Origin of the sequence: Cryptosporangium aurantiacum, assembly GCF_900143005.1 — a bacterium.
GTDB lineage: Bacteria > Actinomycetota > Actinomycetes > Mycobacteriales > Cryptosporangiaceae > Cryptosporangium > Cryptosporangium aurantiacum.
This window is the reverse complement of the sequence record NZ_FRCS01000002.1, coordinates 685,006-799,642: the sequence shown is the minus strand read 5'-3', so window position 1 is coordinate 799,642 and position 114,637 is coordinate 685,006. Positions and strand designations below refer to the sequence as shown.

General features: G+C 70.0%; 106 protein-coding genes, 3 tRNA genes and 1 other RNA gene (1 of these 110 cut by a window edge). 74 read left to right on the top strand and 36 right to left on the bottom strand.

The genetic code is table 11. The annotated features are described in order from the left end of the window. Positions 1–368, top strand: the 3' portion of a protein-coding gene (locus BUB75_RS10475) for a hypothetical protein (protein ID WP_143175118.1). The gene continues 70 nt to the left of window position 1, outside the view; only the last 368 of its 438 coding nucleotides appear in the window; its start codon lies beyond the left edge, outside the window; its stop codon occupies positions 366–368. A gap of 4 nt (positions 369–372) precedes the next feature. Here BUB75_RS10475 and gndA read toward each other — a convergent pair whose 3' ends face one another. Continuing rightward, positions 373–1,818 (bottom strand): NADP-dependent phosphogluconate dehydrogenase, encoded by a 1,446-nt coding sequence (gene gndA, locus BUB75_RS10470; RefSeq protein WP_073254877.1) that lies wholly within the window; start codon positions 1,816–1,818, stop codon positions 373–375. A 221-nt stretch (positions 1,819–2,039) separates the two neighbouring features. Here gndA and BUB75_RS46180 point away from each other — a divergent pair, with 221 nt between their 5' ends. The 6 genes from BUB75_RS46180 (at position 2,040) to BUB75_RS10445 (ending at position 5,815) form a co-directional block, all read left to right on the top strand. After that, the gene (locus tag BUB75_RS46180) at positions 2,040–2,207 is read left to right on the top strand and encodes a hypothetical protein (RefSeq protein ID WP_178379816.1); all 168 of its coding nucleotides are present in this window, start codon (positions 2,040–2,042) and stop codon (positions 2,205–2,207) included. A 110-nt stretch (positions 2,208–2,317) separates the two neighbouring features. After that, a complete protein-coding gene (locus BUB75_RS10465; protein WP_073254874.1) occupies positions 2,318–2,806 on the top strand; it encodes a tRNA adenosine deaminase-associated protein in 489 nt (162 codons plus the stop codon). Further along, on the top strand, positions 2,803–3,258 hold the full coding sequence (gene tadA / locus BUB75_RS10460; protein ID WP_073254871.1) for a tRNA adenosine(34) deaminase TadA: 456 nt from the start codon (positions 2,803–2,805) through the stop codon (positions 3,256–3,258). Before BUB75_RS10465 ends, tadA begins: the two co-directional genes overlap by 4 nt. A gap of 62 nt (positions 3,259–3,320) precedes the next feature. After that, positions 3,321–3,410: transfer RNA gene (locus BUB75_RS10455), tRNA-Ser, on the top strand. A gap of 334 nt (positions 3,411–3,744) precedes the next feature. Further along, complete coding sequence (locus BUB75_RS10450; protein WP_073254869.1) at positions 3,745–5,373, top strand: alpha/beta hydrolase; 1,629 nt, start codon at positions 3,745–3,747, stop codon at positions 5,371–5,373. A 70-nt stretch (positions 5,374–5,443) separates the two neighbouring features. Then, on the top strand, positions 5,444–5,815 hold the full coding sequence (locus BUB75_RS10445; RefSeq protein WP_073254866.1) for a VOC family protein: 372 nt from the start codon (positions 5,444–5,446) through the stop codon (positions 5,813–5,815). Here the strand turns inward: BUB75_RS10445 and BUB75_RS10440 are convergent. Beyond that, positions 5,812–6,891: a class I SAM-dependent methyltransferase gene (locus tag BUB75_RS10440; protein WP_073254863.1), complete on the bottom strand. Its 1,080-nt coding sequence runs from the start codon at positions 6,889–6,891 to the stop codon at positions 5,812–5,814. The genes BUB75_RS10445 and BUB75_RS10440 overlap by 4 nt on opposite strands. Before the next feature lie 231 nt (positions 6,892–7,122). Between BUB75_RS10440 and BUB75_RS10435 the strand changes: the two genes are divergently transcribed. The 4 genes from BUB75_RS10435 to BUB75_RS10420 all read left to right on the top strand — a co-directional run bounded on the left by BUB75_RS10435 (position 7,123) and on the right by BUB75_RS10420 (position 10,507). Beyond that, a complete protein-coding gene (locus BUB75_RS10435) occupies positions 7,123–8,172 on the top strand; it encodes an ABC transporter substrate-binding protein (RefSeq protein WP_073254860.1) in 1,050 nt (349 codons plus the stop codon). After that, a complete protein-coding gene (locus BUB75_RS10430; protein WP_073254857.1) occupies positions 8,169–8,936 on the top strand; it encodes an ABC transporter ATP-binding protein in 768 nt (255 codons plus the stop codon). The genes BUB75_RS10435 and BUB75_RS10430 overlap by 4 nt, the downstream gene beginning before the upstream one ends. After that, the gene (locus BUB75_RS10425) at positions 8,926–9,873 is read left to right on the top strand and encodes an ABC transporter permease (RefSeq protein WP_084740669.1); all 948 of its coding nucleotides are present in this window, start codon (positions 8,926–8,928) and stop codon (positions 9,871–9,873) included. Before BUB75_RS10430 ends, BUB75_RS10425 begins: the two co-directional genes overlap by 11 nt. Positions 9,874–10,051: 178 nt before the next feature. Beyond that, positions 10,052–10,507 (top strand): Rrf2 family transcriptional regulator, encoded by a 456-nt coding sequence (locus BUB75_RS10420; RefSeq protein ID WP_073254854.1) that lies wholly within the window; start codon positions 10,052–10,054, stop codon positions 10,505–10,507. Between the two features lie 35 nt (positions 10,508–10,542). Here BUB75_RS10420 and BUB75_RS46175 read toward each other — a convergent pair whose 3' ends face one another. From BUB75_RS46175 to BUB75_RS10405, 4 genes are all read right to left on the bottom strand, one after another. Further along, positions 10,543–10,701, bottom strand: coding sequence for a hypothetical protein (locus BUB75_RS46175; protein ID WP_178379815.1), 159 nt, complete (start codon positions 10,699–10,701; stop codon positions 10,543–10,545). Between the two features lie 491 nt (positions 10,702–11,192). After that, positions 11,193–11,552, bottom strand: coding sequence for a signal peptidase I (locus BUB75_RS10415; protein ID WP_073254851.1), 360 nt, complete (start codon positions 11,550–11,552; stop codon positions 11,193–11,195). Further along, entirely contained in the window at positions 11,545–13,113 is a 1,569-nt protein-coding gene (locus tag BUB75_RS10410) for a hypothetical protein (RefSeq protein ID WP_073255287.1), read from the bottom strand. The genes BUB75_RS10415 and BUB75_RS10410 overlap by 8 nt, the downstream gene beginning before the upstream one ends. Before the next feature lie 126 nt (positions 13,114–13,239). Next, positions 13,240–13,473, bottom strand: coding sequence for a hypothetical protein (locus BUB75_RS10405; protein WP_073254849.1), 234 nt, complete (start codon positions 13,471–13,473; stop codon positions 13,240–13,242). Positions 13,474–13,563: 90 nt separating this feature from the next. Between BUB75_RS10405 and BUB75_RS10400 the strand changes: the two genes are divergently transcribed. From BUB75_RS10400 to BUB75_RS10345, 13 genes are all read left to right on the top strand, one after another. Next, on the top strand, positions 13,564–13,839 hold the full coding sequence (locus tag BUB75_RS10400) for a DUF6284 family protein (RefSeq protein ID WP_073254846.1): 276 nt from the start codon (positions 13,564–13,566) through the stop codon (positions 13,837–13,839). A gap of 115 nt (positions 13,840–13,954) precedes the next feature. Then, a complete protein-coding gene (locus tag BUB75_RS10395) occupies positions 13,955–14,173 on the top strand; it encodes a hypothetical protein (RefSeq protein ID WP_143175117.1) in 219 nt (72 codons plus the stop codon). Further along, on the top strand, positions 14,170–14,595 hold the full coding sequence (locus tag BUB75_RS10390; RefSeq protein ID WP_073254841.1) for an RRQRL motif-containing zinc-binding protein: 426 nt from the start codon (positions 14,170–14,172) through the stop codon (positions 14,593–14,595). The genes BUB75_RS10395 and BUB75_RS10390 overlap by 4 nt, the downstream gene beginning before the upstream one ends. Then, complete coding sequence (locus tag BUB75_RS48095; protein WP_281248309.1) at positions 14,595–14,729, top strand: hypothetical protein; 135 nt, start codon at positions 14,595–14,597, stop codon at positions 14,727–14,729. Before BUB75_RS10390 ends, BUB75_RS48095 begins: the two co-directional genes overlap by 1 nt. Next, positions 14,726–15,553, top strand: a complete 828-nt coding sequence (locus tag BUB75_RS10385) for a hypothetical protein (RefSeq protein WP_073254838.1) — start codon at positions 14,726–14,728, stop codon at positions 15,551–15,553. The genes BUB75_RS48095 and BUB75_RS10385 overlap by 4 nt, the downstream gene beginning before the upstream one ends. A 108-nt stretch (positions 15,554–15,661) precedes the next feature. Next, complete coding sequence (locus tag BUB75_RS10380; RefSeq protein WP_073254835.1) at positions 15,662–17,848, top strand: cell division protein FtsK; 2,187 nt, start codon at positions 15,662–15,664, stop codon at positions 17,846–17,848. A 163-nt stretch (positions 17,849–18,011) separates the two neighbouring features. Next, a complete protein-coding gene (locus BUB75_RS46170; RefSeq protein ID WP_084740668.1) occupies positions 18,012–18,305 on the top strand; it encodes a hypothetical protein in 294 nt (97 codons plus the stop codon). A gap of 22 nt (positions 18,306–18,327) precedes the next feature. Then, on the top strand, positions 18,328–18,723 hold the full coding sequence (locus BUB75_RS10370) for a hypothetical protein (RefSeq protein WP_073254831.1): 396 nt from the start codon (positions 18,328–18,330) through the stop codon (positions 18,721–18,723). Then, positions 18,723–19,022 carry a hypothetical protein gene (locus BUB75_RS10365; RefSeq protein ID WP_073254828.1) on the top strand — a complete coding sequence of 100 codons (300 nt, stop codon included), beginning with the start codon at positions 18,723–18,725 and terminating at the stop codon, positions 19,020–19,022. Before BUB75_RS10370 ends, BUB75_RS10365 begins: the two co-directional genes overlap by 1 nt. Before the next feature lie 179 nt (positions 19,023–19,201). Further along, complete coding sequence (locus tag BUB75_RS10360; RefSeq protein WP_073254825.1) at positions 19,202–20,083, top strand: bifunctional DNA primase/polymerase; 882 nt, start codon at positions 19,202–19,204, stop codon at positions 20,081–20,083. Further along, the gene (locus tag BUB75_RS10355; RefSeq protein WP_073254822.1) at positions 20,080–21,441 is read left to right on the top strand and encodes a DUF3631 domain-containing protein; all 1,362 of its coding nucleotides are present in this window, start codon (positions 20,080–20,082) and stop codon (positions 21,439–21,441) included. Before BUB75_RS10360 ends, BUB75_RS10355 begins: the two co-directional genes overlap by 4 nt. 203 nt (positions 21,442–21,644) lie before the next feature. Beyond that, positions 21,645–21,854 (top strand): helix-turn-helix domain-containing protein, encoded by a 210-nt coding sequence (locus BUB75_RS48455; protein ID WP_073255282.1) that lies wholly within the window; start codon positions 21,645–21,647, stop codon positions 21,852–21,854. Beyond that, on the top strand, positions 21,851–23,104 hold the full coding sequence (locus tag BUB75_RS10345) for a tyrosine-type recombinase/integrase (protein ID WP_073254819.1): 1,254 nt from the start codon (positions 21,851–21,853) through the stop codon (positions 23,102–23,104). Before BUB75_RS48455 ends, BUB75_RS10345 begins: the two co-directional genes overlap by 4 nt. A gap of 91 nt (positions 23,105–23,195) precedes the next feature. On the opposite strand, the gene BUB75_RS10340 is transcribed toward BUB75_RS10345, so the two are convergent. Further along, a tRNA-Ser gene (locus tag BUB75_RS10340) sits at positions 23,196–23,283 on the bottom strand. Positions 23,284–23,574: 291 nt separating this feature from the next. Between BUB75_RS10340 and BUB75_RS10335 the strand changes: the two genes are divergently transcribed. The 13 genes from BUB75_RS10335 to BUB75_RS10275 all read left to right on the top strand — a co-directional run bounded on the left by BUB75_RS10335 (position 23,575) and on the right by BUB75_RS10275 (position 37,629). After that, positions 23,575–24,585, top strand: coding sequence for a chitinase (locus BUB75_RS10335; RefSeq protein ID WP_073254816.1), 1,011 nt, complete (start codon positions 23,575–23,577; stop codon positions 24,583–24,585). A gap of 44 nt (positions 24,586–24,629) precedes the next feature. Next, an RNA gene (gene ffs / locus BUB75_RS10330) (signal recognition particle sRNA small type) lies at positions 24,630–24,726 on the top strand. A 26-nt stretch (positions 24,727–24,752) separates the two neighbouring features. Continuing rightward, entirely contained in the window at positions 24,753–27,044 is a 2,292-nt protein-coding gene (locus BUB75_RS10325; RefSeq protein ID WP_073254813.1) for a DNA polymerase III subunit gamma and tau, read from the top strand. A 119-nt stretch (positions 27,045–27,163) separates the two neighbouring features. Next, positions 27,164–27,496 carry a YbaB/EbfC family nucleoid-associated protein gene (locus BUB75_RS10320; RefSeq protein WP_073254810.1) on the top strand — a complete coding sequence of 111 codons (333 nt, stop codon included), beginning with the start codon at positions 27,164–27,166 and terminating at the stop codon, positions 27,494–27,496. A gap of 6 nt (positions 27,497–27,502) precedes the next feature. Then, positions 27,503–28,102, top strand: coding sequence for a recombination mediator RecR (gene recR / locus BUB75_RS10315; RefSeq protein ID WP_073254807.1), 600 nt, complete (start codon positions 27,503–27,505; stop codon positions 28,100–28,102). 311 nt (positions 28,103–28,413) lie between these two features. Further along, positions 28,414–30,033: an ABC transporter substrate-binding protein gene (locus BUB75_RS10310; protein ID WP_218617414.1), complete on the top strand. Its 1,620-nt coding sequence runs from the start codon at positions 28,414–28,416 to the stop codon at positions 30,031–30,033. A gap of 97 nt (positions 30,034–30,130) precedes the next feature. Further along, the gene (locus BUB75_RS10305; protein WP_073254801.1) at positions 30,131–31,135 is read left to right on the top strand and encodes an ABC transporter permease; all 1,005 of its coding nucleotides are present in this window, start codon (positions 30,131–30,133) and stop codon (positions 31,133–31,135) included. After that, positions 31,132–32,049 (top strand): ABC transporter permease, encoded by a 918-nt coding sequence (locus BUB75_RS10300; protein WP_073254798.1) that lies wholly within the window; start codon positions 31,132–31,134, stop codon positions 32,047–32,049. Before BUB75_RS10305 ends, BUB75_RS10300 begins: the two co-directional genes overlap by 4 nt. Positions 32,050–32,053: 4 nt before the next feature. Next, a complete protein-coding gene (locus tag BUB75_RS10295; protein WP_073254795.1) occupies positions 32,054–33,055 on the top strand; it encodes an ABC transporter ATP-binding protein in 1,002 nt (333 codons plus the stop codon). Further along, positions 33,052–34,254: an ABC transporter ATP-binding protein gene (locus BUB75_RS10290; protein ID WP_084740659.1), complete on the top strand. Its 1,203-nt coding sequence runs from the start codon at positions 33,052–33,054 to the stop codon at positions 34,252–34,254. The genes BUB75_RS10295 and BUB75_RS10290 overlap by 4 nt, the downstream gene beginning before the upstream one ends. Positions 34,255–34,371: 117 nt before the next feature. Next, positions 34,372–36,474: an acyl-CoA dehydrogenase family protein gene (locus BUB75_RS10285; protein ID WP_073254792.1), complete on the top strand. Its 2,103-nt coding sequence runs from the start codon at positions 34,372–34,374 to the stop codon at positions 36,472–36,474. A gap of 13 nt (positions 36,475–36,487) precedes the next feature. Further along, the gene (locus BUB75_RS10280; protein WP_218617413.1) at positions 36,488–37,123 is read left to right on the top strand and encodes a class II aldolase/adducin family protein; all 636 of its coding nucleotides are present in this window, start codon (positions 36,488–36,490) and stop codon (positions 37,121–37,123) included. Next, positions 37,120–37,629 (top strand): GNAT family N-acetyltransferase, encoded by a 510-nt coding sequence (locus BUB75_RS10275; RefSeq protein ID WP_073254789.1) that lies wholly within the window; start codon positions 37,120–37,122, stop codon positions 37,627–37,629. Before BUB75_RS10280 ends, BUB75_RS10275 begins: the two co-directional genes overlap by 4 nt. Positions 37,630–37,685: 56 nt before the next feature. Here the strand turns inward: BUB75_RS10275 and leuA are convergent, their stop codons facing one another. From leuA to BUB75_RS10250, 5 genes are all read right to left on the bottom strand, one after another. Continuing rightward, positions 37,686–39,407 (bottom strand): 2-isopropylmalate synthase, encoded by a 1,722-nt coding sequence (gene leuA, locus BUB75_RS10270; RefSeq protein ID WP_073254786.1) that lies wholly within the window; start codon positions 39,405–39,407, stop codon positions 37,686–37,688. Between the two features lie 240 nt (positions 39,408–39,647). After that, entirely contained in the window at positions 39,648–40,265 is a 618-nt protein-coding gene (locus tag BUB75_RS10265; RefSeq protein ID WP_073254783.1) for a GTP-binding protein, read from the bottom strand. Next, on the bottom strand, positions 40,246–40,605 hold the full coding sequence (locus BUB75_RS10260) for a DUF742 domain-containing protein (protein ID WP_073254780.1): 360 nt from the start codon (positions 40,603–40,605) through the stop codon (positions 40,246–40,248). Before BUB75_RS10260 ends, BUB75_RS10265 begins: the two co-directional genes overlap by 20 nt. A gap of 41 nt (positions 40,606–40,646) precedes the next feature. Further along, the gene (locus BUB75_RS10255; protein ID WP_073254777.1) at positions 40,647–41,069 is read right to left on the bottom strand and encodes a roadblock/LC7 domain-containing protein; all 423 of its coding nucleotides are present in this window, start codon (positions 41,067–41,069) and stop codon (positions 40,647–40,649) included. Beyond that, entirely contained in the window at positions 41,066–44,926 is a 3,861-nt protein-coding gene (locus tag BUB75_RS10250; protein ID WP_073254774.1) for a nitrate- and nitrite sensing domain-containing protein, read from the bottom strand. Before BUB75_RS10250 ends, BUB75_RS10255 begins: the two co-directional genes overlap by 4 nt. A gap of 636 nt (positions 44,927–45,562) precedes the next feature. Here BUB75_RS10250 and BUB75_RS10245 point away from each other — a divergent pair. Next, complete coding sequence (locus BUB75_RS10245; protein ID WP_073254771.1) at positions 45,563–46,828, top strand: aspartate kinase; 1,266 nt, start codon at positions 45,563–45,565, stop codon at positions 46,826–46,828. Further along, on the top strand, positions 46,825–47,895 hold the full coding sequence (locus BUB75_RS10240) for an aspartate-semialdehyde dehydrogenase (protein ID WP_073254768.1): 1,071 nt from the start codon (positions 46,825–46,827) through the stop codon (positions 47,893–47,895). The genes BUB75_RS10245 and BUB75_RS10240 overlap by 4 nt, the downstream gene beginning before the upstream one ends. A 48-nt stretch (positions 47,896–47,943) precedes the next feature. On the opposite strand, the gene BUB75_RS10235 is transcribed toward BUB75_RS10240, so the two are convergent. Together BUB75_RS10235 and BUB75_RS10230 are read right to left on the bottom strand one after the other, a co-directional pair. Then, positions 47,944–49,422 (bottom strand): DUF6114 domain-containing protein, encoded by a 1,479-nt coding sequence (locus tag BUB75_RS10235; RefSeq protein ID WP_073254765.1) that lies wholly within the window; start codon positions 49,420–49,422, stop codon positions 47,944–47,946. Positions 49,423–49,424: 2 nt separating this feature from the next. Continuing rightward, the gene (locus tag BUB75_RS10230) at positions 49,425–50,039 is read right to left on the bottom strand and encodes a DUF6230 family protein (protein ID WP_073254762.1); all 615 of its coding nucleotides are present in this window, start codon (positions 50,037–50,039) and stop codon (positions 49,425–49,427) included. A 300-nt stretch (positions 50,040–50,339) separates the two neighbouring features. Here BUB75_RS10230 and BUB75_RS10225 point away from each other — a divergent pair, with 300 nt between their 5' ends. Then, complete coding sequence (locus BUB75_RS10225) at positions 50,340–50,885, top strand: cysteine hydrolase family protein (RefSeq protein WP_073254759.1); 546 nt, start codon at positions 50,340–50,342, stop codon at positions 50,883–50,885. A 568-nt stretch (positions 50,886–51,453) separates the two neighbouring features. On the opposite strand, the gene BUB75_RS10220 is transcribed toward BUB75_RS10225, so the two are convergent. Next, complete coding sequence (locus BUB75_RS10220; RefSeq protein ID WP_143175115.1) at positions 51,454–51,894, bottom strand: hypothetical protein; 441 nt, start codon at positions 51,892–51,894, stop codon at positions 51,454–51,456. Positions 51,895–52,492: 598 nt separating this feature from the next. Here BUB75_RS10220 and BUB75_RS10215 point away from each other — a divergent pair. The 4 genes from BUB75_RS10215 (at position 52,493) to BUB75_RS10200 (ending at position 56,896) form a co-directional block, all read left to right on the top strand. Continuing rightward, a complete protein-coding gene (locus tag BUB75_RS10215) occupies positions 52,493–53,641 on the top strand; it encodes a helix-turn-helix domain-containing protein (RefSeq protein WP_073254753.1) in 1,149 nt (382 codons plus the stop codon). Positions 53,642–53,706: 65 nt separating this feature from the next. Further along, on the top strand, positions 53,707–54,960 hold the full coding sequence (locus BUB75_RS10210) for a hypothetical protein (protein ID WP_143175114.1): 1,254 nt from the start codon (positions 53,707–53,709) through the stop codon (positions 54,958–54,960). Positions 54,961–55,254: 294 nt separating this feature from the next. After that, the gene (locus BUB75_RS44985) at positions 55,255–55,455 is read left to right on the top strand and encodes a glycosyl hydrolase (RefSeq protein ID WP_143175113.1); all 201 of its coding nucleotides are present in this window, start codon (positions 55,255–55,257) and stop codon (positions 55,453–55,455) included. A gap of 208 nt (positions 55,456–55,663) precedes the next feature. Next, positions 55,664–56,896 (top strand): S1 family peptidase, encoded by a 1,233-nt coding sequence (locus BUB75_RS10200; RefSeq protein WP_073254747.1) that lies wholly within the window; start codon positions 55,664–55,666, stop codon positions 56,894–56,896. On the opposite strand, the gene BUB75_RS10195 is transcribed toward BUB75_RS10200, so the two are convergent. The 3 genes from BUB75_RS10195 to BUB75_RS10185 all read right to left on the bottom strand — a co-directional run bounded on the left by BUB75_RS10195 (position 56,886) and on the right by BUB75_RS10185 (position 59,388). Beyond that, complete coding sequence (locus tag BUB75_RS10195; protein ID WP_073254744.1) at positions 56,886–58,133, bottom strand: CynX/NimT family MFS transporter; 1,248 nt, start codon at positions 58,131–58,133, stop codon at positions 56,886–56,888. The genes BUB75_RS10200 and BUB75_RS10195 overlap by 11 nt on opposite strands. Before the next feature lie 137 nt (positions 58,134–58,270). Further along, positions 58,271–58,594 carry an AzlD domain-containing protein gene (locus BUB75_RS10190; protein WP_073254741.1) on the bottom strand — a complete coding sequence of 108 codons (324 nt, stop codon included), beginning with the start codon at positions 58,592–58,594 and terminating at the stop codon, positions 58,271–58,273. Then, complete coding sequence (locus BUB75_RS10185; protein WP_073254738.1) at positions 58,591–59,388, bottom strand: AzlC family ABC transporter permease; 798 nt, start codon at positions 59,386–59,388, stop codon at positions 58,591–58,593. The genes BUB75_RS10190 and BUB75_RS10185 overlap by 4 nt, the downstream gene beginning before the upstream one ends. A 69-nt stretch (positions 59,389–59,457) precedes the next feature. On the opposite strand from BUB75_RS10185, the gene BUB75_RS10180 reads away from it, so the two are divergent. Next, entirely contained in the window at positions 59,458–60,024 is a 567-nt protein-coding gene (locus BUB75_RS10180) for a helix-turn-helix domain-containing protein (RefSeq protein ID WP_073254734.1), read from the top strand. Continuing rightward, entirely contained in the window at positions 60,021–60,758 is a 738-nt protein-coding gene (locus BUB75_RS10175) for a sulfite exporter TauE/SafE family protein (RefSeq protein WP_073254731.1), read from the top strand. The genes BUB75_RS10180 and BUB75_RS10175 overlap by 4 nt, the downstream gene beginning before the upstream one ends. Here BUB75_RS10175 and BUB75_RS10170 read toward each other — a convergent pair. Together BUB75_RS10170 and BUB75_RS10165 are read right to left on the bottom strand one after the other, a co-directional pair. Continuing rightward, entirely contained in the window at positions 60,749–61,477 is a 729-nt protein-coding gene (locus BUB75_RS10170; protein ID WP_073254728.1) for a hypothetical protein, read from the bottom strand. The two genes, BUB75_RS10175 and BUB75_RS10170, sit on opposite strands and share 10 nt — an antisense overlap. 72 nt (positions 61,478–61,549) lie before the next feature. Then, the gene (locus BUB75_RS10165) at positions 61,550–62,287 is read right to left on the bottom strand and encodes a hypothetical protein (protein WP_073254725.1); all 738 of its coding nucleotides are present in this window, start codon (positions 62,285–62,287) and stop codon (positions 61,550–61,552) included. A gap of 42 nt (positions 62,288–62,329) precedes the next feature. On the opposite strand from BUB75_RS10165, the gene BUB75_RS10160 reads away from it, so the two are divergent. After that, on the top strand, positions 62,330–62,746 hold the full coding sequence (locus BUB75_RS10160; protein WP_073254722.1) for a hypothetical protein: 417 nt from the start codon (positions 62,330–62,332) through the stop codon (positions 62,744–62,746). Between the two features lie 10 nt (positions 62,747–62,756). On the opposite strand, the gene BUB75_RS10155 is transcribed toward BUB75_RS10160, so the two are convergent. After that, complete coding sequence (locus BUB75_RS10155) at positions 62,757–63,473, bottom strand: TetR/AcrR family transcriptional regulator (protein WP_073254719.1); 717 nt, start codon at positions 63,471–63,473, stop codon at positions 62,757–62,759. 125 nt (positions 63,474–63,598) lie between these two features. Between BUB75_RS10155 and BUB75_RS10150 the strand changes: the two genes are divergently transcribed. Then, entirely contained in the window at positions 63,599–65,086 is a 1,488-nt protein-coding gene (locus BUB75_RS10150; RefSeq protein WP_073254716.1) for an MFS transporter, read from the top strand. A 189-nt stretch (positions 65,087–65,275) separates the two neighbouring features. Here BUB75_RS10150 and BUB75_RS10145 read toward each other — a convergent pair whose 3' ends face one another. After that, on the bottom strand, positions 65,276–65,953 hold the full coding sequence (locus tag BUB75_RS10145) for an alpha/beta fold hydrolase (RefSeq protein ID WP_073254713.1): 678 nt from the start codon (positions 65,951–65,953) through the stop codon (positions 65,276–65,278). Positions 65,954–66,098: 145 nt separating this feature from the next. On the opposite strand from BUB75_RS10145, the gene BUB75_RS48450 reads away from it, so the two are divergent. Then, positions 66,099–66,518: a tyrosine-type recombinase/integrase gene (locus tag BUB75_RS48450; RefSeq protein WP_084740647.1), complete on the top strand. Its 420-nt coding sequence runs from the start codon at positions 66,099–66,101 to the stop codon at positions 66,516–66,518. A 55-nt stretch (positions 66,519–66,573) separates the two neighbouring features. Here the strand turns inward: BUB75_RS48450 and BUB75_RS10135 are convergent. Both BUB75_RS10135 and BUB75_RS10130 read right to left on the bottom strand, forming a co-directional pair. Beyond that, positions 66,574–66,650 (bottom strand) — tRNA-Pro (locus tag BUB75_RS10135). Positions 66,651–66,666: 16 nt separating this feature from the next. Further along, positions 66,667–67,602, bottom strand: a complete 936-nt coding sequence (locus BUB75_RS10130; RefSeq protein ID WP_073254710.1) for a metallophosphoesterase — start codon at positions 67,600–67,602, stop codon at positions 66,667–66,669. Positions 67,603–67,697: 95 nt separating this feature from the next. Between BUB75_RS10130 and BUB75_RS10125 the strand changes: the two genes are divergently transcribed. Then, positions 67,698–68,165, top strand: coding sequence for a GatB/YqeY domain-containing protein (locus BUB75_RS10125; RefSeq protein WP_073254707.1), 468 nt, complete (start codon positions 67,698–67,700; stop codon positions 68,163–68,165). A 61-nt stretch (positions 68,166–68,226) separates the two neighbouring features. Here the strand turns inward: BUB75_RS10125 and BUB75_RS10120 are convergent, their stop codons facing one another. Continuing rightward, positions 68,227–70,656, bottom strand: coding sequence for a penicillin-binding protein (locus tag BUB75_RS10120; RefSeq protein ID WP_073254704.1), 2,430 nt, complete (start codon positions 70,654–70,656; stop codon positions 68,227–68,229). Positions 70,657–70,943: 287 nt separating this feature from the next. Between BUB75_RS10120 and BUB75_RS10115 the strand changes: the two genes are divergently transcribed. Further along, positions 70,944–71,234 (top strand): WhiB family transcriptional regulator, encoded by a 291-nt coding sequence (locus BUB75_RS10115; protein WP_073255273.1) that lies wholly within the window; start codon positions 70,944–70,946, stop codon positions 71,232–71,234. Here BUB75_RS10115 and bagB read toward each other — a convergent pair. After that, positions 71,231–72,358, bottom strand: a complete 1,128-nt coding sequence (bagB, locus tag BUB75_RS10110; protein WP_073254702.1) for an ArsA family ATPase — start codon at positions 72,356–72,358, stop codon at positions 71,231–71,233. The genes BUB75_RS10115 and bagB overlap by 4 nt on opposite strands. After that, on the bottom strand, positions 72,355–73,395 hold the full coding sequence (gene bagA, locus BUB75_RS10105) for an ATPase BagA (RefSeq protein ID WP_073254699.1): 1,041 nt from the start codon (positions 73,393–73,395) through the stop codon (positions 72,355–72,357). Before bagA ends, bagB begins: the two co-directional genes overlap by 4 nt. On the opposite strand from bagA, the gene sp36 reads away from it, so the two are divergent. Both sp36 and BUB75_RS10100 read left to right on the top strand, forming a co-directional pair. After that, positions 73,394–73,555: a Sp36 family protein gene (sp36, locus tag BUB75_RS46165; protein WP_178379814.1), complete on the top strand. Its 162-nt coding sequence runs from the start codon at positions 73,394–73,396 to the stop codon at positions 73,553–73,555. The two genes, bagA and sp36, sit on opposite strands and share 2 nt — an antisense overlap. Continuing rightward, positions 73,552–74,010: a RidA family protein gene (locus tag BUB75_RS10100; protein ID WP_073254696.1), complete on the top strand. Its 459-nt coding sequence runs from the start codon at positions 73,552–73,554 to the stop codon at positions 74,008–74,010. The genes sp36 and BUB75_RS10100 overlap by 4 nt, the downstream gene beginning before the upstream one ends. 40 nt (positions 74,011–74,050) lie before the next feature. Here BUB75_RS10100 and BUB75_RS10095 read toward each other — a convergent pair whose 3' ends face one another. Further along, positions 74,051–74,839, bottom strand: a complete 789-nt coding sequence (locus BUB75_RS10095; protein WP_073254693.1) for a MerR family transcriptional regulator — start codon at positions 74,837–74,839, stop codon at positions 74,051–74,053. A gap of 167 nt (positions 74,840–75,006) precedes the next feature. On the opposite strand from BUB75_RS10095, the gene BUB75_RS10090 reads away from it, so the two are divergent. From BUB75_RS10090 to BUB75_RS47005, 4 genes are all read left to right on the top strand, one after another. Then, on the top strand, positions 75,007–75,924 hold the full coding sequence (locus BUB75_RS10090) for an NUDIX hydrolase (RefSeq protein ID WP_073254690.1): 918 nt from the start codon (positions 75,007–75,009) through the stop codon (positions 75,922–75,924). Beyond that, on the top strand, positions 75,921–76,685 hold the full coding sequence (locus tag BUB75_RS10085) for an MBL fold metallo-hydrolase (protein WP_073254687.1): 765 nt from the start codon (positions 75,921–75,923) through the stop codon (positions 76,683–76,685). The genes BUB75_RS10090 and BUB75_RS10085 overlap by 4 nt, the downstream gene beginning before the upstream one ends. 157 nt (positions 76,686–76,842) lie before the next feature. Then, positions 76,843–80,349 (top strand): adenylate/guanylate cyclase domain-containing protein, encoded by a 3,507-nt coding sequence (locus BUB75_RS10080; RefSeq protein ID WP_073254684.1) that lies wholly within the window; start codon positions 76,843–76,845, stop codon positions 80,347–80,349. A gap of 88 nt (positions 80,350–80,437) precedes the next feature. Further along, the gene (locus BUB75_RS47005; RefSeq protein WP_218617411.1) at positions 80,438–82,396 is read left to right on the top strand and encodes a serine/threonine-protein kinase; all 1,959 of its coding nucleotides are present in this window, start codon (positions 80,438–80,440) and stop codon (positions 82,394–82,396) included. A 215-nt stretch (positions 82,397–82,611) separates the two neighbouring features. Here the strand turns inward: BUB75_RS47005 and BUB75_RS10070 are convergent, their stop codons facing one another. Beyond that, a complete protein-coding gene (locus BUB75_RS10070) occupies positions 82,612–83,286 on the bottom strand; it encodes a Crp/Fnr family transcriptional regulator (protein WP_073254679.1) in 675 nt (224 codons plus the stop codon). 315 nt (positions 83,287–83,601) lie between these two features. On the opposite strand from BUB75_RS10070, the gene BUB75_RS10065 reads away from it, so the two are divergent. From BUB75_RS10065 to BUB75_RS10030, 8 genes are all read left to right on the top strand, one after another. Next, entirely contained in the window at positions 83,602–84,498 is an 897-nt protein-coding gene (locus tag BUB75_RS10065; protein ID WP_178379813.1) for a serine/threonine-protein kinase, read from the top strand. After that, positions 84,479–85,243: an endonuclease III gene (gene nth / locus BUB75_RS10060; protein ID WP_425430869.1), complete on the top strand. Its 765-nt coding sequence runs from the start codon at positions 84,479–84,481 to the stop codon at positions 85,241–85,243. The genes BUB75_RS10065 and nth overlap by 20 nt, the downstream gene beginning before the upstream one ends. After that, a complete protein-coding gene (locus BUB75_RS10055; protein ID WP_073254671.1) occupies positions 85,240–85,839 on the top strand; it encodes a TlpA family protein disulfide reductase in 600 nt (199 codons plus the stop codon). Before nth ends, BUB75_RS10055 begins: the two co-directional genes overlap by 4 nt. 164 nt (positions 85,840–86,003) lie before the next feature. Then, complete coding sequence (locus tag BUB75_RS10050) at positions 86,004–86,681, top strand: NUDIX hydrolase (protein WP_073255270.1); 678 nt, start codon at positions 86,004–86,006, stop codon at positions 86,679–86,681. A gap of 76 nt (positions 86,682–86,757) precedes the next feature. Next, entirely contained in the window at positions 86,758–87,138 is a 381-nt protein-coding gene (locus BUB75_RS10045) for a cupredoxin domain-containing protein (protein ID WP_073254668.1), read from the top strand. 39 nt (positions 87,139–87,177) lie between these two features. Next, positions 87,178–88,359, top strand: coding sequence for a MarP family serine protease (locus BUB75_RS10040; RefSeq protein WP_073254665.1), 1,182 nt, complete (start codon positions 87,178–87,180; stop codon positions 88,357–88,359). Continuing rightward, entirely contained in the window at positions 88,360–89,265 is a 906-nt protein-coding gene (locus tag BUB75_RS10035; RefSeq protein WP_143175111.1) for an SseB family protein, read from the top strand. Beyond that, positions 89,265–89,687 (top strand): hypothetical protein, encoded by a 423-nt coding sequence (locus BUB75_RS10030; protein ID WP_073254662.1) that lies wholly within the window; start codon positions 89,265–89,267, stop codon positions 89,685–89,687. Before BUB75_RS10035 ends, BUB75_RS10030 begins: the two co-directional genes overlap by 1 nt. Here the strand turns inward: BUB75_RS10030 and BUB75_RS10025 are convergent. Then, positions 89,641–90,348 carry a hypothetical protein gene (locus tag BUB75_RS10025; RefSeq protein WP_073254659.1) on the bottom strand — a complete coding sequence of 236 codons (708 nt, stop codon included), beginning with the start codon at positions 90,346–90,348 and terminating at the stop codon, positions 89,641–89,643. The genes BUB75_RS10030 and BUB75_RS10025 overlap by 47 nt on opposite strands. Then, positions 90,345–91,565 (bottom strand): type VII secretion protein EccE, encoded by a 1,221-nt coding sequence (locus BUB75_RS10020; RefSeq protein WP_073254656.1) that lies wholly within the window; start codon positions 91,563–91,565, stop codon positions 90,345–90,347. Before BUB75_RS10020 ends, BUB75_RS10025 begins: the two co-directional genes overlap by 4 nt. Before the next feature lie 723 nt (positions 91,566–92,288). Between BUB75_RS10020 and BUB75_RS44975 the strand changes: the two genes are divergently transcribed. Next, positions 92,289–92,624 (top strand): hypothetical protein, encoded by a 336-nt coding sequence (locus BUB75_RS44975; RefSeq protein ID WP_143175109.1) that lies wholly within the window; start codon positions 92,289–92,291, stop codon positions 92,622–92,624. Here BUB75_RS44975 and BUB75_RS10015 read toward each other — a convergent pair. The 4 genes from BUB75_RS10015 to eccCa all read right to left on the bottom strand — a co-directional run bounded on the left by BUB75_RS10015 (position 92,605) and on the right by eccCa (position 100,071). After that, positions 92,605–93,723, bottom strand: a complete 1,119-nt coding sequence (locus tag BUB75_RS10015; RefSeq protein WP_073254653.1) for a S8 family serine peptidase — start codon at positions 93,721–93,723, stop codon at positions 92,605–92,607. The two genes, BUB75_RS44975 and BUB75_RS10015, sit on opposite strands and share 20 nt — an antisense overlap. Then, complete coding sequence (locus tag BUB75_RS10010; protein ID WP_073254650.1) at positions 93,714–95,426, bottom strand: WXG100 family type VII secretion target; 1,713 nt, start codon at positions 95,424–95,426, stop codon at positions 93,714–93,716. The genes BUB75_RS10015 and BUB75_RS10010 overlap by 10 nt, the downstream gene beginning before the upstream one ends. A 27-nt stretch (positions 95,427–95,453) precedes the next feature. After that, positions 95,454–96,023, bottom strand: a complete 570-nt coding sequence (locus BUB75_RS10005) for a hypothetical protein (RefSeq protein ID WP_073254647.1) — start codon at positions 96,021–96,023, stop codon at positions 95,454–95,456. A 73-nt stretch (positions 96,024–96,096) separates the two neighbouring features. Then, the gene (gene eccCa / locus BUB75_RS10000) at positions 96,097–100,071 is read right to left on the bottom strand and encodes a type VII secretion protein EccCa (RefSeq protein WP_073254644.1); all 3,975 of its coding nucleotides are present in this window, start codon (positions 100,069–100,071) and stop codon (positions 96,097–96,099) included. Positions 100,072–100,169: 98 nt separating this feature from the next. On the opposite strand from eccCa, the gene eccD reads away from it, so the two are divergent. Continuing rightward, positions 100,170–101,540, top strand: coding sequence for a type VII secretion integral membrane protein EccD (gene eccD / locus BUB75_RS09995; protein WP_073254642.1), 1,371 nt, complete (start codon positions 100,170–100,172; stop codon positions 101,538–101,540). Here eccD and BUB75_RS09990 read toward each other — a convergent pair. Further along, the gene (locus BUB75_RS09990; protein ID WP_178379812.1) at positions 101,529–102,248 is read right to left on the bottom strand and encodes an SUKH-3 domain-containing protein; all 720 of its coding nucleotides are present in this window, start codon (positions 102,246–102,248) and stop codon (positions 101,529–101,531) included. The two genes, eccD and BUB75_RS09990, sit on opposite strands and share 12 nt — an antisense overlap. A gap of 219 nt (positions 102,249–102,467) precedes the next feature. Here BUB75_RS09990 and eccB point away from each other — a divergent pair, with 219 nt between their 5' ends. From eccB to BUB75_RS09955, 7 genes are all read left to right on the top strand, one after another. Further along, entirely contained in the window at positions 102,468–103,841 is a 1,374-nt protein-coding gene (gene eccB, locus BUB75_RS09985) for a type VII secretion protein EccB (protein ID WP_073254636.1), read from the top strand. A 110-nt stretch (positions 103,842–103,951) separates the two neighbouring features. Continuing rightward, positions 103,952–104,281: a WXG100 family type VII secretion target gene (locus tag BUB75_RS09980; protein WP_073254633.1), complete on the top strand. Its 330-nt coding sequence runs from the start codon at positions 103,952–103,954 to the stop codon at positions 104,279–104,281. 15 nt (positions 104,282–104,296) lie between these two features. Next, the gene (locus tag BUB75_RS09975; protein ID WP_073254630.1) at positions 104,297–104,599 is read left to right on the top strand and encodes a WXG100 family type VII secretion target; all 303 of its coding nucleotides are present in this window, start codon (positions 104,297–104,299) and stop codon (positions 104,597–104,599) included. A 236-nt stretch (positions 104,600–104,835) separates the two neighbouring features. Beyond that, positions 104,836–105,231 carry a YbaB/EbfC family nucleoid-associated protein gene (locus tag BUB75_RS09970; RefSeq protein WP_073254627.1) on the top strand — a complete coding sequence of 132 codons (396 nt, stop codon included), beginning with the start codon at positions 104,836–104,838 and terminating at the stop codon, positions 105,229–105,231. Beyond that, positions 105,228–105,599 (top strand): hypothetical protein, encoded by a 372-nt coding sequence (locus tag BUB75_RS09965; protein ID WP_073254624.1) that lies wholly within the window; start codon positions 105,228–105,230, stop codon positions 105,597–105,599. Before BUB75_RS09970 ends, BUB75_RS09965 begins: the two co-directional genes overlap by 4 nt. A gap of 51 nt (positions 105,600–105,650) precedes the next feature. Beyond that, the gene (locus BUB75_RS09960) at positions 105,651–114,362 is read left to right on the top strand and encodes a toxin glutamine deamidase domain-containing protein (RefSeq protein WP_073254620.1); all 8,712 of its coding nucleotides are present in this window, start codon (positions 105,651–105,653) and stop codon (positions 114,360–114,362) included. A gap of 35 nt (positions 114,363–114,397) precedes the next feature. Continuing rightward, complete coding sequence (locus BUB75_RS09955) at positions 114,398–114,631, top strand: hypothetical protein (protein WP_073254617.1); 234 nt, start codon at positions 114,398–114,400, stop codon at positions 114,629–114,631. Positions 114,632–114,637: the final 6 nt, after the last annotated feature.

The window sequence follows — 114,637 nt, the reverse complement described above, 5'->3', positions numbered from 1 at the left end:
CCGCTGCATGGGACCCGACGCCCCAGCGCCCTCCGGCAGGGTACGTGCCGCAGCCCGCGCAGCCGCCGGCACCGCGCCGCCCACGTTTCCGGGAGAGCGGCGCGGTGCGCTGGTGGGGCGTGCTGATCGGGGTGTGTGTCTCGCTGGTCTACTACGTGCTCGTCGGGCTGGTGTCGTGGAGCACAACGTCGCTCGTCGGCTTGTTCCTGCTCGCGATTTTGCTGGCCGGGGCCGCCGGAGCGGCGCTGCTCACCCGCGGCGACCGGGGCATGGGCGTCGGCGTGGCGGCGGTGACCGGAGCGGCGTTGTCGGTCACGGTCGTCGTCCTCGCCTGGAGTACCTTCGAGTTCGACCAGCTGTTCATCTAGGCGCTCACGCCTCGAGTTCGTTCTTGTCCGATCCCCAGAGGGTGTGGAACGAGCCGGCGACGTCGACGCGGCGGTACGTGTGGGCGCCGAAGTTGTCACGCAGGCCCTGGATCAGCGCCGCGGGCAGCCGACGACGCCGCAGCCCGTCGAAGTACGCCAGCGACGACGAGAACGCAGGCGTCGGAACCCCGGCTCGGGACGCGTCGGAGACCACCCGGCGCCAACTGTCGACGCCGTCCGAGACCGCCTTGACGAAGTACGGCGAAGCGAGCAGCGTCGGCAGCTCCGGGGCGTCGTCGTAGGCCTCGCGGATCCGGTCGAGGAACCGGGCGCGAATGATGCAACCACCGCGCCAGATCGTGGCCGTTGCGCCCCGGTCGATGTCCCAGCCGTACTCGTCGCTGCCGGCCTTGATCTGGTCGAAGCCCTGCGCGTAAGCGACGACCTTGGACGCGTACAGCGCCTTCCGAACGTCTTCGATGAAGGCTTCCCGGTCGTCGGCGGCCCAGGCCAGCTCGTTGGTGGACGGGAACACCTCCCGAGCGGCCTCCCGCTGGTCGGCGTGGCCCGACAGCGACCGCGCGAACGTGGCCTCGGCGATACCCGTGATCGGGACGCCGAGGTCGAGGGCGCTCTGCACGGTCCACCGGCCGGTGCCCTTCTGCTCGGCCTGGTCCAGGACGACGTCGACGAACGGTCGGCCGGTGCGCGCGTCGACGTGGGCGAGCACGTCGGCGGTGATCTCGATCAGGAACGATTCGAGGCTGCCCTTGTTCCACTCGCGGAAGATGTCGGAGATCTGGCCCGGGGTGGCGTCCAGGCCGGAGCGCAGCAGGTCGTAGGCCTCGGCGATCAGCTGCATGTCGGCGTATTCGATGCCGTTGTGCACCATCTTGACGAAGTGCCCGGCGCCGTCCGGCCCGACGTGGATGCAGCACGGCACCCCGTCGACGTTCGCCGCGATCGACTCGAAGATCGGGCCGAGCTTTTCGTAGGAGTGCTTCGACCCGCCGGGCATGATGCTCGGGCCCCGCAGGGCGCCCTCCTCGCCGCCGGAGACGCCGGTGCCGGAGAAGTGCAGGCCGTGCTCGCGAAGGGCCGCCTCGCGGCGCCTGGTGTCGAGGAAATGGGCGTTGCCACAGTCGACGACGATGTCGCCTTCCTCGAGCAGCGGGATCAGCTCGTCGATCACCGCGTCGGTCGGCTGGCCGGCCTTGACCATGACGATGACCGCGCGCGGCCGCTTCAACGAAGCGACGAAGTCGGCCATCGATTCGCTCGGGACGAACGTGCCCTCGTAGCCGTGGTCACTGACCAGGGCACGGGTCTTCTCCGGCGATCGGTTGTGGATCGCGACCGCGTGACCGTGCCGCGCCAGGTTGCGCGCGAGGTTACGGCCCATGACGGCAAGGCCGGTTACGCCGATGTCTGCCGTCGCTGTCGAAGTCATCTCGTCACCTCATGTGTCGCCGCTGTCCGGCCCGCTTACCGGCAGCATCGGTGTGGACTACGTAACAGGTCTACCCCGCGTTCAGGGGGTCCGGGAGGCGAGTGTGGACGCGACTACGCTGAGTGATTTTCCGCGCCGAGGTTATGAATCGTCCCGGACGTAACAGGATGTTGCGCCCGCGGTTCTTGCATGAACGCCAGATTCTTGGGCATGGTCGAGACATGAGCGGCCAGGACATCGAGCGACTCGACCCAGAGCGGCGGCGTCGACGCATCCAGCTACTCGCCGAGCTCGCGGAAGCACGAGCGTTGCGGAACCGGGTGGCCCCGAGGCGGGCTCGCCATGAGCGCCAGCGCGATTTCATCACCAATCGCCGCCGGATGGCGTGAGAATTACCACCGGACCGTTGGACCTCCCCGGGTGCGGGGCTGGCGTCCAGCAGCGTCGGGCCTGATCCTGATGAGCGGACGTTCCCATAGTCCGCGCCGGGAGGAGGCCCGTGTCGTACTTTGCTGCTGCCCTGGTCCGTCCGCGCCGAGGGTGGGTCGCCGCCGAACTCGATCTGGACGAGATCGAGGACGCGGACGCCGCCGTGGACCTGTTGCGTGAGTTGGAGCCGGACGCCGATCCGGCATTGCTGTTCGTCGAGGCCGACGATGAGTTTCTGGTCATCCTTCGCCTGGATGGCGGGGCCGAGATACGTATCTTCGGTTCGGACGCGTCGTTCGGCGACGAGTCCCGCGTCGGTGCTGCGTTGCTGGCCGACCTGGAGGACGTCGAGATCCCGGAGGTCCCGGACGAGGACGACGAGCCCGAGCTGATGGGCCGGCCGGTCGGTGACGTCGACCTGCTGGCAGATCTCGGGGTGTCCGGGCGTGATCTGCTGGCGCTCTGCGCGCACGAGGGGATGCTGCCCTCGGACGTCATGCTGGAGATCTCCCGCAAAATCGGGAGCGCGGACGCCCTGGTCGAGTTGCGGGGCGAATGATTTCGTCGTGGGCAGGCTCGATGCGGGACGCTCTCGCGGTCGCCGAGGGTGCGCTCGTCACCGGCGACGTGCCGGTCGGTGCCGTCGTGCTGGACGCCGCAGGCGTGGAGCTGGCGCGAGCCTGCAACGAGCGTGAGGCGTCCGGCGACCCGACCGCACACGCCGAGGTGCTGGCACTGCGCCGGGCGGCTGCCGCGCTCGGCACCTGGCGCCTGACCGGCTGCACGCTCGTCGTGACGCTGGAGCCCTGCACGATGTGCGCGGGCGCGCTGGTGCTGGCCCGCATCGATCGGGTCGTCTTCGGCGCCTGGGACCCGAAGGCCGGTGCGGCCGGGTCACTCTGGGACGTGGTCCGCGATCGGCGCCTCAACCATCGTCCGGAGGTGGTGGGTGGCGTGCTCGAGGACGAGTGCGCGGCGCTGCTGGACGGCTTCTTCGCTGCCCACCGCTGAGGCCCTTTGTCCTCCGGGGACACGATTCGGACCGCCGGGCCGGATCCGGTATCGTCTTCGGCGGTGGCGTGTCCGAGCGGCCGAAGGAGCACGCCTCGAAAGCGTGTGAGGGGGCAACTCCTCCGTGGGTTCAAATCCCACCGCCACCGCCACGAACACAGGGCCGGTTCCCCCGAGGAACCGGCCCTTCGTCGTGCTCGGCCTCTGCTCCAGGCGCGTGGTCCGCAGGGCGACGGTGGCACGTTTCGGGGAGTTCGGGACGGGCTGGCGCGGACAGGATCCACCTTGCGAGGTTGCCAGCCTTCAATGAGTAACGGGGGAGGGCTGGCAGCTTCGCGCTTCGTCGAAATAATACGAACGGCGCAGAATAAACCCGGTAAACGGTCATCCGGGCGTTTATCGCATTATCCCTGTGAGCTAGTCCCGGCTGGGGCCAGGATCGGTGCAGTTGTCAGCAGTCGACCCTCGCTGATCACGGAGGCACTCATGGGACGACGCTCAGCACTAGCCGTCGCCGGGATCGCCTTAGCCGGGCTGATCTCGCCGGCGCTGGTGTCACCGGCCGCAGCGGCGCCACAAGCCCCGGCTGCCGTCGGAGCACAGCCCGCTGTGGCCGCGCCCGCGCCCATCACCTGGACCGCGTGCGGCACCACGTCCTACCCCACGCTGCAGTGCGGCAAGGTATCGGTCCCGCTCGACTACAACAATCCCGGCGGGCAGAAGATCACCCTCGCGGTCTCCCGCATTCCGCACACGGCGGCGACGTCGCAGGGTGCGCTGTTGGTCAATCCGGGCGGGCCGGGCGGCTCCGGGCTCACGTTGGCCGGATTCGTCGCGAGCAACCTTCCGCCCGCGGTCGCCGCGCAGTACGACGTCATCGGATTCGACCCGCGCGGGGTCGGCAACAGCGAGCCCGCGCTCAACTGTCTGCCGGGCTACTTCGACCCGGTGCGGCCCGACTCGGTGCCGAAGACGCAGGCCGACATGGAAGCCAACCTGAAGCGGGTGAAGAGCTTCGCCGCGGCCTGTGGGGCGAAGTACGGCAGCCTGCTGAAGTACATCGACACGATCAGCGCGGTCAAGGACCTGGACTCGATCAGGCTGGCGCTGGGCGAGAAGACGATCAACTACTTCGGCTACTCGTACGGCACCTACCTCGGCGCGGTGTACGCGAAGCTGTTCCCGAAGAACGTCCGGCGGATGGTGCTGGACAGCGTCGTCGACCCGACCGGGGTCTGGTACGAGAACAACCTCGACCAGGACTACGCGTTCAACGCCCGGCACGAGGCGTTCGCGGCCTGGGTGGCGAAGTACGACGCCACCTATCACCTCGGCACGACCCAGGACGCGGTGCTGAAGCAGTGGTATGCGACCCGGGCGGCGCTGAAGGCCAAGCCGGCCGGTGGAAAGGTCGGGCCCTCGGAGTTCGAGGACACCTATATCCCCGGTGGCTACTTCAACGGCTACTGGCCCTACCTCGCCGACGCGCTGGCCGCGTACGTCAACCAGAAGGACGAGCAGGCGCTGGTCGACGTCTACGACGCGTTCGCGGCGATCGACGAAGGCGGCGAGAACGGCTACAGCGTCTACGCGAGCGTCCAGTGCCGGGACGCCCACTGGCCGAAGAAGTGGTCGACGTGGGTCTCCGACAACTGGCGGGTGCATAAGAAGGCGCCGTTCATGACGTGGAACAACGCCTGGTACAACGCGCCGTGTGCGTTCTGGCCGGTGAAGAGCCTGTCGCCGATCGACGTGTCGAACTCGAAGGTCGAGTCGGTGCTGATCTTCCAGGCGACGGACGACGCCGCGACGCCGTACCCGGGTGCCGAGGTCGTGCGGCGCAAGATCAAGAACTCCCGCCTGGTCGTCGAGGCCGAGGGCGGCAACCACGGCATCACGCTGAGCGGTAACACCTGCCTTGACCAGTACCTGGCCGACTACCTGGCAACCGGAGCTCGGCCGGACGGTCCGGGCCTCGTCGACGCGACCTGCGCCGCGTTGCCGGACCCGGAACCGCTGGCGCCGACCGCCGAGGCCGGGACCACTGCCAAGTCCGCAGCCAAGGCGGGACGCGGCACTCTGCACGAGTATGTTTCTGCGCGACCGATTGAGTAGATAGGTAACATTTCGGGCATCCTGGGCACGGGCGACAACGCAGTCGTCCGTGCTCAGGAGGTCTCGGACCATGATTTCTCACGTCAACTGCGTGGTTCTCTATGTTCGGAACCAGCAGCGATCGATCGAGTTCTACGTCGATGCGCTGGGCTGGGAACTGCGCACCGACGCGCTCATGTCCGACGGAACGCGCTGGGTCGACGTCGCACCGCCGCGGGCACGGACTCGCATCGCGCTGATCGAGCCGCAGGACGGTTACGTCTTCCCGCCGACGGCGGCCGCGCCCTGCACGCTGACGACGGAGGACGCGCAGTCGACGTTCCACGACCTCAAGGGCCGCGGCGTGGAGGTCACCGAGCCGGTGGTGGAGTCCTGGGCCACCTATCTGACGCTGACCGACCCGGACGGGTACATCTACGTGGTCGGCGAGAACCACGACTAACGCGCGCGGCGGTCCGGTAGCCGGAGCACGTGGTCGCGGATGTCACCACCGACGCCGGTCGACAGCGTCTTTCCCGCGGCGTGCAGTTCGCGGACGGCGGCCCTGATCTGGGCGGTGTCGGCGGTCCCGAACAGCCCATCGAGCACCTCGCGCGGCCGGTCGGAGATGCGGAACTCGCCCACCCGCCGACGAGTCTCCAGCAGGTTGCGTTTCAGGTTCTCGACGACCGCCCGCTCCTCGTGCCTTTCCGCGCCGACCGCCAGACGTTCGGCGCTCTGCAGACCTTCGACGGCGAGCTGCTCCGTCGGCGACTTCTCGGCACCGGCCTGACGTAACGTGCGGCGCCAACCACGCCGCGCCCGAGCGACGGCGTCCGCAAAAGCCCACGCACCGTGGGGTTGCCGAGTGATCAGGATCAGCCAGAACACCGGCTCGTCGTTCGGGTTCACCCGCACCGCCGCCGGCCAAGCCCGCCCGGGTAGAGCTGCCTCGAGCCGCCGCAGGTAACCGCGCACCACCGCACCGGCGCCACCCGAGTGGTACTCGGTGCGCCACTCCGCCCCGACCGCCCGGTCGAGCTTCTCCAACGCCGCTTCCGACCGACGTTCGCCGATCAGCTTGGCGGCGGTGCGCCGGATGGCGTCCGCACGAATGAACGCGATGACGTCGCTGCTCGGCCAGCGACCGGCCCTCGGTCCGGTCAGCAGCGCGGTCAGATCGTCCAGCGGCAGGCTCCCCGACGTGACGTCGAGGAGCACCAGCAAGGCGGCCTGCTCGGCCTCGGGCAGGACCTCGGGCAACGCGTCGACGACCGTGCTGCGCCGGGCGTCCGCTCCGGCCGCGGCCAACGGCCGCAGCGCGGCCGGGCTCTCGTCGAAATGAACGAGGCGGGCTTCCGGCGTGTCCCCGAGCGTCGGTGCGAACGTTCCCGCCGGCGCGGTGATCACTACGGGGGACGCTGTGACGCGGCCTTTCGTCGCCGTACGGAGCCACGATCCGAGGTAAGTGGCGAGGAACTGCTGGATCAGCAACGTCGACGACTGCCGTGACGAGACGAGCAGCGCAGACCGAGCCACGCACCTACTTTCCCACGCGCCTCGATCGCGAGGCGGAGTCCCGGGCGAACTGATTGCACCGTCGAGGGCGGAGTCCGATATATACCGCCAGCTCTAGTCGGCCGAACGGCTAGAGCTTCGGACCGTCGCGCTCGTCACGTGGGACGACCTTGACTGTATGCCGATCTGCCCTGCAATCTCTAGCGAGCAACTGGGTCTTATGGATCAGACAAACTTGCAGAAGGAGTTGCCGTGATCACGCGCCGCCAACTGTTGGCAGGCTCCGCTTCGCTCGGCCTGCTGGGAGCGCTCGCGGCGTGCGGAAGCGACGACGACAGCGAGAGCAGTGGCACCAGCGGCGTCGCCAGCACGCTGCGGCTCGGCCACTTCCCGAACCTGACCCACGCTACGGCGCTCGTCGGCATCAACTCGGGCCTGTTCACCAAGGCGCTCGGTAGCAAAACCAAGCTGGAGACCCAGCAGTTCAACGCCGGCCCGGCGGCCGTCGAGCAGATCTTCGCCGAGGGCCTCGACGCGACCTACATCGGCCCGAACCCGACCGTGAACGCCTTCGTCAAGAGCAAGGGCGAGGTCATCCGGGTCATCGCCGGCTCGGCTTCCGGCGGCGTCGCGTTCGTGGTGAAGAAGGGCATCACCAAGGACAAGCTCAAGGGCAAGCGGATCGGCACCCCGCAGCTGGGCAACACCCAGGACGTCGCGCTGCGCTACTGGCTCAAGGATCAGGGCCTCACCGCCACCAAGGAGGGCGGCGGCGACGTCAAGATCCAGCCGCAGGAGAACGCCCAGATCCTGGAGAAGTTCACCGCAGGCCAGCTCGACGGCGCCTGGGTGCCCGAGCCGTGGGTGAGCCGCCTGATCGATGCCGGTGGCGAGGTCCTGATCGACGAGCGTGACCTCTGGCCGAACAAGCGGTTCGTCATCACGAACCTCATCGTCCGGACCGAGTTCCTGGAGAAGTACCCGCAGACGGTGAAGTCCCTGCTGGAGGGGCACGTCGAGACGAACGCCTCGATCAAGGCAGACCCGGCGGCGGCGCAGAAGGCGATCTCCGAGCAGATCGGCAAGCTGACCGGCAAGCCGCTCAAGCTCGACATCATCACGAAGGCGTGGCCCACGCTGGAGTTCCTCAACGACCCGATCGCGTCCTCCCTCGTCACCGGCGCGAAGCACGCCGAGGAGGTCGGGCTGCTCGACAAGGTCGACTTGGACGGCCTGTACGACCTGAAGCTGCTCAACGAGGTGCTCAAGGCGAAGGGGGAGACCGCGGTGACACAACCATGACGGTCACGGCCGGTACCACCACCACGAAGGCGGACGCCGTCCGCCTTCGTGGCGTGTCCAAGCGCTATCCGGGTGGCACGCTCGCGCTCGACGGCGTCGACCTGGCCGTGCGGCCGGGCGAGTTCGTCTGTCTCGTCGGCGCGTCGGGCTGCGGTAAGAGCACGCTGCTCAACCTCGTCGCGGGCCTCGACGCGGCGACGGCCGGATCGATCGAGGTCGACGGTGACCGGGCCGCGTTCATGTTCCAGGAACCCGCGCTGTTCCCCTGGCTCAAGGTCGGCCAGAACGTCGAGGTGCCACTCAAGCTCCGCGGCGTGCCGCGGGCCGAGCGGCGGGAGCGCGCGGCCGAGCTGCTGCGCACCGTCCGACTGAAAGACGTCACCGACAAGCGGCCGCACGAGCTGTCCGGCGGCATGCGCCAGCGCGTCGCACTGGCCCGGACGCTCGCGCACGACGCCTCGGTCCTGCTGATGGACGAGCCGTTCGCCGCGCTGGACGCGATGACCCGCGACGCGCTGCACGACGAGATCGAACGGATCTGGCTGGAGCGGAACCTCACCGTCCTGTTCGTCACGCACAACGTGCGGGAGGCCGTGCGGCTCGGCGACCGGATCATCCTGCTGGCCAGCCGGCCCGGCCGGGTGATCGAGGAGTTCCACGTCGACCAGCCGCGCCCGCGGCGACTCGAGGACCCGGAGGTGGCCGCGCTGTCCGGCCGGGTGACCGAGCGCCTGAAGGAGGAGGTGCGGCGCCATGTCAGCTGACACATCGACGGACGGCGGCGGCGCCGACACGGGGCTCGATACCACCACGGCCGACTGGAACACCGCGGGCCGCTCCGCGGACTGGAAGCAGACCGAGCGGGAGCTGGCCGGCCTCGACGCGCTCGAGATGGCGCCGGAGCGGCGCAACCTCGGACGCAAGATCTGGCGGAGCACCTGGCCGAAGGTGCTGGCGATCGTCATCTCGATCGCGGCGTGGCAGATCGTGGTCGAGACCGGGTGGCGGCCGCGCAGCATCCTGGCGCCGCCCAGCGAGGTGTTCCCGGCGCTCTGGGAGATGCTGACCACCGGCTCCTTCTGGAGTGCGGTGGGAACGACCATGACCCGGGCGGTCATCGGGTTCGCGGTCGCGGTGGCGATCGGTCTGGTCATCGGGTTCGCGGTCGCTCGGTTCGCCGTGCTCCGTGCCGCGATCGGTTCGCTGATCACCGGTTTGCAGACGATGCCGTCGATCGCCTGGTTCCCGCTGGCGATCGTGCTCTTCCAGGGCGGCGAATCGGCGATCTTCTTCGTGATCGTGCTCGGGGCCGCCCCGTCGGTCGCGAACGGCGTCCTGGCCGGCGTCGACTTCGTGCCGCCGCTGCTGGTCCGGGCCGGGCGCAACATGGGCGCCAGCGGCCTGAGCCTCTATCGGACGGTCATCGGGCCGGCCTCGCTACCGGCGATCCTGGCCGGGCTCAAGCAGGGCTGGGCCTTCTCCTGGCGCAGCCTGATGGCCGGTGAACTGATCGTGACGATCGGCGAGTCCGGGTCGCTGGGTGGGCTGCTCACGCTCACCCGGGAACTCTCCGAATACGCGCAGATGCTCGGGGTGATGATCGTCATCCTGGTCATCGGCATCCTGGCCGACGCGGTGTTCGGCTGGGCCAACAACTCGCTCCGTCGTCGGTGGGGTTTGGCCGCCGACCATGAAGTCTGAGCGACTATTTGACAGCAGGCCGGCGCCCTCGGGTGCCGGCCTGTTTGCGTCGCTGGGCGCGCTGGCCTGGGACGATCACGGTCCGTGAGAGTCGGCATCTCGCAGTGTTCCGGCAATTCCGATGCATTCGGTCGGGGGTGAGTGTGACCTCGGCTCGCCGGACCGGCATTATAGGAAGGTGCAGATATCGGCTCGGGCGGAGTACGCGGTGCGAGCGCTCTTGGCGCTGGCAGCGAACGATCCCACGACCTCTACTGCCCAGGCACTCGCGGACGAACAGGGGCTCCCGCGAAAGTTCCTCGAGGCAATCCTCTCCGACCTACGTCGGGGCGGCCTGGTGCGCAGCCAGCGGGGCGCAGAAGGCGGGTACCGGTTGGCGCGGCCGGCCGACGCCATCGCCATCGGTGAAGTACTCCGGGTCGTCGACGGGCCGCTGGCCGGCGTCCGGGGTGAGCGCCCCGAGGCCGCGGTCTACAACGGCGCGGCCCAGAACCTGCAGACCGTGTGGGTCGCGGTCCGGGCGGCGGTCCGCAACGTCCTCGACGAGGTGACGTTGGCGGACGTGCTGTCGGGCAACTTCCCGTCGCACGTCAGCGAGATGGTGGCGGCACCGGGAGCCTGGGCGCCGCGCTGAGCAGTTCGGCGGGGTCAGCCGCGCAGCGGTTCGGCTCAGCCGCGCAGGGGCTCGGCGGCGGCCAAGGCATATACACCGGGGGCCTCGACCGACCGGGGACGCTCGACCGAGCCCTGCTCTTCCCACTCGATCCGGGCGGCGAGCTCCAGGTAGCCGTCGACGTCGTAAGCGCTGTCGATCGAGGTGCCGTACATGGTGGCCTCCGGGGGCTCGGTGTCCGTTCGTTGTCTGCATCACAGTCAACGGCCGGAAAAGTGCCGTGCCCGGTTCAGCGAGGGTGCAGCCCGGTAGCAGACCGCCGGGTCATTCCCCGTGTCGAAGCGAACATTCGGTCAGTGCCCGCGACGAATGAAGCCCGAGCGTGAACACCGCACTCTGAAGAAGCCCAACGGGGCGTGCCCCCCACCTCGGCCCGTTGGAGCGCCCGGTGAGAAAACCGACGGCCCGGTCCCCTCCACGGGGCCGGGCCGTCGTTTTGCCTGGTCAGCCAGGCTGGCGGAGGATACGAGATTCGAACTCGTGAGGGGTTGCCCCCAACACGCTTTCCAACTCGGCGCGTGGACGTTCACCGGCGTTCGGCATAGTCCGTGACCTGCTCCCCGTCCGTGTGGCGGACGGCCCTGAACGTGGCCGAACACCGACGAACGAGACCACAACTGAGACCACGCGCCGAGCCGACGTCGCCCTACTCGGCCGCGGACTGCCAGCGGACGGTGAGGACCACGCTGTCGTCTTCGGCCTGCCATGAGTGATCGAGGCCCGGACCCCACACGACGTAGTCACCCTGCTTTTCGAGGGTGGTGCTTCCCGTGGTGAGGTCCAAGCGGAAGCGCCCGGAGACCAGCAGTAGGACGGTGGTTCGGGTGTCGTCGGCCGTCCACTCGGCGCGCTGATCACCCTTCGGGTGAATTCCCCACTTGATCTCTACAGCGTCGCTCTTGCGGATGGCGCTGTGGGTCGTGGGGTCCACGAAACTGCCTAGCAGCCAGCCCCGGTACTGGCTGGCGTCATCGTTAGCGTTCCCGGCGTAGAAATTGTCAGTCACGTGCTTCCCATTCGATCGAGGGGAGGTCGACCCTGTTACCGCCGATTTCAGCCAGGCGGCGAATTCCCTGGAGCGCTGCGAACAGTCCCTCGTTGCTCCAGGCCGGATCGTGGATAAGTGTAAGAATCGAATCACGGTCGAGAGTTGAATATCGGCGGATGCTACCGGATTCCCAATTCGCAGCGATGTCACCACCGTACTGCTCCCACCACGACTCGTTGTGTATCGCTATCAGATTCGCTATCTCGTAATTCCCGCTGACTAAGTTGAACCCTACCGCAGTGCATTCCATCGACCAGTCTGCCGGGTCGGGGTGCTCAGCCAGCCACCGCATCGGTGCAGAGAGCCTGCTCGGGTGCATCGGGTCTGCACTCCGCTGGTGGTGCGTGAACACAGAGTCGACGTCGTCACGCCCGAACAGCTCCTCCTCCATCTCGCGCTCGATCGTGCGGTATATCTGGGCATCCTCGGAGTAGTCGACCAATGGCCCATGAAAAGACTTAGGGATAACGGCGATACGTCGGGCAGCGTTGAGTACCTGTGGCGAACGCTCCTGAATTAGGATTAGGTAGTCACGCCCGTTTCGCGCCCTTCGGGCTGGGCGTGCAACGGCGAACAGCGAGAGTGCACCGCCTGCGCACAGCCTGTCATCCACGTTCGTAACTGCTGCGATTGTCGGTAGATACCGGTCGCGAAGAGGCAAGCTGCCGGGGGTGGACTCACGCTGATTGACCAATGCGTCTGATAGTTCCCCTTCCAGCAGGTCAAACGTTAGGGCGTAGTCGAGGAAGGCGGCTATACCGACCTCGCCATTGATGCCCTCGGGGGAGACGCTGATACGCCGTAGTCGGTAGAGCGGCGCGTTCACGATCCGGAGATCGGTCGCGACTCCGGAAGCGAGTCGGTCGACCGCGGCAAGCGCGCCGTACTCGTCTACACCGGGCGGGTCATAGGTCAGGGGGGAGAGCGCCATCGTGTCGCGGCCTACACCGAGGGGCAACCGGAGGTCGAGCCAGGTCGGCCGTGTCAGCACGCTTGTCGAGACGGGCACCCCATCCACCCGGGCCGTATGGAGCACCCAGGGGGTCGAAGTCCTGTAGTAGGCCGCTAGCGAGTTGGCTACGGCTTCTCGGCTGAGGTTGGTGCGGACGGCGCGCTGCCGCTCGACGCCTGCTCTGCTGACCATCTCCAACCGACCCGCGACCCGGGCGCGACTGGCGCCGGCCGGCCAGCGAGCAGTCCGGTCCAGCCATTCCAGTGCGGCGGACGTGTGCTCGTCGGCCGGGATCTCCGGTGCGGCAGGCATCTCCACTGGGGGCAGAGACGTATCGCCGCGAAGCAGCAGCGCGAACCGGCTCCGTACGTCGGTCGGAGCCTGCGTCAGGATCGTGTCGAGTGCCCGTTGCAGCTCGATGGTGAGGACCATGTCGGGGGTTGCGTTCCACTTCGCTACGGTGCGGACCACCGTGCCTATCCGGTCGGCAAAGCCCTCGTTGGTCAGACGGAGGGCTTGTCGTAGCGCACTGGCGTGATGCCCCGTCCATGTGTCGACCACGTCCACGCGCGAACCTCCCTCCGACAGCTCGGTGCACTCCGAGTGCACTGCCAGGTCATCACGGTTTCTCCTCGGTCGCGCCAGTCTGGATGCAGGACGGCGAACGGGGAGGTGGAACGGATGGGGCAGGCATCAGCGAGCCCGCTTCGGGCCGGGAGCGGCTGGCGGGACGTCGTGCTCGCGAGCGAGACGGCGGATGTAGGCGCTGGTGAACGGCGAGAGCCGTTCGACTTCGGTCGGTGTGATGTCTGCCTTGAGTGCCGTGATGACGGCATCGATCAGCGCTTGCCGCGCTGTCTGGTGTTCGGACTCGGTGTGTCTGTAGTGGGTCGTCGCTGCCTCTAGCTGCTCACGCGGGTCGGTCACCCGAACAAGAGTAGCGCAACAGCCTTGCGGAACTCCGTCGATCTGTGCGACCTTGATTGCGCAACAGAGAAGCGATACTAAGGAGCGGTTATGTCGAGCAAGTCGAACAGGCGTCGCCGGTTGGGGAGTGTGGAGCTGTCCGACAGGGAGCCGACCTGCGCGGACCTCGCCGCGATCGAGGTCGAATGGCCGGTGATCGCGGCGGAGATCGACGTCGTTGACGCGATGACGCGGATGGCCCGCGCCGAGGCCGGACCGACAGAGCTGGACTGGCAGGCGCTGCGCAGCGCCGAGCGTCGAGTGCTGGCCGAGGCCCGGAAGCTGGCCAACGCCGCGCGTCGGTCGATCACGCCGGAGGTGGCGTGATGGCGGCGGAGACCTGCAAGAAGTGCAAGGGCCGCGGCGCGACCGCGCACAGCGCGGGCGGGTCGGGCTACACGTACAAGCGATGCGCCTCCTGCGGTGGGTCGGGGGTGGCCCGATGAACTCCCGGTTCTGGCTTCGGCCGGTCGGCCCGATGAGCCGCCGCTACTGGCTGGTCTCGCTCGTGTTGATCCTCGCGTTCGCCTTGGCGATGTGGAACGAGCATGTCCACGGCCCGTGGGCCTGGCAGACGTGGACGACGGTGTTCCTCGTCGCGGGTGGCGCTCGGCTGGTTCACCTGTGGGCCGACGACACGGAACCGAGTGATGAGCCGTGAGCCGCATTCGGGCCGAGTACATGGACCCTGCCGGCGTCCGACACGGTGGCATGCCGACCGTGCATTGGGGCGGGGCGGACCCGACGATCTATGCCACCAAGCGGCAGCTTGCCAAGAAGGGCAAGCGTCGTGGTCGGCAGCCGGTCGCCGCGCAGCTGCGGTGGTGGGGTATCACCGGTCACGGCGGCTATGGCGAGCGGTTCGCTGACCTCTACCGCTGGGATCTGGCGAAGGACAAGCGCCCGGCGACGCGGCGGCAGTTAGCCGCTCTGGCGAAGGCCAACCGCGCGCTCCGCACCTGTCCCACCTGCGGTGTCGTCCGCGAATACGTCATCCCACGGAAGTACGGCGAGTGCATCGACTGTCACGACGACTACTGGTGCTCCAAGCCCTATTCCGGCGCCGAGCGGGAGGCCGCGTGATGGCCGACTTCGAGGACCAAGTCGATTGGGACGAGATCGACTACTGGACCGATCGCTGCGGCGCCTGTGACGAGCGATGCGGCGGGACCTGCGAGGACTACCCGATCGACACGACGAAGGAGGGACCGCGATGACCACCGACACGATCAACCGGACGACCGGCAGCGCCTACCCGCCCGCGGTCGCCGACCTGATGCCGCGCGCCCGGATCCTGGCTCGGGACACCGGGGCGCTGCCCTCGCGCAACAAGCTGATGACCGAGCTGAAGATCGGCAAGCCGAAAGCGAGGACGTTGCTCGATCTGCTCGCCGAAGAGGGCTGGCAGGCGCCCGCGGCGCGTCCGACCCGGGGCGCGGAGCGGCTGCACCTGGTGACCCCGGACGAGCACGAGGTGCCCGCGGTGCCGATCCGTCGCGTCTCGCCGGCGACGCACGACGCGTCCCCGGTCGCGTCGGACACCGCGGCACGCGACGCGTCGACCGAGGCCGTGCGTGACGCGTCGCGCTCAGCTGGGACTGACGCGTCGAGTACGCCGGCGAACACGACACCTCCCGTCGAGGCTCCGGCCGCGGATCGGTGGGAGAGCCGCATTCAGACGCTGCTGACGTTCGGCACCGGTCTGATCGCGTTCGGCGGGGCACTCGGGCACGCCGTGCAACTCGCCGTGGCGCACGGGCAGCCGGTCGTCTACGCGTCGCTGACCGCGGTCCTGATCGAGACCACCGCGCTCTCGGCCACGTTGGAGCTCCGGCGGCGGCGCCGGACCGGTCAGTCGATCTGGCTGCCGGTTCTGGTCCTGATCCTCGGTGCGGGTCTGAGTCTGTCGGTCCAGATCGCCTGTGCCGAGCACTCGGTGTGGGGCTGGATCCTCGCCGCGGTCCCGGTCGTGGCGTTCCTGATCCTCATGAAGTTCGCTCTGTCTCGGCTGCACTCAGACCCGGGTCCACGACGCCCATGAGCAGCCATAACGCAGTTCACGCGGACCGGTCCGCTGATCCCGACCAAGAGAAGTCGGACCGGTCCGCACCCTGCACCACCCCTCAACTGCCAGGGAGGCAGACCCATCATGGCTAGCAACAACGAACAGCACGAGCCCGACCCGGGCCGGTTCGACTGGAACCGCGCCGAGCACGACCTGAACACCCCGACGCCCGACGTCGACCCGGACGGCGCCGACGTGGTCGACCTGGACGCGGCCCGCGGACGCCGCGGGCAGGTGCGGGACACCTCCTACGAGATCGAGCTAGACGACCCCGGCGCGTCGACGCCGCTCGTGGGTGAGCTTGTCGACGTCCCGGCGATGGCCCCGGACGGCTCGCGCCGGCCGATCATCCCGACCGCGCTGCGGCGGGAGAACCTGCGGGACACGATCACCCGGTTCCTCGGGCAGGTCGCGTACGTGTCCGGGTTCCACGCGGTCCGGTCGCCCTGGTACCTGCTTCAGGCGCTCTGGTTCGCGCTCCGCGGGCTGCTGCGCGTGGTGCGGATGCAGCTCGGTTGGTGGTGGGTGCGCAACCACTTCGCGTTGCTCCAGCACACCGCGGACGCCAACGACCCGCACGAGTGGCTCAAGATCCATCGCGAGATCAAGTCCACCCGGCTGTGGCGGGGCATCGTGCTCGGCATCGAGATCCTGCCGGTCACCATCGGCGGGTTCGTTGCGTGGGCGCTGGTTCCGCGCCTCTACCTCTACCTCGCGCTCGTGCCCGCGCTGCTCGTGCTCGCCCACTTCGGGCGTCCGGCCGGCCGGACGATCATCGGCACGGCGATCGTGGCGCCGCGGTTCCGCAAGCTCAACTCCGACGTCGTGCTCCGGGCGTACTACGCGGCGAAGCTCGGCGATCCGGACAAGGACGGGCAGCAGATCCAGTTCGGCTCCCGGATGGCCCGCGAGGGCGGCGGCTCGCACGTCCTGGTCGACCTGCCCTACGGCAAGGGCCTGGACGACGCGGTGAAGGCACGCGGCGCCATCGCGTCCGGTATGGACGTGGCGCTCTCACAGGTGTTCATCTCACGTGACCCCAGCTCGCACCGTCGGCACGTGCTGTGGGTCGCCGACCGTGACCCGCTCGCGCTGCCCGCGGGCCGCTCGCCGCTGCTGCGCTGCAAGCCCACCGACATCTGGCAGCCCGCGCCGTTCGGGCTGGACGAGCGGGGCAACGTGGTCTCGGTCAACCTGATGTGGACCTCACTGCTCATCGGCGCGCAGCCCCGGCAGGGCAAGACGTTCGCCGCCCGCACCCTCGCGCTCTACGCCGCGCTTGACCCCTACACGAAGCTCGCCGTGTTCGACGGCGGCGGCAAGCCCGACTGGCGGAAATTCGCCCTGGTCGCCGACTACTACGCGTTCGGTCTCGCGCTGACCCGCGACGGCGACCCGGCCGAGATCCTGGTCGGATTCCTGCGGTGGCTCAAGGCCGAAGTGCAGGACCGCTACGAGCGGCTCTCCCAGCTCCCGGTCGACGTGTGCCCGGAGGGCAAGCTCACCCGGGACATCGCCCGTAACCCGAAGTTCCGGATGCCGGTCTGGCTCGTCGCGCTCGATGAGTTCCAGGAGTACTTCGACCTCGGGGAGATCTCGAAGGAGATCGCGTCTCTGCTGGTCTACCTGGTCAAGGTCGCACCCGCGGCAGGGATCATCTTCGTGGACGCCACTCAGCGCCCCTCGGGCGTCGGCAACGGGCAGGTCGCCTCCCAGTTCATCTCCTACCGCGACAACCACCAGGTGCGGTTCGCGCTGCGCACCGGCTCGTGGCAGGTCTCCGACCTGGTACTCGGCGCGGGCGCCAACTCCGAGGGGTTCGACTCCTCGACGCTGCTGCCGACCTACAAGGGCGTCGGGATGCTCCGCGGCGCCAGCGACGCCACCCCGACCGTGCGGACGTACCTCGCGGACCAGGAGGACGCCGAGAAGATCCTGATCGCCGCGCGCAAGCTCCGCGAGCACGCCGGCACCCTCTCCGGCATGGCAGCCGGCGAGAGCGTGGCGCGGGAGACCCGGGACGTGCTCGCCGACGTCGCCTCGGTGTTCGCCGCGGCGGAGACCGGTCTGCACTGGACGGTCATCGCCGCCCGGCTCGCCGACCGGATCCCGGAGCACTACACCGACCTGACCGCCGACGCGATCAGCGCTCAGGCTCGCGCGCTCGGAGTGCCGAGCAAGGACGTCAAGCGCGACGGCCAGAACCTCAAGGGCGCCCGCGCCGCCGACGTCCGGACCGTGCTCGAACGCCGCAAGGCGAACGGAGCGTAACCAACTGACGGATCGGGTCGGGTAGCGACTGGCGCGCTACTGGTCGCGGCTGCGCTACCCGACCCGCTACCGCCCACAACCCACCCCATCAGGCCGTATTTCCGCTGGTAGCGGGTCGCGGCCTCGGCACCTCACGCCCGAAAACCGCCTCTGGAGGCATCCCGTGCTCACCCTCGCCGCTACCTCTACCCCCGATCCCGCTACCTACAGTGACCTGCTCGTTCCTCTCGCATGGCTCCTGCTCGCCGGTCTGATCGCCGCGCCGTTCTACCTCGGACTGTGTTGGATCTGGCCGTTCACCGCCTGCCGCCGCTGCCACGGCGCCGGCAAGCGCGGCGCCTGGATCGGCCGCGGCTTCCGCTACTGCACCCACTGCGACGGCACCGGCGCCCGCCTGCGCGCCGGACGCCACGTCCTGAACTACCTCCGCCGCACCCACCGCGCCGGCCACCGCTGACGCCCGGAAGGAGATACCCGCCATGCGCACCACCACCGTCACCTACGGCCCGGACAAGCACACGACCGAGATGAGCTACCAGGCACTGCCCGCAGCCGGACTGGTCCTGACTCCGGGGCTCAGCCCCACCGGCACGTTCAACGGCTGCTGGACCGTGCGGCACGCCGCCTCCGGGCTGGTCATCAACGACCCGACCGGCTTCGACGGCCACTTCTCGACGCTGGACGGGGCCTACGCGTTCGCTCAGGCCCTGGTCGACTACTTCCCGGACGTCGACTTCACCGCCGACGCCACGGACGTCCGCGACCACCTCCGCCACGACCCGTTCGCGCTGACCAAAGCACTCGACGCCGCGCTCACCAGCGACCACGACGACCTGCGTCTCTCGCTCTCCTACTTCGAGGACGAGGACTACTGATGGCCACCGACCTGCCGGTCGCCCCGGTGTTCGCGCTGCACTGCCCGGCCTGCCAGTGGACCCGCACCGACCCGGCCGTCGAACAAGCCGCGCTGGACATCGCGGGCACCCACGACGACATCCACCACCACGGCACCCCGACCACCGTCCTGGTGCTGCTGCTCACCGACCCGGCCGTGCTCGACGCCGCGGCCAACGGCCACGGACAGGCCGCGGCTCTGCTCGGCTGGACCATCGCCGCCGCGGCCACCGCGCCGTTCACCCCGTCGGCTGCTCGCCCGGGACGGCGCGCGGCATGAACCCCGCCGAGCTGTCCGCGTGGATCCCCGGACCGGGGCGCTGTAGCGCCGGTGTCGGTCCGTGCGGAGCACCGGGCGCTCGGCTCTATCCCGCTGGCTGGCGCTGCCGCGAGTGCGCGCCGGTCTCCCACCGACTGCCTACCGGGAGCACCCCGCTCCCGGTGGCGGAGGAGCCCACCATGACCACCACTCCGACCCTGGCCGCGGCACTGGACTACGCCGCCCGCGGCTGGCCGGTGTTCTTCCTCGGACGCACCACCAAACGCCCCGTCGCCAACTGCCAGCCCTGCAAAGCCGCTGGCCACAATCACGACCCGGAGGCTTGCCCCTGCCTGACCTGCCACGGCTTCTACGCCGCCAGCACCGACCCTGACCGCGTTCAGCGGATGCACGACCGCGTGCCCTGCGGACTGCTCGCCATCCGGGCGGGACGCCCACCAGGGGCCGTCGCCGGGCTGGTCATCATCGACATCGACCCGGCGCACGGCGGGGCCGTCGACACGACCCTGATGCCACCGACCTACTGCGTGCGCACCGGGTCGGGTGGCTGGCACCTCTACTACGCCCACCCTGGCCGCCCGGTCGGCTCCCGGCCGATGCCCGGCCGACCCGGGATCGACGTCAAGGCTGACGGCGGGTACATCGTCGCGCCGCCCTCGCAGCACCCGACCACGGGCCAGCCGTACCGGCGAGTGGGAGACCGTGAGGTCCGCGCGCTACCCGCTCGGCTGCTCGCCGCGTGCCAGCCACCCGAACCCGTGCACGCGCCGAGCACCGAACGGCGCCCGGACGCCGGGGGCATCACGAACCCCGACGCCCTGCTCGCCTCGCTGTTGGACACGGTGGCCCGCGCCCCGGAGGGCAAGCGCCGCACGACGCTCTACGGCGCCTCCCGCGGCGTGGCCCGCATGGTCCTGGCGGGCGCCCTGTCCGAGGCCGACGCCTGGACGGCCCTGACCCGGGTCGGACGGCTGGCCGGCCAGACCGAACGCGACATACGCGCCGCCATCGAGGACGGATTCACCGCCGAGGGTGCTCTCACGAACGGAGTAGCGGCATGACCACGCCTACACCGCGGCTGACCGGCGCACAACTGCTCAACGCCGTCCGCGCCGCGCTCATCCGCTACGTCGTCCTGCCCACCCCCGAGGCCGCAGACGCGGTGACGCTGTGGGTCGCCGCGACCCACGCGCAACCTGCGTGGGCGCACGCGCCGCGGCTGGTCATCCGCGCGCCGGAGAAGCGGTGCGGGAAGTCGCGGCTGCTCGACGTCGTGGAAGCCACCTGCCATGCACCCCTGATCACGGTCAACGCCTCACCGGCCGCGGTGTACCGGGCGATCGGCACTGACGACCCGCCGACGCTGCTGGTGGACGAGGCAGACACGATCTTCGGCGGCAAGAACGCCGAGTCGAACGAGGATCTCCGCGGGCTGCTCAACGCCGGGCATCAGCGGAACCGGCCGGCGATTCGGTGGGACAACAACGCCCACAGGCTGGAGAAGATCCCCACGTTCGCGATGGCCGCGCTTGCCGGGATCGGGGCCATGCCCGACACGATCGAGGACCGGGCCGTCATCGTCCGCATGCGGCGGCGCGCCCCTGGTGAGACCGTCGCCGCGTACCGGCATCGGCGTGACACCCCGAAGCTGCGCGAGCTGGCCGCGCAGCTCGAGGAGTGGCTCCGTGAGCACCTGAAGGTGCTCGAAGCGGCAGAGCCTCCGATGCCCGTGGAGGACCGGGCCGCGGACACCTGGGAGCCGCTCGTCGCGGTCGCCGACCTCGCCGGAGGTGACTGGCCGGCCCGTGCTCGGCATGCCGTGATTACGCTGACCGCCGAGGCGGATGAGAAGTCGAGCGTGTCGACCCGCGCCCGGCTGCTCGCCGACGTCCGGACCGCGTTCACCGTGCTCGGTGACGCGCCCGCGGTGACCACCTCGGATCTGCTTAAGGCGCTCAACGCCGATCCCGAGGCACCGTGGTCGACGTTCGGGCCGACTGGTCTGACCGGGAAGCGTCTCGGTGATCTGCTTGGAGAGTTCGACATCAAGTCCGACACGATCCGCTTCCCCGTCGGGCAGGCCAAGGGCTACCGCCGCGCACAGTTCACAGACGCATGGGACCGTTACTGCCCGGCACCCGAGCAGCCCGCCGATGAGCTGGCCGAGGACGCCGAGATGCCCCCGCTCCCCGGGGTATCCGTACCATCCGTACCAACCTCGTTTCCGCAGGTCACGCGTGGTACGGATTCACCCCCTGGTACGGATCAATCCGTACCAACCGATGTCCCGGTACGGGCGTACGGTACGGATCAATCCGTACCACCCCACCAATCCGTACCGCCCCCGAGCAGTCAAAACGAGCTTGGTACGGATGGTACGGATACCCCCCGTGCTACGGGCACCGGCGGTGCCGAATGAGCGCCCGACGCCACAGCGGGACGAGGAACCGGGCCGCTGAAATCGCCGCTACGTCCGACGCCCTACCCACCACACCGACCGACCTCAACGAGGCCGCCTACGGCGCTCTCAGCGGGTCGTCAGACGTCCGCCACAGTGACCTGCCGCCCGCGCTGCCGCTTACCCGACCCACCCGTGACGAGGAGCTGACGACGTTCGAGAGCCTGCCGGAAGCTACGCCCCTGGTATCGCTTAACCCCGTCCTGACCGTGGAGGAGGCCGCGCGCCACCTCCGGATCGGCCGGACGTCGATGTACGCGCTGGTCTCGTCGGGCGAAGTGGAGTCGGTGACTATCGGTCGACTCCGCCGCGTCCCCCGGTCGGCGCTGGACGACTACGTCAATCGGCTCCGCTCGGCAGGGAGGGCGGCATGACGACTCCGAAGAAGGCCACTCGTCGGCCGAACGGCGCGTCGAGCATCTACGAAGGCTCGGACGGCTGGTGGCACGGGAGGGTCACGGTCGGCGTCAAGGACAACGGCAAGGAGGACCGCCGTCATGTTCGGGGCAGGACCGAGAAGGTCGTAATTCGCAAGGTCCGCGAGCTGGAGAAGGAGCGCGACAGCGGCAAAGTCCGCAAGATCGGGGCGCCCTGGACAGTTGCAGAGTGGCTCACACACTGGCTGCACAACGTCGCTCAGCCGAGCGTCCGGCAGTCGAGCTACAGCGCCTACGAGGTCGCCGTGCGGGTGCATCTCATCCCGGGAATCGGCGCCCACCGGCTCGATCGACTGACGCCCGAACACCTGGAATCGCTCTACAAGCGGATGGTGGCGAAGGGGAGTAGTGCGGGAACGGCGCACCAGGCGCACCGGACGATCCGCACGGCGCTCGGCGTGGCCGATCGCCGCGGTTACCTGCCCCGCGGAAATCCCGCGGCACGGGGCATGGCCAAAGCGCCCCGGATCGAGGAAGAGGAGATCGAGCCGTACACCGTCGAAGAGGTGCGCCGCCTACTGGCGGTGGCCGGGAAGCGACCGCGGAATAGCGCGCGGTGGGCAATGGCTCTGGCGCTCGGCCTGCGCCAAGGGGAGGTGCTCGGCCTGAAATGGTCGGACGTCGATCTCGACGCGGGCACGCTCCGAGTGAGCCGCGGACGCCAGCGGCCGAAGTACGAGCACGGGTGCGGCGGTAGTTGCGGACGTAAGCCGGGCTATTGCAAGCAGCGGAAGAACGTCCGGCCGGATACCGCCGACACGAAGTCACGCGCTGGAAAGCGACCGATCGGACTACCTGCGGAATTGGTGGCGCTACTCCGTCAGCACAAAGCGGCTCAGGAGGCAGAACGGGCCAAGGCCGCTCAACTCTGGCGGGACGAGGGCTGGCTATTCGCCACGCCGACCGGGGGAGTGCTCAGCACCAACACCGACTACCACGAGTGGAAAGACCTGCTGAAAGACGCCGGAATCCGGGACGGCCGACTGCACGACGCCCGGCACACTGCGGCCACGGTGCTGCTCCTGCTCGGGGTGCCCGACCGGGCCGTCATGGGCCTCATGGGGTGGTCGAACACCGCGATGGCCGCCCGATACCAGCACCTAACGGCAAAGGTCCGGCACGACATCGCGAAGCAGGTCGGTGGCCTGATCTGGCAGGCCGAGGAGGACACCGAGAAAGCCAACTGAGACCACAACTGAGACCACAGGCCCCTGTAAGACGACGACGGCCCGGTACCCATCCGTGGGACCGGGCCGACGTTTGCCCTGGTGAGAGGGCTGGCGGAGGATACGAGATTCGAACTCGTGAGGGGTTGCCCCCAACACGCTTTCCAAGCGTGCGCCCTAGGCCTCTAGGCGAATCCTCCGCCGGACAGGGTACCGGACGCACGAGCAGCTTTCGTACGGCGGGCTCCGCAGGGCAAGCGCACAGCGCTCTCTACGGCCGTTCTTGCCCGGCCGCGCCACCATCGGACCTGACAAACCCCCGCTGGCACCCGGAAACGCCGGACCCCCGGTCTCCGTCCGTGCTGGTGCGATGACACGATGACGCCAGTGGGGCGGGGCAGCCCGGGCACGACCCGGCGGCAGCAGGAGGACTCGTGGCGAGGGGCCGGAGAAGGCGGCAGGGCGGACCAGGCCGGTGGGTCCTGGCGGGCGTGGCGGTGATCGCGGCCATCGCCGCGGCGGCCACGGTGCTCGTGCTGCAGAACCGCGACACCGAGGACAAGGCCACGACCTCTGCCAGCGGGAACACGACGCTCTCCACGGTCTACGCGCCCTACGTGTACATGACGCTTGCCAACCGGCCCACGCTCACCCAGATCGCGGAGAAGACCGGCGCCAACGCCCTGCATCTCGCGTTCGCGATCACCGAGGGCGACACCTGCTCGCTCGCCTGGGACGGCACCACCGCACTCGACACGTACAAGAGCGAGATCACCGCGGCCATCGACAAAGGTATCGAGGTGATCGTCTCCAGCGGTGGCGCGAGCGGCGGCGAGGTCGCCGAGGCGTGCGAGACCGCCGACGCCACCCAGGAGCAACTGCAGACGCTGCTCGACCTCGGCGTCCGCTACCTGGACTTCGACGTCGAGGGCGACGCGCGGGTGGCCAACACCACCGCGAACGTCGCACGCGCCGAGGCGATCGCCGCGCTGCAGGAGAAGTACGCCGACCTCAAGGTGTCGTTCACGCTCGCGGCCGCGCCGCCGACCGACTCGACCACGGCGACCGGCGCGGCCACCACGGCGCCGTGGGTGGCGGCCGTCGACGCCGGCGTCGCGATCGACCGCATCAACATCATGACGATGAACTACGGCGGCAACGTCGCGGCGCAGGATATGGGCGCGGCGGCCACGGCGTCCGCGACCGGGTTGCACAAGCAGATCCAGAGCATCCAGGGCGTGGAGTCGGCGGACGCCTGGAGCATGGTCGGGATCACGCCGATGATCGGCGTGAACGACCTCACTACCGAGACCTTCACGCTCGAGGACGCCAAGACCGTTACCGACTTCGTCACGAAGAACGGCGTCGGGATGCTCAGCTACTGGTCGGTGGGGCGCGACTCGCAGTGTGCCGCGAGCGTCACGAAGCAGCCGGACGCTACCTGCAGCGGCGTCGAACAGGACGAGTACGCGTTCGCGTCGGCGTTCAAGGCCGTTCTCTAACGAGCCCGGGCCCGGGTCGCCGAGCGGCGCCGGGTAGACTTCTCACCAGCCCCTCGTGCGGCGCGTAACCTGTGAACCTCCCCAGGGCCGGAAGGCAGCAAGGATAAGCGGGCTCTGGCGGGTGCACGGGGGGTCCTTCTTTTCCCGGACGTGGGAGGCTTGCCTGCGTGGCCAACCGCGCTCTCTACCGCAAGTACCGGCCTCGTACGTTTGCCGAGGTCATTGGTCAGGAACACGTCACTGCACCGCTCATCCAGGCGCTGAAGAACGGCAAGCTGAACCACGCCTACCTGTTCTCCGGCCCGCGCGGGTGCGGCAAGACGTCCAGCGCTCGGATCCTCGCCCGATCGCTGAACTGCGTGAACGGCCCGACGCCTGATCCGTGCGGCGTCTGTGACTCCTGTGTCGCGCTGGCCCCCGACGGTCCCGGCTCGCTCGACGTCGTCGAGATCGACGCGGCCAGCCACGGCGGTGTGGACGATGCCCGCGACCTGCGGGAGCGTGCGTTCTTCGCCCCGGTCAACAGCCGGTTCAAGGTCTACGTCATCGACGAGGCGCACATGGTCTCGTCGCAGGGCTTCAACGCGCTGCTGAAGCTGGTCGAAGAGCCGCCGGACTTCGTCAAGTTCGTGTTCGCGACCACCGAGCCCGACAAGGTGCTGCAGACGATCCGGTCGCGCACCCACCACTACCCGTTCCGGTTGATCCCGCCGAGCACGATGGTCGGCCTGCTCGACCGGATCTGCACCGACGAGAGCGTGACGATCGAGCAGAGCGTTCTGCCGCTCGTCGTCCGGGCCGGTGGTGGCTCCGCGCGTGATTCGCTGAGCATCCTCGACCAGCTGCTCGCGGGCGCCGGCGACGGCGGCGTCACCTACCAGAACGCGGTCGCGCTGCTCGGCGTCACCGACTCCACGCTGCTCGACGAGGCGTGCTCGGCGCTCGCCGCCGACGACGGTGCCGCGCTCTACGGCGTCGTCGACCGGGTGGTGGACGCCGGCCACGATCCCCGCCGATTCGCGTCCGACCTGCTGGAGCGCCTGCGCGACCTGGTCATCCTGGCCACCGTGCCGGACGCCGCAGCCAAGGGCCTGGTCGACGCCCCCGCCGACCAACTGGAGCGGATGACGCTGGTCGCCAACCAGCTCGGCGTCGCGACCGCGTCCCGGATGGCCGACGTCGTGCACAACGGCCTGGTCGAGATGCGTGGCACCACGTCGCCGCGGCTGCTGCTCGAGCTGGTCTGCGCGCGGATGCTGCTGCCAGCCGCCGACGAGAGCCAGGCTGCCCTTCTGCAGCGGCTCGAGCGCCTGGAGCGGCGTCTCGCGATCGCGGGCGAAGGTACGTTGCCGGCTGCCCCACCTGCGCCGGTGCAACCGCAGGGGCGGACGCCCGGCGAGTCGGCACCGCAGGCCCGGGCGCCGGAACAAGCGGCCGGGGCGCCGGAACCAGCGGCTCCGCAGGCCCGGGCGCCGGAACCAGCGGCCCCGGCTGCCGAGCCGCCGCGCCCGACACCTCCGCCGGTGACACCGCCCCGCCCGGCCGCCGAGACGAGCGCACCCAGCCGGCCGACGCCCGACGCCGGAACCCCGAGCCGCCCGGCGGCCCCCGTGGTGCCCGCCCAGACCCCCGCTCCGGTGTCGCGGCCAGCACCCGCAGCGACCGCGCCACCCACACCCCCGGCCGCCGGTGGCATGGACGCGGCCGCGGTACGCCAGGTCTGGCCGCAGATCGTCGACCAGACCAAGCAGCGCAGCCGGATGGTGTGGGCGCTGGTGCAGAACGCGACCCCGCGCGAGGTGAACGGCGACGAGCTCGTGCTCGCGGTCAAACACCAGGGCGAGGTGCGGCGGCTGTCCGACGACAAGTGCGTCTCGGTGCTGCAGGAGGTGCTGCAGACCGTGCTCGGCGTCCGGTGGAAGATCCGCGCCGAGGCCGACGGCGCCCCGAGCGGCCGCGGTGGGGGCGGCGGAACCGGTCGGCGTGGGCCCGCACCGCCGCAGGCACCGGCTCCGGCGCCGCCCGCGCCCCCCGGTGGCGGTGGTGACTGGCCGACGATTGCCCCGGTGGGCGGTCTGCCCTCCGCGCCGGCTTCCGCACCGTCCGTCGCGCCCACGAGCCCAGCGCCGGCCAACCACGCGCAGCCCTCCGCTGCTCCGGTCAGCCCCGCCGCGGTCAGCCCTGCCCCGGTCAGCCCGGCCCCGGCCGGTACCGGGCTCGGCTCGACGACGCACGGTGCGCCCGCGCCGCGGTCGGGCGGTAGTGCGCCGGCGATGGTCGAGGACGACGACGTCCCGCTGCCGCCGGAGCCGCCGAGCGACCCGATGTACGACGGGTTCGACCCCGGCGACGAGCCGCTGGACGACGAGGACGAAGCGTCGGCCGGGCGGCCGATCGACTCCGAGGCGGACGCGATCGCGCTGCTCGAACAGCACCTCGGTGCCCGCCAGATCGACTGACGCACCGATTTGGCGCGCGGTCCGGCGTCCGCATGAGTAGTGAGGGAAGCCGCCGTCGCCCGGGCCGGTTGCCCGGACAGTAGGCTGAAAGCCGTTGTCATTCTGAAGGGGGATTCGCCGTGCAACCTGATGGTGGGTTCGACATGCAGGCGATCCTCGCCCAGGCACAGCAGATGCAGCAGCACATCATGGAGGCCCAGGCGCAGCTGGCGGAGGCCGAGTTCACCGGCGTCGCCGGTGGTGGCCTGGTCACCGCGACCGTGAACGGCACCGGTGAGCTCATCGGTCTGGTGATCCAGCCGTCCGCGGTCGACCCGGACGACACCGAGACGCTGGCCGACCTGGTGCTGGCGGCGGTCCGTGCGGCGAACGCGGAAGCACAGCAGGCGGCCGCCGAGACGATGGGGCCGCTGGCAGGCGGGCTGCCCGGCCTGCCCGGCCTGGGGATGTAGGGATTCGTGTACGAAGGCGCCGTTCAGGATCTGATCGACGAACTGGGCCGGTTGCCCGGCGTCGGTCCGAAGAGCGCCCAGCGCATCGCGTTCCACATCCTCAACGCCGATCCGGCGGACGTGAAGCGGCTCGCCGACGTGCTGGGCCGGGTGAAGGTCGAGGTCCGGTTCTGCCGGACCTGCTTCAACATCGCCGAGTCCGATGAGTGCCGCGTGTGCCGTGATGCGCGCCGGGGTGACGACGTGATCTGCGTGGTCGAAGAGCCCAAGGACGTCGTCGCGATCGAACGCACCCGGGAGTTCCGGGGGAAGTACCACGTGCTCGGCGGGGCGATCAATCCGCTCGAAGGGGTCGGGCCGGATCAGCTGCGGATCCGGGAGCTGATGACCAGGCTGCAGTCCGGCCTGGTCAAGGAGCTGATCCTGGCGACCGACCCGAACACCGAGGGTGAGGCGACGGCGACCTACCTGGCGTTGCTCGTGAAGCCGATGGGGCTGCGGGTGACGCGGCTCGCCAGCGGTCTGCCGGTCGGTGGTGACCTCGAGTACGCCGACGAGGTGACGCTCGGCCGCGCGTTCTCCGGCCGCCGCGCCCTCGACATCTGACGCCTGACGGTTATCGTCCGGTGACCACTGGGACCGGAGAGAACGGGCCTAGGGTCTCTGCACCGTTTCCAGCGGATTTCCGACCTGCGCATTTACCGGCGACACGCCGTTAGACCTCACGCGCGTTGCCAATACGTGACATTACGAGGCCAGCACAAAGGGCCTTGGTGGCCCCTTTCGGCGGTAGCGTCCCCGCACGTCAATGGATGTAGAGGGTGGACTGGCCGACCTTGGCCGTCAACTCGCGTCCCTGAAATTTGCCTGGGGGTTACGTGTACCGAGTCCGACGGGCACTCGCCGCCGCTGTGAGCGTGGGCTTAGCGGTTTCGCTGGCGGCGTGTGCGGACAGCGAGCGGGGCGAGGGCGGGGACGGCGACAGCAACGCCACCCTGACCATCGCCGGTACTGGGAAGCCGAAGAACTTCGACCCGATCTTCAACGACGACGGTGAGAGTTACCGGCCGGCCCGCCAGATGTACGACACGCTGATCCAGAACAAGGCGGGCACCGCCGAACTGGAGCCGGCGCTGGCGACCAAGTGGGACGTGAGCCCGGACGGCAAGCAGATCACGTTCACCCTGCGTGAGGGCGTGAAGTTCCACGACGGCTCGGACTTCAACGCCGAGGCGGTCTGCTTCAACCTCGACCGCTGGTTCAACATGAAGGGCGCCGCAGCCCAGAGCCAGATGATCTACTACGGCGACGTCTTCGGCGGTTGGGCGAAGAACGAAACCGACGCCGGCGGCGACCCGTACTACAAGGGCTGCGAGGCGACGAACCCCACGACCGCGGTCCTGCAGCTGAACAAGTTCCGCGGCGCGCTGCCTGCGGCGTTCACGCTGACCGCGTTCTCGATCTCCAGCCCGACCGCGCTGAAGAAGTACGACGCGGACAAGGTCACGCAGTCCGGCGACAGCTTCACGTACGCGTCGTACGCGACCGAGCACCCGACCGGCACCGGTCCGTTCAAGTTCCAGTCGTACGACGCGTCGAGCGGCACCACGACGCTGGTGCGCAACGACGACTACTGGGGCGAGAAGGCCAAGGTCGCCAAGCTGGTCATCCGTACGATCGAGTCGGAGCCCGCGCGTAAGCAGGAGCTCGAGTCCGGCGCGGTGGACATCATCGACTACCCGGCTGCTCAGGACTGGAAGGCCCTGGAGAGCAAGGGCATGAAGGTCGAGGTCCGTCCGGCGTTCAACATCCTGTACATGGGCATGAACGAGAAGAACCCGAAGCTGAAGGACCTCCGGGTTCGCCAGGCCATCGCCTACGCGATCAACCGCGAGCAGCTGGTGAAGACCAAGCTGCCCGAGGGCGCCGAGGTGGCCAAGCAGTTCATGCCGAAGACGCTCACCGGCTACGCCAGCGACGCCACCGAGTACGCCTACGACCCGGCCAAGGCGAAGCAGCTGCTCGCGGCCGCCGGTGCGACGAACCTGACGCTGAAGTTCTACTACCCGTCCGAGGTCACCCGGCCGTACATGCCGGACCCCAAGTCGATCTACACCTCGATCGCCGCGGACCTGACCGCCGTCGGCATCAAGATCGAGCCGGTCGTCCGGCCGTGGAACGGTGGTTACAAGGACGACGTCCAGCAGGCCGGTAAGCACGACCTGCACCTGCTGGGCTGGACCGGTGACTTCAACGACGCCTACAACTTCGTCGGCACGTTCTTCGGCCGGGAGAAGCCCGAGTTCGGCTTCACCGACAAGGCCGCGTTCGCGCAGATCGCGGCTGCGGACGCCGAGCCGGACGCCGCCAAGCGCAAGGCGCTCTACGAGCAGGTGAACCGTGACCTGGTCGGCAAGTACCTGCCTGCCGTCCCGATCTCGCACTCGCCGCCGGCCATCGCGACCGCCGGAAACATCGACGGTCTCGTCGCCAGCCCGCTGACCGACGAGCGCTTCGCTTCGGTCTCGAAGAGCTGAGTTCCACCGTCCCCCGGGTCGGGCGGGCTGATGACAGCCCGACCCGGGGGACGCTCCCGTTTGTGTGGCCCGTCCGCACAATCCCGTAAGGACATCAATGCTTCGGTACGTCGTGCGCCGGCTCCTCGGCGTGATCCCGACGCTGTTCGTGCTGTCGTTCCTGCTCTACGCCTGGCTGCGGTCGCTGCCCGGCGGGCCGGCGACCGCACTGCTCGGCGACAAGGCCACCCCGGAGAAGATCGCTTCGCTCAACCGGACGCTCGGCTTGGACGAACCCATCTGGGTGCAGTACGGCAAGTTCCTCGGACGAGTGTTCACCGGTGACTTCGGCTCCTCGCTGGCCAGCTCGCGGCCGGTCGTCGACGAGCTCGGAGACGCGCTCCCGGCCACGATCGAGCTGAGCGTCGCCGCGCTGCTGTTCGCGATCGTGCTGGGCATTCCGCTCGGCTACCTCTCGGCCAAGCGCCGGGGCGGCTTCTTCGACAACGCCACCGTGATCGCGACGCTGGTCGGCGTCGCCGTGCCGGTGTTCTTCCTCGGTTACATCCTCAAGCAATGGTTCGCGGTCGACCTGGGCTGGCTCCCGCCGTCCGGACGCATCACCGCCGGACTCGACCAGACCGAGGTCACGGGCTTCCTCATCCTCGATGGGATCCTCACCCGCGAATGGGACGTGGTCTGGGACGCGATCCAGCACCTGATCCTCCCGGCGATCACGCTCGGCACGATCCCGCTGGCGGTCATCGTCCGAATCACCAGGGCGTCCGTACTGGACGTGCTGAACGAGGACTACGTCCGGACCGCCGAGGCCAAGGGCCTCCGGGCCCGCACGATCCGCAGTCGCCACGTGCTGCGCAACGGGCTGCTGCCGGTGTCCACCACGATCGGTCTGCAGGCCGGCCTGCTGCTCGCGGGCGCCGTCCTGACCGAGAAGGTGTTCGTCTGGGGCGGGATCGGTTCGCTGCTCGCTGAAGGCATCGAAAAACGTGACTATCCACGGCTGCAGGCGCTGATCCTCGTCGCGGCGCTGACGTACGTCCTGGTCAACCTGCTGGTCGACCTGTCGTATGCCCTCATCGACCCGCGGGTGCGTGTCCGATGACCTCGCTTCTGACCCGCAAGCGTGACCGCATCGACGACCTGGCCGAGCACGGCAACAGCCTGACCAGGGACGCGATCCGTCGGTTGTCCCGCAACCCGGTGGCGATCCTCGGCGCGGTCATCGTGCTGATCTTCGTCCTGGTGGCGATCTTCGCGCCGCTGCTGGCGCCGAAGGACCCGTACTACCGCTACCTGATCGACGAGGTGCGGCAGAACACGCCGTTGCCTCCGCGGGAAGGGTTCCCGCTCGGCGCCGATCAGAACGGCCGTGACGTGCTGAGCCGGCTGATCGTCGGCGCTCGGCAGTCGCTGCTCGTCGGTGTCCTGGCGACGCTGGCGGGGCTGGTCATCGGCATGCTGATCGGCGGCCTCGCCGGTGCGTTCGGCGGCTGGGTCGACACCGTGCTGATGCGGTTCGTCGACATCCTGCTGTCGGTGCCGAGCCTGCTGCTGGCGATCTCGATCGCCGCGCTGTTCCAGAGCGCGAACCAGTGGACGGTCATCGCCGCCGTCGCGATCGTGTCGGTGCCGATCTTCGCCCGATTGTTGCGCGGCGCGATGCTCGCTCAAAGACATGCCGACCACGTCTTGGCTGCCCGGGCGCTCGGCGTCCACGAGCGGTCGATCGTGTTGCGGCACATGCTGCCGAACTCGCTGTCCGCGGTGATCGTCCAGGCCACGCTGACGCTGGCCACCTCGATCATCGACGCGGCCGCGCTCTCGTTCCTCGGCCTCGGCGACGCCGACCCGAACCGGGCGGAGTGGGGCGCGATGCTCGGCGACGCCCAGGTGTACTTCGACATCCAGCCGTCGTTGGCGGTTTGGCCTGCGCTCTGCATCATTGTGGTGGCGCTCGGCTTCACCCTGTTCGGTGAGTCCCTTCGTGAGGCTCTCGACCCCAAGAACCGGCGGTAACTCCATGGCTCTCCTCGAGGTCAAGGACTTGACCGTCACGTTCGGCCGCCGCGGTGAGAAGCCCGTGCATGCCGTGGACGGTGTCAGTTTCAGCGTGGAGCCGGGCCAGACCGTCGGTCTGGTCGGCGAGTCCGGCTGCGGTAAGTCGGTCACGTCGCTGGCGATCATGGGTCTGCTGCCCAAGCGGGGCGTCCAGGTCGGCGGCACGGCCCTCTTCGAGGGCGTCGATCTGCTGACGCTCCCGACGAACCAGATGCGGGACCGGCGCGGACGCGACATCGGCATGGTCTTCCAGGACCCGCTGAGCTCGCTCAACCCGGTCATCCCGATCGGCCGTCAGGTGACCGAGGTGCTGGAGCGGCACCGCGGCATGCGCAAGGGCGAGGCGAAGGCCGAGGCCGTCGAGCTGCTGACCGCGGTCGGCATCCCCGACCCGCAGCGGCGGCTGAAGGACTACCCGCATCACCTGTCCGGCGGTATGCGTCAGCGTGCGTTGATCGCGATCGCGCTCGCCTGCCGACCGCGTCTGCTGATCGCAGACGAGCCCACTACGGCGTTGGACGTCACGGTGCAGGCCCAGATCCTGGCCCTGCTCGAGCGTCTGGTGGACGAGGTGGGCAGCGCGTTGATCCTCATCACGCACGACCTGGGAGTGGTCGCCGGGCTGTGTGACAACGTCAACGTGCTGTACGCGGGCAAGGTCGTCGAGAACACCGACCGGTACCGGCTGTTCGCCCAGCCGCGGCACCCCTACACCTCAGGGCTGCTCGGTTCGGTGCCACGACTGGACGCTCCGCAGGGGCAGCCGCTCACGCCGATCCGGGGGTCGGTCGCCGACGCGATCCCGTGGGCCGAGGGGTGCGCGTTCGCGCCGCGCTGCGACAACCGGATCGATCGGTGCACGGAAGGCACGCCCGCCCTGGAGCCGGACGCCGAGAGTCGTCGGCTGCTGCGCTGCTTCAACCCGGTGGAGACGCCGGCTGCCGTCGAGGAGGTATCTCGATGACCACCGACGCAACGCCGTCGGATCCGGCATCGCCTGCGGATCCGGCTTCGGATCCCGCTTCGCCTTCGGTTCCGGCCGAGCCGGCCCCGCCGGCTGAGGTGCTGGTCGAGGTCACCGATCTGCAGGTGCACTTCCCGATCAAGCGCGGAGTGTTCTTCGACCGCACGATCGGGCACGTGCACGCCGTGGACGGCGTCTCGCTGACGATCCGGCGGGGCGAGACCTACGGGCTGGTCGGCGAGTCCGGCTGCGGCAAGACGACGTTCGGCCGCGGGCTGCTGCGGCTGGTCGAGCCGACCGGCGGCAAGGCGCTGTTCGACGGCTCCGATCTCCGGGAGCTGAAGGGCGAGGCGCTGCGGAAGGCTCGCCGCCGGATGCAGATGGTGTTCCAGGACCCGCTGTCCAGCCTCGACCCCCGGCAGAACGTCGAGTCGACGCTGTCGGAAGGGCTGAAGTCGCACGGTCTGTGGGACAAGGAGAGCGGCCACCGCACTCTGAAGGAGATCCTGGACGCCGTAGGTCTTCCGGCCACCGCACTCCGGAGGTACCCGCACGAATTCTCCGGCGGCCAGCGCCAGCGCATCGGCATCGCCAGGGCGCTTATCCTCAAGCCGGACCTGATCGTCGCCGACGAGCCGGTCTCCGCGCTCGACGTCTCGGTGCAGGCGCAGGTGCTCAACCTCCTGGAGGACCTGCAGGAGCGGTACGGCCTGACGTACCTGCTGATCGCGCACGACCTCGCGGTGGTGCGGCACACCTCCGACCGGGTCGGGGTCATGTACCTGGGCGGGCTGGTCGAGGAATCGTCGAGCGCCGACCTGTACGAGCAGCCGCTGCACCCGTACACCCGGACGCTGCTCTCCGCGGTGCCGGTGCCGGACCCGACGATCGAGGACAGTCGGCAGCGGATCCTGCTCTCCGGTGACCTGCCGTCGCCGGCGAACCCGCCGAGCGGATGCCGCTTCCACACCCGCTGCCCGTGGCGGCAGGAGACGCGCTGCGACACCGACCGGCCGGCGCTGCGGGAACTGGCGCCGGGACACCGGGTGGCCTGCCACTACGCCGAGGACATCCGGGACGGCAAGATCCAGCCGCACGAGGTGCGGCCGGAGCTGGTCGAGGCGCACACGGCCCTCGACTCCGCGTCCGTCCAGGCAGTCACCGCCGAAATCGCCGGAACCCTCCCGCCCGGCCACTGACGCCGCCGATCGCCGCCGCGCTCCCGCGCGGCGGCGATCGCGTTCCGTAGGTCACGTTGAGGGGCAGCAGTCGCTGGGTACTCGTCGGTAACATAGAGGCGAGACGAGGAGCCCAGGATGAGCGACACCGCAGTCGACCAGCCGGAACTCAGCGAGCTGCGTCGCGTCTTCGACGGCCGATGGGGTCGAATCCGGGAGGAAGCGCGCCAGGCGCTGCGCCGACCCGAGTTCGGTCTCGCCGCTGACCTCGACCGCGACGCCCACCGTCAGCACGTCTGGGAGCAGCTCCAGCAGCTCGCCAAGGTCGGGCACTCCCGGCTGGGCTTCCCGACCCGCTACGGCGGCGAGGGCGACACCGGCGGATCGGTCGTCTCGTTCGAGATGCTCGGGTACGGCGACCTCTCGCTGATGGTGAAGTCGGGCGTCCAGTGGGGCTTGTTCGGCGGTGCGATCCAGGCGCTGGGCACCGACCGGCACCATGAGCGGTACCTGCCCGCGGTGATGAGCCTCGACCTGCCCGGCTGTTTCGCGATGACCGAGACCGGCCACGGCTCGGACGTCCAGCACCTGCGCACCATCGCCACGTACGACCCGGAGACCCGGGAGTTCGTGGTCGAGACGCCGCACGAGGCCGCCCGCAAGGACTACATCGGTGGTGCCGCCCGGGACGCGCGGCTCGCGGTCGTGTTCGCGCAACTGATCACCCAGGGCGAGTCGCACGGCGTCCACGCGTTCCTGGTGCCCATCCGGGACGACGCGGGTAACCCCTGCCCCGGCGTCCGGATCGGTGACTGCGGCGGGAAAGCCGGGCTGTCCGGCGTCGACAACGGACGGCTCTGGTTCGACCGCGTCCGTATCCCGCGGGAGAACCTGCTCAACCGCTACGGCGACGTCGCCGAGGACGGCACCTACTCCAGCCCGATCGAGAACTCGAGTCGGCGTTTCTTCACGATGCTCGGCACGCTGGTTCGCGGCCGGGTCAGCGTCGCCGGGGGAGCGGGCAGCGCGACGCAGACCGCGCTGGCGATCGCGGTGCGGTACGGCGAGGTGCGCAGGCAGTTCGCCGCGCCCGGGCGCGACCGCGAGGTGGCGCTGCTCGACTACCTCGCCCACCAACGTGCGCTGCTGCCCGCGCTGGCGAAGACGTACGCCCTGCGGTTCGCCCAGGAAGAGCTGGTGACCACGCTGCACGAGCTGCAGCCTGCCGACGGCCTCGCGACCGCTGCGTCGCCGGCCGGAGTGCAGCACGGCGCCGATGGCCCGCGGCCGAGCGTCGACACCGGCAGTGGGGACGCGCGGGACGACGGCGAGGCAGCCGAACGCAGGCAGCGGGAGCTGGAGGCCCGCGCAGCGGGGCTGAAGGCGATCGCCACCTGGCACGCGTCGGCCACCATCCAGGCCTGTCGGGAGGCGTGCGGTGGTGCGGGATACCTGACCGAGAACCGGCTGCCGCAGCTACGCGCCGACACCGACGTGTTCACCACGTTCGAGGGTGACAACCGGGTACTGCTGCAGCTGGTCGCCAAAGGGCTACTGACCGGCTACCGCGACCAGGTCGGCGACCTCGACGCGCTCGGCATGGTCCGATTCTTCGCCGACCAGGTCTGGGAGGCGGTGGCCGAGCGGACCTCGGCGCGGAACCTCCTCGATCGGCTCCGGCGGGTCGCGCCCGGCCGGGACGAGGAAGGCGACCTGCGGGACCGGGAGTGGCACCTGGCGCTGTTCGAGGACCGTGAGAAGCACGTCCTCGACGGGTTGGCGCGGCGGCTACGCAAGGCCGGTGAGCCGGACGCGGACGCGTTCGCGGTGTTCAACGACGCCCAGGACCACGTGCTGCGGCTGGCGCGGGTGCACGTCGAGCAGGTGCTCCTCGAAGCGTTCACCGGCGCGGTGGACCGGGTGGAGGACCCGGACACCCGCGCGCTGCTGGACCGGGTGTGCTCGCTGTTCGCACTGTCCACGATCGAGGCCGACCTGGCCTGGTTCCTCGGCCACGGACGCATGACGCCCGGTCGCGCGAAGCGGGTCACCGCCGCGGTCAACGAGCTCTGCCAGGAGCTGCGCCCACACGCGCTGACGCTGGTCGAGGCGTTCGGCATCCCCGAGGACTGGCTGGACGCCCCGATCGCGCAGGGCGCCGAGGAGCAGCGACAGGACACGATGCACGCGTTTGATACCGGCGCGCCGGAGACCCGCGCCGAGGCGCGGCGCGCCGGGTGAGAAGATCCCGACCGTGACGGAGCGGGACGCGATCGCCGAAGTTTGCCAGCGGATGGTCGCCGACCGTCTGGTCGTCGGAACGGCCGGGAATGTCTCGGCGCGCGTCGGCGACCAGGTCGCGGTCACACCGACCGGCGTGTCCTACACGACGCTGCGCGCCGAGGACGTCGGCCTGCACGCGCTGGACGGGTCGGTGATCGATGCCCGGCTGAAGCCCACCAGCGAACTGCCGCTGCACCTCGCGGTTTATGCGGCCCGCCCGGACGTCGGCGCGGTGGTGCACACCCACTCGACCGCAGCCACCGCGCTGTCCTGCCTGGTGCCGCAGATCCCGGCCGTGCACTACTACCTGGGTCTGTTCGGCGGTGCGCCGCGGGTCGCGCCGTACGTCGAATACGGCACCGACGGGTTGGCCGCCGGTGCGGTGAGCGCGCTGGAGGGCCGTACCGCCTGCCTGCTCGGCAACCACGGCGCGGTGGCCGTGGGCTCGACGCTCGCCGAGGCCTACGAGCGGGCGCTGTACCTGGAATGGGTTTGCGAGGTGGCGCTGCGGGTGCTGTCATCCGGGGTGATTCCACGCCTGCTGGACGGCGTGGAGCTGGACGACGCGACCGCGCGCCTGGCGACCTACGGGCAGGGAGCACGATGAGCCACCTCCGGACGTATGTGGAGATGACGTCGCCGGAAGAGTTGGTACCCGGCCGCGAGGTCGACGACGTGAAGCTCACGCCGATCGATGACGACCACGAGCTGATCAAGGACCTCGAGCGGCGGATCGGCGCGCCCTACGGTTGGAAGAGCGCGACCCGTCCGGACGAGGAGTGGACGGGAATCCTCGCGGATCCGCTGCGTCGTCGGTGGGCGGTGCGGCACCACGGCGAGCCGGTGGGGCTGGTCGAGCTCGCGCCCCGGGCGGATCCCGGTGACGGGCGCTCCGAGACCGAGGTCGAGATCGTCACGTTCGGGCTGGTGCCGGAGGTCGTCGGGCAGGGCCTGGGCGGGCATGCGCTCACGCTGGGGCTGCGGCAGGCCTGGAGCCTCCACGACGACGTGCGTCGGGTCTGGCTGCACACGTCGACCCAGGACCACCCGAACGCGCTGCGCAACTACCAGGCCCGCGGCTTGCGTCCCTACCGCACCGAAGAGCGGCCATAAAAGTGGCCGAATATCGACCTATCAGAGCGCCGATAGGTCGATATTCGGCCAGAAATCTAGGAACGGTAGGCGCGGTTTACGGCGCTTACCACGGCCTTCAGCGACGACGTGACGATGTTCGTGTCGACGCCGACGCCCCAGCGGACCTGGTCCTCGCCGACCGCGCACTCGGTGTACGCCGCCGCGCGAGCGTCGCCGCCCGCCGACATCGCGTGCTCGGCGTAGTCCAGGATCCGCACCGGGATTCCGATCTCGCTCAGCGCGTTCACGAACGCGTTGATCGGCCCGTTGCCGGATGCCTCGAGCGTCTTCTCCGCGCCGTCCAGGACGACGTCGAACGAGACGCGGTCGGCGTCGGCACCGACGTTGCGGTAGCCGCGCAGCGCCAGCCGACCCCACGGGTTGTCGGGGTTCGGCAGGTACTCGTCGCGGAACACCGACCACATCGCCTCGGCGCTGACCTCGCCGCCCTCGTTGTCGGTGATCTTCTGGACGACCTGCGAGAACTCGATCTGCAGTCGGCGCGGCAGGTCGAACTGGTGCTCGGTCTTCATGATGTAGGCGACGCCGCCCTTACCGGACTGCGAGTTCACCCGGATGACGGCCTCGTACGTGCGGCCGACGTCCTTCGGGTCGATCGGCAGGTACGGCACGGCCCAGCGGAACTCGTCCACCGGCGTGTTCGCCGCGGCGGCGTCCCGCTCCATCCACTCGAAGCCCTTCTTGATCGCGTCCTGGTGCGATCCGGAGAAGGCTGTGTAGACCAGGTCGCCGCCGTACGGGTGGCGCTCGTTGACCGGCAGCTGGTTGCAGTACTCGACCGTGCGCCGGATCTCGTCGATGTCGCTGAAATTGATCATCGGGTCGATGCCCTGGCTGAACAGGTTCATGCCCAGCGTCACCAGGCAGACGTTGCCGGTGCGCTCGCCGTTGCCGAACAGGCAGCCCTCGACGCGGTCGGCACCGGCCAGCATGCCCAGCTCGGCGGCGGCGACCGCCGTGCCGCGGTCGTTGTGCGGGTGCAGCGACAGGATGATGTTCTCGCGGTGGGCCAGGTGCCGGTTCATCCACTCGATCGAGTCGGCGTAGACGTTGGGCGTCGCCATCTCGACGGTGGCAGGCAGGTTCAGGATCACCGGCCGGTCGTCGGAGGGCTCCCAGATGTCGCTGACCGCGTTGCAGACCTCGGCGGCGTACTCCAGCTCGGTGCCGGTGTACGACTCGGGGGAGTACTCGAACCGGATGAACGTGTCGCCCATCGACTCGGACAGCTTCTGGCAGAGCCGGGCGCCGTTGGTGGCGATCGCGGTGATGCCCTCGCGGTCCAGGCCGAAGACGACCCGCCGCTGCAGCGTCGACGTCGAGTTGTAGAGGTGGACGATCGCCTGCTTGGCGCCGCGGACGGCGTCGAACGTGCGGTGGATCAGCTCGTCCCGGGCCTGGGTCAGCACCTGGATCGTGACGTCGTCCGGGATCAGATCGTCCTCGATGATCTGCCGGATGAAGTCGAAGTCGGTCTGGCTGGCGGCCGGGAAGCCGACCTCGATCTCCTTATAGCCCATCTTCACCAGCAGCTCGAACATCCGACGCTTGCGGGCGGGGCTCATCGGGTCGATCAGCGCCTGGTTGCCGTCGCGCAGGTCCACCGCGCACCACAGCGGCGCCTCGGTGGTCTGCCGCGCGGGCCAGGTGCGGTCGGCCAGGTCGATCGGCGTGAACGGGGTGTAGCGGTGGATCGGCATCCCGCTGGGACGCTGGGGATTGCGGACGAAACTCATTACGGGTGCTCCTGGGATAGCGGCTAGGTGCAAGCCGGCAAGCACGCCGAGCGCCGCGACGAGGAAGCCGGCTTGTTAACTGGCCTCGCCGCGGCAGAGAAGGAGCAGTCCCACCATCCGCACGCCTATCACCATAGGCGGTCGCCGCGCGAATCGCCAAACACGTGGCTGACCAGCCGAAACGCTAAGTCGGGGCAGCGCAGAGGGCCGCGGGTGACCCGCGGCCCTCTGGAACTGCTATCAGCTGCCGACGCCGGCCGGAGCCGCGCCACGCAGACGGAGGACGTATTCGACGAGCGAGATGAGCAGCGCCTTGGTCGACTCACGCCCGCGAGCGTCGCAGTTGATGATCGGCACTTCCTGACCGATCGTCAGCGCGTCTCGCACGTCCTGCGTCGTGTACGGCTGGACGCCGTCGAAGCAGTTCAGACCGACGACGTACGGCAGCCCGCGCTGCTCGAAGAAGTCGACGGCGGCGAAGCAGTCGGCAAGTCGGCGTGTGTCGACGAGGACGACGGCACCGATGGCGCCGCGTACTAATTCGTCCCACATGAACCAGAACCGCGTCTGTCCGGGCGTACCGAACAGATACAGGATCAAGTCCTCGTCGAGCGTGATCCGGCCGAAGTCCATCGCCACCGTGGTGGTGGACTTGCCCGGGATCTTCGAGGCATCGTCGACGTCGATCGCTGCGGCTGTCATCACCGCCTCGGTGGTGAGCGGACGGATCTCCGACACCGAGCCGACAAGCGTGGTCTTGCCCACGCCGAACCCGCCCGCGATGACGATCTTGGCGGAGGTGGCGCGGCTCGCCGTCACCCGCGGCGGGCGGCCGGGGCTAGAGCTTCCGAAGTCCACTGAGCACCCTTTCCAGCAGATACGTTCCGAGCTGGTCGTCGAGCCTGCCGGGCTCGTGCACGTCCAGCATTCCAGCCTCGGCCATGTCGCCGACGATCACTCGGGCAACCCCGAGAGGAGTGCCAAGATACGCCGCGATCTCCGCCAGCGACTGCACTTGTTGACAGAGATCGACGATCTTCTGCCACTCGTGCCGGGCAGATCCAGCCTCACGGTCGCCGCGAGCGGTGGCCGTGACCAGTGCCTCCATCGCGATGTCCACGCGGGGTCTGGTTCGACCCCCGGTCATCGCGTACGGGCGCACCAGCGGCCCGCTCTGATCGACGTACTCGGTACTCATCGCGCGACGTCTCCTGTCGTCCTTCAGCGCGGCCGTACTTGTCAGCGGGGCAGGGAAGCGTGAAGCTCGGACCGCAGCGCCGGCGTGAGCACCTGTCCGACCCGCTCCACCAGCAGCGCCATCTCGTACCCGACCTGGCCGATATCACACGCACGGGACGCGAGAACTGCCAAAGACGAACCGTCGCTGATCGACATGACCAGCAGGAAGCCGGTGTCCATCTCCACGACGGTCTGACTGACGTTCCCACCCTCGAAGCACAGCGCGGCGCCCTGAGTGAGGCTCACCAGGCCGGACGCGATCGCCGCGAGCTGGTCGGCCCGGTCCCGGGGCAGGCCGTCGGAGACCGCCAACAGCAGTCCGTCGGCGGACACGGCCACGGCGTGGGCGATGCCGGGGACTCGGTTGGCGAAGTTCGCCACCAGCCAGTTGAGGTTCTGGGCATCGTGGCTCAGCGAGCTCACATCTCCTCCTGCGTTTCAGGTGAGCCGGCAAAGGTCGTACCGGTCCGGGACGGGCGCCCGGCCTGCCGCCCTTGCTCGAGACCGCTGCGGTAGCTGGACAGGACGCCCCGCACCGCCTCGGGCGACCGGTGGGACGCCGGCCGCGAAGCTTTCTTCGCCGCCGTCTCCACTCGGCCTGGCACGAAGTGTGCCATCGGAACACGCTTCGGTAGGCCCGACTTGGTGGTGCTGCTGGGAGCAGCCTCGGCGGCCGCCTGCGCGGCGCGCCATCCGGCGTCAGCCGGCGACTCCCATGCGGCCGTCGCGGGCTGACGCGCAGCACCGACGCTGACCGGTTCTTCCTCGCGCTCCGGACCACTGGGGGTGGTCGGCTCGTCTGCGTTTCCGTTCGAGCGCGCACGGTTCCAGGCCGCGGTCGCGCTCTGCGGGAAGGCCGCCTCGCCGCCGACCGCCGGGGACACCGGAGCGTCCGCCAGCGTGCCGCCGGTGATCTGGCTGGCGTCGTCCGCAGTGGACGGCTCGGATTCGCTCCGAGAGGCCGCTGGGCGGGCTCCCGGGGCTTCCGGCACCCGCGGCGGGGACCAGGAGCCGTTGCTCCCGTTCCGCGGCGCTGCGGTGGTGCGGGACCGGAACCACTCCGACTCGATCGCGTCGAAAATCGGGAGCGGCATCTCGATCGTCGGGTCCGAGTTCGGCGGGTCGGACGGGCCGGCGCGGAAGATCTTCTGCGCGCCGGTCGTGCTCGACCGGTCCGCGGTGGCTTCGCGCCGCAGCGCGGCCATCGCGTCCGCCGCCGAGCTGCCACGGTTCGGCTGTGCCTGCGGCTGCGTCGCTTCGGCGGCCTGGGCTGCCTGCGGCGGAGCCTGAGCCACCTGCGGCTGCGCAGCCGGGGGCTGAGCCGGGGTAGCCGGCGCAGCGGGCCGCGCGCCCGGCGAGGCCGGTGCCAGCGGAGCCGTCGGGGTGATCGGACGGTTCTGCGGCGGCGTCTGCGCCTCGCGGCTCGCGAACGGGTCGCGGACCGGCAGCGCCGGTGCGGCCGGTGCGGCCTGCTCGGCCGGTGCGTTCGCGGTCGGCTGTGCCTGCTCCTCGGGCCTGCGGACGGGAAGGCCGCCGGTGCTCCAGGTCAGGTCGGGCTCGCGCGCCTCGGTCGGGGTCGGCTCCGGCCGGAGGTCGCCGAGGATGCTGTGCGTTCCGGTCGCCGCCGCGGCGGCGGGGTCGCGGATGATCGGCACCGGTCGGGTCGGCTCCGACCAGCTCGGGTCGGGCTGCTCCTCGGTGGCCGCAGCGGGTGCCGCGAACGGCGGCTGCGCCGGGGTCGGCGTCGTCGGGGCGAACGGGAAGATCGGCTGCGCGCCGCTGTCCTCCCGCTCGTCACGCTGCGGCAGCGGCTCGGGGGTCACCGGGCCGAACAGGTCGCGGGCGCTCGGCGGCGTCTGCTGCTGACGGGCGGGCGGGCCGAAGGCCTCGCGCTGCGCGTCGTGGTCGTCGCCGTCCTGCCGGACCCCGCCGAACGGCGGAGCGTTGAGCGGGCGCCACTGGTCGTGTCCGGGCTGCTCGCCGGTCTCGGCGGAGGCCGCCGGAGCGAACGGCTCCGGCTGGCTCGGCTGACCGAACGGCGGCTGGCCGAACTGACCCGGGTGGCCCGGCTGACCCGGCTGTCCGGGGTGACCCGGCTGTCCGGGGTGGCCCGGCTGTCCGGGGTGTCCGGGGTGGCCCGGCTGTCCGGGGTGCCCGGGCTGGCCCGGGTGGCCGCCGAACGGCGGCTGACCGCCACCGAACGGGCCGGGACCCTGCGGCGCGCCACCGAACGGCGGCTGGCCGGGGGCCGGGGCACCGAACGAGCCGGTGGGGGCGTACGGGGCGTTCGCGGCCGGGAGCGCGGGCTGCTCGGAGCGGTCGACCCGCTCCGAGACGACCCGCTCGACCGGACGGTCACCGTCCTGCTCGTCGGTCTCGGTAGCGGCCGGCGGGAGCGCCGAGACCACCGGCTGGTCACCGTGCAGGACGCCGGCGGGCAGCGTGACGATCGCCAGCACACCGCCGCCGGAGGCGTCGCGCAGCATGACCTTGACGCCGTGGCGGGAGGCCAGCCGGCCGACTACGAACAGACCCATCATGCGGGAGACCGCGATGTCGAACACCGGCGGCTTGGCCAGCCGCTCGTTGAACTCCGCGAGCTGCTCGCGGGACATACCGATGCCCTGGTCCTCGATCTCGATGACCACGTGGTCGCTGACCCGGCGGGAGTCGACCACGACGTCGGTGCGCGGCGAGGAGAACGACGTGGCGTTCTCCAGGATCTCGGCGACCAGGTGCACGAGGTCGTTCACGGCCGCCGCGGAGATCTCGACGGTGTCGTCGATCGAGCCCAGCTTGACCCGGGTGTACTGCTCCACCTCGGCGGTCGCGGCGCGGAGGACGTCGACCAGCGGGGCGGGGCGGGTCCACCGGCGACCGGCGTCGGCGCCGGCGAGGACCAGGAGGTTCTCGTCGTTCCGCCGCATTCGGGTGGCCAGGTGGTCGAGCTTGAACAGCTCGGAGAGGCGGTCGGGGTCGCGCTCGCCCTGCTCCAGACCGTCGATCAGGCGGATCAGCCGGTCGACCAGGAGCTGCGAGCGGCGGGAGAGGTTGACGAACATCGTCGAGACGCTCTGTCGCAGCTGGGCCTGCTCGGACGCGACCCGGACGGCTTCCAGATGGACCGCGTTGAACGCCTGGGCCACCTGGCCGATCTCGTCGCCGGACCGGATGTCCAGGGTGCGGGCCTTGGTCTCGGCCGAGGCCTGCGCCGCGGTGTGCTGGTCGGCGTCCTGCAGCTTGCGAACGACCTCCGGAAGGCTCTGGTACGCGACCTCCAGCGCGGAGGACCGCAGCCGCACCAGCGGGCGGACCATCGAGCGGGCGACGGCGAGCGAAACCAGGAGGGCGATGACCAGCGCGGCGAGCGCGACCGTGATGACGATGATCGTCTTCCGGATCGCGTCGTCGCGGAAGTCGGCGGCGGCTTGGACCGCGTGGCCGTTGAGCTTCTGCTCCACGCCGCGCAGCACCGTGTCGGCCTGGTTGCTGGTGTTGACCCAGTAGGACGCCGTCGTGCTGATCGGCCTGCCGATCAGCGTCTTGCGGACGGTGTTGCTCACCGAGCGGTACTGCGCTTCCTGGGGGACCGTCGCGTTGCGGATGTCCCGCTGCTCGATCGACGAGGTGTTCTGGAACTGCGTGGTGAACACTTCCTGGCGCACGGACGCGACGAGGACGGTCTTGAACGTGTCGTTCGTGAACGTCTTGTTCTCGTCGACGAGAACGTCCAGGACGGCGATCTGCTCCTGGTTGACGGCTTCCTTGTAGCGGGCGAAGGCCGCCACCGCGCGGAGCTGGTCGGAGAGCGTGCGGTCGTCGGCAGCTGCGGCGAGGCCGTCGCTGATCCGAAGCAGGTCGCTGATCAGCGTCTCGTACTTGGCCGCGGCGACGCTGACGTTCACACCCTCGTCGCGGGCCTGGTTCAGAAGGTTGTTGCGCTGGTTGACCAGCGTTGCGGAACCGCGCGTCACGCTCTGCAGCTGGGACTGGATCGGCGACTTGGTGTCGGCGTCGAGCCGGCCGGACTCGGCGAGGAACTGCCGCAGTGTGGCGTCGGTGGCGGTGCCGCGGTCGATGAAGCGGCGGAGCGTCGGGTGGTTCTTGTCCTTACCCGGGTCCGCGACGTAGTTGGCGGCCGCGGCGCGCTCGAGCTGGAGGTCGTTGACCAGGGTCGACGCCTGGCTACCCAGACGCGCCAGCTGCTGCACCTGCTGCGCGGACTGCGCCTCGTCCGTCACGATGTACGTGAGGATGCCGGCGAACAGGAACATCGCCATCAGTGGGACAAGGGTGATCAGAACAACCTTGACCCGGATGGGGGCGTTACCGAGGAAGCGTTGACTGCGGGTCAGCGGCCGGCTGGCCGGCTCATGCCCGGAGTTACTCCGGTCCTCGGAGGGCGTTCCGGCGTTCGGGACCCGCCTGACCGGCCCCTCTGAGGTTGCGGCCGGACGTAAGCCCTTGAGGGACGTGGGCACGACTCCTCCGTCTGTGTCGCTGCTGGCGAAACGCGCCCCCGCGGCCGGTGAGCCATTCTCACCCACCGGCGGTGTTCGCTGTGGCATTGCACCACGATCCACCCTGGGTGGAAAGCGCGACGGTTCGCAGTGGGGCCAGATGTCCTGCAATGCCCCGATACCGGACGAGAATCTCGTCTACCCGGTGTTGCGGGATCCTCCGAACGAGGGAGGTGGCACGTGTGTGGTCACACGATCACCAGCAAACCATGCCATTCCGCATTGTCTTGACGGAAGGCTACCTGACGGCGGCGTGACGTGACGAGTCTCCCACGAGTGGTCAATCGGATACCACCCGGGGGGTTGGAGCCGCGAAAACGGGCTGCGAGCGCCGGTACCCTAGGCCTCGGAACTCTGCCCGGTGTGCCTTCTACCGGGCCGTACGGAAGGAGCGACGTGGGACTCGTCGTACAGAAGTACGGCGGCTCCTCGGTCGCCGACGCTGAGCGGATCAAGCGGGTCGCCGAACGCATCGTGGCCACCCGGAAAGCCGGCAGCGACGTCGTCGTCGTGGTTTCCGCGATGGGCGACACCACCGACGAGTTGCTCGACCTGGCCGGCCAGGTCGCCCCGGTTCCCCCGGGGCGGGAGCTCGACATGCTGCTGACCGCAGGCGAGCGCATCTCGATGGCGCTGCTCGCGATGGCGATCCACTCACTCGGGTACGAGGCCCGCTCGTTCACCGGCTCGCAGGCCGGTGTGATCACCACCGCGCGGCATGGAGCCGCGCGCATCATCGACGTGACGCCCGGTCGTATCCAGGGCGCCGTCGACGAGGGCGCGATCGCCATCGTCGCCGGTTTCCAGGGCGTCGCCCAGGACACCAAAGACATCACGACGCTGGGCCGCGGCGGGTCCGACACCACGGCGGTGGCCCTGGCCGCCGCGCTCAAGGCCGACGTGTGCGAGATCTATTCGGACGTGGACGGCGTCTACACCGCCGACCCGCGGATCGTGAAGAACGCGAAGAAGCTCGACACGGTCATCTACGAGGAGATGCTGGAGCTCGCCGCCTGCGGCGCGAAAATCCTGCACCTCCGGTCGGTGGAGTACGCCAGGCGTAACGACCTGACGATCCACGTCCGCTCGTCGTACTCGAACAAGCCCGGCACGCTCGTGACCGGGTCGATGGAGGACCCTTCCGTGGAGCAGGCGATCATCTCCGGCGTCGCGCACGACCGGAGCGAAGCGAAGATCACTGTGGTCGGCGTGCCCGACACCCCCGGTCAGGCGGCGTCGATCCTGCGAACGGTCGCCAACGCCGAGATCAACATCGACATGGTGGTGCAGAACGTCTCGGCCGCGGCGACCGCGCGTACCGACATCTCGTTCACCCTGCCGAAGTCCGACGGCCCGGCCGCGATGTCCGCGCTGCAGAAGGCGCAGGCCTCGATCGGGTTCGACCGGCTGATCTTCGACGAGCACATCGGCAAGGTGTCGGTGGTCGGCGCGGGTATGCGCTCGCACCCCGGCGTCATCGCCACGTTCTGTGAGGCGCTGGCGAAGGTCGGCGTCAACATCGAGATCATCTCCACCTCGGAGATCCGGATCTCCGCGGTCTGCCGCGACACCGACCTGGACGCCGCGGTGCGCGCTGTGCACGAGGCCTTCGACCTCGGCACCGACGAAGAAGCCACTGTTTACGCGGGGAGCGGACGATGAGCCGGAAGCCAACCCTTGCCGTCGTCGGGGCTACCGGTGCGGTCGGCACCGTGATGCTCTCGATCCTGTCCGAGCGCGCCGACGTCTGGGGCGAGATCCGGCTGGTCGCCTCGAAGCGGTCGGCCGGCAAGCGCCTGGTCGTCCGTGGTGAAGAGGTCGAGGTTCAGCTGCTCGAGCCGTCGGTCTTCGACGGCGTCGACGTGGCGATGTTCGACGTCCCGGACGAGGTGTCGGCGCAGTGGGCGCCGATCGCCGTTTCGCGTGGTGCCGTCGCCGTCGACAACTCCGGAGCATTCCGGATGGACCCCGACGTCCCGCTGGTCGTCCCCGAGGTGAACGGTGACGCCGCCGCGCGGCGTCCCAAGGGAATCATCGCGAACCCGAACTGCACCACGCTGACGATGATGGACGCGCTGGGCGCGCTGCACCGCAAGTGGCAGCTCACCGAGCTGGTGGTGGCCTCGTACCAGGCCGCGTCCGGCGCGGGGCAGCCCGGCGTCGACCGGCTCTACGATGAGCTCGAGATCGTCGGGGGGCGCCGTGACCTCGGCGTGCGGGCCGGTGACGTGCGGGCGGCGCTGGCCGAGAAGCTCGGCGACCAGGCCTCTCCGTTCCCGGCGCCGCTGGCGCTGAACGTCGTGCCGTGGGCCGGGTCGGTCAAGGACGACGGTTGGAGCAGCGAGGAGCTGAAGGTCCGGAACGAGTCCCGGAAAATCCTCGGCATCCCGTCGCTGAAGGTCTCGGCGACCTGTGTCCGCGTCCCGGTGGTGACCACCCACTCGCTGGCCGTGCACGCCACGTTCGCGTCGCCGTTGACCGTGGCGGAGGCGCACGACGCGCTGGCCGAGGCGCCGAACGTGGTCGTCGTCGACGACCCGGCGAACGGGGAGTTCCCGACGCCGGCCGACACCGTCGGTGCGGACCCGACGTTCGTCGGGCGGGTGCGGCAGGCTCTGGACTTCCCGAACACGCTCGACCTGTTCGTCTGCGGCGACAACCTCCGCAAGGGCGCCGCGCTCAACACCGCCCAGATCGCTGAGCTGATCGCGGCCGAGTTCACCGCCTGATTCTTTGACGCCGAAGGCCCGCCCCATCCGGGGCGGGCCTCCGTGTGTTCAGGCGACGTTGATGCTGACGGCGGTGCGGATCGTGTCGGCGCTCACCAGGGCGACGTGGGACGTCACGCCGGTGAAGAAGAGGCTCGGCAGCGCGATCTGCGGCAGCAGCGGCGGCGGGTTCGGGGTGAACTTCAGCGGCAGGAGGTCGAGTGCCTTGCCGCTCAGGTCCGCCGCGTACAGCTTCACGTTGCCGCTGATCGTCGCGCTCCCGCCGGTGCCGGCGAGCGTGATCGTGCGGGCGTTGAACGGGACCCGCAGGTCCATCCCGACGATCGTCAGCTTCGTCGCGGAGAACTCCATCACGGTCGTCGACCCGGTCGCGGTCGCCAGCTTTACCGTGCCGCGGTAGGTGAGGTCCTCCAGCGTCAGCCGGTCGGCCTTCAGGACGCCCGGCTCGATGCCCACCGCGGAGACCTCGTCGGCGGTGCCCGCGTTGGGGGTACCGGCCTTGGCGCACGCCTGCAGGATCCGCGCCGCCAGCGCGGCAGCCTCGCCGACCGGCGTCCCGTCGCCGGTCGGATAGTCCTCGGGCGCACAGGTCGCGCCCGGCGTCGGGCTGGCGGACGCGCTCGGGCCCGGCTTCGGCAGTAGATCCGGGAAGAGCGGCGCGGACGGGCTGGGCGAGGGGGCGGGCTCCGGCTCCGGTTCCGGCGTCGGCTCCGGGCACAGGAACGGGATGAGGCACGGCAGGTCGCGGGGCTGGCCGCCCGGAGTGTCGGCGACAGCCGGTGCGCCGGTGGTGGTGAGGATCAGCGCGACGGCCAGCGCCGGCACGAGCCAGACCAGCACCGAGAGAAGCCGCCGGTGCCGTCCGGGGCCGGTCGGCGGCTCGGACTCCGCAGCCGTCCCGCCGGGGAGTCCGCGCCACCGCTCGGCCGCCGCCGAGTCGGCGTCGATGGGCTCCGCCGGCAGGTGCAGGTCGGCGGTGGGCGGTTCGGCGTCGTTCAGGTGCAGGTCGGCGGTGAGCGGCTCGGCGTCGTCCACGTGCAGGTCGGCGGTGGGGGGCTCAGCGTCGTCCAGAGCTAAGACGTCGGTGGCCGGCTCGGCGTCGTCCACGTGCAAGACGTCGGTCTCGGGCTCGGCCTCGTCCGAGAGCAAGACGTCCGGCGTCGCGAGCGCGGCGTTTTTTGTCGGAGACCAGGCGAACATCATCCCGCCACCGACAACGCCGAGCACCATTCCGATCAGGAACCCGCCGAAGTTCGAGACCAGCAGTGAGACCAGCGCGAGCAGCACGACGATCGGCCCGGTGATCGTCCGCAGGAGCGGTTGCGCCAGCGTTGCCCCGCCCAGCACGACGAGGACCGCGGACAGCACCATCGTCCCGAGGACGGTGGCGCCCTGCAGGACGATCAGACCCATCGGGGCAGCCGTGGCCGCGTAAAGCTCTGCGGCGAACACCAGCGTGAGCACCGAGCCCCAGAACGGCCGTTGGTGTCGCCAGCGTCGAAACCGCTCCCGTCGCGACGGCAGCACGGTTAGTAGCACTCTTTCTTGCCGAAGCTGACGTCGATCTTCAGACCGGTCAGCTTGAACGTGCCGGACGCGACCGCCCAGGCTCGCAGCTTCGGGTCGGTGATCGTCGCGGAGTCCAGCTGCAGCGCACCGAGCCCGGCCGGGCCGCTGACCGGGCCCTTCGTCTGCTTCGACGCGTCGATGCCGATCTGGATGTTGTTGAACTCGGCGTCGCCGGAGAGCTGGTCCAGGTCGGCGATCATGTTCGTCGCCTCGACCGGTTTGCCGTCACCACCTGCGGTGAGCCGGATCGTCATGTCGCCGGCGGGCAGCGGGACCACGGTGGACAGACACAGGTTCTCGAGCGTCGCCTTCTTGAACCCGGCGGTGCCGACCGGCCGCTTGGTCCCGTCGAGGGCGTCGTCCACATCGCCGTAGAGCACCATGCCGTCCGCGGTGAGCTTGTCGGCAGAGATCTTGTAGTTCTGTCCGGACACCGCGAACGAGGCAGCGAGCGCGCCCTCCGCGGTGAGGCCGACGATGGCGCTCGCGCCGATCGCGGCCGGTGCGACGAGTAACGCGAACCGCTTCCACCGGACGCCGCTCGTCGAGCGCGGCGCGTGCTTGGCCCTGGGCATGTCTCTCTCCCTGTGCGGCTCGGGTTCATCCGGCGCCGCGCGTGGGCGGGCCGGTGGGGTCGATGAGCCGCAGGGGTGCTTCGCGGCAACATTGACGCGCGTTGGTCAACCGTCATGTCATCGACCGATGGCAGGGTCACCGTAACTTACTGGGGAGTAAGAAGGCCAGTGTCCGAAAAATGTTCGTCCGGGGTTGAGAAAGGCACGGAGTCTCGGCACTCATCCACGGACGGGGTTCGGAAGGTTCGCGCGCAACTGCCAAGCATGCATAGTCGGGGCCATCCCGGTTAGTCCTGATCCGTGGCCAACACCGCGCTGATCGTGATCGACATGATCACCCCGTACGACTACCCGGACGCCGACCAGTTGCTCAGCTCCGCCGAGGCGGCGGTGCCGGCGATCGAGCGCCTGATCGAGCGTGCGTCCGCGGACGACGTCCCGGTGATCTACGTGAACGACAACTTCGGCTCGTGGACTTCGAACCGCGACTCGATCTACCAGGTGGCGATCGAGGGGAAGGCGCCGCAGCTGGTCGAACCGCTGCGGCCGGCCGAGGAGACGATGTTCGTGGTCAAGGCCCGTCACTCGATCTTCTTCCAGACGCCGTTGGAGTACCTGCTCGGCCAGCTCAAGGCCACTCGTCTCGTGCTGACGGGGCAGGTGACCGAGCAGTGCGTGCTGTACTCCGCGTTGGACGCGCACATCCGGCACCACGACGTCGTCATCCCGAAGGACGCGGTCGCGCACATCCACGAGGAGTTGGCGGAGGCTGCGCTCAAGATGATGGAGCTCAACATGGGGGCGAACATCTGCGCCGCCGACGGCCTCGAGCTGCGCGCCGAATAAATCGTTCGCGCCGCCGACCGTCGCGGGTTAGCCTCGTCGCGTGATCAGCTGACAAGCACCCCAGCGGGGCCGGAAGGTTTCGCGATCGCCGCGTGACGTCACCGCGGCAGCGCTTCCCGCTCCTTCGTCCTTCGTCTCAGCTGATCGTCTCCTGCCCGGGTGTCCGGGCCTCTCGGTGACCTCAGTTGGGCTTCCGCTGCCGCTGACTCGCGGCGTCACGAGCTGGAGGTACCACTTATGCGTGCACTGTCTACTTCAGACTTCGAAGAGAACCCGGGATCGGCCGTGGAGGGGTCGGCCGTCGGGTCGAACCGCGCCGAGCGGCGGGCGGCCGGCCGGGGGCGCCGAGTAACCGACTCGGCGCGTAATCCGGTATCGGGCCGTGGGAGGACCGTCGTCCACGACCGCAGTCGGTACGCGGTCCGGCGGCGCGGTTGATCCGAGTCGTGTGACGCGCCGGCCGCCCCGCCCCCTCCGACGGGGCGGCCGACGCCGTTCCGGAGACCTCTCCGAGGTCTTTCATCCGGTCAAGTCGTCGACGCCCCGGGCTCTCGCCCGGGGCGTTCGTTCAGGTCGCGATCAGAACGACGGCGACGATCAGCCCGAGGAACGCGCCTGCCCGCAGCCCTGCAACGACGACGCTCCACGCGGCGGCGAGCAGACGCAGCGCTCCGGCCACCATCGCGACCGTCGTTCCCAGCAGCAGTGCGGCGAGACCCATGCCGACGGCGCCGAACCACGCCGTGATCGAGGTCAGGTCATCGGTCTCGTTACCCGGTGACGCCGCTGCGGCCGGGCTCGCGCAACCCGTGACGACGACGAGCACGATCGCCGAGGCGAACAGGATGGCGAAGACGCGCGAGCGGCGCCGTGGGCCGGAGACCGCCACGATGAGCACGGCAAACACGATCAATAGGTAGCCGGCGATGTCGTGCGCCACGTTGACGACGCGAGTGGCGTCGGCCGCGGAAATGTTCTGCGATAACTGTCCGATCGTCGTAATAGGCATGCGTGTCCCCCCCAGGACGGCATAACGGTTTGACGGATCCCACCCCGTCGGCGAAAGCGGTCGCGGCAATTGCCCGCGCACTTGCCGATTTCGGGCGAGCGTAAGCGTTTCTGCTGCTCAGAGCCATAAGCGTGGCCGACTGACTTCGTCGGCCGGCATTGCTTCTCGAGCCGGGCCGTTCTGACATCGATGCCAGAACTCTGAAGTCGTCGCGGGACCGCCGCAGTGAACGAGTCGGTCGCGCAGCTATGGAGGTGGTGCCTTATCGAGGTGTTACGGGGGCCAGCCGAGCGGAACGCCGTACCTCGCTGACCGAGCCCCCTTCGGCCGGCCGACGGTCCGCCACCTGCGAAAGTTCCTACCTAAGATCAGTAGACCATCAGCTGAAGGTGCTGACAAGTATCTGAACCTATTGTACCCACGCTACGTTGGGTCATATGCTGCCCGTGCGGGCAACTACTGCTTCTTGTGGGACGTATGGGGGCGGTGTGACTCACACCGAGTTTCGGTGCCTCGCGGTGTAGCGCGGCTCTGGTATTGAAGTAGGTACGTCGTTTCGTCCCTGCCGGGCTTCTTCAGGTGAAAGAAGCTGAAGTCCATGACGGTCAGTTCTTCGCAGCCGATTCCGGCGGAACTTCGCCTTAGTCGAAGGCTCCGCCAGCTCCGCACGTCCGGATTCAAGGACGTGAAGCTCAGCCAGGAGAGGCTGGCCCACCTGCTCGGCGGGGAGGACCCCCTCAGCGCACCGCTGATCTCCTCGTGGGAACGCGCGAACGACCCGGTCGTGCCGCCGGAGGGCCGCCTCCGTGCCTACGCGCGCTTGTTCGCCACTGAACGATCGGTGCCGGAAGGGCGGCTCCTGGAAGAAGAGGAGCTCACGCCCAACGAGCGTGAGCGCGTGATCGATCTCGAGCACGAGCTGCTGGCTCTCCGTCGTGACGCACTCGCACCGGTTGCGGTACCGGTGGCGGAGTGGGCGTCCGCGATCGTCGAACCGCCGGTGGCGAAGAAGCTGGGACGCGGCACCTGGCGCTTCGAGAACGAACGGCCGGTGGCGATCGTCGCCAGCGAGCTGCCGGTCGCCGAGCGGCCGGCGTACGCCGATTCCTATAGCCCCGACTACGTGGAGATGTATCGCTACGCCGACCTCGACGCGATGGTCGAGTTGTACGGTCACATACGCGCGACCAACCCACAGAACACCCGAATCCGATTTCGTTCGCGAAATACCCTCACGCCGGACGACTTCTCGAGCCACCTCGTGCTGCTGGGCGGAGTCGACTGGAATCCGGTGACGCGTGCGCTGCTGGACCGGCTGGAGTTGCCGATCCGGCAGGTCTCTTCCGCCGACCGCGCGGAGGGCGCGTATTTCGAGGTCAACGAAGGCGGCGACCGCCATCGATATTCCGCGACCGTTGCTCCGGTAGGCGAAGGCATGGAGCTTCGTGAGGACGTCGGGCTGTTCTATCGCGGGCCCAACCCGTTCAATCGCCACCGCACGTTGACGATCTGCAATGCGATGTACGGGCGCGGCACGCTCGGAGCCGTGCGCGCGCTCACCGATGCCTGGTTCCGAGATCGGAACGAGGAGTTCCTGGAAGAGAGATTCGGTGACGCGGAAGAGTTCTGCCTGCTTGTTCGGGTGCCGGTCTTCGAAGGCCACACAGTGACGCCGGACTGGACCGTGCCCGAAACCCGTCTCTTCGAATGGGCGCGCGGGCGCCGGAACGGTGGGGCGGATCAGTGACCACGGTTGCCCCTTCCTGGTCCTCGGCGAATCACCGGGGCTCCCACCGCGATCTCCTCCGGCCGGTGCCGGTCTCGACTCCGACCGTCACGCAGGTCGACATGATCGCGGTACCGACCAGCCGCCCGGTCTCCTATCTGTCCGAAGCGGCTCGGTTGGCCGAGCGCCTCGGCTGTGTGCTGCTCGTGCTGGCCAGCGGACGGTGCCATGCCCGACAGGTCATCGACGTCTACGAGGGTCGTCTCGGCGGCAGGCTGATCGCGGTCGACGTCCCGCCCGGGTACACCAAGTCGCAGGAGATGTTCCAGTTCGAGGCCGATGCGATCGCCGCCGGCGTCAGCCCGCGGGTGAGCGACGTGAGCGTCAAGCGCAATCTGGCGCTGGTGATTGCCAGGGCTACCGGCGTCCGGCGGCTGTTCTTCCTCGATGACGATCTGGTCGTGCCGGACTGGGTGGACGTGCTCCGGGCGGCGAGCACGGTCGGCAAGCGCCACCGGGCCGCAGGCATGAGGGTCGTCGGATTCCTGGACAACTCGGTGGTCTGCCATGCGAACCGGCTGACCGGTGGGCAGCAGGACACGTTCGTCGGGGCCGGTGCGCTGATGGTGAATCCGCAGCACTTCACCGCGTTCTTCCCCGACGTCTACAACGAGGACTGGTTCTACCTGCTCGACTGCGCTGCGGACCGGGCGATCGGGATGAGCGGCATCGCCGCCCAGCGCGAGTTCGACCCGTTTCGGACCCCCGAACGGGCACGCCGGGAAGAGTTCGGTGACGTCCTGGCGGAGAGCCTGTTCTCGCTGCTGGAGTCCGGTAGTCCGGTCTCGGACGCCGACGTGGCGTTCTGGAGAACGGCGATCGACCGCCGCCGTCGGTTCATCGACGAGGTGGGGATTCGGGTTGCGAGCGTGCAGGTGCCGCCGGCCGGGCAGCGTCGGATCGCCGCGGCGCTGGAGGCCGCGAAGAAGGCCCAGCGAGACTTCACCCCTGCCGACTGTGCCGGCTACGTCCGGGCCTGGGTGCGCGACCGGCTTCGCTGGGCCGATCGCATCAACGGGCTGACGTGCAGCCGCAAGCTCGGTTCCGTCCTCGGGATGCTCGAACTGGAGCCCTACGGATCGATGGACCTCGGCGAGGGTCTGCCGACCGGCCGGCGCGTCCACGAGCGCATGCTCGCCGACCCGCTCGCCGACCAGCACGGCCGGCCGCTGTTCGGCCGGAACACCCCGGCGATGCTGGGCGCGACCGTTCGGCGTGAGCCGCCGATCGTCCTCCCCGCGGCGCCGAGTACGGACAGTTCGATCGGAGTCAGCGCGTAGTAGACGTGTCCTATGAGGTTGATGTGACCCCAGCGCTTGATCGCCGTTCGCTGAAGTGAGCGCCGGATACTGGCGCGCGTGCGACAGCGCAGGCGACCCGAGCGCGGTCGGACGTTACTCATCTCCTGACGGCGATGGCCCTCGTCGTCGGAACCCTCGGTGTCGCCGGGTGGCTCACCTGGCTGCGGTCGGACGACACGGCGCTGGCGTACTCCGAGGTGACCCCGCCTGCCCCGGTCGCGTCGACGACGACAACCGCCGCGCCCGGGCCGAGCGTCGGGCCCGGGCACGCGGGTGTGGGATCGAGCCCGTCACCCAGCCCTACCGCGGGTCGCGTTCGTCGAGGCGTCCAGCCGGATGCTCGACTCGTTGCCGTTCGTCGAGCGGTACGCCTGGTTCCACTTCTCGCCCCCGACCGACGGTCAGGAGGGGACTGCGCTCTATGCGTCCGACGGCACCCGCACCACCGTCGGTGCGGCCTACCGAGCGGCATGACGCATCGACTCTGCGTCGATAACCTCGGGCGCAAGAGTCCAGGTCAGCGTGCTGGCATGCATGACGAACCGTTCGTATTGCGGAGAATCCCACCTGAACCATTCACGACGGTGAACCGTGTTGCTCGCATCACTACCGATGCTGCGATACGGAACTATTCGGAAATCCTGCCGCAGGGTCGGTCGTACGCCGATACCGAGGAGCTCGGATGCCTACTCCCCGTCACCGTCGTGCCCCATCCGCCAGTCGACGGACAGCAACGATCACGTCCGTCCTGGCAGGAGCCGTCGCCGCAGCATTAGCCGCCTTCCTGGCTACGGCACCGACGGCGGGAGCAACCGACGCGGCGCGGCCCGCGAAGGAGACGACGGACACCGGCCCCTCCGCGTACTCACCCGCGATCAAACAAATCGCGGTCCGCGCCCTCGCCGCGGAACTCGGGATCTCCGAAGAGGACGCCGAGGCGCGGCTGGCGCAGCTGGACAGCCGGACTCGGACCGCGGTGACGATCCAGAGCGCGCTGGGCAGCCGGGTCGCAGGCACCTGGCTGAGCCGCACGACCGGTGACCTGATGGTCAACGTCACCGACCAGGACGCTGCGGACGTGGTCGAGGACGCCGGTGGCACCGCGCGGCTGGTCAGCCGGAGCCTTCCCGAACTGCAGCAGATCCAGGCGCAGCTGGACGCGATCAGCCGCATCCCCGGTACCGCGTGGACCGTGGACGCCGCGAGCAACACGGTCACGGTCCAGGTCTCCGACACCGCGGCGGCGGACTCGCGCGCTGACGCCTGGCTGGAGAAGCTCGAAGGGTACGGCGACGCGGTCCGCGTGCAGCGCACCACCGCGACGTTCACCACCCAGGCGTTCTTCGGCGGGCAGGCGATCCTGAACGCTGCGGGCGGCGGACGGTGCACCTCGGCGTTCAACGCCACCGACGGTCAGAACGCGGTGGTGATCACCGCGGGCCACTGCACGGAGGCGGTGCAGACCTGGACCGACGGCCAGCAGGTGATCGGCCAGTCCGACCTGGTCGAGTTCCCCGGCAACGACTACGGGACGATCGAGGTCGACGACCCGCAGTCGCTCGACCCGCAGCCCGCGGTGATCAACCAGAACCAGCTGCAGCCGATCACCGGTGCCACGCTGGTGCCGGTCGGGTCGCCCGTCTGCAAGACCGGCTCGACGACCGGCACCACGTGCGGTGTCGTCCAGGCGTACAACACCACGGTGGTCTACCCCGAGGGCCAGGTGCGCGGGCTGACCCAGACCGATCTCTGCACCCAGCCCGGCGACAGCGGTGGTGCGCTGTTCGCTGGTGACCAGGCCCAGGGCATCGTCTCCGGCGGCACGAACGGCGGCTGCGACACGTTCGGGTTCACCTCGTTCTTCCAGCCGATCGACGAGGTGCTGGCAGACACCGGACTGCAGCTCATCCAGTAGTAGAGCGCCGTTCGGCGGCCCGGGTCCCCTCGGCCCGGGCCGTCGCGGCGTCCGGTGCCGGGCCGACGAACCGGCGGGCACCGGCTAGCAGGCCGAACACCGCCTGCGGAACCAGCAGCGCGATCAGCAGCGCCACCGGCATCGACCACGACCCGGTGGCGTCGTGGACCGCGCCGACCAGGAGCGGTCCGGCGGCGGCCACCAGGTATCCGACGGTCTGTGCCTGAGCGGACAGGCGGGCCGTCGCGGCGGTGGTGCGGGTCCGCAGCGAGAACAGCAGGAGCCCGACGCCGAACGAGCCGCCCTGCCCGATACCGAGCACGACCACCCACAGGTACGGCGCGGCGGTCGGGGCGATCAGGATGCCGGCCAGACCCAGGCCGGTGGTCAGCGTGCAGGCGAGCGCGTACCAGCGCTGGTGGGTCGCCCGGGCGGCGAACGACGGCAGCACGAGCGTGATCGGGATCTGGACGAACGCCGAGATCGAGAGCAGCAGGCCCGCGGTGGCCGCGTCGTAGCCGGCGTCGCGGTAGATCGACGGGAGCCAGGACAGGACGCTGTAGAAGGAGAGCGACTGCAGGCCGAAGAAGATCGTGACCGACCAGGCGAGCGGGTCGCGGAGGAGCGAGCCCTGGGCGGAGTGCGGTGGTGCGGTGGTGGACCTCCGCCGACCGGGTAGCCAGACCAGCGTCGTCCAGACCACGAACGCGACCAGGGCCGGGATCGCCCAGAACGCCAGCCCGCTGCGCCAACCGTGGTCGGTGGACTCGCTGAGCGGAACGGTCACTCCGGCGGCGACCGCGGCCGCCCCGGACAACGCCATCGTGTAGACGCCGGTCATCGAGCCGGTGTGGCCGGGGAAGTCACGCTTGATCAGGGCGGGGATCAGCACGTTGGCGATCGCGATCGCGCCGGCGGTCACGATCGAGCCGACGAAGAGCGCGACCCGGCCGTCGGTCACGCGGAGCACCAGCGCGACCGTAATCACGGCCGTCACCAGCGCGATCACCCGCTCGCTGCCCCACCGCCGAGAGAGGGCCGGTGCGGCGGCGGCGACCAGGCCGAGACAGACCACCGGTAGCGAAGTGAGCAGCGACGCGCCGGTGCCGGACAGGCCGAGGTCGGCGCGGATGTCGGAGAGCACCGGCCCGACGCTCGCCAGCGCGGGCCGGAGGTTGGCCGCGACCAAGGCGATGGCCACGCCGAGGACGAGCGTCCGCCGGCCGTCAGTGCTCACGTGGTGCTCCTCATCCGCTCACGACGATCCTTCTCTCGCTTTCCCGGCACTGCCGGTCGCGACGCGCGTTGACGCGATCCCGGCCTCTAAGAGCGGCATAGAGGCCGGGATCGCGTCATCCCGCGCAGGAGCCTGCGTCAGGGGACGCCGAGGAGGCGGAGTACGGCCGCGGTGGCCGCAGCCGCCACGACCACCACGACGAACGGCGCCTTCCGCCACGCCAGGACGCCACCGACCAGCACTCCGGCCGGGCGGGCGACCCCGACGAACCCGTTCCCCTCCAGCGTTGCGGACGTCGCGACCAACGCGACCAGCAGGACGACGGCGAGCTGCCCCATCAGCGACTCGATGCGCGGCGACAGCGTCAGCCGTTCCCGGAGCAGCGGCCCGGCCACACGGAACCCGAGCGTGCCTACCGCGAGCACGACCACGCCCGCCACCAGCAGAACCGACCCGTTCATGCGGACCTCCCCTCGCCGCCGGCCGCGCGAGCGTCCGCCGCGGACGCCTGTCGTCGCAGCACCGTGAACGGCGCCACGACCGCCACCCCGACCAGCGCCAGCAGCACCGGCGCCCCGGCCGGCAGAAACGGCGTGGTGCCCAGCGCGACGACGACCCCGATTAGGGCCGCCCAGCGGGTCGCCGCATCGGTCAGCGACGGCAGCACCAGCGCCAGCAGAACGGCCGGGAACGCGGCGTCCAGCCCCAGTGCGTCGGTATCCCCGATGACGCTGCCCGCCATCCCGCCGAGCACAACCGAGATATTCCAGCTGACGAACAGCGCGACGCCGCTCGCCCAGTACGCCGCACGCCGGCGGTCGGGATCGTCCTGAGCCAGCGCGAACGCCACCGTCTCGTCGGTCATCAGGTGGGATCCGAGCAGCTGCCGGAGCCAGTTGCGCGACTCCCGGCTGTCCGGTGGTGCACCCCCACCGACCGTCGGGCGGTGGTTCGCCGGACGGCGTCGATCAAAAACCTGAGCGACCGCGAGGCCGAAGGGGAGATGCCTGGCGTTCACCAGCAGACCGGCCGCGACAGCGGCCAACGGGTTGCCGCCGCCGGCGATCAACCCGAGGAACAGGAATTGCGCCGCGCCCGCGAAGACGAGAACGGAGAGCAGGATCGGAAGCCACAGCGGGAATCCGGAGCTGACCGCGATCGCACCGTAGGACGCCCCGACGAGCGCGTCGGCGAGGCAGACCAGGACGATGCTTCGGGTCAGCTCCGGGCCGAGTGTTCGGTATAACGAACGCATAGGCAGATATGCTGAACCCCAGACCGGGCGTTCGTCAAGGCGAACGGATAGACCGATGGAGCGAACCCAGTGACCGAGAACCCGCGGCGGGGCGCCCCGCTGGACGTCATCGCGGCCTCGCTACGGCGCGAGCGGGCGCGCGCCAGGCTCTCGCTGAGCGAGGTGGCGAAGCAGGCCGGCATCGCGAAGTCGACCCTGTCGCAACTGGAGTCCGGCACCGGAAACCCCAGCGTGGAGACATTGTGGGCGCTCAGCGTCGCCCTCGACGTGCCGTTCTCCCGGCTGGTGGAACCGGCGATTCCGAAGGTGCAGGTCATCCGGGCAGGGGAGGGGCCGACGATCTACTCCGAGCACGCGGAGTACGTGGCGACGCTGCTGGCGTCCTGTCCGCCGAACGCCCGCCGGGACATTTATCTCATCTCGGCTGACCCCGGGCGTGCCCGCGAGTCGGATCCGCACCTGCCGGGCACGGTGGAGCACGTGGTGATCTGCACGGGTCGTGCGCTGGTGGGGCTGAGCAACGATCCGGTCGAGCTGGCTCCGGGGGACTACGTGCAGTACCCCGGCGACGTCGCGCACGTGTTCGAGGCACTCGAGGCGGGGACCCGGGCAGTGCTCCTGTCCGAGAACGTATGACGTTCGTCCTGCTCTTGGTCGCGGGTTTCGGAGCCGGTCTGACCGGCACGATCGCCGGGCTCGCGTCGCTGGTCAGCTACCCCGCGCTACTCGCGGTCGGTCTGCCGCCGTTGAGTGCGAACGTCACGAACACCGTCGCGCTGCTGTTCAACAGCTTCGGGGCGCTGCTGGGCTCGCGGCCGGAGCTGGAGGGGCACTGGCGGCGTGCGCTGGAGCTGGCGGGGGTCAGCACGCTGGGCGGTGCGGTCGGCGGTGCGTTGCTGCTCTGGACGCCCTCGGCAGCGTTCGAGAAGATCGTCCCGTTCCTGATCGCGTCGGCGTCGGTCGCGATCCTGGTCCGCCGTCCCGGCGAGGTGCGGGAGCTGGAGCAGCGGCCCGGTTGGCCGACGCTGCTGGCCATCTTCCTGATCGGCATCTACGGCGGGTACTTCGGTGCGGCGGCGGGTGTGTTGATGCTCGCGGTGCTGCTCGCGATCGGCACCGGCACGCTGGCGCGCGCCGGTGCCTACCGCAACCTCGTGCTCGGCGCGGCGAACGCCATCGCCGCGGTCGGGTTCGTCGTGTTCGGTCCGGTCGTGTGGTCAGCGGCTCTGCCGCTGGCCGTGGGGTTCTTCGTCGGCGGTCGGCTCGGCCCCGTCGTGGTGCGGCACTCTCCCGCGGACGCGTTGCGCGTGGTGATCGCGCTGGCCGGCATCGGGCTGGCCGTCTACCTGGGGCTGGACGCCTACTCGTAGACGCCGGGGTCGGCTTCCCGCGCGTCCGGCGCCGACACTGATAGGGGCTGACCGTGCGCGCTGAGCGTCGTCTTCATCGTCAGCGTGGGGCTGTCGCTCGGGGACAGCTCCACGCTGATCGCGGTGACCCAGCCCTGGTCGTCGACCGTGATCGTGAACGGCGAGACGCGCATGCCGCTCGACCACAGGCTCGGCGCACCGATCGGGAGGAACGGCTCGTCGGTCTCGCCGTCCGGACGGAACCGGCCGGTGTACGTGGCGGGCCCGGAGCGCTTAGCGAACGTGACTGTCTCGGCGAACTGGCTCAGGCCGGTCGGGTCGGTCAGGTCGAAGTAGAACAGGCTGTTCTTCTTGATCCTGGTGAGGTCGAGGTGCACCCACGGGTCGCCCGGCTCACGCTGGTAGGCATCCGTGCCGAGAACGATGCGCTCGGTGGACGACGGGTTTTTCGGGCTGGTCAGCGTCGTCTCGGACGTGAAGATTTGTTCTTTCGTGTCGAAGGCTCCGGTGGCCTTCACCTTCTCGTTCTCGGGGAGGGTCGCCTGCACCGCGAACCGGTACGGCGCGGCCTGTGTTCGTCGTAACGCTGCGACGAGGTCGGTCTGCTCCTGCGTCGGCGACGGTTTTGGTCGAGGACGTTCGGTGACCGTCGGAGAGGGCTCCGGGCTACCGCACGCGGCGACGACGAGGATGAGGCCTAGAGCGAGCCATGTTCGCATGAACGACCATTGTGGTCGAGTTCCCTGCGGCAGACGTTCACCGCGCGCCAGTCCGCGACGCGGTGAGCGGTGTTACCGGACGGTCAGGAAGCCGGGGCCTAGGAACGAGACGGGCCGTGCCCGAGCCAGCGCGTCGATGAACTCCGCGCACTGCGTCTCCGCTGCACGGGTCATGCGGGGGATCGACGCGTCGTCCACCGCCTCGACCGAGCACCTGATGACCGCGTTGTCGTCGACGACGTAGGTCGCGGCGTTGTTCGGGCTGGTGATGCGGCAGACCTGGTGGTCACCGATCGTGCCCTCACTACTCTTCTCGCCCGGACCCGCGCCGCAGGGAAATTTGGCTTTGTCGACCGGTTCGGCGAAGACCGTGGCGCTGAAGAAGAACTGGACCTGCGGGTCGGTCGCGTATCCCAGGTTCTGCGAGCCACACCGCGTGGTGACGGAGCGGGAGATCTCGTCGGCCACGAACCCGTTGCCGGTCGCGAACAGCCCCTCCTCACGGAGAGCGGGGTCGCCGAGTGACTTCTCGAGCGCGTCGTCGTTGATGAGCGGGCAGACCATCTTGATCGGGTAGTACCGCCCGGAGAACTCGATGTTCTTCACCGCGCTCGCGTCGGCTCGATCACTGTTGATGACCAGGACGACGATCAGGCGGACGAGAAGTAGCCCGACAGCTGTGCCTGCGAGGGCGAGAGCCAGGCGCGTCGTCGGCCGGCGACGCCAGTACTGCAGCCGCGTCTCGTTGGCGTACCGCTCGTTCGCGCTGATGGCAGCACGCTCCTCCGGACAGTGGTGCGCCGACGCCACAACGTTCGGTACCGTACCGACACCCTCCCGAGATTGGCCACAATGGATTCGGAACCGATCGCCCTGGCTCCGGCCCCCGTGCGCCGGCTCCGGTTCGTGCTCTTCGGGCAGGCGGCGACCTATGGCGTCGCGGCCCTGCTCGGAGTGCTCGCTTATTACGTGCGCGGCGCGGAGCACCTCGGCGTCGGCGGATACGCGGCGGCGAGAACACACCCGCTCGCTCTCGTGATCCTCGGCGGGGCGGCAGCCGGGTTGCTGGTCTGGCTAGGGCATCGGCTGCACAGCCGACCGGCGATGCTCGGGTCCTGGATCCGGCTCCTGGAAGTGGTCCTCCTGGTGGACGCCGGGCTCGCGGTGTTGCTGGGTCGCTTCGACGTCTGGCTGGTACTGGGCGTGTTCGCGGCGGTCGTCGTGCTGTGGATCCTGAGCACCGACGAGGCGTCCGCGTACCTGTTCTGAGCAGGCCCGTTCAGGTCGACAGCCGCAGTGCGAGCCCGTCGAGCACGACGTCCAGGCCGTAGGCGAACTTGGTGTCGCGGATCGCCACCGGATCGGGGAAGTCAGAGTCGCCGTAGTCGGCGGACACGTGTTCGTGGCCGATCGCGGCTTGCCGGGCGGCGGGCATGAGCCGGGCGATGAACTCGGGCTCGGTCTCCCCGGAGCGGGCGACCGTGGTGAGCCAGGCCGCCTCCGTCGTGCTCATCCCGATGACGTAGGCCAGGACGGTGTCGATTCCCCGGCTCGGCTCGGCAAATCCTGCCGTCGCGAACAGCGCGGCCAACCGGTCGGAGAACGACATCAAGTTGGGCCCGAGGTAGGCGAGACCGGCCTGGCCCAGCACCGAGGCGAGCCACGGGTGGCGCAGCGCCGTCGCGCGGAATGATCCGGCGGCTTCGGTGACGGCGGCGCGCCAGTCGGTGCTGCCCGCCGGCGGCACGGTGATCTCGGCGAAGACCTCGTCGACCGCGAGCTCCATCAGCTCCTCTTTGGTCGCGACGTGCCGGTAGAGCGACGTGGCGGCGGTGTTCAGGCGAGCGCCGAGCTTTCGCATGCTGAGCGCCTCGATGCCTTCGGCGTCCAGCATCGCGATTGCTTCCCGGACGATCGCGACGCGGCTGAGCGCGGGCTGATCCGCCTCGCGCGGCTGACGAGCCCAGACGGACGGGATCGGGTTCTTGGACGCCATCACGCTCCTTCCTGTGCGTACGTCGTTCGCTCCGAGCGTACAGGAGCGAGCAGTTGCGTACAGCGTTCCGCCGTGCGTACAGTGAACGCAGTAACGGAACACTGTACGCAGCTGGAAGGAAACCGATGGACGCCCGCAACCCACGCCGCTGGTGGATCCTGGTCGTGCTGTGCCTGAGTTCGCTGGTGCTGGTCATCGACAACATGGCGCTGACCGTCGCCGTGCCGGAGATGACCGCGGACATCGGCGCGAACGCACAGGACATCCAGTGGATCCTGGACTCCTACATCCTGGTCTTCGCCGGTCTCCTGCTCACCTCGGGAAGCCTCGGCGACCGATTCGGCCGCCGACGGATCATGCTGATCGGCTTACTGGTGTTCGGAGCCGCGTCGCTCGCCGCGGTCTTCTGCACCAACCCCGGTGAGGTGATCGCCGCGCGGGTAGCGATGGGTGTCGGCGGCGCGCTGATCATGCCGTCCACGCTGTCGATCCTGATCGTCGTCTTCGACGCGGAGGAACGTGGCAAGGCGATGGCGGCGTGGGGTTCGGTGTCGATGCTCGGCCTGGTCGGCAGCCCCGTGCTGGGCGGCGTCCTGATCGACCACTTCTCCTGGCGCTCGATCTTCTTCCTCAACGTGCCGGTGGTCGTGCTGGCGATCCTGGCCGCGATCACGCTCATGCCGGAGTCGAAGGGGCCGTGGCAGAAGCCCGACCCGCTCGGCGCCGTGCTCTCCGCGGTCGGCATGACGGCGCTGATCTGGTGGATCATCGAGATCCCGCGGCACGGCGCGTTCGAGGGCCGGTCCGCGGTCACCCTGGCCGTCGCGGTGGTCGCTCTGGTCGGCTTCGTGATCTGGGAGAACCGCACCTCGGATCCGATGGTGCCGCTGGTCCTGTTCAAGCACCGCAACTTCCGCGGCGGCTCGCTCTCCCTGACGCTCGTGCAGATCGGCAACGGCGGCCTGCTCCTGGTGCTGACCCAGTATCTGCAGTTCGTGCTCGGCTACTCGCCGGTCAAGGCGGGCTTCGCATTCGTGCCGCTGGCCGTCGCCGCCCTGATCGGCAACGCTGCGGGCGCCGGGCTCGCCGCGAAGGTCGGCAACCGCCTGCTGGTTCTGGTCGGAATGCTGGCGATGTCCGCGTCCTTCGCACTGCTGGCCACGGTCTCGGCCGACAGCGGCTTCACCCTGCCCGCCGTCGGACTCGGGCTGCTCGGCCTCGGCGCCGGCCTGGCGATGCCTGCCGCGATTAACGCGCTGATGGGCACCATTCCGGCGGAGAAGGCCGGCGTCGGATCGGCCCTGAACGACACGATCCAGCAGGCCGGTGCCGCGCTCGGTATCGCGATTCTCGGCTCGCTCCTCTCCAGTGGTTACACCCGCCAGATGCCCGCCGACGCACCGGAGCACGCGAAGCGCTCGATCGCCGAGGCGCTCGCCGGGTCTTCTGGCGACGCCGGTCTGGTGCACGCCGCACGAGAGGCCTTCACCGCCTCGATGTCGCTGACCTTCACGCTGAGCGCGGTCGCGGTGTTGGGCGCCGCGATCGTGGCCACGCTGATCATGCGCGACCAGAAGCCGGCGCCGACGGAGGAACCCGTGCCGGTTGGCTGACTCGACCTCGCGGCCGGCGCCACGCGGCGCCGGCCGAGCGCGCCGCCGCCGGTGTCGCCGTCCGCACACGGCGACGACGGTGCGCTGCACGGGGCGGCCGCGGTGGGATGGGACCGCATCAGCGCACCGGAGTCACTGGCTCGATGGGCCGCCGAACGGGGCACCGGCTGAACTCCGCAGGCGTCGATGTCAGACCTGGGCCGCGGCGTGGACGATCGCGTCGACCAGTGCGGGTTCGGCCGAGGCGAACGGCGAATGGTCAGCAACGATCTCCACCTGAGCTTGCATCTCGTCGGCGCGGGCGCGCTGGTAATCCAAGGGCAGCACGCGGTCCTCCGTACAGATCACGTACGTGGACGGGACGCTCTCCCACGCCGCCGGTTCGGCCATCGCCTCGAAGATGCACGCGGCGCCGAACGGACGGAGGCGACCGAGCACCCGGTCTCGAGTCGCGTCGTCGCAGAGGTTGTAGAAGTAGGGCATGCACTCGGCAGTCAGCCGGGTCTCCTCCGACGCTTGATCAACCGCGATTCCTGGGACCAACCCGAAGCCGGCACCGACGGAATCGGTGATCGTCTGCCCCTTCCGGAGTGCGATCGCCGCGACATAGACGAGTCGATCCGCCTGGTGACCCGCGGAACTGACCACCGCACCCGCGTACGAGTGGCCGACCACCACCACGCGCCGGTCCGGGTGCTTGGCCCCGAGGTCCGAGCGCAACACCTCGGCGTCCTCCGCCAGCGAGCGCATGGGCAGCTCCACGGTGCGCGGTCTCAAGCCCGCAGTCCGCAGATCCGCTTCCACGGCCTCCCAGCACCACGGGCCGTGCCATCCGCCGTGCACGAGAACCACGTCGTACTCACTCACCGGCGCACTCCTAACTTCGGCCGCACTCGACGTACATTCTGTCATTGACTGTGTGAACAGTCTGCGAATTGGCCAAGCCGTCCGGTAGTGAGGAACGGGGTGCTGCACGGGAACTCCGACAGTGGGCTGACGCTGCGGACGGGCGATCGGAAGTCCCGCGATCGGGAAGACGCGGAAGTCTCGCCGGACGCTCGCTCTCCCGCAGCGCTGCGTTGACGCCCTGGAGCGCCAGAAGGTCCAGCAGGACGCCGACCGCGAGGCAGCCGGCGCGGACTGGGTAGAGAACAGCCTGGTCTTCGCCTCGAAAGTCGGCACGCCGCTCGATCCCTCGCACGTCCGGCGCGACTTCCGGAATGCGATCAAGGACGCGCCGGGAGTCACCGCGGCGGAGTGGACGCCGCGCGAGCTACGGCACAGCTTCGTGTCCCTGCTCTCGGACCGCGGCGGGTTGACCCTGGTCTGCCGACAGCAGATCCGGCCGGTCGTCCAAGGCGGCGCGGTAGCTATGGACCGCATCTTCAAGCAGGACGACCCGGGGGAGCCGGAGGGAGATCCTGCCGCTTAGTCACTCTATTAGCCACGCAGAAGGGGTGCACCCAATGGGTGCACCCCTTGTGACCTGGTCGGGGTGGCGGGATTCGAACCCACGGCCTCTTCGTCCCGAACGAAGCGCGCTACCAAGCTGCGCCACACCCCGGCGGCACGGAGGAAGTCTAGCTGACGCCGGCGGCGTCACGCGCACGGGTATCGCGTGCCCCGTGCTCAGGCCGTGGCACGAGCGTGAGCAGGCTCACCTCTGGCGGGCACGCGAACCGGATCGGAGCGTACGGAGAGGTGCCCATACCTGCGGAAACGTGGATCCACGTGTCGCCGTTCCAGCGGTGCGCGCCGCGAGCGAGATCACGTTCGATGCCGCAGTTGGTCACCAGCGCGCCGTAACCCGGCACCCGCAGCTGGCCACCGTGCGTGTGACCGGCGAGCACCAGGTCGTACCGGTCGGCGGCGAACTGGTCGAGGACCCGGGGCTCGGGCGCGTGCACCAGCCCGAGGTGGAGGTCGGCCGTGGGGTCGAGGGGGCCCGCGATCGCCGAGTAGTCGTCGAGCTTTAGGTGCGGGTCGTCGACGCCGCCGAGCTCGATCGTTCGGCCTCCGGCGACCACCGAGGCCTTGGCGTTCGTGAGGTCCGCCCAGCCGGCCTCGGCCAGCGCGTCCCGCAAGTCGGTCCACGGCAGGGAGGGCCCGTGCGTCCGCTTGTGGTGCTTGTTGAAGTATTTGAACGGGTTCTTCGGGATCGGCCCGTAGTAGTCGTTCGAGCCGAACACGAACGCCCCCGGGCGCCCGAGCAGGGGGCCGAGCGCGTCGAGGACGGCCGGGACGGCGTCCGGCGACGAGAGGTTGTCACCGGTGAGCGCGACGAAGTCGGGGTCGAGCGCGTCCAGGCTGCGCACCCACTCCTGCTTGCTGTGCTGGCCCGGCAGCATGTGCAGATCGGACACGTGCAGGATGCGGAACGGCTCGGCGTCCTGGGCCAGTACCGGCACGTCGAATCGGCGCAGCGTCCACCGCAGCCGTTCGTAGGTCGATGCGTACAGCAGGGTCGCCGCGCCTGCGCCGACCACACCCAGTGACAGACGGGTACCCCACCTCATGCCCGGCAGCGTACACACGCACGGTCGCACCACCGTTCCCGAGCCGTCCCGAAATCCCTCCGGGTGCGGTGTCCACCGGGAGTAGCGTCTGGAGCATGAGCACTGCTGCGGGCGGCCTGAAGACCCGCCTCTCGACCGACCTCACGACCGCGATGAAACAACGGGACGAACTGGTCACATCGACGTTGCGGATGGCGCTGACCGCGATCCGGAACGAGGAGGTGGCCGGCAAGGCCGCTCGTGAGCTCTCTGACGACGAAGTCTTGCGGGTGCTTACCCGAGAGGCCAAGAAGCGCGTTGAGGCCGCTGAGGCCTTTGCATCGGGCGGACGGGCCGATCGTGCCGACCGTGAGCGCGCCGAGGGCGAGGTGCTCTCCCGCTACCTGCCGGCACAGCTGAGCGACGAGGAGCTGACCGCCGTCGTGGCGTCGGCGCTCGCCGAGACCGGCGTCTCCGACGTCAAGCAGATGGGGAAGGCCATGAAGGCGGTCCAGGCCGCCGTCGCCGGCCGGGCGCAGGGCGGCCGGGTGGCCGCCGAGGTGAAGCGCCAGCTCTCCGCCTGACGGACCCTACGAACGCCCGCGGCCCCCGATCGAAGTGATCGGGGGCCGCGGGCGTTACGGGCTAGTTCGGTTGAGCGCCTTCGGTCTGACACATCGGCAGATCCGGGTTGGCCGAACAGATCTGATCTCGGATCTGGTCACCCGCGTCCCCGCCGGGCTCCGGTGTCCGCGGCGCCGGTGGCTCGCCGTTACTCACCACGATCGTGACGACGCTGCCCTTCGTGCTGTCGCTGCCCCCGGACGGATCGGTGCGAGCCACCCGCCCTTCACCGACCTCCGAGCTCTCCCGGACCGGCGACAACCGCACCTCGAAGCCCGCGTCGCGGAGCTTGTTCGTCGCGGCCTCCACCGAGTCACCGGTGGTGTCCGGCACCGTCACCCGGATGCCGTACGCCAGCTTGCTCGTCGGCGCGACGAACTGCTTGACCGGCAGCTTCTGGAGTGCGGTGTTCATCGCTTGACGGGTGGCGTCGATCGGGATTTGGGTGTTCGGCACCGAGTCGAGGTACTTGTCCGGGTTCGCGAGGAAGCCGGCCGCCGCGAGGTTCGGCGTGAACCCGACGAACCACGCCGCGTTGTTGTCGTCGGTGGTACCGGTCTTGCCGGCCACCGGCCGGTCGATCACCCGGCCGACGCTGGCCGCGGTGCGGCCACCGCCCGGGTGGGTGCAGCTGATGCCGACCATCGAGTTGTCACCGACCGGGCAGCGCGCCATGTCGGCGGCCGCGTCCGCGACCTGCTGCGGGATCGTCTGTTTGCAGGACGGGGTGGACAGCTCGGTCAGCTGTTTGCCGTCCTGGTCCGCGATCGACTTGAGCGGCAGCGGAGCGCAGTACTTGCCCCGCGCGGCGATCGTCGCGTAGGCGGTCGCCATGTCCAGCGGCGAGACCTGCGCGGTACCGAGCGTGAACGATCCCCAGGCGGTCGAGTCGGTCTGCGCGTCCGCCTTGTTCTCCAGGTCGACGCTCGCGCGGAACTCGACGCCCGCCTTCTCGGCGGCGCTGACCGCGGCCTTGACCGAGACCTGCTCCTCCAGCGGGAGGAAGTACGTGTTCGCCGATTCGCCGAAGGCGCTCGACATCGTCTGCAGGCCCTTCATCGTCGGCGACGCGTTCTTCGGACAGTACCGATTGCCGCCGGTCTTGCAGGGGCCGAAGTACTGCGAGACGTACCGGTCCTGCGCGTAGATCGTGTTGCTGAGCGGGATGCCCTTCTCCAGCGCCGCGATCGCGGTGAACATTTTGAACGTCGAACCGGCCTGGTATCCCGGCGAGATCGACGAACCGGACAGCAGCGGGTTCACCGTGTACGGGTAGGTCTTCCCGCCCGGGTTCTTCTTGATGCCGTACTTCCGGTTGATCGCCATCGCCTTCACCCGGCCGGTGCCGGGTTCGACCATCACGATGCCGGTCGCGAAGCGGCTGCCCGCGTCGAGGCGCTCGTCGATCTCCTGCTGCGCCGCCTTCTGCATCCGGACGTCGAGCGACGAGACGATCTTGTAGCCGCCCTTGCGGAGGTTGTCCTCACGCTCGGTGCGGGTCTTGCCGAACGCCGGGTTCGACTTCCACCAGTCGAGGAACCAGCCGCAGAAGAAGCCGTAGGCGGTGTTGCCGTTCTCGCAGGACTGGGGCGCGGACTTCGGCTTCAGCCCGAGGTCGGTCTTCTTCGCCGCGTCGGCCTCGGCCTGGGTGATGTACTTCAGCTTCACCATCTGGTTCAGCACGTACTCCCGGCGGTCGAGCGCCGGCTTCTTGCCGAACTGCTCGTTGTCGACCGGGTTGTACTGGGTCGGGTTCTGCGCCATCCCGGCGATCATCGCGGCCTCGGGCAGCGTGAGCTGGGACGGCGGCTTGCTGAAGTACACGTATGACGCGGCGTAGATGCCGTAGCCCTGGTTACCGAAGAACGTGATGTTGAGGTAGTTCTCCAGGATCTGGTCCTTGGTGAGCTCCTTCTCCAGCGCGATCGCGTACCGCATCTCGCGGAGCTTTCGCCCGGCGGTGTCTTCGGTGGCCAGCCGGAGCTCTTCGTCGTTCGTCGCGCCGTACTTCAGGATCGATCGCACGTACTGCTGGGTCAGCGTGGACGCGCCCTGGGTGACCTGCCCGTTGCTCTGGTTCCGCACGAACGCGCGGACGATGCCTCGGGCGTCCACGCCTTGGTGCTCGTAGAACCGGTTGTCCTCGGCCGCCACGATCGCCTGCCGCATGACCGGTGCGACGTCGGCGAGCTTCACGTTCCGGCGGTTCTCGTCGAAGAACCGGGCGATCTCCGTCTTGCCGTCGCTGGCGTAGAGGGTCGTCACCTGCGGTACCGGTGGGATCTTGATCTCAGCCGGCAGGTCGCTGAAGGAATCCGAGGCCGACTTAGCGGTTAAACCGGACACACCCACCGCGGGAAAGGCCGCGGCGGCGATCACCACACCGGCGAGGATTCCGCACAGCACCAGTGAGACGACATTGGCGAGCGTGCGGTCCTGAGGCAACTTCACGGCGCCCAGAGTACGCAGCGATACCCAGAATCCTCGGCCGCGTGGTTACTCACGGGTTGGTGTGACCAGGGGCACCGCCTCTGAGCTGCATTACTTCCACCGTTCGGTGGATAGCCACTGCCCATTAGTGCTGTTCAAAGACCACCCGAATGGCCGCTGCCAACCGCCACTGTCGCTTTCTTACCGTCCTGGGGCAGGCATGCCGGACCGACACGGCGTCGCCCACACGGATTTTGCGTGCCTGACGAGCCTTGCCGGGACGGCGTGACGCTGAAGGGGGCCGGATGATGACGATGATCGCTGACTGGGCTGGACGTGCGGCCTGTCGTGCCAGCGATCCGGACTCGCTCTTCGTCCAAGGTGCGGCTCAGAACCGCGCCAAGACGGTGTGCATGGGTTGTCCGGTTCGGACCGAGTGCCTCGCTGATGCGCTCGACAACCGCGTGGAGTTCGGCGTTTGGGGCGGTATGACCGAGCGCGAGCGTCGTGCCTTGTTACGTCGTCGCCCTGACGTGACGTCGTGGTGGAAGCTGCTCGAGGCCGCGCGCAAGGCGCACGACCTGCAGCCCACCGGCTAGGCGGTACTTGCGAGCGCTGAGCCCACTCGGCGCAGGCCGTCGAGGTCGTGGACATCCTCGGCCTCGGCAGGCACCTCGACGATCGGGACGTCCGGGTGCGCGGTGGTGAAACCCGCCGCGATCCGCCGCTCCCGCTCCACCAGCCGGGACAGACCGGCGTGGATCCTCAGCACCTCGGCGGTCAACGGCGACTCGCCGGTGCGATCCAACTTCTCAGCGGCGTCCAGCGCGTCGGCCGCGGAGAGCCCCGGGGCCTCGGTCGCGTGGACCCGGTTGAGAACCAACCCCGCCAGCGGCATTCCCTCGGCGAGCAGACGGTCCGCGAAGTACGACGCTTCGCGGACGGCGTCCGGCTCGGGGGCAGCAACCACGACGAACGCCGTACCCGGCGTCTTCAACAGGTCGTAGGTCCGCTGAGCGCGCTCGCGGAAGCCGCCGAACATCGAGTCCAACGCGGCGACGAACGTCGAGACGTCGTCCAGCAGTTGGTTACCGAGAATCTTCGTGATGACGCGGCTGAACAGCGAGAACGTCCCCGACATCACCTTCAGCACGCCGCGCCCGCCGGTCTTGGCAGGCGCCAGCAGCAGCTTGAGCAGCCGCCCGTCCAGGAACCGGGCCAGGTTCTGGGGCGCGTCCAGGAAGTCCAGCGCCGACCGGCTCGGTGGCGTGTCGACGATGATCAGATCCCACTCGTCGGCCGCGCGGAGCTGGCTGAGCTTCTCCATCGCCATGTACTCCTGCGTCCCGGAGAACGAGGACGACATCGCCTGATAGAACGGGTTCGCGAAGATCTCCTCGGCGCGTCCGGGGTCGGTGTGCGCGAGCACGACCTCGTCGAACGTGCGTTTCATGTCGAGCATCATCGCGTGCAGCTCGCCGCCGCCTGTCGTCTCGACGCCCTTCACCCGGCGCGGGACGTTGTCGAGTTCGGAGAGCCCCATCGACTGCGCGAGCCGCCGCGCCGGGTCGATCGTGAGCACGACCGTCCGCCGGCCGGCCTCCGCCGCGCGGAGGCCGAGCGCCGCAGCCGTTGTCGTCTTGCCCACCCCGCCGGAGCCGCAGCACACGATGATGCGCGTATCGGCGTCGGTCAGCAGCGCCTCGATGTCCAGACCACTCACGGCGCCCGCACCCCCGCCTTCCGCAGCGCGTCGGCCAGTTCGTACAGCCCGTCGGTATCCATGCCCTCCGGGAGGAACGGCAGATCCAGCACGGGGCGGCCGAGTTCGGTCAGCTCGCCTCGCAGCCGCTGCTCCAGCCCTACCCGGCGGACGTGGTCGGCCACCTCGTCGGCGAGACCTTTCACGGTCTGCCGGTCGGTCGCGAGCCCGGCGGCCGCCAGCCCGCGCTTTAGCTCGGCCTGGGTGACCTTGGCGTCGACCAGCGACGTTCCGCGGACCGCGTTGACCAGCACCACGCCGATCGGCAGCCCGATCCCGGCCAGCTCGGTGACGGCGTCCGAGGTCTCCTGCACCGGCATCTCCTCGAGGAGCGTCACCAGGTGGATCGCGGTCATCGGCGAACGGAGGACGGCCATCACGCCGTCCGACTGGGTCTTGATCGGCCCGACCTTCGCCAACCCGGCCACCTCGGAGTTGACGTTGAGGAAGCGCCCCACCCGGCCGGTCGGCGGCGCGTCCATCACGACCGCGTCGTACACCCGCCGACCGCGGTCAGCGCGGGTCACGGCCTCCTTGACCTTGCCGGTCAGCAGGACGTCACGCATGCCGGGCGCGATCGTGGTGGCGAAGTCGATCGCACCGAGCTTCTTCAGCACTCGCCCCGCGCGGCCGAGCTTGTAGAACATCTCCAGGTAGTCGAGCAGCGCCTCTTCGGCGTCCACGGCCAGCGCGCGGACCTCGCCCCCTTCGGGGGCGACCGCGATCGGTCGCTCGGAGTAGGGCAGCGGGTCGAGGCCGAACATCGGGGCGATCCCCTGCCGGCCTTCCACCTCGACGAGCAGCGTGCGGCGTCCGCCTGCGGCCAGCGCCAGCGCGAGTGCTGCGGCGACCGTGGTCTTTCCGGTGCCGCCCTTACCGGTGACTATGTGCAGCCGCGCCGGGGGGAACGCTGTGGATTCCTCGGGCACTCTACGAGCGTAACCACGCGGGGCGGCAAGCTGCCGGTCAGCATGGTGCTCCCAGTAGGGTGCGGCCATGACGAAGTGGGAGTACGTGACGGTCCCGCTGCTCGTGCACGCCACGAAGCAGATCCTGGACAACTGGGGTGAAGACGGCTGGGAACTGGTCGCCGTCGTGCCCGGCCCGAACGCCGAGCAACTCGTCGCCTACCTGAAGCGGCCCAAGGAAGGCCAGTGAGCAAGGTCGCAGAACGGCTCGCTGAACTGGGCCTGACGCTGCCCGCCGTGCCGGCCCCGGTGGCCGCCTATGTGCCCGCGCTGCGCACCGGCTCGTACGTCTACACCTCCGGTCAGCTTCCGGTGGTGGACGGCAAGCTCGCCGTCACCGGTTTGCTGGGCGCCGAAGTCTCTCCGGAGACCGGGTACGAGCTCGCCCGGACGGCCGGGCTCAACGCGCTCGCCGCGGTGGCCTCGGTCGTCGACCTGGACGACGTCGTGCGGGTCGTGAAGGCGGTCGGGTTCGTCGCGTCCGCACCCGGGTTCTTCGGCCAGCCGGGCGTCGTCAACGGCGCCAGCGAGCTGTTCGGTGCCGTGTTCGGCGACGCCGGCAAGCACGCGCGGAGCGCGGTCGGTGTCGCGGTGCTGCCGCTGAACGCCCCGGTCGAGGTCGAGCTGATCGTCGAGGTGCGCTGAGCTGTGTAGACCTACCGGCGCTCCGGCGTCGGTAGGTCTTTCACACGGGGGCGGACGGGATGCCGACGACGCCTCGCACGACTCGGCTGAGCTGGACCTCGAACGTCGCGCTCACCAGCGCGGTCGCCACCGACGACATACCCGCGTAGTCCTCGATCAGACGCGTCCGGTCGCTGACCAGGCCGTTCTCGGCCGCGTCGTCGCCGGGGCGCGGCGCCGGCGCCCGGAGCGCGAAGATCGGCGTGAACGCCTCCAGGATCTCCCGGGAGAGTTCCAGCGCGGCGGCCGCGACCCGCAGCTGCAGCCGGGTGATCTCCGTCGAGGGCAGACCCATCTCCCTGGCCCGGCGGCCGACCGCGACCAGCACCGGGTGGGTGCCGTGCCAGTTGCCGTCCGGCGCGCGGCTGACCAGCCCGTAGGACTCCAGCGCCTCCCAGGCGCCCGGCTGCGCGTGCAGGTCGGCCACGCCTTCGGGTTCGACCTGCAGGTCGGGGTCCGAGGTGTCGGTGGGTGACGGGAACCGCATCGCCAGGCCCTCGGCGTGCCAGGCCAGCGCGAGTTCCGGCGCGTTGTGGCCGGTCTGCAGCAGCGCCCGGATCGCGGCCAGCGAGAACCCGGCCCGCTGTAACCGCTGGATCAGTTCCAGCCGGTCGATGTGCGAGTGGTCGTACACGCTCCGCCTGCCGACCCGGCGGGGCGGGTGCAGCAGCCGCCGGGACTGGTGCGCGCGGACCAGCCGGACGCTCACCCGGCACTGTTCGGCCAACTGCTCGACGCTCAGATCGGTCGGCAACTGCCGCTGGGCGAGAGTGTCGGCGGAGGGCAGCACGGTGGTGGGGATAGTGGCAGACTCTCCGTGATCTCTGCGGTCGCGCCCCGTCACAGCTGGCACCGTACTCCACGACGGCGACCGCGTACCGGGCTGCGAAGCGAACGACGGAGCCCAGATCGCCGACAGCAGGTCGACGACAGCCCTCCACGACCTACGATGCCCTCATGGTTCCCGGAGTGCCGGCCGAGGCCGCAGACGCAGGACGGCCCGCGCAGCACCCGCGACCGCCCACGCCCCGCGACGCGTCGACGACGATCCTGCTCCGCGACGCGCCCGGTGGCATCGAGGCATATCTCCTCGTCAGGTCGACCCACCTCGCCGCGTTCGCCGGGCTCACGGTGTTTCCCGGCGGCTCGGTCGATGCGGGGGACTACGTCCGCGAAGGGTCCTGGCGCGGCCCTGACCCGGCCGGCTGGCCGCTCGGGGCCGCAGCCGACCTGTCCAGGGCGCTGGTCACCGCGGCGGTTCGCGAGACGTTCGAGGAGATCGGCGTACTGCTGGCGGAGCCGGCCGACGGGCAATCGTTCCCCGGCGCGGCCGACCTCGCGCACGACCGGGCCGCGCTGGAGGCCGGCGAGGCCACGCTGCCCGCGTTGCTGGACTCCCGAGGTTTGGTCCTCCGGACCGACCTGGTCCGCCCGTGGACGCACTGGATCACCCCGGAGGCCGAGAAACGCCGGTTCGACACGCGGTTCTTCGTCGCCGGGTTGCCTGCCGGTCAGCAGGTGCAGCAGCCCTCCGGCGAAGCGACCCGCGGGCTCTGGCTCCGTCCGGCCGAGGCGCTCGCCACGGTCGAGCGCGGCGAGCTGGGCATGCTGCCGCCGACGGCGTCCACGCTGCTGAGCCTGACCGAGTTCGGAACGCTCGCGGACGTGTTCGCCGCGGCCGAGACCCGGACGATCCGCCCCATCCAGCCCGTGTATCAGCGGGGTGAGGGCGGGCCGCAGCTCACGCTGCCGTCGGACGCGCTCGAACTGCTGCCCGCCGGTGTGACGCCGGAGTTCGTTTCCGGCCTGCTGGCCGGTATCGCGCGACACGGGCGGCTTCCGGCGACGCAGCCCGAGAAGGGGTCGACGACGTGACGCTGCCCGACTGGGTTCCGGCTTGGGCGACGCTCGTCCGCGCGGACAACCCCGGACCGATGACGCTGGACGGCACCAACACCTGGGTGCTGCGTGCGCCGGGTGCGAGCGGCTGCGTGGTCGTCGACCCCGGTCCGCTGCTGCCGTCGCACCTGGAGCAGGTGGCCGCCCACGGCCCGGTCGTCGCGACGCTGCTCACCCACGGCCACCCGGACCACGCCGAGGGCGCCCGTCGGTTCGCCGAGATGACCGGTTCGGACGTGCTCGCGCTGGACCCAAAACACGCGGTCGGCGGCCAGGCGCTGATCGCGGACGGTGAGCCGCTGGACGTCGCGGGCTTGAGGATCCGGGCGTTCGGAACGCCCGGTCACACGGCGGACTCCGTCTCGTTCGTCGTCGGGGAGGAAGCCGTGCTCACCGGCGACACGATCCTCGGCCGGGGCACCACGGTCGTCGCCTGGCCGGACGGCCAGCTCGGCGACTACCTCACCAGCCTGGAGCGGCTCCGCGGGCTGGGCTCGATCCCGGTGCTGCCGGGGCACGGCCCGGTGCTACCCGACGCGGAGGCGGTGGCCGGGTACTACCTCCGCCACCGGGCCGAGCGGCTCGCGCAGGTCCAGGCGGCGGTGGCCGCCGGAGCCACCTCACCCGCCGAGGTGGTCGCGACCGTATACGCCGACGTCGACCGGTCGGTCTGGCCGGCCGCCGAGCTCTCGGTGCGTGCCCAGCTCGATTACCTCCGGGTGGCCGACCGACCATGACCTGTCCGGCCCTCCCGATGGCACCGCCGCCTTTGACCGGGGGCCGACGATTGACGTGCCCGGCCCTACCGATGGCACCGCCGCCTTTGACCGGGTACCGACGATTGACGTGCCCGGCCCTACCGATGGCACCGCCGCCTTTGACCGGGTACCGACGATGACGTGTCCGGTGTGCGGCACGGTCGCGGTGCCTGGCGCGCGGTACTGCCATCACTGCGGTACCCGCCTGCCGGACGTCGAGCCTGCCGCGTTCGCGACCGAACGCCGGGTCGTGACGGTCCTGTTCGGTGACCTCACCGACTTCACCGCCTGGTCGGAGGACCTCGACCCGGAGCGGGTCGGCAGGTTGACCGACCGGGTGCTTGCGGCCTGCGCGCAGGCCGTCACCGCCTTCGGCGGTCACGTCGACAAACTGACCGGCGACGGCATCATGGCCGTCTTCGGCGCTCCGGTCGCCCATGAGGACGATCCGGAGCGCGCGGTCCGCTCGGCGCTGGCCATGCAGCGCGCGGTCAAACGCGTGATCGAGGACGAGCTGGGTGGTGGACGCCGCCTCGGGCTGCGCGTCGGGGTGAACACCGGCGAAGTGGTCGCCGGTGTGCAAGCTGCCCTCTCTTACACGGTCATCGGCGACACCGTGAACACCGCTGCCCGGCTGTCGGACGCCGCCGGCATGGGCGCGGTCTATGCGGGCGCCCGTACCCAGCGCGCCACACGCGACCGGGCGGCCTGGCGTCGCCTGCCACCGCTGCGGCTCAAGGGCAAGCGTCAGCCGGTCGAGGCCTACGAGCTCCTCGGCCTGCGCGACGCCCCCGGCATCCGGCCGGGACTCGGTGACGAGGCGCCGTTCGTCGGACGCGAGGTCGAGACCGGACGCCTGCTCGGACGGTTCGCGGAGGTCGTCGACGAGGGCGAGCCGCGCGTCGTCGTCGTCACAGCGGAGGCCGGGGCGGGCAAGACCCGGCTCGGTGCCGAGGTCGCCCGGATGGTGGGTGACTCGTACGGCGCCCGCACGCTGTCCACCCGCTGCCCGGCGTTCGGCGAGACCGGGCGGCTGGCGCCGCTGGCCGACCTGGTCCGGCAGGCGTGCGGTGTCGAGCCGGACGAGCGGGGCGACCGGATCGCCGAGCGCATCCGCCGGGTCGCCACCGACCTGCCGGATCCCGGGCTGGGGCCGGGTGGCGTCGAGGTGCTGTTCGACCTGGTCGGGGTGGAATCCGACGTGGACGCGCTGAGCGGCGTCCCGGGCATCTCGACCGCGGCCGGACGCCGGGAGCGGACGCCCGCCGTGCTGGCAGCGCTGCTCACCGGGCTGGCCGCGACCGACCCCGTGCTGGTCGAGCTCGACGACGTCCACAACGCCTCGCCGGACACGCTGGACGCAATCGGAGGGCTCGTCGACCGGCTGGACGGTGCGGTTCTCCTGCTGTTGCTCGGTCGTCCTGAGCTCGTCCGGACGCACGGGCTGCTGACCCGGCTGGCCGCCGCCGAGCCGCTGCCGCTGCCGCCGCTGACCGGTGCCGCGGTCTCCCGGCTGCTGCGTTCGTACCTCGGTGGCCCGCTCGACCGCGCGGACGAGACCCGGCTGCTCGCCACCGCCCAGGGCAACCCGTTCTACCTGGCCGAGCTGGTCTCGCTGCTGGTCGAGCAGGGACGGCTGACCGGGGGAGCCGGCGGCTGGCGGCTCGCGCCGGGTGGTTTCGCCGGGCGGCTGCTCTCCTCGGACCTGGCCGCGGTGCTGACCGCCCGTATCGACGCGTTGCCGCCGTACCCACGCACGGTCCTGCGGGACGCGGCCGTCGTCGGTGACCGGGTTCCGGCCGGTGCGCTGGAGGAGCTGCGGGGTAGCCGCCGCTCGCTGGCCACCGCGGCGTCCGACCTCGACCGGGCGCTGGCGGACCTGATCAGCAGACGCATGCTCCGCCGCACCGCCAGCGGCGGATACGGCTTCGTCACCGCGCTGATGCGGGAGGCGGCCTACAGCGGCATCGGGCACGCCGACCTGGCCGCGCGGCACGCCCGGATCGCCCGCTGGGCCGACGGCGAGCCGGTGCGCGGCCTGTCCGACGTGGAACGCGACGAATTCATCGCGCGCCACGCCGAGCGGGCACTGCGGCTAGCCGACCAGATGTCGCTGCCGCCCCAGCACCAGGCCCGGCAGGTCGCCGGAATCGGGGTCGCCGCGCTGCACCGGCTGTCCGAGCGGACGATCGCGCTCGGTGAGCCGGCCCGCGCACTCGGCCTGCTCGACCGGGCGATCGCGCTGCTGCCGGAACGGGCCCAGGGCACGGTTGGTGTCGACGACCTCCGGCTGCTCCGAGCGCGGGCGCTGCTGGCCAGCGGTCGGGCCGACGAGGCGCGCGAGATCGCGTCCGCGGTCGCGGTGGGGGACGGTCCGGTGGCCGTCGCCGCGCTGCTGGTCAAGGGCGAGGCGCTGCGGGCGGTCGGCGAGACCAGGGCGGCGGTCGCGGCGTGGAGTTCGGCGCTGCGCCGTTCCCGGGCAGCCGGCCTGCCGCACTGCGAGAGCGAGGCGCTCCGGCGGCTCGGCATGCTCGATTACCTCAGCGGCCGGTTGCCGCTGGCCGAGCGTCGCTTCACCGCCGCGTACCGGGTCGCGTCGGCGTCCGACGACGGGCCGGGTACCGCCTGGGCCCTGCAGCATCTGGCGTGGTCGGCGACCACCCGGGGTGACTTCGACCGCGCCGACCGGGTGCTGGAGGAGGCGCGGGCGGTGTTCGCCCGGCTCGACGACCCGGCCGGCCGGTCCTGGGTACGTGGCACGACGGCTTTCGTCCGACTGCTGGAGGGACGCCTGCACGAGGCGCGCCGCCTCGCGGAGAAGTTCGTGCCGTACGCCGAGCGGGTCGCCGACGGGTGGGCGGTGGCCGCGCTCCGGATCGTGGACGCGTTCGCCGCCGCCGAGCTGGGTGACCTCACTCACGCCACGGACCAGGCCGACCTGGCGCACGCCGCGTTCGTCGCCGGGCACGACCCGTGGGGCGCGAGTCTGGCGCTCACCGTCCGCGGGGTGATCGCCCGCGGGCTCGACCGCCTGGACGAGGCCGTCGAGCTGCTGACCGAGGCACTGGAGGTCGGCGCGCAGATCAGTCACCCGCTCACCGCGGGTATCGCGCTGACCGTGCGCGGCTACTGCCATCTCGGCTCGGGCGAGGTGGCGGCGGCCGAAGCGGACGCCGTCCGGACGCTGGAGCTCATCGCGCCGCTGGAGGTCGACCCGTCCACCCGGGTCGGCCCGCTTGTGCTGCAAGCGCAGGCCCGCCGCCTGAGCGGTGACCGGGACGGCGCGATCAAGCTGTTCGGCGAGGTGGTGAACGACGCCAGCGGCCCGTCGCTGCTGTTCCCTCGGCGTCAGGCGCTCGCGCACTACGCCGGTGTCCTGCTGGAGGCGGGCCGGGCGCAGGAATCGCTGGAGTGGGCGCGCCGGGCGTCCCGGGTGCCCGCCGAGGACATCCGCAGCCGGATCGTTTCCCGGCGGGCGCTGGCGGTCTCGCTGGCGGCCTCCGGGGCGCTGCCGGAGGCCCTCGTCGCGGCGGACGAGGCGGTGGCGCTCGCCTACGGGACGGAGCAGGCCTCGGAGCGGGCAGCCAGCGATACGGTGCGTGACCGTGTCGCTCTGGCGCACGCGCTTGCTCGCCCTGAGTAGTCAGAGGGTCAGCCGAGCGGTCGGAAAGATTGTCTGCCGCGAGACAGCTCACGGCCCACGACTCGCGGGAAGTCGGTACGGTCGTCCAGTGCGAAGTGAGGCGTCCGGGACCCAGCCGGCATCACCGGTGGCCGGTCTGTCCGATCTGACCGTTCTTGCCCGTGGTGGGTATTCCACCGTGTACCGGGCCAGGCAGGACTCGATCGGACGTGAGGTCGCGCTCAAGATCGACACTCGCTCGTTGGAGTCGGAGCGTGACCGGCGTCGCTTCCTGCGTGAGGCGGAGGCCGCCGGTCGGATGTCCGGCCACCCGAACGTCGTCAACGTGTACGACGCCGGGGTGACCGAGGACAACCACCCGTACCTGGTCATGGAGCTCTGCACCGGCGGTTCGTACGCGTCGCGGCTGCGGCAGCACGGCCCGCTGTCGCCGGTGGAGGTCCGCGACGTCGGGGTCAAGATCGCGGACGCCCTGCAGGCCGCGCACGACAACGGCATCCTGCACCGGGACGTGAAGCCCGGGAACATCCTCATCAACCGGTACGGGGTGCCGGGCCTGGCCGACTTCGGTCTGGCGGCGTTGCCCGACCCGAGCCGGGAACTCTCGGTGACGATCGAAGCGTTGACGCCCGCGTACGCGCCGCCCGAGGTGTTCCGGATGGAGCCGCCGACGCCGCTGGGTGACCAGTACGCGCTCGGGGCGTCGCTGTACGCGCTGCTGTCCGGGCGTCCGCCGCGGTGGCCGGAGACCGGGACGCCGAGCCTCGCCACGATGGTCATGATGCTGGACGAGCCGGTTCCGGACATCCCGGGCGTCCCGGCGTCGTTCTCGAACGTGTTGCGGCAGGCGATGGCGCCGTACGCCGAGGACCGGTACCCGTCGGCCGCGGAGCTGCGGGACGCGTTGGCCTCGATGGACCTCGACGCCGATACCGGGTCGCGCCACGCGTTCGGCGCGGTGCCGCCGGTGCCGTCGTCCGGTCCGCCGTCGTCGGGCGCGCCGTCCTCCGGAGCACCGTCCTCGGGGGCGCCGTCGTTCGGAGCGCCGTCGTCCGGTCCGCCCGCGTCGGGCGCGGCCGCCGCCGGTTCGGTGTACGGCGGCCGGACCGGTTCGCCGTCGGGACCGCCGTCCGGGCCCTCGTCAGGGCCGCCCTCCTCGGGCGGCGGGTACGGTGCCGCGTCCAGCGGTCCGGTGACCGGCGGGTGGCAGCAGGGCGGTCTACCGCCCGCGCCGCACAGCGGTCCGCCCGCCCCGTCCGCGCCGTACAACCAGCCGCGGGGCGGGGCCAACCCGACCTCGGTGTTCCCGAGTAGCACGTACGCGCCGGGCAAGCCGGAGGCCGGCGGGTACCAGCCGCCGTACGGTCCGCCGCCGGGCGGCTTCAACGCTCCGCCGCCGGGTGGGCCGCCGAGCTCACGCGGGACGAAGCGCGTGCTGGTGATCGTCGGCATCGTGGTGGCCGCGCTGATCGTCGCCAGCGGGATCGGGCTCGCCGTGACGGGCCTCCTGGGAGGCTCCGACGATCCGCCGCGGCCGCCGGCGACCACGGAGCCGGTCGAGGGTCCGCGGACGACCGGGCCGCCGCAACCGTCCCCCACGCGCAGCGGCGAGCTGCCCGGCTTCCCGCTTGACCAGATGCCGACGTCCACCGCCGGTGCGAACGCGTTCGACAGCGCGTGCGAGGTGGCGGTGCTGGCGGCGACCGGGTCCGGCATGCAGGCTCAGTGCCCGGCGAAACCGGAGTGCTGGCGCGACCAGTCCAATGGCTCGGTGCGGGCTCGTGGGTGCACGAACAACCACACCTGGGAGACGTACGTGATCGGGACGCTGTCCTCGAGCACGGGCGGCACCGACCCGAAGGCACTGCAGGCGGACCCGCACGTGCAGTTCCTGTGCTCGTCGACGGTGCTCACCGCGGTGTTGACCGCAACCGGCCAGGACGCCGGTGGGTGGCGGACGACCGCGTCCGCGTTCGGGGCCACAAAGTTCCGCTGCCTGGCCGGCAAGGGCACCGACGAACTACGCCGGGCCTACTTCGTGAGGTGACCGGCCTGCCACGTTCAAACAAACTGCGCGCTGCGGACGGCGTCCACAGCGCGCAGTTTGTTTGAAAAGCGCCGCCAGGCGCGTGCTTCTGTTCTGTTTGAACCTGGAGCCTGGTCAGGGCGGGGCTGGCAGTCGAGCGCGAGGCCGCCTCGTATAGGTCATACTCAAGGCCTCGCGCTCGCCTGCCAGCGTCGCCCTGACCAGGCCGTGCAGAACTAACGAGCGCGGCGGGATAGGCGCTCGGGGTCGAGGAGCACGACGCTCTTGCCCTCCAGGCGGAGCCAACCGCGGGACGTGAAGTCGGCCAGCGCCTTGTTCACGGTCTCCCGGGACGCGCCGACGAGCTGCGCGATCTCCTCCTGCGTCAGATCGTGGGTGAGGCGCAGCGCAGTGCCTTCCCGCGTCCCGAACCGCTTTGCGAGCTGCAGCAGGTTTTTCGCGACGCGGCCGGGCACGTCGGTGAAGATCAGGTCGGCGAGCGCGTCGTTGGTGCGACGGAGCCGACGGGCCAGCACCCGCAGCAGCTGCTCGGCGATCTCGGGCCGGTTGGTGATCCACGGCCGGAGCGACTGCTGCCGCATCCGGGCGACCTTGGCGTCGGTCACCGCGACCGCGCTCGCGGTTCGCGGACCGGGGTCGAACAGGGACAGCTCGCCGAACAGATCGGACGGCCCCATCACCGCGATCATGTTTTCTCGACCATCCGCAGCGCGGCGGCCCACCTTAACTTTCCCGGACATCACGATATAAAGCGAGTCACCGAGTTCTCCTTCGGAGAAAATCGTGTGACCCTTCGGGATGTCGAGGTACTCCAGGTGGGCCGCGAGAGCCTCAGCTGACTCCGGCTCGACCCCCTGAAACAGCCCTGAGCGGGCAAGTACCTCGTCCATGACCCCACCTCCAGCAGCGGCCGACTGTCGGTGAGTCTATGGGGCGCGTGGGACGGGGCGGGCAATGACCCGCTCCCGACGCCCCGAGTCGTCATTTCGCGTTCCGAACGCGACGGCCTTGATCGTTTCGGTTCTCGCGCGAGAGGCTACCTGGAAAAACGCGGCTGAATGCACAAATACCGAGGGTGTCCGGTGTCCGACTCGGGCGTGGAGGCGCACATCGTAGGGTGGCGGAACGGCAGTCGCGCCGTCACAGCAACGACGGGAGGCCGGGTGGAGGGTGCTGCCTCGGTCCCAGGATTCACCATCCTGTCTGTGCTGGGCAGCGGTGGTTTCTCCACGGTGTACCGGGCGCTCCAGGAGTCGATCGGCCGCGAGGTCGCTGTGAAGATCGACCATCGTGTGCTGCTCGACGAGGCCGACCGATCCCGGTTCCGCGCCGAGGTGCGGGCCGCGGGGCAGGTCTCCGGACATCCGAACGTGATCGACATCCACGACGCCGGGATCACCGCCGACGGTCGCGCCTACCTCGTCATGGAGCTGTGTCCGGCCGGCTCGCTCGCCGACTATCTCCGTCAGCACGGCTCGATGCCGCTGACCCAGGTGCTCGACGTCGGGGTGGCGATCGCGGACGCGCTCGCGGCCGCGCACCGGGTCGGGGTCGTTCACCGGGACGTGAAGCCCGCCAACGTGCTGTACGACCGGTACGGGCACCCCGAGCTGGCGGATTTCGGCCTCGCCGCGCGGTACGACCCCACCACCGAGTCCACGTCGACGCTGGAACTACTCACCCCGGCGTACGCGGCGCCGGAGATGTTCTGGTCGCGCCGTCCGACGCCCGCGGTCGACGTCTACGGCCTGTCCGCGACGCTCTACGCGCTCCTCACCGGCCGTCCGCCGCGGTGGCCCAGGGGCGGGGGCAACCTCACCGACGCTGAGATCGCAGGGCTGCACTCGGCGCCGGTTCCCGGAATCGCCGGCGTTCCGGACTCGGTCGTCGCGGTGCTGCGAGCCGGCATGGCGCGGGAGCCGGAGAACCGGCTGCCCACCGCTGGTGCGCTGCGGGACGCGCTGCGGGCACAGCGGGCGGCTCTCGGCACCGCCCCGGAGCGACTCGCGGACCCGGGGGCTCCCGGCGCCGACCACGACGTCGCCGATCAGCCCACCGCTCGCCTCCCACGGCTCCGCCCGAGTGTCGGAGGGGACACGTAGTCTTCTCCGCGTGAATGCTGCTGCCGTGGAGAGTCCGCTCGCGCTGAAGCGCCGGGCTCGCCGGATGCACCGGATCCTCACCGAGACCCACCCCGACGCGCATTGTGAACTCGACTTCACGACGCCGCTGGAGCTCGCGGTCGCGACGATCCTCTCCGCGCAGACGACCGACGTGCGGGTCAACCTCACGACTCCGACGCTGTTCGCGAAGTACCGCACGGCCGAGGACTACGCCGGTGCCGACCGGACCGAGATGGAGACGATCCTCAAGCCGACCGGGTTCTTCCGAGCGAAGACCAACTCGCTGATCGGGCTGGGTCAGGCGCTGGTCGAACGATTCGACGGCGAACTACCCCGGACGCTGGACGAGCTCGTCACGCTGCCGGGCATCGGGCGCAAGACCGCGAACGTCGTCCTGGGGAACGCGTTCGGCGTACCGGGCATCACCGTCGACACCCACTTCGGGCGGCTGGTGCGGCGGTTCCACTGGACCGCGGAGGAAGACCCGGTCAAGGTCGAGCACATCGTCGGCGACCTGTTCCCCCGCAAGGACTGGACGATGCTCTCCCACCGGCTGATCTTCCACGGCCGACGGGTCTGCCATGCCCGCAAGCCCGCCTGCGGTGCCTGCACGCTGGCGCCGCTGTGCCCGTCGTACGGCGCCGGCCCGACCGACCTGCCGACCGCGGTGAAGCTGCTCAAGGGGCCCAGGGTCGACGAACTCGCGTCGCTCGTCGGGGCATGAGCACGCGGTTTCGACTGGCCGCCGTCGCCGTCTCGCTGGCGCTGGTCGCCGGGTGCAACGGCGGGGACGCCGAGGAGCCCGCCACCGCCGCGTCGACCGGTGCCGCCTCGTTCCGCGGTAGCGGGTTCGCGGCCTGTCCCGCGCCGACCGGCTCGCCGCGCGCCGACAGCCCGCTCGCCGACGTCCCCGCGCTGCCCTGCATGGACGGAAGCGGCTCGACGGTGACGGTCGGCGCCCCGACCGGCCGACCGCTGGTACTCAACCTGTGGGGCTCCTGGTGCCCGCCGTGCGGCGAGGAACTGCCCGCCTTCGTCCGGCTGTCGCGCACCGCTGGTGACCGGCTGACGGTGGTCGGCGTCAACACGTCCGACGACGCGAAGCGCGCGGTCGCGGCGGCAGGCGATCTCGACGTCACGTTCGCCAACGTCTTCGACCGGGGCGAACGGGTACGGAAGGCGCTCAGCGTCAACGCGTTGCCGGCGACCGCGTTCGTCGCCGCGGACGGTCGAGTCGTCCACGTATACCGCGGTACACCGCTCACCGACACCACTCTCAGGGCGCTCGTCAGGCAACATCTCGGCGTCCAGGTGGAATGACGCCACCCGCCGCGGGGTTTCTCGTTCGTGGTGACACGTGGGCGACTGTGCGATCGTGAGCGCGGAGTGCACGCTGGTCTGGTGACGAAGCGAGAAACGAGGACGGCGTGAGCGGGGCCTTCCCGGACGTCGGACCTGACACGCCCGGCCACCCCGAACCCGGCGTGGACGCGCTGCCTACGTTCCTGCACCGATTGGTCGAAGCGCTGCCGCGCGTCCGTAGCGAGCAGATCTCCCGTTTCGTCCCGGCGCCGGACGGCAGCGGACGTCCGTCCGCGGTCCTGATCCTGTTCGGCGAGGGCGAGAACGGCCCGGACGTCCTGCTCCTGCAGCGGGCCGCCACCCTGCGCAAGCACGCCGGCCAGCCGGCCTTTCCCGGCGGCGCGACCGATCCGGAGGACGACGGACCGATCGGCACCGCGCTGCGGGAGGCGAACGAGGAGGTCGGGCTCGACCCGGACTCCGTGCGCGTGATCGGCGAGCTTCCCCCGGTGCTCATCCCGGTCTCGGGGTTTGTCGTCACCGGAGTGCTCGGATGGTGGGAGAACCCGCATCCGGTCGGACCCGCCGACCCGGCGGAGGTCGCGACCGTGGCCCGGGTACCGATCGCCGAGCTCGTCGACCCGGACAATCGCTTCCGGGTTCGTCACCCCAGCGGTGTGCTCGGCCCGGGATTCGGCGTCAGCGACATGTTCGTCTGGGGCTTCACCGCGGGCCTCATCTCGTTCGTCCTCGACCTCGGGGGCTGGTCCCGGCCGTGGAACCGCAGGAACATGCGCGATCTGCCCGCCGAGGATCTGGCGCTGGCGATGCGGACGCGGCCACCCGACGCGGTGCGCTGAGCGTCTGCGGTTGGGACCGGCCAGCTACGGTGGCCCTGTGTTCTCGTCGCGACGCCGCGGGGCGGCTGGCCCCCTCGTGGCCGTCGTCGTCCCCGTGCTGCTCGTCGGGGCGTGCTCCGGCGGCGGACCGGCTGGTGACGCGAGCGAATCACCGACGACGATGGCGAGCGCGACGGTCGGCTCCGACGGCATGCAGACGGTCACCGTCACCGGCGACGACCAGCTCCGTTACGAACCGTCAGTTATCAAGGCGAAGCCCGGCAAGTTGCGCATCACACTGCGAACACTTGGCGGAACACCTCATGATCTGGAGGTCCGCCCGGTCAAGATCAATACCGGCCTGGTCTCCAAGGATCAGGAACGGTCGATCGAGGTCACGCTCAGTCGCGGACGCTATGACTTCGTCTGTACGTTCCACCTCACGTCGAACATGGTCGGTGTGATCGACGTCAGTTGAGATAGCACACCGCGATGCGCCTGACCGGAAGGACCCCGAGTGGACGGAAGCCTCCTCGACCTCGCTCTTGTCGTCGGAATCATCGGGTTCGCAGTGAGCGGATACCGCCAGGGTTTCGTCGTCGGGGCGCTGTCGTTCGTCGGTTTCTTCGGAGGCGCGCTGTTCGGCGTCCAGTTAGCTCCGGTCATCGCGTTCCAGTTCGAGAGCCAGACCAGCCGAGTGGCGACCGCCCTCGTGATCGCGTTCGGCTGTGCGCTGATCGGACAGGTGCTCGCGGTCGCGATCGGGAGCCGGGTGCGGGCCAGCATGCGGTCGTCCGGCCTGCGGGTCGTGGACGGCTTCGGTGGGTCAGTCGTCTCGGTCATCGCGCTGCTGCTGGTCTCCTGGATGGTCGCGACGCCCCTGGCGTCGTCCTCGTCCCCCTGGCTGGCCGGACAGGTCCGGCGTTCAGTGGTGATCCACGCGGTCAACAACGCGGTTCCGGACGCCGTGCGCCAGCTGTACGAGCGCTTCGGGGAGGTCGTAGAGCAGGGCGATTTCCCGCAGGTGCTGGGCCCGCTGACGCCGACCGAAGTGCGCGAGGTCGCTCCTCCGGACGGCGAGCTGGCGTCGTCCCCGGTGGTCACCAACGCGCAGGCATCGGTCGTCAAGGTGATCGGCCAGGCGCCGTCGTGTGACCGGCGCCTGGAAGGAACCGGCTTCGTCTACGCCGAGAATCGCGTGATGACCAACGCCCACGTGGTCGCCGGCACCGACGAGGTGGAGATCGAGGCACTCGGGCAGGAGTACGAGGCGAAGGTGGTCTGGTACGACCCGGACGTCGACGTCGCCGTGCTGGAGGTCAAGAACCTCAAGGCGCCGGTGCTGAAGTTCAACCAGCGGGTGGCCAGCAACGCGGACGCGATCGTCGTCGGTTACCCGGAGGACGGTCCGTACACCGCGACCCCGGCCCGGGTCCGCGACGAGCAAGTGATCAAGGGCGACAACATCTACAAGTCCCGTGAGGTCCGGCGTGAGGTGCTCATGCTGCGCGCGGAGGTGCGGAGCGGCAACTCGGGCGGTCCGCTGCTCGCCACCGACGGCACGGTCTACGGCGTCGTCTTCGCGGCTGCGGTCGACAAGCCCGAGACCGGGTTCGCGCTGACCGTCGATCAGGTGACGGAAGCGGCAGTGGGCGGTCAGCGGGCCACCGAGGAGGTCAGCACCCAGGAGTGCGACTGAGTGGATGGTCGCGACCTGGAAGGTCTGCTGGAGGCGGCGTCGGACGCTTCAGCAGCCGGTGCCTCGGCGGCCGGCGCTCCGGCGTTGGGCGCTTCGAGGGCTGGCGCGGAGGCGTTGGGGGCCGCCTTGGCTGCACTGCGGGACGCCGACCTGGTCGTTCCGGTGCCGCCGCCCGCCGCGGCCGGCCGAGCGCCGCTGTCCTGGGCCACGGTGACCGTCGACGGCCGCACGTGGCTTCCGGCCTTCACGTCGGAGGACGCGTTCGCGCGGTCAGGCGCGGGGGAGCAGACCCGGACCATCGCGTTCCTGCATCTCGCCGCGTTCTGGCCGGATCCGCGCTGGCACCTGGCGGTGAACCCCGGCTTGCCGTCCCGGCTGCTGCTGGAAGCCGGAACCGTCGCCCGGCTGGCACGCGACGAGCCGGACGTCGGCGTGGAGCAACCGGTGCTGCAGAAGGTGCTCACGTTCGACCAGGTGACCGCGTACCTCGGCGGTGAGCGCCTCGGAATCAGCGGGTTCGCGCACCGGCTAGCCGACGCCGTGCTGCCCGACGATCCGGCGGCGCTCCTGACGGCGCTCGGACTGGGAACCGAGCTGTGCGACGCCGACGGGGCGATCTACCTGCTGCGCTGGGGGATGGTCGGCGCGACCCTCTACCGCGTGCCGTACGGCGGTGCGGACGAGGACGGTGCGGCGGCGATGTCGGGGTGGGTGGTGGAGCCGCCACCGTTCCGCGGTACCGGGTTCGTCGCCGGACCCGACCTGGTGATCCGCGAGTACAAGGTGGACGGCGTCCTGCCGCCGCACGGGAGCGAGATCTACCATTTGCCGCCGGGCGGCCCGGAACGGCGGATCGCGGTGTTCGACGCCGACCAGCGTCGCTGGCTGATGGTGCGGGCCGTCTGATGCGGGCGGGATACCTGGCCCGATGGCAGGGCAGCGAGTACGAGGCGTTCCCGGCGCCGACGCCGGAGGGCCTGTGGATCCGGCTCTACACCGACCGGCCGGAGCCCGGCTTCGACCGCGTCCGGGAGGGGCGCTACCGTCGCGTGGTGTTGCCGTCGGCGTTGGAGCAGCTGGCTTACGTTCGGCCGGTCGCGATGTGGCGGGACCAGCCGTTCCTGCTCCGGTCGCGGGAAGGCGGCCGAGCGCACCTGGAGTACACCGGTGGCAACGCCGCGGTGGCGGCCCGGCTGGGCTGTACGCGGGTCGAGCGCGGCGTGTACGAGATCCGGGTGCCCAGCGACGAGCTGACCGGCATCCGAACCGAGACCGTGCTGATCATCGACGCAGGGCCGGACCGAAGTAGCGACTCTCGATCGGAGTGACCGAAAGGCGCCCCCACCGGACGCCACGCCGGTCGGCCACCGTGAGCACGTCCGCGGGCAAGTGGGTCAGCCGCTGGTCGGCGCCGGGCGCGCGGAGGGCCGAGGCCAGGACGTCGACCTCGGCCGCCACCAGCGGCTGCAGCACGACCAGGTCGGCGCGCTCCAGCAGCTCCGCCTCCCGGTGGGTGAGCAGCTCCCGGATCGTGACGACGGTCGTCCAGCGGCCGGCCGGTAGTTCCGGCGGTGTGCCGTACGGCGGAGCGTCGTCGAAGTGCAAGAGTGGGCGGGTGCGCCGGCCGGTCGTGAATGGCTCGGCGTCGAACGGGCGGACCGCGACGGGGTCCGGCGTCGCTGCGCTGACGAGCGGCGTCCACACCTGTGGACGTGCGGTGCCGACGGTGAGCTGGGCGCCGCACGCGAGGGCGCGATAGCCGATCAGCTGGGCGCACCGCGGTGAGCCCACCAGGACGACCCGCGTGAGACTCGGCCGGAACAGCCGAACGCTGAGCGGAGCGCCCTGCGGATCGACGCCGAGCACGGTCCCGTCGCCGCCGATCGCGAGTGCGGTCGCCGGGTCGGCCGCGAAGTGGTGGGACGGGAGGTGGCCGGGCTCAACGTTTTGTGGGTGAGAATCGGCTAGTGGCGGGTGTCGGCGGCTCATCGGAGGAACCCTCCTAGCGGCAACGTCGCGGCGACGCCGTGGGCCTGCTCGCCGTCCAGCCGACGGAGCCGCAGACCGGTAGCGGCGGCACACGCGCGCACCTCGTGGACGGCCCGGTCGACGTCGTGGCGGGTGGCCGAGGTCAGCCGGAGCGCGGCCTGCACATCGACGCCCTGGTCGGCCCGACGGATGCCGAGCGCGAGCACGGTCGGCACCCCGGCGGCGTCCGCCAGGCGTTCGAAGGCGGCCGATCCGATGGACGGGTCCGGCCAGTTGACCACCGCCAGCGTGGTCTGGGCGCAGGTCGGAGTGCGCCAGTGCGCCCATTCCTCGGCCATCGCGCCGCTCGGTGGGGCACCGTTCGTCGGGTCCGGGCGGTCGGCACCGAGTTCGTCGAGCGTGTCTGCCAGCTCGTCGCGGTCGAGCACCCGCGTGGTGAAACCGGCCTTCTCCAGGCGCCGACGTGTGCGGCGGATCGCGCTGGTCAGCACGGTGCCGAGCTCCTGGCCGCCGGTGCCGGCGCCGTCGGCGGTGCGCGTGGCCTGGAGCGCGATCCAGCCGTGTCGGCGGGCGGGTGGCGGCGTGGGGTGCAGGCTCCGGTAGGACTGCTCGACGTCCGTTCCCAGCGTCGTGTCCACGGGGGCCGGCACGACCTCGATGAGCGCCTGCGCGGTGATCGGCGACTCGCCTGCCTCGGCCATCGGCAGCAGGGCGAGTGGTGAGGGGAGCGTGACGCTTCCGTCGACGGTGGATTCGACCTCGAGGACGGCGGTGAGGCCGGCCTCGTGCGTGACGACGCCGATCGCGATGCTGGTGTCGAGGTCGAGCTCCCCGATGCGGGCGCCGGGGGAGACCGCAGCGAGGATCCCCGGCTCAGCCCCGGATCCGGCGCCCGTCGCCGTTCCGGCCGTCCGTCCGTTCGCGAGGTCGAGTGAGCGGCCGTGGGCGGGGTCGGGCGTCGCCGGCCAGCGGCGGCGTCGGTAGGAGTAGCGGCCGGCCAGCCCGATCCACTCGTAAGCCCAGCGGCCGTCCACCCGGACCGCGGTCACGGCGAGCACGGCCGTGGCGAGCAGGCCCGCCCCGAGGAGAACGAGCGGGTCGCGGCCGATCGCGGCGATCAGCCCTGCGGCGACGCCCTGCCAGCAGGCGATCTGGCCGATGTGGACGGGGCCGACGTGACCGGGCCGGTTTTGGGTGGGGCGGTTTTGGCCGGTCACGCGGCGGGGCGTCGGGGGTGGGGGCGGCGGGTCGACCGGTGTTGCGGCGGCTGTGGCGCGGGGAGCGGCGGTGGAACGCGCTACGGCTCGTGCCGTGGCCTGCGGGATTGCGGGGGCGAGGGCAGCGCCGACCCGTGCTCGGGCCACACCAGCGCGCGCCGACGGCCGCGCCACCGCCGACGACTGCGCCGCAGCATGTGGGTGCGGCATGGCAGGTGGCCGCGCCGCAGCAGCGGGGTGCGCCACGGCGGGTGGTTGTGCCACCGCAGCGGGGTTCGCGATCGCCGGTGGCCGCGCCACCGCCGGGGGTTGCGCCGCGACGGGCGGGTGCGGCGCGGCAGGTGGTTGTGCCACCGCAGGGGGGTTGGTGATCGCCGGTGGCCGGGCCACCGCTGGTGGTTGCGCCGCGACGGGAGGGCGCGCCGCGGCAGGGGGGTTTGCCACCGCTGGTGGCCGCGCGGCCGCTGGTGGCGGGCCTATTGCAGGGGGAGGCGCCACCGCGGGGGGTCGCACCGCCGCAGGGGGCGCGACGGCTGCGTGAGCGCCGGGGGTGGGAGCGATCGGCGCCATGCCCGGTGCAGCGGAGGCGCGCGGAGGCGCTATCCGCGGAGGCGCTATCCGCGGAGGCGCCGTCCGCGGAGGCCCTGCCTGGGCTGGCGCCGCCGACGGGAGCCCTGCCTGTGGGGGGCCCGGCTGCGAGGGTGCGGCCTGGGGTGGCGCCGCGTGAGCGGGCGGTGCGGTGGGCGGGGGCGCGGGCCACGCCACCCGGCTCGGCGGCTGCGCCTGGGGCTGCGGCCGGCCCAGCACCGGCGCCGGTGGTGGCGTCTGCGGCTGGGGCGGAGGCTCCCAGGTCGCCGGGACCGTGCCGATGCGGAGCGCGCCCCCGGGGTGCGGTGGCATCGGCGCCGGCGGCGCGGGCTCGGCGTGGCGTCCGGCGCCGTGGTCGGGCACGGGCGGTGGCTCATCGGCGGCCGGCTCGGCGGCATGGTGCCGCCCGGAACGCGGCTGCCCTTCGGGATCAACGGTCATGACGCCCTCCTCACCTACGCCTGGCCCTGAGCACGACCCCGCCGACGGCCGCTCCGAGGAGCAGGACTGCCAGCCACCCCACCCCGCCGACGATCACCACCGTCGGCACCTTTGACGTGTCCCGCGCGGCGGCGCTCGGCGTCGGTTCCGGTGGCTCGGTGGACGCTCCGATCGACACGTACGGCACCGGCTCGGTGAGCGCCGCGACCGGATTCACGACTCCGTAGCCGTACTCGCTGTCGTCGCCGCCTACCCCGCGGTCGTCGGCGGTGACCCGGATCCGGCGGTAGGTGTGCGCGATCTCGTCGTCCGGATACCGGGCTTTGATCAACGCCATCACGCCGGCAGCGATCGCCGCGGAGTTGCTCGTCCCGGTGTTGGTCCAGTACCCGCCTTCCCGGGCGGTCGGGATGTCGCCACCGGGCGCGGCCACGCCGATCGGCTTCCACATCGGCTGGAGGCCCTCCACGAAGCCGCCGTCGGAGCCGATCGCGGTCACCGGGATCACGCCACGGACGAACTGCATCCCGCTGGGACCGTCGTTCCCGGTGGCGCCCAGCACCGGGACGCCCATGTTCCAGGCCTTCTTCACCGCTCTGTCGATCAGCGTCTCGGTGGGCGTCTGGAGTGAGACCGAGATGACGTCCGCTCCGAGGCTCAGCGCCCATTCGATCCCGGACGCGACTTCCCGTCCGGTGGACAGTCCTTCCGGTCGCGTGACCTTGACCGGCAGGATCTTCGCCTCGGGCGCGATGCCGAGGACGCCGCTGCGGCGACCGGGGCCGTGACCGTGCCCGGCGATCAGACCGGCCATCGCGGTGCCGTGATAGGCCGTGTACCCGTCGCGTCCGCGGGCCGGTGGTTCACCGGTGAAGATGTCGACGCCGGGCAACACGTTCCCGACGATGTCCGGGTGCGTCGGGTCGACCCCGGAGTCGACGACGGCCACCACCACGCCTTTGCCCTTCGTGATGCGGTGGGCCTCGGTGATCCGCAGATCCTCGAGGTACCACGCGTCGTCGCGCACCGAGTCGGCGTGGGCGGGTGACGCCGTGCCGACCGCGACGAACGACGCCACCGCGAGCACCACGATCGCGGTCACCACACGTCCGGAGCGGCTCAGGTCCATGCCGACCTCGGCGGGTCCGAGCGAGGACCGGTCGTCGCGCGTCCCAGCGCCGGGCCGGGCTGGACCGCAGTCTGCGCCTCGGGTCGTTCGATCACGGCCGGAGCCGATTCGGTGGGCGCGAACGCCTCGTCGGGCGGCGGCCCGGCGTGCCGCTGCGACTCGACAGCCGGACGAGTGTCGGGGGTGGAAACGCCCTGACGCCCCGTCCGTCCGGTGAGTTCGGGGCGCGCCGTCCGTCCGCGGTCCGACGTGTCGGTGGCCGCGGTGCGCTCCGGGCCGCGCCGGCCACCGAGCGACGGTTTGGTCTGCGGCTCGGCGTCGACCGGTGACGTCGTCGTTTGAGCGCGACGGAACTCCGGCGGCTCAGCGCTCACCGGGGTTCGGCGTGTCGGCGGAGGGCCCGAGCGCCCGGCCAGTTGCGGCGGCGCGGGGCTGACGGGACGGCTCGGCGCGGGCACCGGCCGACCGGCACGGCCCGTCCGGCCGTCGAGCCCTGACCGGGCGCCGTGTGCGGGCACCGCTGGAGGAGCAGTCGGCGCCTTGCGCCCGGTGTTCGGCGTGCCGGTCCGGCCGGGAAGCGCCGGTGTGCCCGGACCGAGACCCCGCCGGGTCGGACCCGGTTGCCGCGCGGCGGGCACTCCCGGGACACCCGGCGCGCCACCGCGACGTCCGGCGAGCGTCGGCAGGGTCGGGCGCGTGGGTGCGGTCCGCGTCGACGGGGGTGGCGGGAGCAGCGGCCGGGGCACCGCCGAGGGCCGCGCACCCACGGCCGGTGCGGCGGGCGGCCGGACGCCGGGTGCCGCCGGTGGCACGCCCGGAACCGCCGGGGCGACCGGCGCCGGGGGTGCCGGCGGAGCCACGCCGGGCGGCGTCGGCGGGAGAGCAGGCGGCCGGACGCCCGGTTGCACCGGAAGCACGGCACCGGGCAGCGTCGGGACAGCGGGAGGGGCACCACCGAACTGGGGCTGCACCACCCGGAACGTCGTCGGGCCCTGGAACTTGCCGGGCAGGCTGATGCCGGTCGCCGCCGCGTTGGAGAAGTGATCGGCGAGGTTCTTCACCAGCGGTAACGCAAGCGCGGTGTACTTCTGGTCGATCTCGTCCTGCGGCACGGAGTCGCGCGCCCACCGGTACAGCACACCGCGGTCACGAATGACGTCGTGCTTGCTCAGGAACCCGATCAGGTCGTCGGCGTCCTGGGCGAGCGTGATGCGTTCGGCGTCCTTGTCGCGCTTGAACTTTTCGTTGGCCGACTCGGTCAGCCAGTCGTTGTAGATGCGTTCGACCTTCGGCTGCGTGGTCCGGATGTCGGTGGCCAGCCGGTCGATCGTCGCGGCGTTGGTGGTCGCGGCCTCGATCCACTGGTCGAGCGAGTAGAGCGCTGCGCCGACCCGCTCCATGAACGCACGGGAGGCCTCGCCGGTCCACCGGGGCTCGAGCAGGTTGCCGTTCCGGCCGAGGTTGCTCCTGGCGGTGGTGAGCTGGGCGGAGAGCTTCCGCCAGTTCTGCGCGAGGTCACCGATCCGGACCGGATCGAGGCCCTGGATCATCGGCCAGAGCACCCGGATGTGCGCGACCTTCACGGTGTCGGTGAAGTCCGACGTGCGCAGGGTGTGCGTCCTGCCCTCCGGGACGTACGAGTTGTGCTCCGCGACCCGCACGCTCCCCGGATTCCAGGCGTAGCCGTAGTACGTGTCCCCCATGGTGAAACCCCTCCGCGTACGGGCCGGTCAGAGCTGGAAGGGCCGCGGCTTGTACTCGTCGGACTTCGCGTCCGGCACGTCCGGCCCACCGCCCGGCAGGGTCGGTCGCTCGCCGCGCTCCGGTGCGCCCGAGTGGTGACCGTCGGGATCCTCTGGTGCTTTCTCGTCCTTGCGCGACTCGTCCGTCGACGTCTCCTGCGTCTGCGGCGTGGGATCGCCGGGGCGGGGGACGAACGCGTCGGCGACGTTGTCGATCGTGGTGCTGCTCAGCGCGTCACCGTCGCCGTACTGGGTCGCGATGCCCTCGGCGGCGAAGCCGAGCGCGCTCAGCCCCAGGACGACGTCGCCGGCCAGCTGACCAGCCGCCTGCGAGTAGCCGGCCATCAGGTTGCCGAAGTACACGGCCTCGCTCAGCGGCGCGACCGGGTAGGTCCCGCTCCCCGTTCCGGTGCCGGTGAACCCGAGTACGGCCTGCGACATTTGTGTGCCGATGTTCGCGAACCCGTTGAGGTCCTGGTGCCCGGCGTCCTTGACCTTGGCGCCGAAGTCCCGCAGTGCCTGCAAGCTGGCGCGCATCTCGTCGTCGCGATCAGCCATCGCGCTCCCCGTTCGTACGGTTGCTGAGCGTGCGGTTTAACCACGGTTGTTCGCCGCCGGAGGTTCACGGCCTTCATTCGGACGGGTCGAGCCAGGCGAGCTGGACCAGACGGGCGCCCTCCTTCCGGGTCACCAGCCAGCCCCGGCCGGGTGGCAACGCCTGCGGCCGGACGTTGCCGAGGAGAACGCCCTCGTCCCGGTCGCCGGACATCACCAGGCCGGGGGAGCCGAGTTCGCGCAGCCGCATCACGAACGACTCGTAGAGCGCCCTGCTCGCCCCGCCGCTGCGTCGCGCCACGATCAGGTGCAACCCGATGTCGCGGGCTTGCGCCAGCACGTCGAGCAGTGGGCCGAGCGGGTTGGTCGATCCGGAGGACACCAGGTCGTAGTCGTCGACCAGCACGTACAGGTCGGGGCCACGCCACCAACTGCGGTCTCGGAGCTGCTCGGGCGTGACGTCCGGTCCTGGGAGCCGGTTGCGCATCACGGTCGCGACCTCGTTGACGATCGTCTCGGTGACCGGCGCCGATGTGCCGTACCCGATCAGGTGCTCGGCCGAGACCACGCCGAGCAACGTGCGGCGGTAGTCGATCACGACGAGCCGGGCCTGGTCGGGTGCCGAGGCGTCGGTGATCCGCCGAGCGAGCTGCCGGAGGAACCCGGTCTTGCCCGACTCGGAGTCGCCGAACAGCAGGAAGTGGGGGTCGGCGGCGAAGTCCAGGTACACCGGCCCGAGATCGGACTCCGCCAGCCCGATCGGCACGGCGGTTCGCGGCGTGGCGTCCGCCGGGGTAAGGCTCGCGTAGGGCACCACCGGCGGCAGCAGCCGCACCGGAGGTGCGGCCGGACCGGCCCAGGCGTTCGACAGGTCCTGCACCAGCTTGGCCACGCCGTCGGCGAGGTCGGCGGTCTCCGCCCGGCTGTCCGCGCGCGGCAGGACACCCAGGAAGTGGAACTTGTCCGCGGTGATACCCCGTCCCGGCGTGCTCTCCGGGACGTTCAACGCGGTTCGCCGATCCAGATAGGAGTCCGACGGCTCACCGAGGCGCAGCTCCAGCCGAGTGCCGAGGACGTCCCGCAGCGCCGGCCGCAGGTCGAGCCACCGGGTGGCCGAAACCAGCACGTGGATGCCGTAGGAGAGCCCGCGGTTGGCCAGGTCGGTGATCGACGCTTCCAACTCGTCGAACTCGTTGCGCAGCGTCAGCCAGTTGTCGACGACGAGGAAGACGTCGCCGAACGGGTCGTCGGCGAAGTCACCCTGCTGCCGACGCCGCCGGTACGTCACCATGCCGTCCACGCCTTCGCGAGCGAACCGCCGTTCGCGGTCGAGCAGCAGCGTCGTCAGCTCGGCGACGGTCCGGCGGACCTCACCCGCTTCCAGCCGGCTGGCGACGCCGCCGACGTGCGGCAGATCGCGCAGGGCTGCGAGCGAGCCGCCGCCGAAGTCGAGACAGTAGAACTGGGCCTCGGCCGGCGTATGGCAGAGCGCGAGCGCGGTGATCGTCGATCGCAGCAGCGTGCTCTTCCCGCTCTGTGGGCCACCGACGACGACCGCATGGCCGAGACCGCCGGACAGGTCCAGCGTGAGCAGGTCGCGCCGCTGCTCGAGTGGCCGGTCGACGAGGCCGACGACGGCCCGGAGCGCACCGCGCAACGCCGGGTCGGCGACGGTCAGCCCGCGACCCGGCTCCACCGCCAGCGGCGGCAGCAGCTGGTCGAGCGTGGACGGCTCCTTCAGCGGCGGCAACCAGACCTGGTGCGACGGGACACCACGTCCCTGCAGCCGTTCCACCAGGATGTCGAGCAGGCTCTCGCCGATCGCCTCGTCCGGCTCCGGCTGCTCGGCCATCGCGGTCTCGTCCTCGGTCTCCTGCCGGGGCGCCTGGTACGCCGAGGTGAACGTCCGGACCGCCGCGCCCTCACCGCCCGGCCCGGTGCTGCGCCGCCCGCCCTCGTAGTAGACGCCCGAGACGTAGGCCGCGCGGAACCGCGTCATCTCCTCGGTGCCGGACTTCAAATAGCCGTGCCCGGGCGCGCGCGGTAGCTCGTACGCGTCCGGCACGCCGAGGACGACCCGGCTCTCCATCGAGGAGAACGTCCGCAGCCCGACCCGGTAGGAGAGATGCCCGTCCAGGCCGCGGAGGCGGCCCTCCTCCAGCTTCTGCGACGCGAGCAGCAGGTGGACGCCGAGCGAGCGGCCCAAGCGGCCGATCTGCACGAACATGTCGAGGAAGTCGGGCTTGGCGCTGAGTAGCTCGCTGAACTCGTCACAGATGATGAGCAGGCTCGGCAGCGGCTCGAGCGGCGCACCGGCGGCTCGCGCCTTCTCGTAGTCACGGAGCGACTCGTACTTACCGGCGCTGCGCAGCAGCTCCTGCCGCCGCCGCAGCTCGCCCGCGATCGCGTCGGACATCCGGTCGACCAGCGGCAGTTCGTCCTCGAGGTTCGTGATCACCGCGCTGGTGTGCGGTATCCGGTCGAGCTTGGTGAACGTCGCGCCACCCTTGAAGTCCACGAGCACGAAGTTCAAGAACTCGGACGAGTGCCGGGTGGCCAGCGCGAGGACGAGCGTCCGGAGCAACTCGCTCTTGCCCGAGCCGGTGGCGCCGATCAGCAGGCCGTGCGGCCCCATGCCATCCAGCGCCGACTCCTTGAGGTCGAGTTCGACCGGAGCGCCGCCGGGCTCGATGCCGATCGGTACCCGGAGCTGCTCCCGGTTCGGGCGGGGACGCCACGCGGTGGTCGGGTCGAAGAGCCGCGGGTCGTCCAGACCGAGCAGTTCGGTCAGCTCGAGGTCGGTGGTCAGCGGACGTTCACCCCGGACGGCTGGTGACAGTCGGAGCGGTGCCAGCTGGCGGGCCAGCGCCTCGGCTTGCGCCATGCCCATCCGATCGATCACGCCGACCTCCGCGTCACCCTCCATCGTGGTGCTGCGTAACCGCCCGGCGCGGTCGACGTCGAGAACCAGCGTGGCCGGGTCGAGCAGGCGGGGCGGGGAACCGGCCAGGTCGATCAGCGTGACGCCCTCGACGCCGTTGTCGGTCACCAGGTGGTCGGAGCCCGCCGGGTCGGCGCCGTCGAGAACCACCACGAGGTGCGGAGCGACTTCCTGCCCGGTGCCGGTCGGGTTGAACCGCGGACGCCCGGCCAGGACGTCGTCGAGCATCGCCTCGGCGCCCAGGACGGTCGGGGCGACCAGCCGCACCGGCCCCAGCGCGTCGGTGCGCGCCGGGTGCTGGGCATGGGGTAGCCACTTCACCCACTCCCACTCGGCGAGCCGGTCCGGTGCGGCGCAAATGACCACACGGACGTCGTCCGGAGCATGGAAGGTAGTGACCTGGGCCAGCAACGCACGGGTCACCGCTCGGACGCCGTCGGCGTCGCCACGCAGGAAAATACGGGCGAAGCCGTTCAACGCGAGCGCGACCGGCATGTCAGCAACCACTGCGTACGTGGTCACGAACCGGCGGAGGGCCTGGGCGCAGAGCGGCTCCAGGTCGTCCATCGCCTGGATCGGCGGGGTGATCATCGGTGTGGCCAGGTCTTGCGGGCCCAGCCCGATGCGGACCACGCCGAAGTCTTCGTCCTTCGGACGCCGCTCCCAGAGCCGGTAGCTCTGCGCGGCGGTCCAGAGCGTGCCCGGCTCGGGATGCCGGTAGAACATCGCTTCCTGCTGGGTGCGGACCGCCTTGCGGGTTCGGCGGCGGAGCTGCGCGAGGTGGCGCATGTACTCCCGACGTTGTGCGGCCATCTCCTGCTTGCTCGGCTGCCCGGAGTACGAGCCCAACTGGGTGCTGAGCATGCCGATCGCGGACAGCCCGAACAGGCCGCCGGTGACCCACCGCAGGGTGCTGCCCGCGCCGCCGGTTCCCGCGAACATCAGCGCCATCGCGGCGGAACCGGCCAGCATCGGCAGCATCGTCATGGCCTGACCCCACGCCCGGCCGGTCGGCGCCGGGATGGCGGGCGGCGTCTCGAGGACGATCTCGCCCTCCGGGAAACCCGGAGCCGGGCGCCGCGGTGGTCGTTTGACGATGACCGTGCCCAACGATCCTCCCCCGAGTGACTGTGGTGTCACCTATCGTAGGGAACCTGCGGCTACAGCCGTCTCGTTCAGAAACACGGTTGTGGAAAAAGGAGCGGGCCGTGTCGACGACCAGCCCAGACGGGCTCGCCCGGGTCACCCTCGCCGCACCTCGCCGCCGGGTCGACCTGGCGCTGCCCGAGGCACCACCGCTCGCCGAGCTGCTGCCGGTGCTCCTGCGCCACGCCGGAGAGGGGCTCGCCGACGACGGGCAGGTTCACGGTGGATGGTCGCTGCGACGCGCCGACGGCGAGCCGCTCGACCCGGAGAAGCCGCTCGCGGCCCAGGAGATCCGGGACGGCGAGGTGCTGCACCTGGTGCCCCGGCGCACGGAGTGGCCGGAGCTCGACTACGACGACCTCGCCGACGCGGTCGCCGCCGGTGCGCGGCGGCAGGGCCGGGCCTGGTCGCCGGCCGTCACCCGGGTGACCGGCCTCGCGGTCGCGGTCACGTTGCTGCTGGCGGGGCTCGCCGCGGTCCTCTACTCCGGACTGACGACGGGCGCGGTCGGGGTGGTGCTGCTGGCGCTGTCGGTGCTACTCGCGGTGCTCGGTGGGGTGGTCTCCCGCGTGCTGTCGGACTCGGTGGCCGGCGCGGTCGTGGCCGGTGCCGGGCTGCCATACGCGTTCGTCGGTGCGGCGGTGGGGCTGGCCGAATCCACCCGGATGGGGGCGTTCGGGGCCGGGCAGGTGCTCATCGGGTCGGTCGCGCTGATCGTGGTCGCGGTGGTCGGCTACGTCGCGGTGGGGGACATGGGTTCCGTCTTCGTCGGTGGGATCGTCGCCGGGCTGTTCGGCGTCCTCGGCGGTCTGCTGCCGTCCGTCGGTGCCGGCGCGGCCGGGGCGACCGCCGTGGCGGTCGGGCTAGCGTTGCTGGTGGCGCCGGCGTTGCCGCTGGTCGCGATGCGGCTCGGGCGGGTGCCGCTGCCGACGCTGCCACGATCGACGGACGAGCTGATGGCGGACGCGCCACCGATGCCTGCGCGCCGCGTGGTGTACGCGGCGGTCGCCCGGTCGGACGACGTCCTCACCGGTGCGCTGTTCGGCGTCTCGCTGACGATCGGCGTCGGGTCGGTGCTGCTGGCCCGCACGTCCGACGCGACGGCAGCGGCGCTCGTCGCGGTGGTCGCGTCGGCGTTGATGCTGCGCGCACGGCTGCTGGCGACGATTCGGCAGCGGGTGCCGATGCTGGTCGCGGGGCTGGTGGGGCTGGGTGCCGTAGCGGTCGGGCTCGGCGACGCGGTGGGGCCGTCGTTGGTACTGCTCGGGGCGGGGTTCGCGCTGGCGGCCGGGTTGGCGTACAGCAGGCGGCCGCCGTCGCCGTATCTGGGGCGGTTGGCGGAGTTGTTGGATGTGGGGTTGGTGTTGGCGGTGGTGCCGTTGGTGTGCGGGGTGCTTGGGCTTTTTGGGTATGTGCGGGCGCTAGGCGCTTGAACCGGGCCCCCGAGTACTCCCCGGATCAATCGGCCGCCCCGCATAGTCCGTGTAATGAATCTCGCCATCCTCCCTGATCGACGGCAGGACGGACCGATCGCCTCGCGCGAGGCGGACCAGAGCCCAGTCTCCGCCTTCCGCTAGGAGGTAGATGTTGCTGAAGTCCGCGAGCCACACTCGGCCGTCTGCCGACATGACGAGTTCGGTGTCGTAGTGCGCCGCGACCCATCCGATCGGCGTGACGATCTGATCGAGGAGTTCTTCCAGGTAGGCGAACAGGTCGAAGACGGGGCTGTGATCCTGAGGTTGGATCGACCACACGTCTTCGGGGGTCCGCTCGATCGTCAAGCCACCGAACTCGGACAGGAAACTGCGGGCCGAGTCTGCGACTTCTACGGGTGGCGGATCATCAGCGGTCAGTGCGCGAAGGCGCTCCGCGTAGCGGTCGAGGTCGGCGGCGGGGACGGTGCGGCCGGGATACCAGCCCGCCTTCCGCAACTCCGCCTCCACATCCTCCGGAAACCGCCCCAGCGGCGCCCGCCGACTCCGCGCGATGATCTCGTCCACCGGCAACGGCGGCCAGCTCGTGAGCTCCCCGCTCACGCCGTCCACCACCACCCGCGCATCCCCGATGCGGTCCGGCAGCACCCCGGCGTCCCCGGGCGGCGTGACCGTCCAGGCCACCCACCCCCCGTCGAACTCCCGCAACCCGACCTCGTCCGCAGGCACCCCGAGCCGCCGGGACGCCCGCTCCGCTGCTTCCTCACGGCTGACTATGGCGCGCTCCCACCCTCGCTACCGCTCCTGACGTCCTCAGTCTCCCGTGGCCCACCCCCGCAGGCATCCCGATTGCCCCGATAACGCGGCCACCCCTCTCTATCGTGAGAACACCGGGCCGAGCCGCGACCGACCAGAGCGGATAGGGCGATGGCTTCCAGGAAAGACCAGCTGCAGTCGTACCAGTTCCTCGTCCAACGGTTCGTCTCTGCGCTGATCATGCGCGAGACCGACCCGGCTCAGGTGCCGTTCCGCCGTCTCGCAGGCGCGGCGTTCGCGAGCGTCATGGTCGCGGTTCTCGCGCTCGCCGGCGTCGGCATCTACGGCCTGCTCCGCCCGGGCGGCGACAAGTCCTGGCAGAGCGGCCGCGCGATCGTCGTCGAGAAGGAGACCGGCACCAAGTTCGTCGTCCGGGACGGCGTCCTGCATCCGGTCGCGAACTACGTCTCCGCGGTCCTCATCCAGGGAAGCACCAAGACCGACTCCGTCGGCCGTTCATCGCTCGTCGGTTATCCGCGCGGAGCGCGGCTCGGGATCGCCGACGCGCCCGATTCCCTTCCGGCTGCGAATCAACTGCTCGACGGTCCGTGGTCCCTGTGCATGCAACCGCAGAAGGACGACGCTCCGGTGAGCGTTCTCGGGGTGGGCATCACCCCGCAGGGTGGCCACGAGCTGAAGCAGAAGGCCGTCGTCGCGCAAGAGCGGGGCTCGGGAGACGCGTGGCTGATCACGAACGGTCGGCGGTTCCCGATCACCGACCAGGAAGCGGTGCTGCCGGCCCTCGGGCTGAACAGCCAGCCCCAGTTACCGGTGTCCGAGGCGTGGCTCGGCGGACTGCCCAGCGGGGATGCGCTCGGGCCGCTGGACCTGGCGAACATCGGCGCGCCGACGGCTGCGCGTGCGGACGCCCGGGTCGGGCAGGTTTTTGTCGCCGAATCCGCGGCGTATACGGTCGCAACCGCCGACGAACTGCTGGCGGTGACCCCGCTCCAGGCCGCAATCCAACTGGCCGACGACGCGACCGAGGCCGCCTATCCGGACGGCGAACCGGTTGCGCTGGAGATCCCGGCGAACGAGGCCCCGCAGCCGAAGGAGCCCGACACTCGGCCGGAGGCTCCGCCTGCGACGGCCCCGACCGGCGACAGCGACATCCGCGCGACCTCGGCCACCTGCGCGGCGTTCAGCGGCGCCGCGGGTAATCCGAAGATCGTCGTCGACAGCGAACCGCTGGCCTCGTCCACGGTGACGTCCGCGTCCGCAGAGGACGCCGTGCTGGTCGACCGGGTAGCGCTCGAGCCGGGCCGCGCAGCGCTGGTCAGGGCGTTGCCGACGCCGAACGCGGATTCCGGCACGCTGTACCTGATCTCCGATGACAAGCGACGGCACCCGTTGAGCAGCGCTGAGGTCGCTGCGGTGCTCGGATACCGCGACGTTCGTCCGGTCGACCTGCCCGCTGCGCTCGTGGAGCGGCTGCCCGTCGGCAGCGAACTCGATCCGAAAGCCGCTACCCGACCGGTTACGTGAACTGATTTCCACACCACTCCGTGTGATTGCGGAGGGACGGTGGATAGCCGTTTTCCTCCAGCGGCGGTCACTACCGTCGCTGCCATGATCCGACGGGGGTGAGGCTTCCGATGAGCATGCGCGCGAACACCGCGACGATGATCAAGACCGAGAAGGACGTCGACGGCGTCGCTGACCGGCTCACCGCAACACTGACCGCGTTGATGAACGAGCTGACGCCGCTGCAGTCGGCCTGGCTGGGCCAGGGCGGTGCGTCGTTCCAGCAGGTGCGCGAACGGTTCGATCAGGACATGGCGCGGTTGAACCAGTCGTTGCGCTCGCTGGCCGAGGCGGTCGGCACGTCCGGTCGCACGTACGACGTCAGCGACGAGGAGATGAAGGCGGAAATGCAGGCGGCCGGTGCGACGGCCGGTTCCATAACGGCTGCGCTGCAGCTCTGACCCGGGGAGAGAAGCATGCCGTACGGTTCCGACGAGATCGCGGTCAACTTCGCCTCGCTCACCAAGGCCGCGGAAGACATCCAGGGCGCGATCGGCAAGATGACGTCCGAACTCGACGCTCTCGAGCGCGGCGTGCAGCCGCTGATCGCGACGTGGGACGGTGAGGCGAAGGCCGCCTACCTGGTACGCAAACGCGGGTGGGACAGCGCGTCCGCCGACCTCACCCAACTGCTCACCGGGATCAAGGCCGCGGTGATGAAGTCCGCGGAGATCATGGCGGCGCGCGAGAAGCAGAACGCATCGATGTTCAACGGCTGAGGCCACACCCCTTTGATGACGCGCCGGGGCGCGAGCACGCCCCGGCGTCGGCATCTACGCGCTCGTTACTGAGCGGATCGTATTCATTGCGTCGAGTGAACGAGATCGAACGAAACCGCCCCGAGATGACCATTCGGCTGCTTTCCTGGTAGAGGCCGCAAACCCGAAACCCGGAACGCGAGGGCCGTGGGGAAGCGCCAGGAAGTGGCGGGGCGCGGAGAGAAGGGCTACACGTCGTGGACCCACGTGGCTTACAAGCGCGCGCCGACGAGCTGATGGAAGAGTTCCACCGCCTCCGCGACGGAGTCGGGGAGCTACAGCAGCAACTCCGAACGATCGAGGTGGTCGTCCACTCTGACGACCGACTGGTCACCGCCACCCTCGGCCCGCGCGGGCAACTCGTCCGCCTGGAGCTGGACCCCCGCATCTACCGGGACCCGAACTCCCGCGAGCTCGCGTCGAAGATCACCGACACCATTCAGAAGGGTGCGCGGCAGGTCGCGGACCGGACCCTGGAGCTGTGCCGGCCGTTCCTGCCGGAAGACGACGTCCGGACGCAGCTCGACGGTGATCTCGACACGTTCTTCACCCGCCTGGACAACGACATCTTCGGCGGGGACGCGTTCCGATGACCGAGGGCAACACGTTCCTGCAGCCGAAAGCGGCTGCACGGGCGGCTGCGGAACTCACCACGATCGCCGACGACCTGGAGCGGAAGCTCGGCGCCTCGGCGGTGCGCATCAGGGCCATCCACGCGAAGGGCTCGCAGGTCTGGGGCAACGACGCACCGGGCGACGAGTTCCTGAAGAACTACAACCGGGGTAGCCGCGGTGCCGCCGACGAGGCGCTGGACGCCACCACGCTCTACACCGACGTGCTGACCGACGTCGGACCGGCGATCACCAACGCGATCGACGGCACCGTCGACGTCGACCAGGCACTGGGCGACGCAATCAAGAAGCTGACGGCCGAGCCGGCAGGACCTCCGCCGGCGGGCTGACGAGACCGGGCGCATCGGGGGCGCGCAATGACCGGAATCGAGCAGTAGCCGATGGCCGTCTGGAAGCCGGACTTCGGCGAATACGACTACGTCTGGGACTTCATCTGTGGGGTCTCGGCGGGTAACCCGTGGCCGCGTGGCAACGAGGACGATCTCTGGGAGCTCGCTGCCGAGTGGGCTGAGGTCGCGCAGGCGCTCAACGTCGCTATGCAGGACGCAGGCCCGGTCGTCAACAAGTTGATGGCTGCCTGGGGCGGTGACTCCGGTTACGCGTTCCTCGGCCTGTGGGAGGTGCTCGGCCAGTCGCCGGAGTCGGGGCTGGGCGCGATCGCCGAGATGGCGGGCTCCCTGTCGTCGATGAGCGACAACGCGGCGATGGAGCTGCAGTACAACAAGCTGACGACGCTGATCACGGTGATCATCACGATCATCAGCGTGTTCACCGCGCTGGTGGCGGCGTTTTTCACCGGCGGCGGATCGGCCGCGACGATCCAGCCGATCATGATGGGCGGCCGGGTCGCGGTCCAGCGGTCGTTCGCGCAGCTCCTGCGCAACATCGCGCGTAAGGCCGTAGAGAAGGAGCTGCGCAAAGAGCTCCTGAAGAAAGTATCCAAGGACGCGCTGAAGAAGGTCGTCACCAAGGAAGGCCTCCGCAAACTCGGCAAGGAGGCGGCCGAGGAACTCGTCGAGGAGCTGATCGAAGAGGTCGTTCTCGTGGATGGCCTGGCCCAGGCCCTGCAAATGATGGACGGGCGGCGGGACAGCTGGGACGTCTCAAAGTCGGCGGCCGCAGCGATCGGTGCAACGGTCGGCGTGCCGATCGGTATGGGGGTCGCGCCCGCCGTGCAATGGGCCAAGAACGCGGTCGGACGCCGGGTGGGCAAGGAGCTCTCCGCGACCACGATCGAGCGCATCAACCGGGGCATCGAACGCGTGAACTCGCCGACGACGCGTCTCGAGGGCGTCGGCAAGCATCTTCTCGCCACACCCGGGCAGGCGCTGACAACCGGGCTGGTCAACAGCGTGACGTCGCCGACGTCGAGCTGGATCGCCAACGGCGTGGTCTACGGGAACTGGGAGTACCCCAAAGACTCGATGATGAGTTCCGCGCTGGCCGGCGCGAGCCGCGCGAACACGATCTCACCACCGCAGCTGGCGGCCGCCACACTCACCGGCGGATCGATCGGTTTCCGTGAGACGCTGCTCGGCTCCCATCCGGCCGCTCTCAAACTCGACGGCTTCGCCCCGACCGGCGGCGCCCCCGTCGCACCGGTCCAGGTTGACGCCGTTCCCGGTGGAGGCGGGCTCGATACGGGCCAGAGCGTCACCACCGCACCCCCGAGCAGCGCGCCGTCAACGAGCGAGATCTCCGCCGCGCTGGCGCCCGCCCCGGACCCAACGGCTGCCCCGCTCGCGTCCCCTGCGTCCCCCGCCCCGGACCCAACGGCCGCTCCGCTCGCGTCCCCTGCGCCCCCCGCCCCGGACGCGACGGCTGCTTCGCCTGTGCCCGCTGCCCCGGACGTTGCGGCCGACCCGCCGGAATCCGCTGTGTCTTCGGACCCCGCGGCAGCCGCAAGCGCATCCTCGGATCTGACGGCCTTCCATTCGCCGACGCCCGATCCCACCGCGAGCCCACTTCCCCCACATATGGACGGGTCGTCGACAACCGCCGGCCTTGTCATCGATGCCCCTGAGATCTCGATGCTGTCCACGCCGAGCGCTGCTGGGAGCCCGTCGATCACCGCGGTAGGAGGCGGATCGGTCGAGCAGGGAAAGGCCGCTACTGTCAGCGCTCCGGTGCCTACCGCTAGTCAGGTGTCGACGTCCCCCAGCGGAGTGCCGGCGGCAAATTCCGTCAATCCCGCTCCCGCCCCGCCTGCCGCCGCCGCATCGCCGAGCAATGCAGAAAACGGCGCACTCGCGCCGTCCTCTCGATCAGTCGATAGTCTGCCCAAAACGGGCGAGGCGGATTCTCGTATTAGAAATTCGGTCGCTCGGAACTTGAGCGATGAACTCCATCGGAAGGTGTCGTCGTCGCCCCAAGCTATGACGCCGAATTTGAATGTGCCCGCGGCACCCGCCGGCGCGCCCAAGGATGGGGAGCCCTCACGAAGGCGCGGACGGACTGACCCTGCAACTGTGCCTGATCCCGATCCCATCCCGCGCTCGTCGAGCCTCACTGCGAACGGTGGGTACTCATACGATGCGCCGACCCAGACCGCGGATCCGAGCCGTGATCCTGATCAGCAGATCGCTGACGTCGTACGAGAGCTGGCGAACAAAGTTCGGACGGAAGCGCGGGATCAGCAGTGGGGAAGAGGCTCTCGGAACCAGAGGATGCCGAGAAGTGCGTCGGCATTGTTGACCAGAGATGGGGTTATACGTTCGCATACGAGCCTGAAGGGGATTTCGGCTAACCCGCCGATGCGGCATCCGTATTTGCAGGAAATTTTGGATGCCATACAGGCGAACCCCCCGTCATCGAAGGCTCCCTTTCCGACCTGGCACGGGTACTGCTCGGAAGTTGCGGTCATATCAGATTTCCTACATGACTTCGATCTCTCTTATTCGGGACCCGAGAATGAGAAGCGAGATGCAGCGAAGGCTGCTCTGGCTGGTGCACGTATCGCGAGCGTCGAGATCGAATGGGACCTGAAGAAACATGGCCTGAACAAGGACCCGTGTCCGTCCTGTGAAGTGCTATTACCGAAGCTCGATATCGCCGTGGTGGAGGTCAGCGATCCGCCACCACGCGATGAGGAGCCACCGGATGCTGCAAGCATTGAGACTCCGGGGCATTCGGGCGGGCGGCCGATCGGGGAGCCCGGGGGGCTGGACAGGCCGGCCCTCGGGGATCAAGTGGCTCTGGAGCGCGCGGTGCCGACCGGCATCGACGGGCGGCCGGCGCGGTTCCCGGACCCGCTGGGACGCTGGCTGGGCCTGGTCAACGACGGCGGCCCCGACGCCACGCCGTTCCGCGCCAACAACTGCCTCGACACCGGCCTGAGCCTGCTCGGCACCTGGCTCGGCAACCCGCAGGTCTCCGCGCCGCGCACCGCGGAGTTCACCGCTGACGGCGAGCCCTCGACCGCCGGTGAGGCGAACGGTCGCCAGCGCGCCGAGGAAACCCTCGGCGCCACCTTCAAGCATCAGGGCAGCACGCCCGGACCCGCCTACGCTGCGATCGCCGACCAGCTCCGCGCGGCAGGGCACGGGTCCTCCGCGCTCATCATTACCAGCACCGCGCCCGGCCACGGCGGTGGGGCGCACGCCTGGAACGCGGTCAACCACCACGGCACGATCCAGTGGATCGACGCCCAGGTCGGCGACGTCTCGACTGAACCGCTCTACGGCGACGAAGTGGACGGCGTCTGGGCCATCGTCCTGGACTCGAACGGTCGACCTCAGCGGCCGGGCGGTCGGCCTGCGGTGGCGCGCGGTGTTTCGTCCCCCGTTGTTGAAAATGGGAAGCGGGTGCACGGCGGGTCACCCACCACGCCGGCAGCGCAGGCCGTGCCTCGGACCAGCTTCGTGCCCGACGGGCGCGGCGGCTACCTGCCGGACCTCGTGCCCGGCGAGTTCCTCGCCGCGGCCGGGAAGGTCCGGCCGGAGGACTTCGGGAACGGTCTGGTTTCGGCGATCGACGTTATGGCGGACGCGGTGACCGTGCGCCTCGCCGACGGCCGAACGTCGCGGTTTGAGGTGCGGGTCGCGACGGGGATGTCCGAGCTGGCGACCACTGCGGTTGGTGCCGACCGGAGTGTCGTCACGGTCAACGCGCGTGTCGCACCGGACCAGCTCACACGGGTATGGGTGCACGAGATCGCGGCGGCGCTGCAGGAGCAGCGAGCGGGGCCGTTGGCGCGAGGCGGGTACGTCGACCGTGCGGTGCGGCTCGGAACCGTGCTGTCGGGGAGGCCGATCGCGCGGCGGGCGGTCACTGACCCGTTGCTGGAAGCGCGTCTGAGCGAGCGCCGGTACCTGATGCGGCTGGTGGCCAACGTCGGTAGTGCGACGTCGTTCCACGTGCTGGCGGAGGAGCTGAGCGACCTCGACCGACATCTGGCGAACATGGGTGTGGCGGTGCAGAACCTCCCACCGCCTCCGGTTCTCCCGGATGGGCTGCCGTTCTCCTCGGAGGCGGATCATGCCTGGTCGGAGCCGTGGACCGACGGCCTGTATGCCGACCCGACGCCACCCTGGCTGTTGGAGGGCCGTCCGCCTCTGCTGGACGACCTCGTCCCGCGCACGACATTGGACGGCCGGAGGCTGCACGACGCGATCGCCTCGGAGGTGGAGTCCAGGCTGGTCGGCCCGCGATACGCAGGCTTCTCGACGCGACTGAGCTGGCTCGACGCGGGGATGGACTACCTGAACGTCCACCTCGAGGTCGTCGACCCATCCGGGCGACGTGTCGGCATCGTGCACTTCACGGTCGGCCGTGATGCGTCCGGCCAGCTCTCCGCCCGCCTCGACCGGATGCGGATGGCCGAGAACGTGCGTGGCGCCGGCTTCGCGACGGAGTTCAACCGGAGTCTGGAGCGCTGGTACGTCGAGTCGGGTGTGACGCGGATCGGGCTGCGTGCGGTGGAGATCGGGGCGTATGCCTGGGCGCGCGGCGGCTTCTACTGGGCGTCGCCGGCCGCAGCGGAGTCGGTGTTCCGTCGGCTGCGTGCGGAGCGCGCTCGGGTGGCGGCGCAGGCGGACTTGGTCCGGCGGTGGTTCGCTGGATATGCGGTGCCGCAGGCGGAACTGGAGGTGGTCGCTGCGACGTATCCGGGCGTGGCGCCGGAGACGGTGCTCGCGGATCTGGATCGGCAGCGGGACATTGCTGACCAGCTGCTATATCGGGCGCGGACGTCGTGGTTCCGGGGGCAGGGGTATCCGAGTCCGAATGAGATCGCGCTGGCGGGTCGGTCGGGGTTGGGGACGAGTTGGCTGGGGCAGCGGACGCTGATCGGCGCGGATTGGCAGGGGGTGCGGTGGCTCGTCGCGCCGACTGAGCCCGGCGCGGCGCCGGATGCGAAGCCATCGGATGCCGCCCCGCTACGTCCGGCAGAGATGATGCGGCCCTTCGCAGAGGCATCTGTGGGGCAACGTCAGGGCTCCTTGGCTGACTTGGGCTTCACCGACTTAGCCGACGTGCCGGAGAAGATCCGCGCATCGGTCGAGAAGTCACAGTCCCGAATCCGAATGGTAGATCCTCGAGAGATCGCGTTCACCCAGCGTTCCATCGGGAAGCGGACCTCGCCGCCGGAGTCGATAGAGATCGAGGTGCTGGCCGAGCGCATTGGCGAGGGTTGGAGTGGTGGTCCGCTGCACGGGGTGCAGTGGGGAGATGGATCTCTGGTCAGTATCGACAATCGCCGGCTGACTGCTTCCCGAAAGATCGGCAAGCTTGAGGTTCCGTTCGTCGCGCATGCGCCGGACGAGTCGCTGGAGGAATGGCCGGACTGGGACGAGGATCGCCGGAATCACGCCTCGCTGAAGTCGGATATTCGCGAGCTCGACGATGGGACTTGGGTCGTCGGGGGTCACCAGGGGCGAGTGATCTATGCCGCAGGTTCGGTGCCGGAGACATTCGGTGAACTCGCGCTCTTCCGTGCGGCACTGGGGCGGGATTTGCTGCCCGGCCGTCTCTTTGGATCCACCAGGCTGCCGGTCACGGTTGGAAATCCCGGCAGGCGGAACGAGCAGACGACGGGAACGAACGACGAAGGTGGGTCTGAGCAGGATCATCTGATCGAATCAGATCTGGCACAACTATCGAGCAGCCTCCGCCTGACCTCCGCGCCCGTCTTGAGTCGAAGCCGAGACTCGGTTGCGGTAGAGGCTGAGATTGAGAACGATTACTTCGGGGTCGAGCCTGCTGACGCGGCGGGCGATGCTGCAATCGAGTACAGAGTCGAGCTACCGGGCGGAACGGCATACACCCAGGCCTTGCAGGACGTCGTGGATTCCTTGCTGGCTCGTGGCTACCGACCGCTCACGGCGATAAATACCTGGGCCGAGGGTAATGCCAGGCAGGGCCTCTGGATTTCCTGGAAAGCGCCACACGGCGATCGGCTCGTTCGGATCTCGCTCCCAACCGAAGGGTCCGCGCGCGTCGCCGATCAGGCTTCCGAGTGGCATCAGATCCTCAAGAACCCTCGCGACTCGGCGGTTCGCAAGACTCACGCGATTCTGCGCTTCCTGGAGTTGAACAAACGCGCGATGCCGGACGCGTTCCCGGCCGATCTGCGTCCGCCGCAGGCGCTGGCCGGTGTCTGGCTCAATCGAGACGACAGCTTCGCGGCTTGGGTAGCACAGTTCCCGCGGGTCTTCGAGGGCTACCGTTTGTGGTTGAAGGACGAAGGATGGGGACTCAGCGATGTAGTGGCTGAGTTCGGGCTCGAGGCGCGTGATCTCCCGATCCACCCGGCAGCTGTCGAGAAGCTGGAGAGGCAGGGTCCCGATGGTGTTGACGTACTACGTGCTCTACAAGCGCAGCATCGCGGATCCGGATCCATCGAGCGTCGTCGTCCTGGAGCCGACGACGGCGGACGCGCTGCTCTGGAATCGCCGGGAGCAAGCTTGGGTCTACGATCCGGACGCGGCTCACCTGATCCTCTTCAACCAGGACAACTGGGATCGGTTCAAGGAGGTAGATCGGGCGGAGGCGGAGCGGATTACTCCGGGGATCACGGGAGCGGAGCCGCTGCCGGACGAGGAGACGATCCGCTGGCTGTTCCGGTGGAAGGGCGAACCACCGGGCCTGGATCCCCTGTAGACAACGGCTACGCCCCCGTCGGACCGTTCGCGCGCAGCAACCCACCCCCACCCCTCCACGAAACCCGCCGCCTCCGGAACCGAGGGCTGCGTCCGCTCGAGGACGAGAGTTACCAGGACGACGTCGAGGATGCGCTCTCGACGTCGGGCGGCTATGCGATCGGAGCCGACCCGCGGCACCACCTGTTCGGCAGCCTGATCAACGACGGGGGCATCGAACGGCCGGACCGGGACAACAACTGCCTGGACTGCTCGCTCGCAGCGTTGTCCTCGTTCTATGGCCGGCCGGAGGTGGCGCTGCCGCGATGGCCGGACGAGGTCCCGGTCGGTGCGGAGCCGGAAGGGGAGCGGCGCGGCATTCTTCGGGCGATGTGGTGGCTGGGCGCCGAGACCTGGCTGCACCACGACGACCTCCCCGAGATGGTTGACCAGTTCTGGGCTCTGCACGACAACGTCGCCGCGCTCGGACCGGGGGCGTCAGCACTGGTCGCCAACCTCTGGCAGGCAGTGGACAAGCAGGGAAACCTGCTCTTCGACGAAGAGGGTCAGCCCATCGCTGGCGGCTCGCATGCCACGGTCGTGGTGTACCCGCTCGATGCGGAGGGCCCGGTGTGGTGGGACCCGCAGAGCGGAGAGACGGTCGACGGACCACCGGCGTGGATGGTGGCGGACACGATTGAGCTCTCGTACATCACGGTGGAGCTGGATGGGAGGGTCAATGGTGACGACGGAACCACTGGATACGCAGGAAGCAGCACAGGCCTACCTGGATCGCGTCTTCCGTCCAGGGGTCACGTGGAGCATGCTGCGGTTCGAGTACGGCTGGGCGATCCGGTCGATTCCGGTGACCGAGGAGCAGTTCAGGCAGGACCGGCAGCCGGGACGGTCGACGCTGGTCCTGGAAGCGAACACCGGGCGGATCACGTCCCACGGGCCCTATCCGCAGCGACTCGTGATTCAGCGTTACCTGGCGGCGATCGCGGAGGGACGCCCGCCGGGGGGTTCCCAGATCTATCCGGAGCGGCCTCCGGAGGACCCGGGACCGAACGCGGAGCGGCTCGCCCCGACTCCGCCGGACGGGTCGACGAGGCTGTACTACTTCGCCAGGATCCTGTCCGAGAAGCCCGGCCCGGTGATCGTGACGATCCTGCGGAGCGGACCGGACGGGCATCGGTCGATCCGCTGGAGTCCGAGCGACCGCGCGTGGAAGTGCGGCGGAGTGACGTTCCTGGCGCAGGACCGGTACGCGGCGCAGTTCCGGCTGATCGACCGGGCGGAGGCGGAGCGCCTGCACCGGGAACGTCTCGGGATGAGCATCCCGACCGAGAACGAATTGCATCAGCTCTGCGCGGAGAACCGAGCCGACTGAAAGTGCCGGACGCCGTGCGCGCGGCTGTTGCGGCGCACGGGCTCACCGCACCGACCGACGTCGCGATCGTCGCATCCGCCTACGACGTCGCCTCCCGCTGCACCGCCCCCTACCTGCTAGCCGCCGTCGACCGGCTCCTCGTCCAGCTGACCCAGCGGGCCACCGACGGCACCCGCTTCCTGTTCGTGACCGGCGACGACACCGCCCCGTGGATCGTCGGCCGACTCGCGCCGGACTTTGCCCGCCGCCACGCGCTCTGGGTGTCCTGGCCGCCCACCCCGACGGGTTGGCAGCACCTCCGTACCCAGGACCCGGCCACGATCATCACCGATGACCCGACCGGCCTGCCGTCCGCGCGTCCGCTGCTGCCGGTGTCGGCTCCCGGCAGTTCGCTGGTCAGCCGGATCCACGGCCCGGCGCCTCTCGGCGCGTTCTCCGCCGAGGTCGTGCGCGCGGTACGGGCGGTGGCGCGCGCCGCGGTCGCGGATGTCGTCCGTTCCGCGATGGACGCCGGGCCGCGCGCCGGTCGCGCCGCGGTGTACCGAGCCGCGACCCAACTCGACCGCCAACTGACCGGCCAGACCACCGACCCGGCCCTCGCCTGGTGGGTCCACCCATCCGCGTGACCCGGTGAACTCGACCCGCGAACAAGGAGATCCTGATGCACGAGGAAGTCCACCCCGAGGTGTTCCGTCGTATGGCGGAACTGGCCGAACTCCACTACGAGTGGTCCCGTCGGCACGCCGCCGCTGCCGAGCTGAAGCGCAACAGCGCCGGTGACTACAGCGTCCACCACCTGGACGTCGATCCGCCGGCCGGCGCGGACGACGAGTTCATCCGGCGCGCCCGGGAGATCGAGGGCTACGATCCTGATACTGGCGAGTACCTAGGGTAGTCAAAC

Bases quoted from the DNA above. Each gene is read 5' to 3' on its own strand.
- BUB75_RS10295 (WP_073254795.1), top strand. From the start codon at position 32,054: ATGGCTCTCCTCGAGGTCAAGGACTTGACCGTCACGTTCGGCCGCCGC.
- BUB75_RS10355 (WP_073254822.1), top strand. From the start codon at position 20,080: ATGACCACGCCTACACCGCGGCTGACCGGCGCACAACTGCTCAACGCC.
- BUB75_RS10130 (WP_073254710.1), bottom strand. From the start codon at position 67,602: ATGAGGTGGGGTACCCGTCTGTCACTGGGTGTGGTCGGCGCAGGCGCG.
- BUB75_RS09980 (WP_073254633.1), top strand. From the start codon at position 103,952: ATGAGCATGCGCGCGAACACCGCGACGATGATCAAGACCGAGAAGGAC.
- BUB75_RS10400 (WP_073254846.1), top strand. From the start codon at position 13,564: ATGTCGAGCAAGTCGAACAGGCGTCGCCGGTTGGGGAGTGTGGAGCTG.
- BUB75_RS10090 (WP_073254690.1), top strand. From the start codon at position 75,007: ATGGTTCCCGGAGTGCCGGCCGAGGCCGCAGACGCAGGACGGCCCGCG.
- BUB75_RS10380 (WP_073254835.1), top strand. From the start codon at position 15,662: ATGGCTAGCAACAACGAACAGCACGAGCCCGACCCGGGCCGGTTCGAC.
- BUB75_RS10450 (WP_073254869.1), top strand. From the start codon at position 3,745: ATGGGACGACGCTCAGCACTAGCCGTCGCCGGGATCGCCTTAGCCGGG.
- BUB75_RS46180 (WP_178379816.1), top strand. From the start codon at position 2,040: ATGAGCGGCCAGGACATCGAGCGACTCGACCCAGAGCGGCGGCGTCGA.
- BUB75_RS10200 (WP_073254747.1), top strand. From the start codon at position 55,664: ATGCCTACTCCCCGTCACCGTCGTGCCCCATCCGCCAGTCGACGGACA.
- tadA (WP_073254871.1), top strand. From the start codon at position 2,803: ATGATTTCGTCGTGGGCAGGCTCGATGCGGGACGCTCTCGCGGTCGCC.
- BUB75_RS10360 (WP_073254825.1), top strand. From the start codon at position 19,202: ATGACCACCACTCCGACCCTGGCCGCGGCACTGGACTACGCCGCCCGC.
- BUB75_RS10285 (WP_073254792.1), top strand. From the start codon at position 34,372: ATGAGCGACACCGCAGTCGACCAGCCGGAACTCAGCGAGCTGCGTCGC.
- BUB75_RS10215 (WP_073254753.1), top strand. From the start codon at position 52,493: ATGACGGTCAGTTCTTCGCAGCCGATTCCGGCGGAACTTCGCCTTAGT.
- BUB75_RS10125 (WP_073254707.1), top strand. From the start codon at position 67,698: ATGAGCACTGCTGCGGGCGGCCTGAAGACCCGCCTCTCGACCGACCTC.
- sp36 (WP_178379814.1), top strand. From the start codon at position 73,394: ATGACGAAGTGGGAGTACGTGACGGTCCCGCTGCTCGTGCACGCCACG.
- gndA (WP_073254877.1), bottom strand. From the start codon at position 1,818: ATGACTTCGACAGCGACGGCAGACATCGGCGTAACCGGCCTTGCCGTC.
- bagA (WP_073254699.1), bottom strand. From the start codon at position 73,395: ATGGCCGCACCCTACTGGGAGCACCATGCTGACCGGCAGCTTGCCGCC.
- BUB75_RS10070 (WP_073254679.1), bottom strand. From the start codon at position 83,286: ATGGACGAGGTACTTGCCCGCTCAGGGCTGTTTCAGGGGGTCGAGCCG.
- BUB75_RS10025 (WP_073254659.1), bottom strand. From the start codon at position 90,348: ATGAGCCGCCGACACCCGCCACTAGCCGATTCTCACCCACAAAACGTT.
- eccB (WP_073254636.1), top strand. From the start codon at position 102,468: ATGGCTTCCAGGAAAGACCAGCTGCAGTCGTACCAGTTCCTCGTCCAA.
- BUB75_RS10345 (WP_073254819.1), top strand. From the start codon at position 21,851: ATGACGACTCCGAAGAAGGCCACTCGTCGGCCGAACGGCGCGTCGAGC.
- BUB75_RS10010 (WP_073254650.1), bottom strand. From the start codon at position 95,426: ATGGGGGACACGTACTACGGCTACGCCTGGAATCCGGGGAGCGTGCGG.
- BUB75_RS10170 (WP_073254728.1), bottom strand. From the start codon at position 61,477: ATGCGAACATGGCTCGCTCTAGGCCTCATCCTCGTCGTCGCCGCGTGC.
- BUB75_RS10175 (WP_073254731.1), top strand. From the start codon at position 60,021: ATGACGTTCGTCCTGCTCTTGGTCGCGGGTTTCGGAGCCGGTCTGACC.
- BUB75_RS10015 (WP_073254653.1), bottom strand. From the start codon at position 93,723: ATGGACCTGAGCCGCTCCGGACGTGTGGTGACCGCGATCGTGGTGCTC.
- BUB75_RS10305 (WP_073254801.1), top strand. From the start codon at position 30,131: ATGCTTCGGTACGTCGTGCGCCGGCTCCTCGGCGTGATCCCGACGCTG.
- BUB75_RS10275 (WP_073254789.1), top strand. From the start codon at position 37,120: ATGAGCCACCTCCGGACGTATGTGGAGATGACGTCGCCGGAAGAGTTG.
- BUB75_RS10425 (WP_084740669.1), top strand. From the start codon at position 8,926: ATGTCAGCTGACACATCGACGGACGGCGGCGGCGCCGACACGGGGCTC.
- BUB75_RS10030 (WP_073254662.1), top strand. From the start codon at position 89,265: ATGCGGGCGGGATACCTGGCCCGATGGCAGGGCAGCGAGTACGAGGCG.
- BUB75_RS10080 (WP_073254684.1), top strand. From the start codon at position 76,843: ATGACGTGTCCGGTGTGCGGCACGGTCGCGGTGCCTGGCGCGCGGTAC.
- BUB75_RS10150 (WP_073254716.1), top strand. From the start codon at position 63,599: ATGGACGCCCGCAACCCACGCCGCTGGTGGATCCTGGTCGTGCTGTGC.
- BUB75_RS10230 (WP_073254762.1), bottom strand. From the start codon at position 50,039: ATGCCCAGGGCCAAGCACGCGCCGCGCTCGACGAGCGGCGTCCGGTGG.
- BUB75_RS10155 (WP_073254719.1), bottom strand. From the start codon at position 63,473: ATGGCGTCCAAGAACCCGATCCCGTCCGTCTGGGCTCGTCAGCCGCGC.
- BUB75_RS10260 (WP_073254780.1), bottom strand. From the start codon at position 40,605: ATGAGTACCGAGTACGTCGATCAGAGCGGGCCGCTGGTGCGCCCGTAC.
- BUB75_RS10365 (WP_073254828.1), top strand. From the start codon at position 18,723: ATGGCCACCGACCTGCCGGTCGCCCCGGTGTTCGCGCTGCACTGCCCG.
- BUB75_RS09975 (WP_073254630.1), top strand. From the start codon at position 104,297: ATGCCGTACGGTTCCGACGAGATCGCGGTCAACTTCGCCTCGCTCACC.
- BUB75_RS09960 (WP_073254620.1), top strand. From the start codon at position 105,651: ATGGCCGTCTGGAAGCCGGACTTCGGCGAATACGACTACGTCTGGGAC.
- BUB75_RS10185 (WP_073254738.1), bottom strand. From the start codon at position 59,388: ATGCGTTCGTTATACCGAACACTCGGCCCGGAGCTGACCCGAAGCATC.
- BUB75_RS46175 (WP_178379815.1), bottom strand. From the start codon at position 10,701: ATGTACGGCACCTCGATCGACAGCGCTTACGACGTCGACGGCTACCTG.
- BUB75_RS10290 (WP_084740659.1), top strand. From the start codon at position 33,052: ATGACCACCGACGCAACGCCGTCGGATCCGGCATCGCCTGCGGATCCG.
- BUB75_RS10445 (WP_073254866.1), top strand. From the start codon at position 5,444: ATGATTTCTCACGTCAACTGCGTGGTTCTCTATGTTCGGAACCAGCAG.
- BUB75_RS10370 (WP_073254831.1), top strand. From the start codon at position 18,328: ATGCGCACCACCACCGTCACCTACGGCCCGGACAAGCACACGACCGAG.
- BUB75_RS10220 (WP_143175115.1), bottom strand. From the start codon at position 51,894: ATGCCTATTACGACGATCGGACAGTTATCGCAGAACATTTCCGCGGCC.
- BUB75_RS10055 (WP_073254671.1), top strand. From the start codon at position 85,240: ATGAGCACGCGGTTTCGACTGGCCGCCGTCGCCGTCTCGCTGGCGCTG.
- BUB75_RS10240 (WP_073254768.1), top strand. From the start codon at position 46,825: ATGAGCCGGAAGCCAACCCTTGCCGTCGTCGGGGCTACCGGTGCGGTC.
- BUB75_RS09955 (WP_073254617.1), top strand. From the start codon at position 114,398: ATGCACGAGGAAGTCCACCCCGAGGTGTTCCGTCGTATGGCGGAACTG.
- BUB75_RS10395 (WP_143175117.1), top strand. From the start codon at position 13,955: ATGAACTCCCGGTTCTGGCTTCGGCCGGTCGGCCCGATGAGCCGCCGC.
- BUB75_RS10190 (WP_073254741.1), bottom strand. From the start codon at position 58,594: ATGAACGGGTCGGTTCTGCTGGTGGCGGGCGTGGTCGTGCTCGCGGTA.
- BUB75_RS10160 (WP_073254722.1), top strand. From the start codon at position 62,330: ATGGATTCGGAACCGATCGCCCTGGCTCCGGCCCCCGTGCGCCGGCTC.
- BUB75_RS10115 (WP_073255273.1), top strand. From the start codon at position 70,944: ATGACGATGATCGCTGACTGGGCTGGACGTGCGGCCTGTCGTGCCAGC.
- BUB75_RS48095 (WP_281248309.1), top strand. From the start codon at position 14,595: ATGGCCGACTTCGAGGACCAAGTCGATTGGGACGAGATCGACTACTGG.
- BUB75_RS10250 (WP_073254774.1), bottom strand. From the start codon at position 44,926: ATGGCGATGTTCCTGTTCGCCGGCATCCTCACGTACATCGTGACGGAC.
- BUB75_RS10430 (WP_073254857.1), top strand. From the start codon at position 8,169: ATGACGGTCACGGCCGGTACCACCACCACGAAGGCGGACGCCGTCCGC.
- BUB75_RS10385 (WP_073254838.1), top strand. From the start codon at position 14,726: ATGACCACCGACACGATCAACCGGACGACCGGCAGCGCCTACCCGCCC.
- leuA (WP_073254786.1), bottom strand. From the start codon at position 39,407: ATGAGTTTCGTCCGCAATCCCCAGCGTCCCAGCGGGATGCCGATCCAC.
- BUB75_RS10300 (WP_073254798.1), top strand. From the start codon at position 31,132: ATGACCTCGCTTCTGACCCGCAAGCGTGACCGCATCGACGACCTGGCC.
- BUB75_RS10005 (WP_073254647.1), bottom strand. From the start codon at position 96,023: ATGGCTGATCGCGACGACGAGATGCGCGCCAGCTTGCAGGCACTGCGG.
- BUB75_RS09965 (WP_073254624.1), top strand. From the start codon at position 105,228: ATGACCGAGGGCAACACGTTCCTGCAGCCGAAAGCGGCTGCACGGGCG.